Origin of the sequence: Chitinophaga qingshengii (assembly GCF_014529935.1) — a bacterium.
GTDB classification, from domain to species: Bacteria; Bacteroidota; Bacteroidia; order Chitinophagales; family Chitinophagaceae; genus Chitinophaga; species Chitinophaga qingshengii.
The window spans coordinates 230,686-346,028 of sequence record NZ_JACVFC010000003.1 but is presented as its reverse complement, the minus strand read 5'-3'; the positions used below and the strand labels follow the sequence as shown (position 1 = coordinate 346,028).

The 115,343-nt window shown below is 48.9% G+C and carries 110 protein-coding genes (2 of these 110 only partly in view); 23 read left to right on the top strand and 87 right to left on the bottom strand.

Going from position 1 to position 115,343, the window contains the following annotated elements; translation table 11 throughout:
- Positions 1–1,037, top strand: the 3' portion of a protein-coding gene (locus ICL07_RS21115) for a Na+/H+ antiporter (RefSeq protein ID WP_188090030.1). Its footprint begins 202 nt before the window's first position; 1,037 of the gene's 1,239 nt are visible here — the last part of the coding sequence; its start codon lies off the left edge, out of view; it ends in the stop codon at positions 1,035–1,037.
- 57 nt (positions 1,038–1,094) lie between these two features.
- Complete coding sequence (msrB, locus tag ICL07_RS21110) at positions 1,095–1,613, top strand: peptide-methionine (R)-S-oxide reductase MsrB (protein ID WP_188090029.1); 519 nt, start codon at positions 1,095–1,097, stop codon at positions 1,611–1,613.
- Between the two features lies 1 nt (position 1,614).
- On the opposite strand, the gene ICL07_RS21105 is transcribed toward msrB, so the two are convergent.
- Together ICL07_RS21105 and ICL07_RS21100 are read right to left on the bottom strand one after the other, a co-directional pair.
- Positions 1,615–2,595 carry a GlxA family transcriptional regulator gene (locus ICL07_RS21105; protein WP_188090028.1) on the bottom strand — a complete coding sequence of 327 codons (981 nt, stop codon included), beginning with the start codon at positions 2,593–2,595 and terminating at the stop codon, positions 1,615–1,617.
- A gap of 79 nt (positions 2,596–2,674) precedes the next feature.
- Positions 2,675–4,096, bottom strand: coding sequence for an aminotransferase-like domain-containing protein (locus ICL07_RS21100; protein ID WP_188090027.1), 1,422 nt, complete (start codon positions 4,094–4,096; stop codon positions 2,675–2,677).
- 91 nt (positions 4,097–4,187) lie between these two features.
- Here ICL07_RS21100 and ICL07_RS21095 point away from each other — a divergent pair, with 91 nt between their 5' ends.
- The 5 genes from ICL07_RS21095 (at position 4,188) to ICL07_RS21075 (ending at position 8,316) form a co-directional block, all read left to right on the top strand.
- A complete protein-coding gene (locus ICL07_RS21095; RefSeq protein ID WP_188090026.1) occupies positions 4,188–4,697 on the top strand; it encodes a GNAT family N-acetyltransferase in 510 nt (169 codons plus the stop codon).
- A gap of 20 nt (positions 4,698–4,717) precedes the next feature.
- On the top strand, positions 4,718–6,064 hold the full coding sequence (locus ICL07_RS21090; protein WP_188090025.1) for an alpha/beta hydrolase family protein: 1,347 nt from the start codon (positions 4,718–4,720) through the stop codon (positions 6,062–6,064).
- Between the two features lie 126 nt (positions 6,065–6,190).
- The gene (locus tag ICL07_RS21085; RefSeq protein WP_188090024.1) at positions 6,191–6,556 is read left to right on the top strand and encodes a VOC family protein; all 366 of its coding nucleotides are present in this window, start codon (positions 6,191–6,193) and stop codon (positions 6,554–6,556) included.
- A 118-nt stretch (positions 6,557–6,674) separates the two neighbouring features.
- Positions 6,675–7,016 carry a YciI family protein gene (locus tag ICL07_RS21080; RefSeq protein ID WP_188090023.1) on the top strand — a complete coding sequence of 114 codons (342 nt, stop codon included), beginning with the start codon at positions 6,675–6,677 and terminating at the stop codon, positions 7,014–7,016.
- 64 nt (positions 7,017–7,080) lie between these two features.
- The gene (locus tag ICL07_RS21075; RefSeq protein ID WP_188090022.1) at positions 7,081–8,316 is read left to right on the top strand and encodes an RNA polymerase sigma factor; all 1,236 of its coding nucleotides are present in this window, start codon (positions 7,081–7,083) and stop codon (positions 8,314–8,316) included.
- Here ICL07_RS21075 and ICL07_RS21070 read toward each other — a convergent pair.
- Positions 8,300–8,923, bottom strand: a complete 624-nt coding sequence (locus ICL07_RS21070; protein WP_188090021.1) for a hypothetical protein — start codon at positions 8,921–8,923, stop codon at positions 8,300–8,302. The two genes, ICL07_RS21075 and ICL07_RS21070, sit on opposite strands and share 17 nt — an antisense overlap.
- Before the next feature lie 247 nt (positions 8,924–9,170).
- Here ICL07_RS21070 and ICL07_RS21065 point away from each other — a divergent pair, with 247 nt between their 5' ends.
- Positions 9,171–9,836 (top strand): DNA-3-methyladenine glycosylase, encoded by a 666-nt coding sequence (locus ICL07_RS21065; protein ID WP_188090020.1) that lies wholly within the window; start codon positions 9,171–9,173, stop codon positions 9,834–9,836.
- A gap of 63 nt (positions 9,837–9,899) precedes the next feature.
- Here the strand turns inward: ICL07_RS21065 and ICL07_RS21060 are convergent, their stop codons facing one another.
- A complete protein-coding gene (locus tag ICL07_RS21060; protein ID WP_188090019.1) occupies positions 9,900–12,401 on the bottom strand; it encodes a bifunctional glycoside hydrolase family 9 protein/polysaccharide deacetylase in 2,502 nt (833 codons plus the stop codon).
- Positions 12,402–12,428: 27 nt separating this feature from the next.
- Positions 12,429–13,532, bottom strand: coding sequence for an N-acetylglucosamine-6-phosphate deacetylase (gene nagA, locus ICL07_RS21055; protein WP_188090018.1), 1,104 nt, complete (start codon positions 13,530–13,532; stop codon positions 12,429–12,431).
- A 186-nt stretch (positions 13,533–13,718) separates the two neighbouring features.
- On the opposite strand from nagA, the gene ICL07_RS21050 reads away from it, so the two are divergent.
- Both ICL07_RS21050 and ICL07_RS21045 read left to right on the top strand, forming a co-directional pair.
- Complete coding sequence (locus tag ICL07_RS21050; RefSeq protein ID WP_188090017.1) at positions 13,719–14,921, top strand: DUF4932 domain-containing protein; 1,203 nt, start codon at positions 13,719–13,721, stop codon at positions 14,919–14,921.
- An 87-nt stretch (positions 14,922–15,008) separates the two neighbouring features.
- Positions 15,009–16,817, top strand: coding sequence for an AMP-dependent synthetase/ligase (locus tag ICL07_RS21045; RefSeq protein WP_188090016.1), 1,809 nt, complete (start codon positions 15,009–15,011; stop codon positions 16,815–16,817).
- 30 nt (positions 16,818–16,847) lie between these two features.
- On the opposite strand, the gene ICL07_RS21040 is transcribed toward ICL07_RS21045, so the two are convergent.
- The 12 genes from ICL07_RS21040 to ICL07_RS20985 all read right to left on the bottom strand — a co-directional run bounded on the left by ICL07_RS21040 (position 16,848) and on the right by ICL07_RS20985 (position 30,031).
- A complete protein-coding gene (locus ICL07_RS21040; protein WP_188090015.1) occupies positions 16,848–17,135 on the bottom strand; it encodes a hypothetical protein in 288 nt (95 codons plus the stop codon).
- Between the two features lie 134 nt (positions 17,136–17,269).
- Entirely contained in the window at positions 17,270–18,526 is a 1,257-nt protein-coding gene (locus tag ICL07_RS21035; protein WP_188090014.1) for an amidohydrolase family protein, read from the bottom strand.
- A gap of 5 nt (positions 18,527–18,531) precedes the next feature.
- Entirely contained in the window at positions 18,532–19,590 is a 1,059-nt protein-coding gene (locus ICL07_RS21030) for a TlpA family protein disulfide reductase (RefSeq protein ID WP_188090013.1), read from the bottom strand.
- Positions 19,591–19,653: 63 nt separating this feature from the next.
- Positions 19,654–21,033: a RagB/SusD family nutrient uptake outer membrane protein gene (locus tag ICL07_RS21025; RefSeq protein WP_188090012.1), complete on the bottom strand. Its 1,380-nt coding sequence runs from the start codon at positions 21,031–21,033 to the stop codon at positions 19,654–19,656.
- Positions 21,034–21,051: 18 nt separating this feature from the next.
- Positions 21,052–24,558, bottom strand: a complete 3,507-nt coding sequence (locus ICL07_RS21020) for a SusC/RagA family TonB-linked outer membrane protein (RefSeq protein ID WP_188090011.1) — start codon at positions 24,556–24,558, stop codon at positions 21,052–21,054.
- A gap of 25 nt (positions 24,559–24,583) precedes the next feature.
- The gene (locus ICL07_RS21015) at positions 24,584–25,600 is read right to left on the bottom strand and encodes a FecR family protein (protein ID WP_188090010.1); all 1,017 of its coding nucleotides are present in this window, start codon (positions 25,598–25,600) and stop codon (positions 24,584–24,586) included.
- 43 nt (positions 25,601–25,643) lie between these two features.
- Entirely contained in the window at positions 25,644–26,234 is a 591-nt protein-coding gene (locus ICL07_RS21010; protein WP_188090009.1) for an RNA polymerase sigma factor, read from the bottom strand.
- A 35-nt stretch (positions 26,235–26,269) separates the two neighbouring features.
- A complete protein-coding gene (locus ICL07_RS21005; protein WP_188090008.1) occupies positions 26,270–26,941 on the bottom strand; it encodes a CatA-like O-acetyltransferase in 672 nt (223 codons plus the stop codon).
- A 72-nt stretch (positions 26,942–27,013) separates the two neighbouring features.
- Positions 27,014–27,202 (bottom strand): hypothetical protein, encoded by a 189-nt coding sequence (locus ICL07_RS21000; protein WP_188090007.1) that lies wholly within the window; start codon positions 27,200–27,202, stop codon positions 27,014–27,016.
- 1 nt (position 27,203) lies between these two features.
- Positions 27,204–28,733 (bottom strand): hypothetical protein, encoded by a 1,530-nt coding sequence (locus ICL07_RS20995; protein ID WP_188090006.1) that lies wholly within the window; start codon positions 28,731–28,733, stop codon positions 27,204–27,206.
- Between the two features lie 101 nt (positions 28,734–28,834).
- Positions 28,835–29,134, bottom strand: a complete 300-nt coding sequence (locus ICL07_RS20990; protein WP_188090005.1) for a hypothetical protein — start codon at positions 29,132–29,134, stop codon at positions 28,835–28,837.
- 3 nt (positions 29,135–29,137) lie between these two features.
- Entirely contained in the window at positions 29,138–30,031 is an 894-nt protein-coding gene (locus tag ICL07_RS20985) for a LysR substrate-binding domain-containing protein (protein ID WP_188090004.1), read from the bottom strand.
- A gap of 88 nt (positions 30,032–30,119) precedes the next feature.
- Here ICL07_RS20985 and ICL07_RS20980 point away from each other — a divergent pair, with 88 nt between their 5' ends.
- On the top strand, positions 30,120–30,995 hold the full coding sequence (locus ICL07_RS20980) for an MBL fold metallo-hydrolase (protein WP_188090003.1): 876 nt from the start codon (positions 30,120–30,122) through the stop codon (positions 30,993–30,995).
- On the opposite strand, the gene ICL07_RS20975 is transcribed toward ICL07_RS20980, so the two are convergent.
- The 11 genes from ICL07_RS20975 to ICL07_RS20925 all read right to left on the bottom strand — a co-directional run bounded on the left by ICL07_RS20975 (position 30,976) and on the right by ICL07_RS20925 (position 46,616).
- Entirely contained in the window at positions 30,976–31,299 is a 324-nt protein-coding gene (locus ICL07_RS20975) for a S24 family peptidase (RefSeq protein ID WP_188090002.1), read from the bottom strand. The two genes, ICL07_RS20980 and ICL07_RS20975, sit on opposite strands and share 20 nt — an antisense overlap.
- A 296-nt stretch (positions 31,300–31,595) precedes the next feature.
- Positions 31,596–33,080, bottom strand: a complete 1,485-nt coding sequence (locus ICL07_RS20970) for a S41 family peptidase (RefSeq protein WP_188090001.1) — start codon at positions 33,078–33,080, stop codon at positions 31,596–31,598.
- A 12-nt stretch (positions 33,081–33,092) separates the two neighbouring features.
- Entirely contained in the window at positions 33,093–34,418 is a 1,326-nt protein-coding gene (locus tag ICL07_RS20965; protein ID WP_188090000.1) for a MutS-related protein, read from the bottom strand.
- A gap of 11 nt (positions 34,419–34,429) precedes the next feature.
- Positions 34,430–35,728 (bottom strand): MutS-related protein, encoded by a 1,299-nt coding sequence (locus ICL07_RS20960; protein WP_188089999.1) that lies wholly within the window; start codon positions 35,726–35,728, stop codon positions 34,430–34,432.
- Positions 35,729–35,739: 11 nt separating this feature from the next.
- The gene (locus tag ICL07_RS20955; protein ID WP_188089998.1) at positions 35,740–38,067 is read right to left on the bottom strand and encodes an ABC transporter permease subunit; all 2,328 of its coding nucleotides are present in this window, start codon (positions 38,065–38,067) and stop codon (positions 35,740–35,742) included.
- 9 nt (positions 38,068–38,076) lie between these two features.
- On the bottom strand, positions 38,077–39,003 hold the full coding sequence (locus ICL07_RS20950) for an ABC transporter ATP-binding protein (RefSeq protein ID WP_223152051.1): 927 nt from the start codon (positions 39,001–39,003) through the stop codon (positions 38,077–38,079).
- A 32-nt stretch (positions 39,004–39,035) separates the two neighbouring features.
- Positions 39,036–39,788 (bottom strand): DUF4397 domain-containing protein, encoded by a 753-nt coding sequence (locus ICL07_RS20945; RefSeq protein WP_188089997.1) that lies wholly within the window; start codon positions 39,786–39,788, stop codon positions 39,036–39,038.
- Between the two features lie 2 nt (positions 39,789–39,790).
- On the bottom strand, positions 39,791–41,287 hold the full coding sequence (locus ICL07_RS20940) for a RagB/SusD family nutrient uptake outer membrane protein (protein WP_188089996.1): 1,497 nt from the start codon (positions 41,285–41,287) through the stop codon (positions 39,791–39,793).
- An 11-nt stretch (positions 41,288–41,298) separates the two neighbouring features.
- A complete protein-coding gene (locus tag ICL07_RS20935) occupies positions 41,299–44,631 on the bottom strand; it encodes a SusC/RagA family TonB-linked outer membrane protein (RefSeq protein WP_188089995.1) in 3,333 nt (1,110 codons plus the stop codon).
- A 174-nt stretch (positions 44,632–44,805) separates the two neighbouring features.
- Entirely contained in the window at positions 44,806–45,975 is a 1,170-nt protein-coding gene (locus tag ICL07_RS20930; RefSeq protein WP_188089994.1) for a FecR family protein, read from the bottom strand.
- 62 nt (positions 45,976–46,037) lie between these two features.
- Positions 46,038–46,616 carry an RNA polymerase sigma factor gene (locus ICL07_RS20925; RefSeq protein ID WP_188089993.1) on the bottom strand — a complete coding sequence of 193 codons (579 nt, stop codon included), beginning with the start codon at positions 46,614–46,616 and terminating at the stop codon, positions 46,038–46,040.
- A 181-nt stretch (positions 46,617–46,797) separates the two neighbouring features.
- On the opposite strand from ICL07_RS20925, the gene ICL07_RS20920 reads away from it, so the two are divergent.
- Positions 46,798–47,931 carry an alpha/beta fold hydrolase gene (locus tag ICL07_RS20920; protein WP_223152049.1) on the top strand — a complete coding sequence of 378 codons (1,134 nt, stop codon included), beginning with the start codon at positions 46,798–46,800 and terminating at the stop codon, positions 47,929–47,931.
- Between the two features lie 72 nt (positions 47,932–48,003).
- Here the strand turns inward: ICL07_RS20920 and ICL07_RS20915 are convergent, their stop codons facing one another.
- From ICL07_RS20915 to ICL07_RS20865, 11 genes are all read right to left on the bottom strand, one after another.
- Entirely contained in the window at positions 48,004–48,189 is a 186-nt protein-coding gene (locus tag ICL07_RS20915) for a class I lanthipeptide (protein WP_188089992.1), read from the bottom strand.
- Positions 48,190–48,222: 33 nt separating this feature from the next.
- Positions 48,223–48,417 (bottom strand): class I lanthipeptide, encoded by a 195-nt coding sequence (locus tag ICL07_RS20910; RefSeq protein WP_188089991.1) that lies wholly within the window; start codon positions 48,415–48,417, stop codon positions 48,223–48,225.
- A gap of 32 nt (positions 48,418–48,449) precedes the next feature.
- A complete protein-coding gene (locus tag ICL07_RS20905) occupies positions 48,450–48,647 on the bottom strand; it encodes a class I lanthipeptide (protein ID WP_188089990.1) in 198 nt (65 codons plus the stop codon).
- A 10-nt stretch (positions 48,648–48,657) separates the two neighbouring features.
- Positions 48,658–48,858: a class I lanthipeptide gene (locus tag ICL07_RS20900; RefSeq protein WP_188089989.1), complete on the bottom strand. Its 201-nt coding sequence runs from the start codon at positions 48,856–48,858 to the stop codon at positions 48,658–48,660.
- 25 nt (positions 48,859–48,883) lie between these two features.
- Positions 48,884–49,075 (bottom strand): class I lanthipeptide, encoded by a 192-nt coding sequence (locus ICL07_RS20895; RefSeq protein WP_188089988.1) that lies wholly within the window; start codon positions 49,073–49,075, stop codon positions 48,884–48,886.
- Positions 49,072–49,284: a class I lanthipeptide gene (locus tag ICL07_RS32825; RefSeq protein WP_188089987.1), complete on the bottom strand. Its 213-nt coding sequence runs from the start codon at positions 49,282–49,284 to the stop codon at positions 49,072–49,074. The genes ICL07_RS20895 and ICL07_RS32825 overlap by 4 nt, the downstream gene beginning before the upstream one ends.
- A 28-nt stretch (positions 49,285–49,312) precedes the next feature.
- Positions 49,313–49,504 (bottom strand): class I lanthipeptide, encoded by a 192-nt coding sequence (locus tag ICL07_RS20885; RefSeq protein ID WP_188089986.1) that lies wholly within the window; start codon positions 49,502–49,504, stop codon positions 49,313–49,315.
- Between the two features lie 30 nt (positions 49,505–49,534).
- Positions 49,535–49,726: a class I lanthipeptide gene (locus ICL07_RS20880; RefSeq protein WP_188089985.1), complete on the bottom strand. Its 192-nt coding sequence runs from the start codon at positions 49,724–49,726 to the stop codon at positions 49,535–49,537.
- A 91-nt stretch (positions 49,727–49,817) separates the two neighbouring features.
- Complete coding sequence (locus tag ICL07_RS20875; protein ID WP_188089984.1) at positions 49,818–50,012, bottom strand: class I lanthipeptide; 195 nt, start codon at positions 50,010–50,012, stop codon at positions 49,818–49,820.
- A 45-nt stretch (positions 50,013–50,057) separates the two neighbouring features.
- Positions 50,058–50,258 (bottom strand): class I lanthipeptide, encoded by a 201-nt coding sequence (locus ICL07_RS20870; RefSeq protein WP_188089983.1) that lies wholly within the window; start codon positions 50,256–50,258, stop codon positions 50,058–50,060.
- A gap of 105 nt (positions 50,259–50,363) precedes the next feature.
- Positions 50,364–50,555, bottom strand: a complete 192-nt coding sequence (locus ICL07_RS20865) for a class I lanthipeptide (RefSeq protein ID WP_188089982.1) — start codon at positions 50,553–50,555, stop codon at positions 50,364–50,366.
- A 208-nt stretch (positions 50,556–50,763) separates the two neighbouring features.
- Between ICL07_RS20865 and ICL07_RS20860 the strand changes: the two genes are divergently transcribed.
- Complete coding sequence (locus ICL07_RS20860) at positions 50,764–52,284, top strand: hypothetical protein (protein WP_188089981.1); 1,521 nt, start codon at positions 50,764–50,766, stop codon at positions 52,282–52,284.
- Here ICL07_RS20860 and ICL07_RS20855 read toward each other — a convergent pair.
- Together ICL07_RS20855 and ICL07_RS20850 are read right to left on the bottom strand one after the other, a co-directional pair.
- On the bottom strand, positions 52,241–53,056 hold the full coding sequence (locus ICL07_RS20855) for a sterol desaturase family protein (RefSeq protein WP_188089980.1): 816 nt from the start codon (positions 53,054–53,056) through the stop codon (positions 52,241–52,243). The genes ICL07_RS20860 and ICL07_RS20855 overlap by 44 nt on opposite strands.
- Positions 53,057–53,160: 104 nt before the next feature.
- Positions 53,161–53,757, bottom strand: coding sequence for a Crp/Fnr family transcriptional regulator (locus ICL07_RS20850; RefSeq protein ID WP_188089979.1), 597 nt, complete (start codon positions 53,755–53,757; stop codon positions 53,161–53,163).
- Positions 53,758–53,855: 98 nt separating this feature from the next.
- Here ICL07_RS20850 and ICL07_RS20845 point away from each other — a divergent pair, with 98 nt between their 5' ends.
- Entirely contained in the window at positions 53,856–55,736 is a 1,881-nt protein-coding gene (locus tag ICL07_RS20845) for an amidohydrolase (protein WP_188089978.1), read from the top strand.
- A 79-nt stretch (positions 55,737–55,815) separates the two neighbouring features.
- Here the strand turns inward: ICL07_RS20845 and ICL07_RS20840 are convergent, their stop codons facing one another.
- The 4 genes from ICL07_RS20840 to ligA form a co-directional block, all read right to left on the bottom strand.
- Positions 55,816–56,571: an SDR family oxidoreductase gene (locus tag ICL07_RS20840; protein ID WP_188089977.1), complete on the bottom strand. Its 756-nt coding sequence runs from the start codon at positions 56,569–56,571 to the stop codon at positions 55,816–55,818.
- A gap of 97 nt (positions 56,572–56,668) precedes the next feature.
- Positions 56,669–57,037 carry a helix-turn-helix domain-containing protein gene (locus tag ICL07_RS20835; protein WP_188089976.1) on the bottom strand — a complete coding sequence of 123 codons (369 nt, stop codon included), beginning with the start codon at positions 57,035–57,037 and terminating at the stop codon, positions 56,669–56,671.
- A gap of 99 nt (positions 57,038–57,136) precedes the next feature.
- Positions 57,137–58,906 (bottom strand): DNA polymerase/3'-5' exonuclease PolX, encoded by a 1,770-nt coding sequence (gene polX / locus ICL07_RS20830; protein ID WP_246485127.1) that lies wholly within the window; start codon positions 58,904–58,906, stop codon positions 57,137–57,139.
- 31 nt (positions 58,907–58,937) lie between these two features.
- On the bottom strand, positions 58,938–61,031 hold the full coding sequence (ligA, locus tag ICL07_RS20825) for an NAD-dependent DNA ligase LigA (protein WP_188089975.1): 2,094 nt from the start codon (positions 61,029–61,031) through the stop codon (positions 58,938–58,940).
- 157 nt (positions 61,032–61,188) lie between these two features.
- Here ligA and ICL07_RS20820 point away from each other — a divergent pair, with 157 nt between their 5' ends.
- Entirely contained in the window at positions 61,189–62,307 is a 1,119-nt protein-coding gene (locus ICL07_RS20820) for a baeRF3 domain-containing protein (protein WP_188089974.1), read from the top strand.
- A gap of 2 nt (positions 62,308–62,309) precedes the next feature.
- Here the strand turns inward: ICL07_RS20820 and ICL07_RS20815 are convergent, their stop codons facing one another.
- On the bottom strand, positions 62,310–63,128 hold the full coding sequence (locus ICL07_RS20815) for a universal stress protein (RefSeq protein ID WP_188089973.1): 819 nt from the start codon (positions 63,126–63,128) through the stop codon (positions 62,310–62,312).
- Positions 63,129–63,261: 133 nt separating this feature from the next.
- On the opposite strand from ICL07_RS20815, the gene ICL07_RS20810 reads away from it, so the two are divergent.
- From ICL07_RS20810 to ICL07_RS20800, 3 genes are all read left to right on the top strand, one after another.
- Positions 63,262–64,050 carry an MlaE family ABC transporter permease gene (locus ICL07_RS20810; protein ID WP_188089972.1) on the top strand — a complete coding sequence of 263 codons (789 nt, stop codon included), beginning with the start codon at positions 63,262–63,264 and terminating at the stop codon, positions 64,048–64,050.
- A gap of 87 nt (positions 64,051–64,137) precedes the next feature.
- The gene (locus tag ICL07_RS20805; protein ID WP_188089971.1) at positions 64,138–64,917 is read left to right on the top strand and encodes an ABC transporter ATP-binding protein; all 780 of its coding nucleotides are present in this window, start codon (positions 64,138–64,140) and stop codon (positions 64,915–64,917) included.
- On the top strand, positions 64,914–65,882 hold the full coding sequence (locus tag ICL07_RS20800) for an MlaD family protein (RefSeq protein ID WP_188089970.1): 969 nt from the start codon (positions 64,914–64,916) through the stop codon (positions 65,880–65,882). The genes ICL07_RS20805 and ICL07_RS20800 overlap by 4 nt, the downstream gene beginning before the upstream one ends.
- A gap of 60 nt (positions 65,883–65,942) precedes the next feature.
- Here the strand turns inward: ICL07_RS20800 and ICL07_RS20795 are convergent, their stop codons facing one another.
- From ICL07_RS20795 to ICL07_RS32730, 16 genes are all read right to left on the bottom strand, one after another.
- Positions 65,943–66,911, bottom strand: a complete 969-nt coding sequence (locus ICL07_RS20795; RefSeq protein ID WP_188089969.1) for a 2,3-diaminopropionate biosynthesis protein SbnB — start codon at positions 66,909–66,911, stop codon at positions 65,943–65,945.
- 11 nt (positions 66,912–66,922) lie between these two features.
- Positions 66,923–67,888 (bottom strand): pyridoxal-phosphate dependent enzyme, encoded by a 966-nt coding sequence (locus tag ICL07_RS20790; RefSeq protein ID WP_188089968.1) that lies wholly within the window; start codon positions 67,886–67,888, stop codon positions 66,923–66,925.
- 138 nt (positions 67,889–68,026) lie between these two features.
- Positions 68,027–69,652 carry an MBL fold metallo-hydrolase gene (locus ICL07_RS20785; RefSeq protein ID WP_188089967.1) on the bottom strand — a complete coding sequence of 542 codons (1,626 nt, stop codon included), beginning with the start codon at positions 69,650–69,652 and terminating at the stop codon, positions 68,027–68,029.
- Positions 69,649–70,371, bottom strand: coding sequence for a thioesterase II family protein (locus ICL07_RS20780; RefSeq protein ID WP_188089966.1), 723 nt, complete (start codon positions 70,369–70,371; stop codon positions 69,649–69,651). Before ICL07_RS20780 ends, ICL07_RS20785 begins: the two co-directional genes overlap by 4 nt.
- 265 nt (positions 70,372–70,636) lie before the next feature.
- Positions 70,637–71,155 (bottom strand): UpxY family transcription antiterminator, encoded by a 519-nt coding sequence (locus ICL07_RS20775; RefSeq protein WP_188089965.1) that lies wholly within the window; start codon positions 71,153–71,155, stop codon positions 70,637–70,639.
- A gap of 884 nt (positions 71,156–72,039) precedes the next feature.
- Positions 72,040–73,005: a TlpA disulfide reductase family protein gene (locus tag ICL07_RS20770; protein WP_188089964.1), complete on the bottom strand. Its 966-nt coding sequence runs from the start codon at positions 73,003–73,005 to the stop codon at positions 72,040–72,042.
- A gap of 8 nt (positions 73,006–73,013) precedes the next feature.
- Entirely contained in the window at positions 73,014–74,153 is a 1,140-nt protein-coding gene (locus ICL07_RS20765; RefSeq protein WP_188089963.1) for a TlpA disulfide reductase family protein, read from the bottom strand.
- A 73-nt stretch (positions 74,154–74,226) separates the two neighbouring features.
- Entirely contained in the window at positions 74,227–76,338 is a 2,112-nt protein-coding gene (locus ICL07_RS20760) for a carboxy terminal-processing peptidase (RefSeq protein ID WP_188089962.1), read from the bottom strand.
- A gap of 31 nt (positions 76,339–76,369) precedes the next feature.
- Entirely contained in the window at positions 76,370–77,191 is an 822-nt protein-coding gene (locus ICL07_RS20755) for a hypothetical protein (RefSeq protein ID WP_188089961.1), read from the bottom strand.
- Between the two features lie 28 nt (positions 77,192–77,219).
- Positions 77,220–78,710: a RagB/SusD family nutrient uptake outer membrane protein gene (locus ICL07_RS20750; protein WP_188089960.1), complete on the bottom strand. Its 1,491-nt coding sequence runs from the start codon at positions 78,708–78,710 to the stop codon at positions 77,220–77,222.
- A 24-nt stretch (positions 78,711–78,734) separates the two neighbouring features.
- On the bottom strand, positions 78,735–82,379 hold the full coding sequence (locus tag ICL07_RS20745; protein ID WP_188089959.1) for a SusC/RagA family TonB-linked outer membrane protein: 3,645 nt from the start codon (positions 82,377–82,379) through the stop codon (positions 78,735–78,737).
- A 316-nt stretch (positions 82,380–82,695) separates the two neighbouring features.
- The gene (locus tag ICL07_RS20740) at positions 82,696–83,808 is read right to left on the bottom strand and encodes a FecR family protein (protein WP_188089958.1); all 1,113 of its coding nucleotides are present in this window, start codon (positions 83,806–83,808) and stop codon (positions 82,696–82,698) included.
- 50 nt (positions 83,809–83,858) lie between these two features.
- Entirely contained in the window at positions 83,859–84,410 is a 552-nt protein-coding gene (locus ICL07_RS20735; protein WP_188089957.1) for an RNA polymerase sigma-70 factor, read from the bottom strand.
- A 238-nt stretch (positions 84,411–84,648) separates the two neighbouring features.
- Positions 84,649–85,170: a hypothetical protein gene (locus tag ICL07_RS20730; RefSeq protein ID WP_188089956.1), complete on the bottom strand. Its 522-nt coding sequence runs from the start codon at positions 85,168–85,170 to the stop codon at positions 84,649–84,651.
- Positions 85,171–85,217: 47 nt separating this feature from the next.
- Entirely contained in the window at positions 85,218–85,841 is a 624-nt protein-coding gene (locus ICL07_RS20725) for a response regulator (RefSeq protein ID WP_188089955.1), read from the bottom strand.
- A complete protein-coding gene (locus ICL07_RS32730) occupies positions 85,816–87,759 on the bottom strand; it encodes a histidine kinase (RefSeq protein ID WP_188089954.1) in 1,944 nt (647 codons plus the stop codon). The genes ICL07_RS20725 and ICL07_RS32730 overlap by 26 nt, the downstream gene beginning before the upstream one ends.
- A gap of 155 nt (positions 87,760–87,914) precedes the next feature.
- On the opposite strand from ICL07_RS32730, the gene ICL07_RS20715 reads away from it, so the two are divergent.
- Positions 87,915–88,895, top strand: a complete 981-nt coding sequence (locus ICL07_RS20715; RefSeq protein WP_188089953.1) for a TolB family protein — start codon at positions 87,915–87,917, stop codon at positions 88,893–88,895.
- A gap of 4 nt (positions 88,896–88,899) precedes the next feature.
- On the opposite strand, the gene ICL07_RS20710 is transcribed toward ICL07_RS20715, so the two are convergent.
- Positions 88,900–89,637, bottom strand: a complete 738-nt coding sequence (locus ICL07_RS20710) for a hypothetical protein (RefSeq protein ID WP_188089952.1) — start codon at positions 89,635–89,637, stop codon at positions 88,900–88,902.
- A 116-nt stretch (positions 89,638–89,753) separates the two neighbouring features.
- On the opposite strand from ICL07_RS20710, the gene ICL07_RS20705 reads away from it, so the two are divergent.
- A complete protein-coding gene (locus ICL07_RS20705; protein ID WP_188089951.1) occupies positions 89,754–90,536 on the top strand; it encodes a hypothetical protein in 783 nt (260 codons plus the stop codon).
- 57 nt (positions 90,537–90,593) lie between these two features.
- Here the strand turns inward: ICL07_RS20705 and ICL07_RS20700 are convergent, their stop codons facing one another.
- From ICL07_RS20700 to ICL07_RS20670, 7 genes are all read right to left on the bottom strand, one after another.
- The gene (locus ICL07_RS20700; RefSeq protein WP_188089950.1) at positions 90,594–91,205 is read right to left on the bottom strand and encodes a tetratricopeptide repeat protein; all 612 of its coding nucleotides are present in this window, start codon (positions 91,203–91,205) and stop codon (positions 90,594–90,596) included.
- A 27-nt stretch (positions 91,206–91,232) separates the two neighbouring features.
- Complete coding sequence (locus ICL07_RS20695; protein ID WP_188089949.1) at positions 91,233–91,859, bottom strand: DUF2306 domain-containing protein; 627 nt, start codon at positions 91,857–91,859, stop codon at positions 91,233–91,235.
- A gap of 63 nt (positions 91,860–91,922) precedes the next feature.
- Entirely contained in the window at positions 91,923–92,294 is a 372-nt protein-coding gene (locus ICL07_RS20690) for a winged helix-turn-helix transcriptional regulator (RefSeq protein WP_188089948.1), read from the bottom strand.
- A 40-nt stretch (positions 92,295–92,334) separates the two neighbouring features.
- Complete coding sequence (locus ICL07_RS20685; RefSeq protein WP_188089947.1) at positions 92,335–92,943, bottom strand: hypothetical protein; 609 nt, start codon at positions 92,941–92,943, stop codon at positions 92,335–92,337.
- A 39-nt stretch (positions 92,944–92,982) separates the two neighbouring features.
- Positions 92,983–93,591, bottom strand: a complete 609-nt coding sequence (locus ICL07_RS20680; RefSeq protein ID WP_188089946.1) for a hypothetical protein — start codon at positions 93,589–93,591, stop codon at positions 92,983–92,985.
- Positions 93,591–94,187, bottom strand: coding sequence for an RNA polymerase sigma factor (locus ICL07_RS20675; RefSeq protein WP_246485126.1), 597 nt, complete (start codon positions 94,185–94,187; stop codon positions 93,591–93,593). The genes ICL07_RS20680 and ICL07_RS20675 overlap by 1 nt, the downstream gene beginning before the upstream one ends.
- The gene (locus ICL07_RS20670; RefSeq protein ID WP_188089945.1) at positions 94,156–94,977 is read right to left on the bottom strand and encodes a hypothetical protein; all 822 of its coding nucleotides are present in this window, start codon (positions 94,975–94,977) and stop codon (positions 94,156–94,158) included. The genes ICL07_RS20675 and ICL07_RS20670 overlap by 32 nt, the downstream gene beginning before the upstream one ends.
- A gap of 167 nt (positions 94,978–95,144) precedes the next feature.
- Here ICL07_RS20670 and ICL07_RS20665 point away from each other — a divergent pair, with 167 nt between their 5' ends.
- Positions 95,145–95,588 carry a lipocalin-like domain-containing protein gene (locus ICL07_RS20665; RefSeq protein WP_188089944.1) on the top strand — a complete coding sequence of 148 codons (444 nt, stop codon included), beginning with the start codon at positions 95,145–95,147 and terminating at the stop codon, positions 95,586–95,588.
- A 20-nt stretch (positions 95,589–95,608) separates the two neighbouring features.
- Here the strand turns inward: ICL07_RS20665 and ICL07_RS20660 are convergent, their stop codons facing one another.
- Together ICL07_RS20660 and ICL07_RS20655 are read right to left on the bottom strand one after the other, a co-directional pair.
- Positions 95,609–96,637 (bottom strand): RNA ligase family protein, encoded by a 1,029-nt coding sequence (locus tag ICL07_RS20660; RefSeq protein WP_188089943.1) that lies wholly within the window; start codon positions 96,635–96,637, stop codon positions 95,609–95,611.
- 54 nt (positions 96,638–96,691) lie between these two features.
- On the bottom strand, positions 96,692–97,126 hold the full coding sequence (locus tag ICL07_RS20655; RefSeq protein WP_188089942.1) for a MarR family winged helix-turn-helix transcriptional regulator: 435 nt from the start codon (positions 97,124–97,126) through the stop codon (positions 96,692–96,694).
- Between the two features lie 54 nt (positions 97,127–97,180).
- Here ICL07_RS20655 and ICL07_RS20650 point away from each other — a divergent pair, with 54 nt between their 5' ends.
- On the top strand, positions 97,181–99,436 hold the full coding sequence (locus ICL07_RS20650) for an ATP-binding cassette domain-containing protein (protein ID WP_188089941.1): 2,256 nt from the start codon (positions 97,181–97,183) through the stop codon (positions 99,434–99,436).
- A gap of 131 nt (positions 99,437–99,567) precedes the next feature.
- Positions 99,568–100,383: a helix-turn-helix transcriptional regulator gene (locus ICL07_RS20645; protein ID WP_188089940.1), complete on the top strand. Its 816-nt coding sequence runs from the start codon at positions 99,568–99,570 to the stop codon at positions 100,381–100,383.
- Here ICL07_RS20645 and ICL07_RS20640 read toward each other — a convergent pair.
- From ICL07_RS20640 to ICL07_RS20570, 15 genes are all read right to left on the bottom strand, one after another.
- Positions 100,380–100,826: a YybH family protein gene (locus ICL07_RS20640; protein WP_188089939.1), complete on the bottom strand. Its 447-nt coding sequence runs from the start codon at positions 100,824–100,826 to the stop codon at positions 100,380–100,382. The genes ICL07_RS20645 and ICL07_RS20640 overlap by 4 nt on opposite strands.
- 65 nt (positions 100,827–100,891) lie before the next feature.
- Positions 100,892–102,193 carry an HlyD family secretion protein gene (locus tag ICL07_RS20635; RefSeq protein WP_188089938.1) on the bottom strand — a complete coding sequence of 434 codons (1,302 nt, stop codon included), beginning with the start codon at positions 102,191–102,193 and terminating at the stop codon, positions 100,892–100,894.
- Entirely contained in the window at positions 102,183–104,390 is a 2,208-nt protein-coding gene (locus ICL07_RS20630) for a peptidase domain-containing ABC transporter (protein WP_223152046.1), read from the bottom strand. Before ICL07_RS20630 ends, ICL07_RS20635 begins: the two co-directional genes overlap by 11 nt.
- 1 nt (position 104,391) lies before the next feature.
- Positions 104,392–105,462: a grasp-with-spasm system SPASM domain peptide maturase gene (gene gwsS, locus ICL07_RS20625; protein WP_188089937.1), complete on the bottom strand. Its 1,071-nt coding sequence runs from the start codon at positions 105,460–105,462 to the stop codon at positions 104,392–104,394.
- A gap of 112 nt (positions 105,463–105,574) precedes the next feature.
- Positions 105,575–106,675, bottom strand: coding sequence for a grasp-with-spasm system ATP-grasp peptide maturase (gene gwsG, locus ICL07_RS20620; protein ID WP_188089936.1), 1,101 nt, complete (start codon positions 106,673–106,675; stop codon positions 105,575–105,577).
- 19 nt (positions 106,676–106,694) lie between these two features.
- Complete coding sequence (locus ICL07_RS20615) at positions 106,695–106,862, bottom strand: hypothetical protein (protein WP_159455961.1); 168 nt, start codon at positions 106,860–106,862, stop codon at positions 106,695–106,697.
- A gap of 45 nt (positions 106,863–106,907) precedes the next feature.
- Positions 106,908–107,069 carry a hypothetical protein gene (locus tag ICL07_RS20610; protein WP_188089935.1) on the bottom strand — a complete coding sequence of 54 codons (162 nt, stop codon included), beginning with the start codon at positions 107,067–107,069 and terminating at the stop codon, positions 106,908–106,910.
- Positions 107,070–107,103: 34 nt separating this feature from the next.
- Entirely contained in the window at positions 107,104–107,271 is a 168-nt protein-coding gene (locus ICL07_RS20605) for a hypothetical protein (RefSeq protein ID WP_159455959.1), read from the bottom strand.
- Positions 107,272–107,315: 44 nt separating this feature from the next.
- On the bottom strand, positions 107,316–107,489 hold the full coding sequence (locus ICL07_RS20600) for a hypothetical protein (protein WP_188089934.1): 174 nt from the start codon (positions 107,487–107,489) through the stop codon (positions 107,316–107,318).
- Between the two features lie 42 nt (positions 107,490–107,531).
- The gene (locus ICL07_RS20595; protein WP_188089933.1) at positions 107,532–107,708 is read right to left on the bottom strand and encodes a hypothetical protein; all 177 of its coding nucleotides are present in this window, start codon (positions 107,706–107,708) and stop codon (positions 107,532–107,534) included.
- A 226-nt stretch (positions 107,709–107,934) separates the two neighbouring features.
- Positions 107,935–109,722: an alpha-amylase family protein gene (locus ICL07_RS20590; protein ID WP_188089932.1), complete on the bottom strand. Its 1,788-nt coding sequence runs from the start codon at positions 109,720–109,722 to the stop codon at positions 107,935–107,937.
- A gap of 4 nt (positions 109,723–109,726) precedes the next feature.
- A complete protein-coding gene (locus ICL07_RS20585; protein WP_223152045.1) occupies positions 109,727–111,514 on the bottom strand; it encodes a cytochrome-c peroxidase in 1,788 nt (595 codons plus the stop codon).
- Between the two features lie 13 nt (positions 111,515–111,527).
- Positions 111,528–112,889 (bottom strand): purple acid phosphatase family protein, encoded by a 1,362-nt coding sequence (locus ICL07_RS20580; protein ID WP_188089931.1) that lies wholly within the window; start codon positions 112,887–112,889, stop codon positions 111,528–111,530.
- Positions 112,890–112,892: 3 nt separating this feature from the next.
- The gene (locus ICL07_RS20575) at positions 112,893–114,470 is read right to left on the bottom strand and encodes a purple acid phosphatase family protein (protein ID WP_188089930.1); all 1,578 of its coding nucleotides are present in this window, start codon (positions 114,468–114,470) and stop codon (positions 112,893–112,895) included.
- A 24-nt stretch (positions 114,471–114,494) separates the two neighbouring features.
- Positions 114,495–115,343, bottom strand: the 3' portion of a protein-coding gene (locus ICL07_RS20570; protein WP_223152043.1) for a SusD/RagB family nutrient-binding outer membrane lipoprotein. It continues 642 nt past the right edge of the window; 849 of the gene's 1,491 nt are visible here — the last part of the coding sequence; its start codon lies beyond the right edge, outside the window; its stop codon occupies positions 114,495–114,497.

The window sequence follows — 115,343 nt, the reverse complement described above, 5'->3', positions numbered from 1 at the left end:
CCTTCAATATTTCTTTCCGGGAATTCAGGATCAACATCAATACTATCAGTACACTGGCTATCGGGTTGGTGTTTCTTACCACCGGCGGTATAGCCGTCACCGCCTATTACCTCATCCCTGGTATGACCTGGCCCCTGGCTTTTGTGCTGGGCGCTATTCTTTCCGCCACCGATGCCGTAGCCGCCATCGGTATTACCAAGGGACTGGGGCTACCGCATAATACCGTCACCATCCTGGAAGGAGAAAGTCTGGTGAACGACGCCTCCGCCCTGGTAGCTTACCGGGTGGCCGTGGCAGCCGTTACCGGCATCGCCTTCGTTACCTGGAAAGCATTGTTACAGTTCCTCGTGGTATTGGGAGGCGGTTTTATTATAGGATTTGTGGTAGCCAAAATGCTGGCTTTCCTGCTTCGTTTTTTCCGCAACAATGATATGGTAGTCATCAGTCTGATGCTGCTGATGCCTTTTGTCACCTACCAGGTGGCGGAGCATTTCCATGTGTCCGGCGTTATTGCCGTGGTTGTATTGGGTTTGGGCATGTCGCGGCTGAGCAGGGTTAAATTGCCGGAAGAGCTGAGGAACCAGTCCCGCCATTTCTGGGACGTCATTATTTTCCTGCTGAATGGCCTGATTTTCCTGTTGATAGGCCTACAATTTCCGTTGGTATTAAAGAAGATGAATACTGTGGACATATGGCCCTTTATTGGCTATGCCGCCATTATTACCATCGTGGCGCTGGGTATCCGGCTGGTGAGGGTATACCTGCAGCAATTCAATCTGCAGCGGGCTTTCCAGGGCAAACGCCGTATCAGTCAACATGCGCTGTTTGATTCCAGGACCAGTTTTATCATTACCTGGTCCGGTATGCGGGGGATCGTTTCCCTTGCCATCGCGCTCGGTCTGCCTACTGTACTGAACTCCGGCGCTGCTTTTCCCATGCGTAACGAGATCATTTTCCTGTCCATTGCCGTGGTACTGTTCTCCCTGCTGGGCCAGGGGCTGTCGCTGCCGTGGGTGGTGAAGAAATTCAGCCGGTAGACTGTTTTTCGGCGAATTGCCCGGTTATTCGTACCTTGTTATAACGAAAGCACTGATATGAAAGCATTGACTTTTTTATTGGCGATATTGATCACCGGTTCTGCCTGCCAGAGCCAGCAGCAAAAACAGCAGCCCATGACCAGCAAAGCCCCGGCCAATCCTTTTTATTCCCGGACAGATACCGAGAAACTGCATGTTACCAATGCGGAATGGAAAAAGGTACTGCCACCGGATTTGTATGCCGTGGCGCGGGAAGCTGCTACAGAAAGGCCTTTCACCGGCAAATACTGGGATGCCGACACCAAAGGCACCTACTACTGCGCCGTTTGTGGCAACGCCCTGTTCCGGTCTGACGCCAAATTTGCCAGCAGCTGCGGATGGCCGAGTTTTTTTGAACCTATCCGGGCCGGCAGCGTGATTTACAAGGAAGACAATTCACATGGCATGCAGCGTACCGAAGTACTCTGCGGCCGATGCGAATCGCACCTGGGACATATTTTTGATGACGGTCCCCCGCCTACGCATAAACGTTTCTGTATGAACTCCGTATCACTTGATTTTGAACCGTTGCCTTAGGCTATATCTCCGCCATTTTTTTATTGTAGCGGTTGCGGTATTCATGGGGTAACAGGCCTGTCACCAGTTTAAAGGAATTGCGGAACGTTTTCGTATCCGAATAGCCGACTTCATACATGATATCATTGATTTTACGGTCGCCGGCTTCAAGGTGTTTTTTAGCAGCCTCTATTTTCACCCGTTGAATGTATTCATTCATAGTATTGGAGGTCGCTTTTTTGAAACGGCGTTCCAGGCTTCTGCGGCCTATGGCCAGCATTTCCGCCAGCTGGTCTACCTTAATCTTTTGCTGAAAGTTATTTTCGATGAATTCCTGTGCCTGTTTAACGGAGTCATCGTCGTGTTCCTTTTGCGCCTGGAAGATGATAAAAGGTAGTTGCGCAGAGCGTTCCAGGTCCACCTGGAAGAATTTGGCGCTATAAATTGCCGCATCACGGCCCGCATATTTTTCCACCAGGTACACCAGCAGGTTTACCAGTGAAAGCCCGCCACCGCTGGAATAGATACCGCTTTCATCTGTGATTACCTTTTCCTTCACCAGCTGTACATCGGGGAACATATCGCGGAAAAGCTCCGCCGCCTTCCAGTGGGTAGTACATTTTTTTCCCATCAGCAGTCCTGTTTGGGCCAACAGGAAAGCGCCTACGCAAAGGCTCGCCACTTCAGCACCTTTTTCATACTGTTCCCGTATCCAGGTAACCAGTTCCCCGTTTCGGGCCACATTTTCCTCCACGTTTTTGTGTAGTGCCGGGATGATGATAAGATCTGTTTTGTGCAGCTCCTGTACCACCGCGTCTGCCTGGACCGTAAACAAACCGTTGTTGAGCTGTATAGCCCTCCAGGCGCCTACCAGTTGTACGTCAAACAGTGGTTCCCTGCCTTCACAGACCAGGTAGTCGTTTACTTCGGAAAAGACATGACGGGCGACTTCGATACCGGTCATAGCAGCGCCTAGTGGAATCACAATAGATACGTGCTTCATAAGACAGCGTTATTAGTTTGCAGGTTTCTCCTGCATCACAAGATAAAATATTTATGGGAATCATGGAAGCCTGCTATGTTCAGAAGGTCCCAACCAACTTACCCAATTTACGGATCGCCTGTTCCACCTGCCGGTTCCACTGTTTATTACAGCTGATGCGGATATAATTACGATAGCCGCCGGTACTGGAAAAGAGCGGTCCCGGCGCGATATTGATATCCTGTTCCAGCGCCAGTTTCTGTAGTTTCAGCGCGTCTACCTGTTTAGGGAGTTCCACCCAGAGTACGATACCGCCTTCCGGCTGACTGATCTTTATCCCTGAGGGGAAATATTGTTCGATGTGCTGACTGGTGAGCAGTACCTGTTTATGCAGCAGGGGCCGCAGTTTCCGGAGATGGCGCTGATAGGTGCCGCTGGTCAGCAGGTCGGCCAGCGACAACTGTAACACCGTTGCCGTAGCCACGTTGGTGGTGGCTTTGAGCTGCGCCACTTTTTCCAGGAACCGTCCCGGAGCGCTCCAGCCGATACGATAGCCGGAGGCCACCGTTTTGGAAAACGAGGCACATAACATCACCCAGCCGTGTTTGTCGTATGTTTTGATCGTAGTGGGCCTGGCCGGACCGAAATACAATTCTCCGTATACATCGTCTTCTATCACCGGCAGTTGGCGTTTCCGGGCCATTTCAGCAATCCACTTTTTCTTTTCATCAGATAACAGTACCCCGTTGGGATTGTTGAAATTGGAGATAAACAGGCAGGCAGCAATATCATAGGTATCGATGATATCTTCCAGTTGACCGGTATCTATACCTTCCTGCGGGTCGCAGGGCAGTTCTATTACTTTCAGTTGCAGTTGTTCGAGGCATTGCAGGATACCGTAGTAACAGGGTGACTCCACCACTACCGTATCTCCCGGTTGTGTTACCGCACGCAGGCAGAGGCTGAGCGCCTCCAGGGTACCGTTGGTCACCAGTATTTCATTGGCCGACAGGCTGCCGTTCCAGTAAAACGACAGCCGGGCAATCTGCTCCCTCAGCAGCTGGTTACCCAGTGTAGATTCATATTGCAGGTGTGCGCCGGTAAGATCACGGGAAGCCTTCTGCAGGCTGCGCCGCACCGCATTAAAGGGGATCATGTGGGTTTCCAGCGAAGCGTTGAAAAAAGAGAGAAAACCTGGTGGATAAGGTCCCGCATCGACGGGCATTTTACTGATAATACGACTCACATTTATTTCCCGGATAGCCGGAGCCGCCGTTGTAGCTACCGGTTGCGCCGTATGCGCCGTGGATTTACGCAAGGGCACGTAACCCGATTTTTCCCGGGACGACAGCAACCCTTTATCTATCAATAATCCATAGGCTTTCAGCGAAGTGCCTACACTCACGCCGAAGTGCCCGCTGAGCACACGCAGCGAGGGCAGTTTTTCACCCAACGGATACGTATCGTTGTTGATCATCGATTCTATCCGGTTAGCGATGTCGATATATTGGAAGTCCTTCATCTGTTACACTAAAATATCCAAAATCTGTATCTGTTATAGCTCCTGCAAAGTAGCTATTTTTGGGGAGACAACCACCTAAAGCATATAAGCCATGGAAATAATCAACAGCCATATCACCGACATTGACGATATCTTTTACCTCTATGACGAAGGCACCAAATACCAGTTACAGCAGGGGGTACAACGTTACTGGAAAGGATTTGAACGGTCGGTGGTAGAACAGGAGATCGCAGAACAGCGGCAATGGAAACTGGTAGCAGACGGAAAAATCGTTTGCGTATTTGTTACTACCTTCAGCGACCCACTGATATGGGGTAGCAAGGATCAGGACCCATCGCTGTATCTTCACCGGATAGCGACCCATCCGCAATACAGGGGTCGTGGATTTGTAAAACACATTGTAGACTGGGCCATACGATACGGACAGGCACACCAGCGGCAGTACCTCAGACTGGACACCGGGGCGGGTAATGAAAAGCTGAATAATTATTATGTCAGCTGCGGGTTTACCTACCTGGGCGTAGTAGACATTCCGGACCCGGTGGGCTTGCCGGCTCACTACCGGGAAGGAGGGTTTGCCATCTTCGAGCTTTCGCTTTAACAACTATCAGTCACGACTATATGAAAATACCTTTGTTAGCGCTGTTGACAGCGGCACTTGTTTCCGGGCAGCTATTCACCGCTGCCGCCCAGGGTTACGAACACTTTTCCAACTGCCGTAACGGCGCCTATGCGCTCAGCGACGGCAGTCAGCTGGTGATCAGCCCTTCCTTTGACAACGATCTCCGGTATCGCCGGATGGACGGCACCACCGGCAGGTTGTTTCTTCAGGCAGACAGCAGCTACCTCTCCGGCCCCGGATGGGCCAACGCTAAAACCCCGACTATATTTGCCCGCTTCGGCGGTTGCAATAACGACTCCCTCTTTTTCCGGCAGGATGGCAAAACGCTGACAGGAAAACGTATACCCTTTCGGGTTATACCGGTCCGTTTTAGTGGTAAGGACGCCAGTTTGTATGGGGAGCTGTTCCTGCCGGCCCATAAAAAACCACAGGCAGTAGTGATACTGCATTACGGCTCCGGACAGGAATCTGCCGTATTTAACAACTATGTGCAGTACTTGTTGCCCCTGAGCGACATAGCCGTATTTGTATACGACAAACCAGGCACCGGCAGGTCTACCGGGAAACAGACCGCCAACTTTGAACTGCTGGCTACCGATATGGAAGCCGCAGTAAAGGCTATCAGGGCGCAACCAGCCGTGAAAGGTGTTCCTATCGGTTTAATGGGAGAAAGCCAGGGCGGCTGGATAGTGCCGCTTACCGCCAGTCAGACACCCGTTGATTTTATCATCGCCAGCTACAGCCTGCTGATCCCGCCCCGTGAAGAAAACCGGCAGGAAGTATTGCACGACCTGCAGTTGGAAGGTTATAACCAACAGGATATTGCACAAGCCATGCAGGTAGTGGCTGCCACCGACCAGGTGATACGGGAAAAGTTCAACGGCGGACTTAGCGCCCTCGATTCCCTGAAAGCCCGTTATCAGCAGGCGCCCTGGTATAAGTCCCTCAAGGGAGACTATACCGGACCCATTATCAACGCCAGCCGTGCGCAGCTGGACACGCTCAAACAACTTTTCCCCCTGGACATCAACCTTGATTATGATCCGTTGCCCGCATTCCGCCGTGTTAACGTGCCTATGTTATGGGTGATTGCCGGCAAAGACACCGAAGCACCCAATGGGGCCACCATCGATATCCTGAAAGAGGCCATCACCACACGGAAAAACATCGATATGGTCATCTTCCCTCATGCAGATCATGGTATTATTGAAGTAACGGATACACCACAAGGCCCGGAAGCTTTAGGGCGGCATGCTCCCGGATATTTTGACCTGTTGCGCGATTGGGTGAAGACACGGCAGGTGAAGAAAAGTTACGGTAACGGCGTGCATTTCGGGCACCAGTGAGGAGATGCCCAGGGGGCCTTTTTTGTCGGAATACCCCTTAGCGATTGTCGCATCCCTACCCTGGTCTTTATGGTGGCTGCGGTTATCTTTGAAGATGTATTTATTCAGCGAATCCGGAGGCGCCCAATGAAAGCCATTGAAAATATTTCAGTACCCGTTACCAACCAGCAGCGGGCCAAACAGTTTTACCTGTTGCTGGGTTTTGAACTGCTGGCGGAGGTGGTGTTACCCGATGGTTACACCTGGATACAGCTGGGGTTCAGGAACCAGGTGACCACTATTTCGCTGGTACAGCAGTGGCCTCATAGTCATATGCGGGCAGGTTCCTTACAGGGACTGGTACTGGAGACGGACGATATTGACCAGGAAAGGGAACGGTTATGCCGGGAAGGCATCGCTGTCTCTACGATTGCCGTATCACCTTTTGGAAAGGTATTTTTTCTGCATGATCCCGACAACAACGGATTAAGTGTTCACCAGTTCAGTATATAATGTCCGCCAAAAGACTGATTTAAAATATCTTATAAAAAATTTAAAAATTTTTGTCCCGGTGTGTCTTATTCATGACAAGCTAGTTGTTATTCAATTATAAACAACTAAATTTATTGCCATGAAAAATTTTCTGTTATTATTCAGAGCGGATTCCACCCAAGCCGCCAAACGTTCACCGGAAGAAATGCAGGCCAGCACCAAAAAGTGGATGGACTGGATTGGAAGTATTGCAGCCCAGAACAAGCTGGTAGACCGGGGCAACCGCCTGGAACACACCGGTAAGGTACTGCGGGGCAATAATGTGGTGACCGATGGTCCGTTCACTGAAATCAAAGAGACCCTGGGTGGCTATACCATGGTTAGTGCCGGCTCCCTGGAAGAGGCTGTTGAAATGGCTAATGGCTGCCCTATACTGCAAATGGGTGGTAGTGTGGAAGTAAGGGAAATCAGTGTTTTATAATCTCCTGGAAGGATAAATTCAAAAGGCCTGTGTAATATTGCAGTATTACATAGGCTTTCATATTATGCAAGAAAAAGAACTGCTCCCCCATTTGTTCAGGACCGAATACAGTAAGATTACGGCCGTATTGTGTAAACTGCTGGGGTTTGAACACCTGGATGTTGCGGAAGATATCGCCAGCGAAACCTTTTTGTCAGCCTCCGAATTATGGGGCCTGAAGGGACTCCCTGAAAACCCGGCTGCCTGGTTGTATACCGTAGCCAAAAACAAAGCGAAAAACCATCTGAAACACCGGTCGGTGTTCCAGCAAAAAGTATCCGTACAACTCAGCCAGGCGCCTGCCAGCGAAATACCGGAGATTGATCTCTCCGCGCAGCATATCAAAGACAGCCAGCTGCAGATGATGTTCGCCGTATGTCATCCGGCTATATCCGTAGAATCGCAGATAGGGATGGCCTTGCGGGTATTGTGTGGTTTCGGCATCGAAGAGATTGCCGACGCATTCCTGACGAATAAAGACACTATCAATAAACGGCTGTTGCGGGCCAAGGAGAAGCTGCGGGAAGAAAACATCCGGATTGAATTTCCGCCTGCCGGTGAAATTCCGGGCCGGCTGGAAGCCGTGTTGCGTACCCTCTACCTGCTTTTCAACGAAGGCTATTTTTCCGCCAGCCACGACCATTCCCTTCGCAAAGATCTTTGCCTGGAAGCGATGCGGCTCACTTTCCTGTTGACCGAAAACGAAGCCACCCATAAGCCTGCCGTTAACGCATTGCTGGCATTGATGAGTTTTCAGTCCTCCCGTTTTGAAGCCCGTACCGACGACCATGGCGAGACCGTTTTATATGATGACCAGGACACTGATCTCTGGGATGAAGACCTGATCCAACAAGGTGAATATTTCCTCAACCTGGCCTCCGAAGGCAATACCGCTTCCAAATACCATTTTGAAGCAGGCATTGCCTACTGGCATACTATTAAGGCCGACACTCCGGAGAAATGGGAAAATATCCTGCAATTGTATAACCATCTGCTGACCATAGAATACTCTCCTATTGCAGCGCTCAACCGTACCTATGCCCTTTCCCGAGCCAATGGCAAAACAGTCGCCCTGCAGGAAGCGAAGAAACTGGCGCTCACAGACCACTATCAATACCATCTGTTACTGGGAGAATTATATACCGGCGTAGACAATGTTTCAGCACACAACGCCCTGGAGAAAGCATTGGCGATGAGCCATTCATCAGCAGATAAAAAAATCATCTCCCAAAAAATACAACAGCTTACGGGAAAAGACTGACATGATCTGTCACCAGCCGGTATAACCGCTGTATCACCGTTTCGTATTGCCGCCTGAAAGCGGTTTCATTGCCCTCCCTGATAGCAGCAGCTGCTTCGGGGCATAACAGTATGTCCCGTATCGTATCACTCACCAGCTCCGGATAAAAGCAGAGGGCCGAATCAAATCCTTCATAGCCTTCGTAGGAGAGCCATTCATGCACCACCATAAAATGCAGCTGAGTTGAATTGGGTAACGACATCGTGTTTAGCGGCAACCAGTATTCCCGGTGCAGCGGTGTGGCCGTTTCAATAGCGATCGCCACTTTATCAACAGCCGCTTCGGGGTTATGCTTTATTTTTCGTAGTATCCTTTCCGTTATACTGTAACGTGCTTCTTCAATGGCGTTCAAGGTACGCGGGATATCGTAGTGATGCTGTTCCAGCAGGGAAATCACCATCCCGGGAGCAGCACCTGTTTTTTCCTGCATGACCGCCTGCGTTTCCTGTATAAACAATTGCCGGGCAACAGCGATATCGCCACCGGATTTATCCAGCAGTAAACCAGCGTGCCGTAAGCCAACAGGTACCAGCTCCCTTAATTGTTTTATCCGTTCAATGTTATCCATTTACTGCAAAGTAAAAATATTTTTTCATGGCGACATGAAACGATTGCTATCACTTATCTTCATTCGCGGAAAGCGGATGCTATGTTCATTCTTACAATAAGCATGCTTAATAAAAATATTATACAAAAGATTCGCTGCTTCTCCCACCAAAGTCTTACCAATCAGCATTAAATTCCCTTTCCTATCGATTCTGTTTACATAGAAACATCGTCTCTTTCTATTCGTTTCCTTTGCGAAAAAAATTGTCATGAAAGATATTTTGCACATCGATGATATGGATGCCGAAAGTTGTATGACATCCTTCCGGACCATTGCCAATACGCTGATGAACAAGTATCTGTTACGGGTAAGAGACAGTTACTACCGTATTGTAGATTGTGAGTTTTATTATTGCAGCAGTACCCACAACGACCCGTACGCCCATTCGCATGAGCATCCCGGGAATAGTTATGGTGAATGGTATTTTCATGGTTCCGGCATGGACATTACCCTTACTACCGATCATTCTTTCGGTGGTATTTTAATCCGCGGTATCGCCCCTTTGTCAGACACGGGGCATATACCTACCCGCAACGGGGCGATCGCCGGTCCGCTGAAAGTATGCACAGAAATTTTCAAACAGTTCGGCAGCATTTTACGGGAAGATCCGTTGCATTTCGGATTGGCAGACATCTTCAGCGTTCCCACCTTCGGGCTTACCAGGCAGGCGCGCCTGTTTGCCGTACCGCGGGTTGGACTCAACAACAGCAAAGATAATGAAGACAATTACGGAGGACGGCCATATCGCTTCCTCAGTTTTCTTTATTTGCCGCATAAGGAAAGCGAGAAAGTGCGCAAGTACCTGTTACATCATTGGGATGATCCGATTTCACCTATAGAATACGAAGCCTTCAGTACAGGCAGGACCTGGTAAAATTTGTTATTCTGTCTAACGAGAACTTGGGTTACCGGCCCCGGGCTTTCGCCCGGAGCCTTTTTATGATAGTAATTGCCGGAGGGATACAAAACGGTACCCTCTTTTTTTGAGATCGGTGATCAGTTCATTCAGGCGGTTATAAAACTTATCGGTGCGGGCCGGATCGGTGCCGATATGCAGCAGCAACATAAAACCGTTGAGGCCAGCCGGTTTGGTATCTGCATATTGTAAAATGGACTGGTAGATCTCCGCAGAAGAGCGGTAACCTTTCATGGCCGGTGTGGTATAATCCGCATTGGAACGGGTACCAGGCGTGAAGTTCACCAGTTGTAATCCTGCGGCATGCGTCCACTGTGCAATAGTATCGTTGTACCATTCATAGGGTGGCAGAAAATAGGGCGCTGCACTTTTTTGTATACCCAGTGCCTGCATTTTTTGATAGTTGGCGGTGAGGTCATTTTCAAAAGCGGCGTGCGTAATTAAAAGGCTATCGCGTTTTTGCCAGTCGCAGTACAGCGGATGCTGATCAGAATGGGGACCCAGGTAATGCCCGTCTGCCTTCAATTGTCTTACCAGTGGCTGAAAAGCGGGATTCGCATAAAACTTTCCTGTCAGGAAAAACGCAGCGGGTACTTGTTGTTGTTTTAATACACGGCGTATCAACTGGCCTCCATCGGCAAATTCGTCTCCGGTAAAAACGAGGGTCAGGGTTTTACGGCTGGTATCTCCGCGGATAATACCGCCGGCAGCATACGTATAGACATTTCCGTTAGTTCTTTTATACCTGCCTTCCTGGTCCATGGCTGCCAGCAGATAAATCAGCGAAGCGGTGCCGTCCATCGTGGGTTCGTTGGTACTGTAGTCTCCGAAGTCATCGTGGTATACGGCCAGGTCGCTTTGAAACTCCGTATAGGCGTCTGGCTTAGACAAGGTGATACCGATCAGGTTTTTGTAGATGTTCGTATAAACCGGGCCATCTACCAGGGCGCCGTCCACCGGGTAATGCCCCAGGTGGGTAAAAGCGGAGTGCGGATCTTCCGGGGTATCGCCATGGGCGGGCAAACCATATACCATGCTGGTGCCCCATGGGTTGCAGCCAAAGAGCCAGTCGAAATTTGCCTGTTCCAGGGCGGCGTAGGTATCGCTGCCTGTCAGTTGGCGGTACCAATAACACTGGATCGCAAAAGCCGTAGTGAGGTTGTTGCTGCACCAGATGAAAGGGATATAGCGATAGAACGCATTATTTTTTGCCTGCTGCCATACCTTGTCAATACCGGTTTGATAGTAGCCGGCAATCGTTTCGCGGGAAGGGCCTTTCAGTTGTCGGGCCAGTTCATAATGTCCCAGGTTGATGAAGGGATACCATTGATAGTGATGGGCAGTATCGTTTCCCAGCCAGGGAGTAACTTTTTCCTGACCGGCGTATCGGATGGCCTGTTGCCGGTAAGCCTCTTTTCCGTTTAACCGGTACAGTGTGGCCGCTGCCAGTTCCATATCATCTACCCAGTTGTCTTCCGCATAGATGTAAGGCGACTTCACCGAAGCCGTTTGGCATACGCCGGGTTGTTTACGGCCCATTTCATAGGCGGTGAGGGCCTTGCGGCGAAGGGTACCGGCGTAGGCCGCATCTTTGTTTTTCAGCAGCTCGTATCCCAGGGCGAAAGCACTGGAGAATTTACCGGCCGTAGAGGCTACACCGGTAGTCTGGTTCATGAATTTACCTCTTACCTGTGGCGTGCCGGAACAGAAATAAACCGGTCGTTCGAAACCTCTTCCGTAGAAAGGGTCTTCTTTAGGCAGGCGCATCCCGTTGTGGTCGCGGTCGTCCGCAATCTGATTGAACATCCAGTTATCACGGGGATGCATTTTCAGCAGCCAGTCGAGGCCCCAGCGGGCTTCATCCAGTATATCCGGCACATTATTACCGCCTTCCAGTCCGTTGACCGCGTAGTGGTCTCCGAATACCTGCGGGAAATCGCGGTAAGCTGCCAGCAGGTGATAGGTAGCGTTGGCAGACGTAGTGGAGTACTGCAGGTAGTCGCTCGCATCGTGCCATCCGCCGGCCACATCGATATGTGTGCTGTCCGGCATGGGACCGTACAGCGTATAGCCGTCATGGGTATGACAGGAATCTTTCAGGAAAGGGTTGAAAAAAGAGCGTTGCTGCCGCATATAGCGCAACGTAAAATCTGCCGCGCCGGCGTACACGTTGGCGGCTATACGAAAGTACGGGGACCGGGTCTCCCCTGCCTGCAGGTAAAAAGTACCCGGTTGTTTCCAGGCGGAAAAATCCAGCCGGGCCGTTTCCTTAAACGGCCCGTAACGACCGAACGGTTTACCGGCGCTGCCGGTGAAAACGGGTTTACCGGTGGCGGAATCCACCAATTGAAAACCAGCCGGTACATCCGTGCCTTTAGATGCCCACACAGCCACTTTAATACCTGCGGGCAGGTATCCGAGTTGGTTGATCCTGATCCAGGATGACGGGGCCGCCATCGCCTGCATTCCGCAGAGACCGGCCAGCCACAAAAAGGCTATAAAAATCAGACAGTTCTTTTTCATCTCCCAGTATTAACATTTTCCGAAAGCTCACTGTTGTGTGCCGGCGATGTATACTTTTTCCACCTGGTATTGCTGGTCGAAAACAACCAGGTCGGCCCGGCTGCCGGGTTCGATACGGCCACGGTCTGCCAGTCCCATTAACGTAGCCGGATACAGGGTGGCCATCCGCAGGGCTTCCTCCAGCGGGATACCCGCATATTGCACACAACGTTGCACCGCGCGTATCAGGGTGAGGCGGGACCCGGAAAGTGTACCATCAGGGCGCGTGAAACGGTCCCCCTGCGCCACATGCTGGTTATAACCAACGTCATTGGCTTCCACCGCATCGGTGATGAGATACAGGCGCGGGCCCATGATTTTTTTACTGATGATGAGCGCGTTGTCATCCACATGAATATTATCGGCGATGATACTGGCGTAAATACTGTTATCGCGGAAGACAGCGCCTGGCAGACCGGTATCGCGGTGCTGGAAAGACGACATGGCGTTGAACAGGTGGGTGGCCGCTTTGATACCATTACGGAAACCTTCCATGGCTTCCGCGAAAGTGGCGTTGCTATGCCCGGCAGAGAGCACAATGCCTTGTTCATCGAGCCAGCGGAGAATGGCCGGGTCGCATCGTTCCGGCGCGACCGTCATCATTTTCACGACACCGCCGGCGGCCGCCAGCAGGCTTTCCAGCTCCTCCCGCTCAGGGTATTTGATTAATTCTTCCGGATGGGCGCCCTTTTTTACCGGATTGATATAAGGGCCTTCCAGGTGCATACCCAGTATGGCAGGATGCGGATGATTACGTACGATACCGATACACTCATGGAATACCGCCATGGTATCCGTGGCCAGGGTGAGCAGGAAACCGGTGGTACCGCTTTTTACCAGCGCCTGTGTCATCGCATGAAGCGCTTCCACAGAAGGTCTGGCAGCAAAAAGATAGCCCCCGCCCCCGTAGATCTGGAGGTCCAGCAGTCCGGGTGCGATGTTCATCCCCGTGCAATCCACCACGGCAGCGTGGCCGGGAATTTCTCCCGGGTTGAGCAAGGCCTTTATTTTTCCCTGCTCCATCAGCAGCGATTTACCGGTGACGATCTGTGCGCCGGTATAGATGGTTCCGTTAGTAAGTGCAGTAAGCATAATGATATGTTGATACCCGGGCTGCCGGGCGTATATGGCTTAAAAGCAGAAAAAATAGGAAAAGATCCGTAGAAAAGCAACTGTGATGGACATGATTAATATTGATTTCGCTGATTAGCGGAGATAAAAAGGGATGCCCATTGCCGGCAGCGAAAATTGTTTATATTGTAGGATAACATTCGATATATGCCAAAGTTCCCGTTATTGTTTGTATGTACGATCGTAACCCTATCCTCCTTTGCCCAGGAGACCATGCAGCTTTCCAAAAAAGTGACGCTTTCCTGGAATCGTAATATAGAGACCTATTTTATTGTAGAGAAGCTCGCCGTACAGCACATTGGTCATATCGTGTTTACCCGCAAAGACAGCGTTTACGCGCATCAGCCGCTGATCCGGGCCGCCACGGCGCGTTTCGGGCATTATGTGGATAGTCCGGTAGTCCTCCGTATGGCAGCCCTGCTCACCGAACTGCGGGAGCAGTTCCACGATAACGCCGAGATCGTGGAATATGTGTTGCATCAGCGGCCTTTCCCTGCCCGGGGCGCGCTGTATCCTTTCGATGATAAAGCCTTGCTGCACAGCGACGAACATCCGCAGGCATTGGCCCGGCTGCAGGAGTTGACGGACAGTCTCCGTTCCTTTTATCAACAGGCGGGTGTCGGGCGTTTTTTGCAGGAGAACAAACGATTTTATACCGGCGTATTAAAAGAGGCCGCAAAATATATCCGTCCGGATATTTTTCCGTACATGGAACAATACTATGGTGAACATTTTGACAAATATGCGCTGTATGTGATGCCTTCTATGCCTATTCCTGCCGGGGATGATAATTACAGGGCTTTTGGCCCGAATTTTTACTGGCCGGAAGGCCATGTATCGGCCATGGTGATGAGTGTCAATACCATGTTACCCGTAAAACCGTCCATGAAAGACTATACCACCTTTGGTTATGGCAACGCCGCCACCATGCAATTTCTCACCGTTCATGAGATGGGACATTCTTTTGTGAACCCTCCGGTGAACAAGATCGAAGGCCAGGTATTACAGGATACCGCTTTATTTACCCCGGCGTTACAGAAAGCCCTCGAACCCTCCTATATCGGCAGCTGGAAGACCTGTGTGATAGAACACCTGGTGCGGCTGGGTGAAATCAGGATAGCTGTGGCCATGCATGACCAGGCCGAAGCCGGGCGGCTGCGGAAAATGCATATCGGGGAGTTTCATTTTGTATTGTTACCGCTGCTCGAAGAAAAAATACAGCAGTATGAACAGCACCGGGACCGTTATAAAACCTTTGCCGATTTCCTACCCGAGTTGCTGGGAGTTTTTCATGCATTGACACCGGCTGCGGTAGACAGGATGGTTACTGGTTCCGCGGATCGGGGATAATCGATGCAAAGATTTTCAATATGGCTGACATCTATTTTTTAGTATATTTATAACAACTGGTACCTATTACATCACTAAATCTACCTTATGAGTACGCTCCCGACGAGGCATAGACTATTCGACGCAGTAAAGTTTCAGCTGGAGAAATTCCCGAAACAGGATATGCTGGCTGCCAAGGTTAATGGCAGCTGGAAGACTTTCAGTACCGCCAGTGTCAGTGAAACAGTGGACCGCTTTAGCGCCGGCCTGTTACAGCTGGGCATAGGCGGCAATGATTTTACGCCCGAAGGTGCAGACAAAATAGCCATCATCAGCAATAACCGGCCGGAATGGATATTTACCGATCTGGCAGTGCAACAGACCGGCGCGGTGCTGGTACCCTTGTATCCTACCACCAATCCGGCAGAAATACAGTTTATCCTGAACGATGCCGCGGTGAAGTACATTTTTGTCAGCAGTAAAGAGATGCTGGAAAAAATACAGGCTTTACGGGAAGGTGTTCCTACTTTACAACAGATCTTCACCTTTGATGAGATACCCGGCGCCACGCACTGGAGCACCATTCCGGCGCAGGCCACGCCAGCCTTGCTGTCGCAGGTAGAATCGCTTAAAAACAGTATCGATCCCGGGCACCTGGCTACCATCATCTATACCTCCGGTACCACCGGTACCCCTAAAGGCGTGATGCTAACGCATACGAATATATCCTCCAATGTGATGTATTCCAAAGCCAGCTTTCCCTTTGATGATGCGCCACAACAGAAAGTGCTTAGTTTTCTGCCCCTGAATCATATTTTCGAGAAGACGGTCACCTATATTTATCTTTTCAGCGGTATCAGCATCTACTATGCCGAGAGCCTGGATACGCTCAGTGAAAACCTGAAAGAGATTTCCCCGGATGGTTTTACCACCGTACCACGGCTGCTGGAGAAGGTATTTGAAAAAATCATGGCCACCGGCAACAGTCTCACCGGTATCAAACGGCGGCTGTTTTTCTGGGCAGTATCCCTGGCCGGTAAATATGACAATAACATCAGTGGAGGCGCCTGGTACAACTTCCAGCTCTCTATCGCCAACAAACTGATCTTCAGCAAATGGCGGGAAGCCCTCGGCGGCAATATCAGCTATATCGTTACCGGCGGCGCAGCATGCCAGGAGAAGTTACTCCGCATTTTTAATGCCGCCCAAATACCGGTGTATGAAGGATATGGGCCGACTGAAAACAGTCCGGTTATCTGCGTAAACCGCAGAAAACCCGGTGGTACCAAATTCGGTACTGTTGGCCCGCCTATTGAAGGCATTGAAGTGAAACTGGAAGAAGACGGCGAAATATGCGTAAAAGGCACCACAGTGATGAAAGGTTATTATAAACGCCCGGACCTGACCGCCGAAACCGTTATCGATGGCTGGCTGCATACCGGTGATATCGGCGTATGGGTAGATAATAAATTCCTGAAGATCACCGACCGTAAAAAAGAGTTATTCAAAACCAGCGGTGGTAAATACGTGGCGCCACAACCCATTGAAAACAAGTTCAAGGAAAGTCCGTTTATTGAGCAGATCATGGTGGTTGGCGAAGGCCGTAAGTTTACCGGCGCGCTGATCGTACCTGCGTTCCCATATCTTAAATACTGGATGGAGAAACAGAACCTTCCTTTCACCACACATGCAGAAGCCCTTGCCCGTCCGGAAGTACAGGCCGCCTATCAAAAAGTGATAGACGACTACAACCAGTACTTCAATCATGTGGAACAGATCAAACGATTTGAACTGTTGCCCGACGAATGGAGCATCGGAGGCGGTGAAATGACGCCTAAATTAAGTTTGAAAAGAAAAGTTGTACTCGAAAAATACAAAAATGCGATAGAGAAAATTTATCAGCACGAGCACGAATAAATATTTCAATGCCCTGGCAGCCTGGTGCTGTCAGGGCCAATTGACTATCCTTACAATTTTAGCTTCATCCATCTGCCAGGCGCGAATTTCATCATTTCTCTCCGCCGCAGCCTGCTCCTCTCCCTCTGCTCCCGTTGACCAGCTGGCTTTGTAATGCTCAGGATTGTGATTATGTATCCTAAAAGCGGCTTCCAGCGCTGTTTGTTGCATCACCAGGTCTTTACTGTGCTGGTAGATGATCTTAAAAACATTCGTATACAAATAAGGTAGTTTCTTTTCCGTTGGGCTTAGCACCAGGTAAAAAAACTGGGTCGTCATATATATGTGTAATTGTAAAGTGAATAGGTCAGCCGGTTGGAGCCGACGGATGAGCGGTAATATAAGGAAATTTAACGAGGCGTTACTTTCCAATATGATAATTAACAACCCAGGCGCCACCTGAAATTTCAACGTTAATTAGCCACCACACTAACCCGTCCGTGCTTAATCACCATCTCCGGTGCAAACAACCGGGATATATCTTTTAAAGGATCATTATCCAAAATCAGCAGGTCCGCCTTTTTGCCGGCGCGGATAACACCGCGATCTTTCAAACCGGTCACCAGCGCACCGTTGAGTGTAGCGCATTGCAGCGCTTCAGCCGGGCTCATACCACCACGACTCACCAGCAGCTTCATTTCTTCCATCAGTGGTACCTGCTCATTTTTGGCAGGATAAATCCAGTCCGTACCGGCTACCACGGCAACGCCTAAACGATGTGCCAGCCGCGTAATCGTAAAAGCGTTTTCCATTTTGTTATTCCCGGCGTGAAAGACCGTCGGGTCCAGGAAAATTCCTTTTTCTTTCATCTGTTTCAGCAGGGTTATCTGTACGTTGGTATCCAGTACAAAACCTTTATATAGTTTTTGCCAGGCGCTGGATATCGCCAGGGTATCGCCCGGTAATTGCTGAAAACATAAGTCATTGGCGTGGGACAGGCTGTTGACGCCGGCGGCTACCGCATCAGCGGGCTTGGCCGGAAATACGCTACCATGGCTCCATACCTGTATTCCTTGCTGGTGCGCTTCCTTTGTAATATCGGCTATCTGCTGACGGGAAAGATCTGCGTATACCTTGATACCGGTAACCCCCGCGCCTTTGGCAGACGCGATAGCCAGCCGCAGGTCTGTTTCCGGGGAGATGGCACAATACCAGGGTGTGGTGCCCAAATCAGCTGAAGACCTGGAGCCACCACCCAGCAACTTAAAATAACCCGGACCGGCAAATTGGGCGGCGTAAAAAATATCCGGCGCCGGTAGCTGACCGGTAGCTGCCAGGCGGCTATACCCCGCCAGGAAAATAGCATCGCCCGCCATATCACGGACGGAGGTAATGCCGTGGCGGAACATATTCAGCAGTATGCTATCCGTGGTTTGTTCCGCCGCCCGCTGATGATCCATGTTCATAGTCGCCAGGTGTACGTGGGCGTCCATGAGTCCGGGTGTAATAAATTTCCCGGTGCAGTTGATGACACTATCGGCCGCCGGTGCGCTGCCATACACTACTTCAACAATTTTACCATCCCGGATCAGCACCGCGCCTTTACGTGGAGCAACGCTTGCTTCGCCATCAATGATGGTTGCATTTTTCAGCAACAGCGTACGTCCACGCTGCGCAACAACCTGGCTAACACAAGCCAGCAACACGGCTATCCAAAATATCTTTTTCATCCGTTTTACAGTTTTTTTAATGCTTCTATATCGATGTGTTGTTGAACGATGTTTCCTTCACGGTTGATGAGAAACATCGCAGGCAACGATTGTACTTTATAGGCCTGTACAAAATCGCTTTTCATGCCGTTGGGGCTGACAAGCTGCAACCAGGGTATCTTGTCTGATGCCACCGCTTTTTTCCACAGTTCCTTGTTTTCATCTACTGACACGGACACAAAGCCGATACCTTTTTTGCTCAGCTCTTCATAATACTCCGCCAGCTTGCGATTACCGGCACGGCAGGGGGTACACCAGGAAGCCCATACATCCAGCAATACATACCGATGCCGACGGAAGAGGCTATCCAATGCTACCTGATGGCCATCGATACTGCTAAGGGCAAATACAGGCGCCTGTTTGCCGGTCATGCTGACAGCCGCAGCCGCAGCCTGTTTCTGTTGCAGGACGGTATAGGTAACCTTAGCAGCCGGCTGAGGCCGGAACAGCGGCATCAGTTTTTCCAGCGATGCCGGTGTCCAGGCGAACGCGTAGGAATAAGCCATCCAGGCGCCGGCGAGGTTATTGGCGTTGTTTATGGCGAACTGCAGGCGGGCTTGTTGCACTTTTCCGGCATAATGGTCCATTTCTTTGTTAATGGCTAATTTGGTATCCAGATCGGTAGTCGTTTCATAACGGCGGCCGGCTTCACTCCAGGCTTTTTCATCGGGAGCAATGGAACGCTGGAAGCTGTCGAGGCGCCGCTGGAGCGTACCGCCCTTTACTATCACCTGGCTATCTTTATCGATGGTAATGTTGATGGGGGTCCCTTTTTCGCCCAGCACGGTCACATTCACAAAAGGTTGGCGCAAAGAGACGGTATACACGGCGCCGGCTTGTGGCAGTTGACTGGCCGCCACCTTAGCCGACAGGTGTGGTGTATCTACCAGTTTCCGTTCCGGCCATTCCTGGTAGATGGTGACCTTTGCCGCATCGGCATGAATGGCGGAAGATAGCTTCAGTTGCTGCGCCCCGGCGGTAACTGGCAGCAGTCCCAGCACCAGGTAAAATGGTAATTGTTTCATCTGCATGGTATTGATAACGGGAACGCCGTTGGCGCGTTCCCGTTGGTGGTTTTATGACTTTACTCAGCGAGGGTTTTGTAGAATGCCGGGATTGATACCGATGATTTTGGGCGCTATCGGCAATACGTAGCGCGGATCATTGGGAGGTAATGTATAAGTTGTATTCTGGACTACACGAGTCAGTGTTTTTTGGAAACGGGGATCACGGTTGAGCCGTTTCAGATCAAACCAGCGGAGACCGTGGTACAGCAGTTCCAGTCTTCTTTCCCGGAGTACCAGGTCTAATGCAGCGTCGTTCGTGGCGGCAGTCAGTTCGGTATAGTCTGCCGGTTTAAAACGTTTTTGCCGCAGGATATTAAGCAGTGCCACCGCTTCTACCGGATGATTGTTGCGCGCCAGGCATTCTGCTTTGATCAGCATCATTTCCGGCACTCCGATGCTATAGTTGACACTGTTCACATAATATTCCGGATAGGGACTGGTAATCGGTTTCCCTTTACTATCGAGCCGGCTGAACGTATAGATATAGCGCAGGTCTTTTTCACCCAGGATACTCAGCAGATCGGGGTTGATCATAAAACGGGCCAGTGTACCGTTACCGCCATTCGTTTTGGAGAATAGATTCTCCGGGTTGTTTTCCGGCAGCGGTTTGCCATTGATACCGTTGGCAGGAATCAGCGGGTTCCTAAAACTGAAAGTATTATAATCCAGCAGCGTACTGTTCAGGGCCAGTGCCGCTTCCGCAGCCTGTTGCGCGCCGGCATAGTTGCCCATATAGAGGTATACTCTTGCCAATAATGCATTGGCAGCGGCCTTACCCGGGTGTACATACGTTCTGCCGGTGACTGGCAATTCACTGATGGCCAGGGCATCGTGCAGGTCTTTCAGGATCTGATCGTATACTGTTTGTACCGAAGCCCGGGTTGTTTTAGCTTCCAGGTCGGGAACCAGCAGCACCGGCACACCCGGATCTGTGCTTGCACTGACAGCCCTGTAGTCGGCGCCGTACAGGTTTACCAGGTTGAAATAAAAGTAGGCCCGGTGAATTTTCGCCTCCGCGGTCATACGGTTTACATCTGCTACCGTACCATCGGTAGCCGTGCTGAGATTGGCCAGTACCAGGTTACAGTTATAGATGTATTTGTACATATTATTCCATTCGCTGTCGTCTTCCGTTACTTTCAGCAATTCCCGTCTCCACAGATAGGAACGGGTATTCCTGGTATCGGCCACCAGATAAGCATCTATAATCGCCAGATCATCTGTCATCACCTCGTTATAGGCATAGCTGGCATCCGCCAGCAACACATCATTCAGAAAAAGCTCCAAATCCGCCACTGTCTTCGGTATGAACTTCCTCTTCGGGGTAACATCCATAAATTTATTGCAGCTGCTGGTGAGCAACGCTGCCCCTGCCAGGCAATATATGATCCATTTTTTCATGACTTTACATTTTGAGATTTACAGTTCAACCCTTACGGTCAATGTTGTTACTCTTGGCTCCGGCAGGTAATAAGCGCCGGTGATCGGGTCGATCGCTTCCGGATCGATACCATATTTATTTTTCTTCCAGAGCGCCACATTATTCATCTGCCCGATGATATGTACCCCCTTCAGGAAACTACCCTTCAGCATTTTCGCGGGGAAGTCATATCCCAGTTGTATTTCCCGCAGGCGGATATAATCGCCGGAGATAATGCTATTGGTAGAATAGCGCATGGCATTTTCTCTTCCGTCATAAAAATCATCCGGGTTAAATGACTGCGTCATCGCTGCAATGTCTGTAAAGGCTTCATCGCCTGGTTTGCGCCAGCGATTGCGGATCTGGTAATTCATCGCATTGGAGAACTCCAGTGCATTCATGGAAGGCATTTCCCGACGGAGCACATTCCCGAAATTGAAAATGGTCATCACGCTGGCAAAGAAATTTTTATAGTAGAAGATATTCGTGAAGCCTCCGGAATAAGGCGCCCGGTAAGTACCGCTATTCACTACAGAGGAGAACACCGGGACTTTCACCTTTTCATCTTTATCGCCATAAACAGTTGGGTTGCCTTTGCTGTCCAGCCCGGCCCAGCGGTAGCTCCAAACGGACTCTCTGGAATAACCTTCCACAAACTGTGTAGTACCCGAAACCCTGTTTCTTTCCGGTGCACTATCCGGAATCTTGTTTTCAACAATAATATTGTGGTTATAGGCGGCATTCAGGCGGCTGGTCCATTTAAAAGAACGTATATCCAGCACCGTAGCCTGGATGGCCAGTTCTATGCCATTGTTACGCATTTTGGCAGCATTGATTTTCATGTTGGCCATGCCAACAGTCGGGTCCAGGATGGTGGTACCCAGGAGGCCGTATCCGTATTTACGGTATACATCTGCCGTAATCTGCAAGCGGTTGTCAAACATGCCGAGATCGAGCCCCATGTTGAGGGTACGCGTTCTTTCCCAGCGGAGCTTGGGGTTATAGCTATCTACCCTGGCGTTGTAATCGCCTGTAACCCCCTGAAACCTTTTGGTAGCCACCAGCAACGGTGTGGTAGTACGATCGAAGTTCCCCGTCAACCCGATAGAAGTGCGGAGTTTTAACAGGCTTATTTTCTCCCAGCGGAAAAATTTCTCGCGGGCAATATCCCACGCACCACCTGCAGACCACAGCGGGTTATTACGGTATTTAGGGTCTACCCCGAAAAGGTTGGACTTATCGACACGATAGCTACCGGTCAGCGTATAACGGTCGTCGTAGGTATAGGTAGCCATGCCGTAGAAGGATTGCTGTCTTTCATCGTTGAAATCGAAACCATCGTAACCCAGGACATCGAAACTGGGTAAGGAACTGCCATTCCACCACTTCAGCGTATTTTTCAACAGCATATTCTGATCAACCGGTTTGAAGATCAGCAACGCATCATCATATCCGAATTTAGCAGCATTCAACCCTTCCGTAATGTATTTTTTTGTTTCCGTACCTGCAGCCAGATTGAGGAAGTGTACGGAACGGAATACATTGGTGTAGTTTAACTGTCCGCGGACTGCCCAGTTGGAGAAGGTGGTTTCCGATGTTCTCAGGATGGCTCCTTTGGGTATATTAAAGACAGCGTTCCCGGCGCCATCCACGGAGGCATACCTGTTCACGAAACTGCGGGTATCGTAGGATTGCTCATCACCCAGGTTTTTCCCGTTTTGTTTCATTTTGTCGTACAGAAAATCGGCATTCAGGGTAAGTCCTTTGATGATTTTCCATTCTCCGCCGACTTTGGTACGCAGGCCAAATTTTTTCTGGCTATTATTAGCCAGGCGGGCTTCTTCCAGCAGGTTACGGCCATTGTCGAGATAGCCTTTGGATAACAGCCGGTCGTTTTCCATTTTATTAAAACCGGTGTAGTCGTACAGGTATTTGCCGTTTGGATCGACCAGTAACTGGTAAGGCGGTGTTTGCAGGATACCGCTATTCAGCGTGGGACCGGTTTGGTTATCCTGGAAAGTGCCGTTCATATCTACGCTGAAACGCAGGCGGCTGTTTACTTCCAGGTCGTTCCGCATATTGAGCTGGAAAAGGTTTGACTTATCGGCGATATAAGTCGCCTGGTTGTGATCGTAGGAACCGGATACCATGAACCGGTATTTGCCGCTGCCGCCGGAGAGGGACAGGAAGTGGTTCTGGCGAAGACCGGTACGCATCAGCAGATCACGCACCTGGGACATATTGGACAGTGAGCCGAGGGAATCCTGCTTACGGGCAAACTCCTGCTGGGTGATTTCACCACTTTTCAGGCGGAATAAGAGATCGTAGGAAGGCGAATAACCGTTGGATTGATTATCAAAATACATCCGGTCTATAAACCCTTTATCATAGGACTCTTTATCAAAATCCACCAGATCTCTGGCATTGGCCCGGTCGAGGCGGGAGTAATCCGGCCGTTGGGTGAAATAGACGTTGGTAGCATAGTTGACCCGCATCTTACCTTCCTTTCCTCTTTTAGTGGTGATGACCACCACCCCGTTGGAAGCGCTGGCGCCCCAAACGGCCGCTGCAGCCGCGTCTTTGAGCACGTCTATTTTCTCTACATCATTGAGGTTGTCAGGGAGTTGATTAACCGGGAACCCATCGAGGATAATCAGCGGCGCGGTGCGGTCCGTGCCGATGGAGCTGCCACCCCTCACCTGCAGGTTGATGCCCGTTGGGCGACGAACACCGTTCACGCGGTCATAGCCTGAAGCCAGTGTTAATCCGGGTACACTGCCTTCCAGCACGGAGGTAATGGACTGGCTGGACCTGCGTTCCACTTCCCGGGAAGATATCGCGCCATAGGCGCCGGTCGTATTTTTGCGGGCCAGGTTTTGATAACCTGTAGAGATAACTACCTCGGGGATAGATTTCAGGGACGGTTGCAGCGTCAGGTTCACCATGGTATTGGCGTTTACGTCCAGCTCCTGGTGTTCATACCCTACGCAGCTGATATGAATACGGCTGTTGGGTTGGGAGAGTTTCAGTGTAAAATAACCTTTAGCGTCCGTAATGGCCGCATTGCGGTTATTTTCCTCCCGGACAGTAATGCCGGGGTTGTAGGCGATATTGTCACCTTCATACAGCCCTATACGGCCCTGGATAATAGGTTCTTTGGGAGCGGCGGGGCGCAGGCTGACGCTGATCATATTATCCTGCTGCCGGAAAGCGTACCGGTAGCGGTCTGCCAGGTATTGCAGCACATCCTCCAACGTTCTGACAGCAGGTGGAATGCTGATATTCTCCTGTTTGTCGATCGATGATCCGGAGTAAAAGAAACGAACCTGGAAGATAGCTTCCAATTGTTTAAATGCTTTTTCGGCAGGGACTTTCTCTATCGCGACATTTTTTCTTTCCTGTGCAGAAAGGTGCGTTGTAGTGAGTATCAACGCCGTCATTACCGTCAAGGCAATAGTTCGGCTGATCGTTGTCCACAGGGACAACCGGCAGTGTGGTAGATGCATAAAATAACGGTCCTGTTTTGGTTGGTTACTGAATTACGACATTGGTTGAATCAGTGAATCGGTACTGTTTATTTAAAGTGAAACAAAGTATTTCGAGCACCGCTGGCAGTGCATCGTTTTTAAACTTACCGGTAAACGTTTCCTGTTGCAGGTTCATGCCGGTAACGGTAATATGTATATTATAACATGCTTCCAGCTGTTGTATCACCTCTGGTAGCGGCGTATGTTCGAATACGATCTCCTGCGCTTTCCAGGTGTTCAGTGTTGTTTTGGGGAAGATAGATTTCTGCGGATGTGCCGGTGCAGCGGGATCTATCAGCAGGCTTTCAGAAGGCGACAATACAGCCACCAGGTTTCTTTTACCCTGGTAGTCCTTTTCAATTTTCACTTTTCCTTCTTCCAGCAATACCTGTATTTTTCCGTGGGTGGCAGTCATACGGAAAGCGGTACCCAATGCGGTGACGAAGTAATCGTCTCCCTGTACTTCAAATGGCCGGTGGCGGTCCTGTTGCACCTTAAACCAGGCGGTACCGGTGAGGCGCATATGGCGATGTTGTTGGCCAAAAGCACTGTCCAGTTCCAGTATGGAATTTCCATCCAGCAGCACGTAACTGCTATCAGGCAGGTTAAAGCCGGTGCGGGGCTGGCCCATGGTGCTGTAGTACAGCCGGGGAGTATTGACCTGATGAACGGCTATAGCGGGTTTCCGTGAGAGTGCAGGACGTAGTAACCAGGCGGCCCCCAGGCATAGCAACAGTACCGCTGCAGCAGCGTAGTACCAGGCATAGCGGTGGATACGGGGCCGGCTGGTTTGCAGCAGCCATTCATCCATCGCCACCATGGCGGCAGGTTTTTCCTTTTCCGCCACCAATAGCCATGATGCCATCTTTACCGCCGCCACCGCCTCGCGGATGACCGGTTCCTGCCCGGGATGCGCCTCAATCCACGACTCCCAATAGGCAACATCCACTTCGTTACTACGAAAGCAGTAATGAATGAAAGAAGCCTCTCCTATTAATTTTTCGACCGAAATCTCGTCCATCCTGTCAACACTTTTATCAAACAGAGGGAAAACCAGGATAGATTTACCACAGGAATAAAAAGTTTTTTTTGCCCAGCTCCTGCCGGAGTTGTAAAATGGCTCTGTGGGTAAGGTTATAGACCGTCCGCAGACTGGTATTTTTAGCCGCAGCGATCTGCTGTAGCGACATATTCTGTAAAAAACGCATCTCTATTACTTCCCGTTGTGCCGGGGTGAGTGACTGCAGGGCAGCTTGAATACGGTTGAACTGATGCGTAAAATCCTCCATTTCCTCCTGCTCCTCCTGCACCGGGCCGATCATGCTACTAATGTCCTTCAGCTTTTTTTCTTTTCCCCATTGCTCTATCAGCCTGCGTTTGAAGGAAGTCAGCAAGTAGGCAGACACCTGCACTTCGGGAGCCAGGTTCGCTCTTTTCTCCCACAGATAGATAAAAAAATCATGTAAATGATCCTTTACGAAGGCTGTTTCCCCATCGAGCCAGCGGCATCCCCATACGAACATGCGTGAATAATACCGGTCGTATAATTCACGGAATGCGCCTTGTTCACCAGCACAAAATTGTTTCCAGATATCTTTATCGTCAGACATATTAGCCGGAGGTACCGGCTGGATTCCCTGTTTGGTTGCGCCCAAAGATATCAATTTCAAGAAATAAAGTCACAGGAATTTCAGGAAGCGGATTCATTGAGCCAGGCGGCCGGTTCATTTGCCAAGGCCTGGATATCATTTATCAGTTCACAGGTATGGTACCCATCTGCCACAGCGTGATGTACAAATACGGTTAATGGCAACGAGGTCTTTTCGTTTTCTGTGTAGTATTTACCAAACCGGATAATCGGAAACAATAAAGACGACTCCGTATAGGTATCCTGGCTAAAGCCCGCGAAGCTCAGCCAGGGCAGCGCCGATACCGGGCAGAAATTCTGTGGCCTGTCAGCACGGGCTTTTAATCCTTTTACATCTTTGTACAACGTCATATCACGAATGATGGTTGCATAAAAGATAGTAAAGTCTTCATCGTATTCGCTCCATATGTCAGAAAATGTTTTATCATCTTCATGAAAAATAGTGTAGGAAGGATTTACATAATTCCAGTTGCCCAATATACCATTGGCATCAAAGCTGTAACGAAAGGCCTCATGACGGTTGACCGCTTTCATGATGACATATAACATTACAGGGTAAAATTTTAATTCTCTTTCTTTAATTTTTTTTATCAGTGTGGTGATGTCGAGGTTATAGTTGATATTATATTTTGTTTTTACGCCGTAGTAGAAATAATCAAAGTAGGGTTTCCGGGGCCAGGTGTTTGTATCTATAGGTGAAAAAACGGGTGTCATGTTACATTTTCTTTAATGATATAAAAAAGGCCGGCAGCGATGCCAGCCTGGAAATTTGTAGTGTTAAAGCAATTACATACACAGTATAATTTTCTCAGATTCCAGCCTGGAAAGGGTAGCTATCACCATTTGTTTCCGCCTCAATTCCTGCATGCGTTTGTGTCGTTCCTCCTTTTCTTTTATATACGCAGGATCATCTTCGACGGTTATCGCATATCCCTCTCTCTCCAGCTCTTCAAATATGTTTATCCTAATAGCCATATCAAAAACCTTTTAAGTTATTAATAAAAATATTGAACATTTTCAAAGGTATAGTATTCTGTACTAATTTCACCACCAAACCATTCTTATAATAGCAGTATTCCCCATACCCCCAGGCAAGTAATGCATGATCACCAGATGTCTGAATTTCCGTTACGTCTACAATCACCAAACCATTTGCCATACGCTGTTTCATCAACACCCTTGAGGATATTTCCCCTACCCAAATAAATTTAGGCATTGGCAAATTGAGAATCGCTTCCTTAAATTTCCCGGGAAAATTATCTTCGATTGCCAAATAATCTTTGTACGATCTGCTGGAAGTTAAAAAAACGCGAATAAACAATTCCGTATCCGAAGGAATATTAAACCGCTCACCCATCAACACATCCTTTATGTATAGCCTGGCTGCCATAGCATCCATATAGACTTTAGGGTAAAGAGGCACCAGGAACTCAACAATTTCGCACCTTCTCCAGCTATCATTATTATAATATACCATTGGTTCTTCCAAAGACGCCAATTGATAAGCCGAATAGTTATCATCAATAAAAACAAAGCGGTGTTCTATATCAGCACACTCCACAATACGGATATTCTTTTCACACATTCTTGCCGCTACCACAGCGTCTTCCTCCATAGACACCACTAGTCGATCAATATCATCACTGGTCGTCTCTGTACGACCAATTGCCAGCACTGCATGACCAATTCCACCACCAATATACCTATCAGATATGGATAGTATCAATGGAATACCGCTCTCAATATAGATGGATAATAAATTGGTAAATGAAGCGGATGAGTACATGGTCCTGAGATAGGATTTCGTACCAAAACCCAACTCCCGCAAAGCAAAACTCATTTGTTTAATACTTAATCCCTCCGACGGTAACTGGCGGAAGTATGACTGATTCCTCAATGTATTCATGATCGTGGAAGCTGTCAACGGCTTATATTCGGTATAGCGGGAAGAAAAATACTCCATCATCGCCCACAAAGCAGTTTCCGCACAGGTGATGGTTTCCGTATCCTGCGAAGCATGCGGAAACCCCACTGCTTCAAACTTAACCGCGCAAACTGTTGTTTGAAATTTACTGGTCAGGCAGAGAAAGCCGTTTTCCCGCAAAGCCCGGGGTGAAACTACACTTCTGCCAAGCACATTGGGTATCGTTGGCCGTATGATCACAAATCCCCAATAACGGCTCCGTAAATCAGCCACCCCGGTTGCATTCCTGAATTGATCAGGGGCTACAGAGCCATCGAAGACAGACACCCGGATACAATTTCTTTGGTATTGTTGGAGCTTGGAAGAAAAATAGGAATAATAACTGTCCCTGTACACCTTATCCACGTAAGGATACTCAATTACGAACTGCGCGCTGCCTTTGAGCCGGTTAAAGAATTCTTCCAATCTCCCGTCGTAGGCGCTTTCTGCATTTTTTTGAGAAACCGCGAATTCCTCCGTCATCACCAGGGTCAACTCTTCCTTTAGTTCATGTGGTGAACAAACAATTGTGGTAATACTCATAGAACAATAGATTTGGGATGAACAAACAATTATTATCAAAGCTATCTATTGTATGAATATACCTTCTCACGAATTCATAAAAAGCAAATGATTAACAAAATTCACTCCTTCCAAATGCGCAATTCATCTTTGTATGCGCGTTGATACAACTCCTGTATCAATGGCAGCAGCCTTGTTTTTTCCTCCGCTGATATAGGAGATTTATCGTCCCATCTTTTAATGGAACCAGGCTCGATGAGCGATTCCCGGGCGGAGATCTCACAAAACAGTGCCCTGTCATTTTCCTGAAAGAACAATAACTCGCCTCGGGCAACAATCAGGATACCGTACCGGTTGTCGTTTACAATAAACCGGTGCACACCGGCAGCGGATTTTAGTTCCTGTAACCAGGATGTGTCCATATACTATTTCTTTTTAGGGGGATGAATATTTTTCAGTTCAGCGCTCAGTGTTTCCTGAACGATCTCTATCATCCGGAGTATGGCGGCTGATGTTTTTTTTCGTGGTGCAATCAGCAGGTAGACCGTAATCTGCGGCAACGCCGGCAATGTTCCGGAGACCGGAAGTAGTTTGCAATCTGCCGGCAGTCCGATGGGCGTGCGTATGGTGATACCCAAACCGGCTTTGGCGGCAGCCCACATACCAGCCACATTGCTGGCTGTCAATACCGGTTTCCATGCTTTCCCCGACTTTTCCAGTGCTGCCAGTCCTGCTGCCCGGAATAAACAGGGCGGTTCAAATAACAGCAGCGGCAATGGTGATTGCTGCGCAATCGCTTTGTTATTGTTGCCAATCCAGCGCAACGGCACCTTGCCGATCAGGAGGGCGCCTTCGGGCAACGTCGTGCCAAAACAAACGATAAGATCCAGTTGACCCGCCTTTAGTTTCTGTTGCAGCACCACCTGTTTATCGATGGTTACCTCCATTTGCACGCGCGGATGTTGTTCGGCAAAACGGGCCAGCACCTGTGTTAGCCCCCCTTCGGAGAAGTCGGTCAGCATTCCGAGACGAACCATACCAGCCAGTTGCCGGGTGGACAGCGCCGCTACGGCTTCATCGTTGAGGCGTAACAGTTGCCGGGCATAACCCATCAGCAGCTCGCCGCTGCCGGTTAACTCCCAGCTACGTCCCTGTTTTACAAACAGCTGATGCCCTGTTAATTCTTCCAATCGCTGCATTTGCAGGCTGACAGCCGACTGTGAGCGTGCCACCTGTTCCGCCGCACGGGCAAAACTTCCCAGATCTACCGCCAATACGAAGGTACGTAGCAGGTCCAGATCCAATACATCCGTATTCATACTTTAGTTTTATTAAAGTATATATTGAGATATTTCAACTATACAAAAGTATGAAATTGCCATAGGTTTGCGGTCAAATATAAAACATATGCAAACGCCTTTTTCTTTTCAACTGGGGAACCTCGAGCTGATGATTTTCAGCGACGGCTACCAGCTGCTGGCGCCGGCCCATCCCATGATCGGGCCTTATGAACGACCGCACTTTATTCAACAGGCACTCAGCGCACAAGATCAATCTACAGCGGAGTTGCAGCTAGACCTCAACATACTGCTGGTTCGCGCACAAAACCGGCTGATACTGATTGACAGCGGCCTTGGGCCGGAAGACGTTACCAGTGGGCAACTTCCCCGGAAACTTTCCGCCGCAGGCATTTCTCCGACAGCCATCACCGATATTATACTGACACACGCACATACTGACCATATAGGCGGCCTTTTGCATCCAGACTGTTCCCCTATATTTCCGTATGCCCGTATCCACCTGAGTCAATTAGAATATGACAGCTGGATGGCTCATACACCTGATTTTACCGCCAGCCCGCTGGATGCCGCTCCCGGGATACAGGAGACACTGACCAGCCGCATCCGGGAAATATTGACCAGCATCCAGCCCCAGCTGAAACTGGTCCCCCCACGGGCAACACTATTCGATTGTATCCGGCTGATACCCGCACCGGGACATACTGCCGGGCATAGCATGGTGGAGATTTTTTCGGGTGAAGATACCTTGTTACATACCGGTGACCTGTTGCACGCTACCATACTGCTGCAACATCCGGAATGGGGTATGTTTTATGACTTAAACTTTAAGCAGGCTGCCAGGATACGGGAAGATATCCTACAAGAAATGGCGGAGAGCGGGAGGATGACCATGACCTATCATTTGCCATGGCCGGGCTTGGGAAAAATCAAACGGGGAACAACAGGGTTTGAATGGGAGCCGGTCAGGCTTTCTGATAGATGACCTTGTCACCGTATTCTCCCAGGATCACTTTACCATAGATCACTTTGGTCCACCCGTTTTCAAATCCATGGTTGTTGGCAATCAGGTACCCTTTGCCGGCATCTCTTTTAGTAATCTTATGGGCATCAATGTAACGGCCCCTTACTTTACAAAACACAATATCGCCTACGGCGTATTCCTGCTCCCGCCGAAACGTCAATAGCGTACCACTTTTCAGGATGGGCAACATAGAAGTACCAAAGGCCTTCATTTTTCCTGTTCCAACTGTTTCCAGTTCTTTTTTGAGTCTTTCATATTTATTCATAGCATAAAAATTAAGTGCATTTTGGGGTATAGGTTGACCGGATCGCCCACATCGGAGCAATCAACAACAGCATCCAACGATACGGTTATGACTAAAAAACTTGATGATCAGGAATCAGGGCAGCATTACAATAGGGGAAGAATTTAACCGGGGCAATGGTATAGGTACTTCGGGTCAATTATACTACAGATCTTATTCAAAAAGTTCTCTTTGTCGGGAACCTTATTTTCATTGCAAAGAAACGTTTTTATTTTCAGAAAAAAAAGCTGGTGTCGAAAAAACACCAGCTTTTTAGACTATTTCGTTCCATTAATCAACTCCATCGTATAAGCAACTTCCGGATCTTTATCGGCCTGTACATACCCGATAAATTTATCCATCGGCACTTCTTTATCCGGCATAATACCGCGGCCATTATCGGTAGTGGCATTAAAGAAATAAAGCTCCGACAGGGGTACGGTGAGCACACATTTCGTACGCGGTAACAGGTACCTCATAAACCAGGCGGCGGTGGTAGCGGCTTCGCCGCTGCCCGTTTCCTTACCGATCACGATTCCTCTTTTATTTTTCTGCACCAGCGATGCAAAATAGGTGGCTGCCGATACGGTACCTCCACCGGTGAGCACATATACTTTTCCGTGGAAGGCATCTTTATCCGGCGGAAAATTCTCCAGCAGTCCGTCTTTCAGGCGGGCATTGCCGACGTAGAAACCGGAGGCGCTGTCTTTATCAAAACGTTGATAAAAGAAGTTTTTCTGTCCCTGTATGTCTTCATCGGAAAGGCGTCTGCCGTTTTCCGCTACGGCATACTCAGGATAGGCCACCTCCATATTACGGGTGCGGTAGTTATATACATTCCGGAAGGGCGCTGCCGCCATAAACGAATACAAGAGTGCAGAGATAGCCGGATTACCGCCGCCATTGCTGCGTACATCGATGATCACCTGCTGGTAGTTACGTTTTTTTACTTCCCGGAAAAACTCGCTGAACTCTTTGTAGGCCTCCTGTTCGTTGATGGCAAATGTATTGACGGTGAGGCGACCGGTTTTCGTACTGTCGTCATAGTCATTGTAGATGTAGTAAGCCCGTTGCAGGAGGTTAAACGGGAACACTGATTGCCGGCCGGCATGGAAAGCGGCTGTAGGACCGGAAGCCGGGAGCACCGTTTTACGTGTTTCTTTACTACCGGGCGCTATCCAGTTCACCGGATAGGTAGCCTGATGTGGCGACAACAGGCTGAAAGTCACCTGGAAATCAGGATACAGCCTGTCCATACCGGTAGTAATAAAGCCATCACTATAGGCGGAAGAAGAGAGTGACTGCAATATTTCTTTTGCCGGTTTATTGTTGATGCTGATAATTTCGGCTCCGTAAGGAATGGTAGCGCCTTTGATATTAACGAATATACGTCCCCTTTCAATGATTACCGGGTAAGGAAAGAAACGCAGCGTGCTATATAGTTCCCGGGAATTGTCGTTGGAGAGCCGCAGACTGGTATGTACATCCCGCACCAGGTAGATAGGCGAATACTGCAGACCGGTGAGCATATCCGGCTCTTTGGCCATGCGGTCCATCAGGGAATCCACCCGGCGGGCGAATGTAACCGAATCGGTAAACTTATAGGGATTGGGATGTTGTTTTTTCAGAATATCAACCGCGAGCCTGAAGTCAGCGATAAAATCCTCTTTCGTCAGGTTGGCCAGTTTCTTTTCCTGGGCTGGCGCCTGCAGGCATGACAGTCCCAGTATGGCGCCGGCGCCAAATGTCAACAGTTTATTCATATGTTTTTGTTTTTACGGGTTATTGCTATTAATCAGCTCCAGGATACCTTCATTCCGGATGATCATCATACCCTGGCGGTCTTCAGTAATACCTTCTTCCAGCCGGTAGGTATAACGGGGACGGCTACCCTCCATCACCGTCGGCAGGTAACGGAATTGTATATTGGGTTGCTCCTTTAATGCTTCCCCTACTTCAATGATATGGGTAGAAACGATGAACAGGCAACCGGTATATTCCGCGAAGGCGGCCGTCACCGCCAGGGTTCCGTCGTAAGCGTCTTTTACGTTGGTACCTTTAAACAGTTCATCAAACATCAGCAACAGCCGTTTACCGCTGGCCGTCGCCTCCGCCGCCTGTTTTACCCGCACCACTTCCGCGTAGAAATGGCTGTAGCCCAGGCTGATATTGTCGGACACGTTGATGGAAGAATACAATCCTTCTCTAACGGAAAAGACCAAACGTTTTGCCGCCACCGGAAATCCCATATGCGCCAGGTACAGTGCAATGCCCACCGATTTCATCAGCGTGGATTTACCCGCCATATTGGCGCCGGTGAGAAACAGCACATTACTTCCTTGTTTCATGTCGATGTCATTACCGACGGCGTTGTTGATACAGGGATGATGCAACCCTGTGGCCGACAACCTGTTTTCTGCCGGCGCGAGCGCTTCCGCGTAATGGAAACCTCTGGCCCGCGCAACATCGCTCACGGCAATGTATACATCCAGTTCATCGATGAAAGCCAGCAGGTCGTCAATCGCCTGCCGGAGTTTATTTTTGAGCAGATGATCGTAGGTAGCCAGTGTTTTCACCGGCAGCGCCTGATAGATGTCCATGTCTGCCAGCTGTTCCATCTCCCGGGTACCCAGCAGTTGTTTCATGGCCGCAATACGGTGATCGTAGGGACCTGACAGGGATGCCATTGACGCTACGAAAGCATGGCTTTTTTTCACGGTGACGATGGTGGCTTGCAGCCCCTGCACATTTTTGCGGTAACGTTCATCACGGGCAATGGTAGAAAGGCCTTTTTTCCATAACGTATCTGCCATAGAGAACAGTACGTTTTTGCCCGAGCCGGTATCCAGGTATTCACGCATCTGTGCCAGCTGCTGTACGTCGAATGGAAACACCAGCCGAGCGTCCTGGAAAAAACGGAAAATACTGCTCCGTTGATTGATGGCATCCACCTCTTCCAGCGGCGTTTGAAACATGGTGTCCAGCAAACGTTCTCCTCCCCTTGTCTTCACCTGGTTGAACAGGTGGTATACTGATCCTTGCCGGAATTTACCCAGCAGGTTCAGCTCATCCATCGTTTGCCTGTCTATACTAAAGTTCATAACAGTAGTTTTTATTTTGTCTTGCGACCGTTTTGGAGAATATCCAGTATTCCTTCATTGCGGATGATGATCATCCCGTGACGGTCGTCCGTAATACCCTGTTCTAACGTATACGTATACTCGGGCTGGTGTCCGTTCATGCGGGTAGGCAGGTAGTTAAATGCCACGCTGCCGGCTTCTTTCAGGTCATCGCCCGCTTCCACGATATGGGAAGAGATCACGAACAGGCTGTTGCTGCGCCGGGCGAAAGCACGGGTAACAGCCACGGTAGCTTCATGGGCATCCTTTACGTTGGTACCTCTGAAAAGTTCGTCGAATATCACCAGCAGGGACTGGCCACTGCCCAGCGCGGTGGCTACTTTTTTCACCCGCAGTACTTCCGCGTAAAAGTGGCTGGCGCCGATACCCAGGTTATCCGGCAGGTTGATGGTGGTGTAAATACCGTCCAGCACTGAAAAGGACATGGCCCGGGCAGCCACGGGAAAGCCCATGTGCGCCACATACAACGCCGTGCTGAGGGCACGCAGGAAAGTGGATTTACCCGCCATGTTGGCGCCTGTCAGGAAGATAACGTTGCTGTCAGGTCGCATGGACACGTTATTGCTCACCGGATTTTTTAAAGCCGGATGATAAACGCCTTCCAGTTGCAGCGTAGCGCTACCCTTGTCGAGTGCGGCAGGGAATACGAATTTATTTTCCGTTGCCACTGCTGCCACTGAGAGGTAGACGTCCAGCATATATACATGCTCCAATAACCTGGTAATACGCTGGCGCTCCCGTGTTCTGAACAGCAGATCGAAGGCCGTCACCGCGCCATAGGAAAGTTTTCCTTTCATCGGTTCGTTGAGCGCCGGTTCCAGTGCCGGTTCTGCCAGTAACAGGGCAATCGCGGTGCGCTCGCTGCTATAGGCCGCTATCGCCGCTACAGCCGGACCTTCCACGAAACGATGCAGTTGTTGTATCAGTCCGATGACAGCCGTCACCCCGTTATAGATATCCTTCTCTCCCAACACTACTCCCCGGCCACCGGTTTTCGTTTGTTCGTCACCGTTTTTCAGGTATTTTTCGGCCATGTCGAACATCGCCGCTTCAAACGGGAAGGCCATCTTCAGTTGCGCGAAATGGGCAATGATACTGCTTCTCCGGTTGATCGCCGTTTTATCCGACAGCGGTTTCCGGAACATCTCCTGCAGCAGGGTTTCCCCTCCCCGTGTATGCGTGTGGTTATACAGTTCATAGATGCCGCTCACGTCACGTTTACCGAATATCCGGAGGTCATCTATGGTTTGTTCATCCGTTTGTAAAAACATAGTTTCCTGTTTTATTGTCTTTTACGACGCACCAGTAATATGGTTCCTCCCAGCAGTACCAGTGCCGGTAGTACCCAAACAAACATCATCTTTTCTATGGCCGCCGTAGTGGCGGTGATCGTCAGTTTGGTATCCACTGGTTTAGGCCGTGGTGTATAGATAGGGAAAGCATCGTTTACCATCCAGGCGTACAGGTTTCTTCCGAGGAAACCACCGCCCTGCCGGATGTTACTCATAAAGTCGGCGTCGCCGCTTACAATAATGCGTTGCTCTTTGCCTTTGATGTTACGGGTTAGCGCTACCGCCGTGGCGTAGGAAGGCTGGCGGGTATCTCCATCCTGCGGATTAAATACCGGCGCCGTAGAGTCGGTAACGAGCGTACCGGCTTTAAGCCATACTTTACCCGGATAGGTGGTGAGCAACGGCGTAGCTTTATAGGCGCTGCTGTCGTGGGGTGAGATACCGGCGACACCTGGCATCAACAGGCCCATGCCTTCTCCTTCCAACTGCAATTCCCGCAGGGATATCAGTGCCGGATCTTCCGCCAGATGCATACCCGCCGTGGTGAGGAAAGGTTTCACCATATGCGGCATTTCATCTTTGGAGGTTTCTATCAGCGTTCCATCCATCAGTTGAACGCCGAGTTGTTTCAACAGCGGGTTCAGCATCTGCTGTTTACCGGGTTCTCCCAGTATCAGCATATTGCCGCCATTATCGAGGTAGTGATTAATTTTTTCAGTGGCAGTGGTACTGAGGGCTGTCTTAGGATCAGCCAGCACCAGCGTGGCAATGCCGGCAGGAATATCCTGGGTATCGGCGTTGAGGCTATCGGAATCAAAGCCCATGTTAATCAGCGATTGCCGGTTTTCTTTGGCAATAGCATGTAAATTGTATTCCCGTTCCCCTCTTTTATAAATACTGCGTTCCAGGTTACCCGTGAGGAAAATGTTCTCCGGCATACGAGGCTGCAACAGCCGTTTCAGCGCTGGTGCCACCTGCCCTTCTTCCGGCCAGAACTGGGCATCGTCGAAGGTGCGCAGGAAGGTGGTCCTGCCTTTGTATTTCAGCTGCATTACCAGGCGATATGCTTCGGGTTGCAGATCGATCATTTTACGCACTTCCGCCGGCGCTTTAAAATCCGTCACTTTCACCTGGTAACCGTCTGCCAGCTGTTCCGCGATCTGTTGTAAAGTCTTTCCCGGCCAGGTCCTGTACAGCGTACTGTCGCCATCGTTCGTATCGTAATAATAAACGTAGTTGAACTTGATATCCGGCTTAAAACGGAGATAAGGTTCCCAGAGATTCCACATATAGTCGTTACGGTTCTCCGGCAGTCCGCGGGTAACGCCGGCGCCGAGGAGGTTGGTATACAGCGTGATCTCCATCGGTTCATTACCCAGCTCTTTTAATATCTGCTGCGTGTTGGGATGCAGGGTATTGTTCTGGCGTGCAGTAGTATCCCAGTAGCCAATCAGTGCCGGGCGTGAACTCACATAACCGATCGCCAGTACCGACACAAAAACGGCCACATAACGGAGCCCTGTCATCCACCAGGACCTTGACTCCCGGCCTGCTTTCAGCTTAATCAGCGTAAAGCTGACAAACATATACACGATCATCGCGAAATAAATCACGTCGGTAGTGGTAATCAGCCCTTTCAGCATTTTGGTGGTACGGCCGGAGATAGAGAGAAAATAAGTCAGGTCTCTTACCAGGTCGTACTTCTGCCACAGGCCACCAATACGGCCCAGCACGAAGATGATGATAAAGCTGCCGATGGCGGACACGATCTGGTAGTTGGTGAGGCTGGACATAAACAGACCGATGGCCGTATAGGTACATACCAGCAGATAAAAGCCTAACGTTGCAGAGAACAGTATCCCATAATCCACCGCCTGAATATTGAGCGCTCCCATGAACATAAATATGCCGACAATGCCTACCAGCAGCATATTATAGATCATGATAGCCAGGTATTTTCCAAACACGATCTCACGGGTACGGATAGGCGAAGAATACAACAGCTTGATAGAACCGCTGTTGATTTCCCGGCTGATCAATCCCATGGTGAGCAGGGGAACAAAGAGATAAAGGTTTTGCAGCACATTACCGAAGATCCCGTCCTGCCCCAAAAAGAGCGCCTCTGTGAGGGAGATGCCGAAGTCCTTAAACTTGGGATTGTTTTTGATAGCGATATCCTGCCAGTTGGCGAGGTTAAACAAAGCATAGGTATAATACACCGCACACTGCACCATAAAAGCGATTGTTAAAAACCAGGCCACCGGGGAATAGAACAGGTTCCGGAGCTCCGTTTTCGCAATCCTGAATATTATCTTCATGTATAAAAATTATTGAAGCGATTGAATAGATAACTGTTTGAAAATATCATCCAGCAATCCTTTGTCGAGGTTAATCTCCCGCAGCCGCCATCCGTGTTGCACGCTGGCTGCGATAATTCTTTCGGTGATGCTCTCATCGCCATCGAAATAGATGCGTATCTGGCGATCGCTGAGCATATCTACCCTGGACACGCCTTCTATCTGTTGCAGCTCCGCTGCGGTGGGTGCTTGTTCCATCCGTACCAGCACGCTGTGTGGTTGCACGTAGTTATTGAAAGCATCCATGGTATCGGAGAAGATCACCCGGCCACCTTCTATCATCACAATTTCCCGGCACAGCAGGTGTACTTCTGAGAGAATATGTGACGACAGCAATACGGTATGATCTTGTCCTATTTCGCGGATCAGTTTTCTGGCTTCTATGAGCTGGTTGGGGTCTAACCCGTTGGTAGGCTCGTCCATCACCACCAGTTTGGGTTTATGGATGATCGCCTGCGCAATGCCTACCCGCTGGCGATAACCGCCGGAGAGATTACCTATGAGGCGGGTACTGAAGTGGGAGATGCCTACCCGCTCCTTCGCCTCTTCTACTGCCTGGCGCACTTTACCTTTTTCTATGTGACGCAGCTGCGCCGTATAATGCAGGTATTCATCCACTGTCAGATCGGTATAAACCGGCGGGTTCTGGGGCAGGAAACCAATTTCCTTTTTGGCCAGTTCCGGTTGCTGGCGTATATCCAGCCCATTCACATACACGTGGCCCTCTGTCTGGTTCAGCACACCGCAGATAATATTCATGGTGGTAGACTTCCCGGCGCCGTTGGACCCTAACAGTCCGATAACGCCGGTATGGCCTATTTCCAGGTTAATATCGCGGATAGCCCAGGCACTGCTGTACCTGTGTGAGAGCCGGTCAATTTTTAAGATAGTGCTCATAATCGTTTTGAATAATTGAAAGTAGATGCCGGCTAGTACCTGATGCGCAACACTTTTTGTTCCTGTCCGTTGGTACCACCCGGGATGCCTATCAAGGCGAAAGTATAGTTCTGGTAGGCCCACGCTTCGATACTGTTGGGCGGAGGATTATGCACCCCTACCGTAGTATAGCTGGTAATCAACTGTCCGGTGGCGGCATCGCTGAATTCAAGCGTATAGTCTTCCTGCGCCGCATTGACCGGGTAATTCCTGAAACCGGTGATCCCTTTGAAGGGAAGGCTGGCCACTTCCGGCACGCCGTTTTTATCCTTGATTGTTATTTTCACCGGAGCGCTGCCGGGAGAAAGGTTCACGAAGCGGAAGCCGCATACGCTGTCACCCAGCGGATGATAGGGCACCACATCGGTGGTGAACAAGGTATCAGGCGCATCTACCGTACCCGTAAGAAACAGGGTGCGCATAGCGCCTACCGGCAGGTCGAGCATCAGGTTAAACAGTGGTTTGCTTTTTTCTGTCGTGTCAGGATACTGATACAATGCCAGCGGCTGACTGCCGGCGTAAGAGCTGAAGTAGTTGTGCAACAGCTCCACTACACCGTACTGCACCTGGTTGGCTATGTTGTACTGTATAGGCTGGGTACCACTGAAATTGGTGACCAGGGGCCGGCTGCCGGGCACCGCGTTGATGATGGTCAACGAAGCGGTGCCGGGTTTGGTTTTATCTTTGGAACAGGCTGCCAGTAATAATATCAGCAGGCAGCCTGCGGAATAAATGATCCGTTTCATAATCAATAACCGGGATTTTGAGTCAGGAAATGATTTACGTTGATTTCAGACACCGGGATTGGATATACCAGCTGGTAATCGCCTGCCCATGGCTGTTTTAAGGTAATGGCTGATAATACCTCGTGCGCTTTGCCGGTACGTTTCAGATCAAACCAGCGATGGCCCCATTCCGCAAAGAGTTCCGTTTGCCGTTCTTTCGCTACTGCTGCCAGCACCTGGTCTTTGCTCAATGAATTAGGCAATGCCGGTACTCCAGCCCTGGAACGGATCACGTTCAGATCGGCGATAGCGGCGGCCAGTCCGCCCGGACCGCCGTTGGCTGCCGCTTCAGCGCGTATCAGGTATTGTTCGGCCAAACGCAGCATCACGTAATATTCCCTTGGCGGGGCGCCATAACTGTTATTAGGAACGCCGATTTTGTATTTAACCGGATAATAGGCGGTCACTTCGGGGGTACCCACCACAGCAGTAGTCCTGGTACTGTCTATCCACATAAGGCGTTTATCTCCGGGTTCAAATGCTTTCATCAGCCCGTCGGTCAAACAATATTGCGCAATACCAGTCTTCAGGATAGTGGGAAGCATTAGATATCCTTCCGGAGTAGCATTATTCCGCTGCACCGCTGTATTGGACTGCTGCAGTTGCCAGATAGCCTCTTTACTTGCCACAACAAAGGCATTGTCCGGGTCGGGCTCCAGCTGGTACAGGCTAGTGTGGTTGATCACAGCGGTGGCCGCATCTACGGCGCCGGCATAGTCGCGCTGGTAGAGGTAAACCCTTGCCAGCAGTGCGGTCGCAGCATAACGGTTAGGGCGTATTCTTTCTCCGGTAGCGGTAGGATAGGCTTCCGGCATGGTGGCTGCCGCCTCCTGCAGGTCCTTCACCAATTGCTGATAGATCTGTACCTGTGGTGTCCTTGGCATGATCCTCGTTTTATTAAAATCGATGGTCAGTGCCAGTGGGACATCACCAAAAAAGTTGGTGAGATAGAAATAAGAGAACGCCCTTACGAACTTCGCTTCACCGGTTAACGCCTGTTTCACACTGTCTTTCACATTGGATGATGATGAACCGGCAATACCTTCAATCACGGAATTGGCGCCGTATATAGCGGTATAAGCAGAATTCCAGAGACCACCGGAACGGCCGGCATCGAAGACGGTGAGTTTGTTGATATTAGGCAGGTACCATGATTTATCTGCCGTGGTACGGAAAAAAAACAGTTCATCGGATGACAGGCCACCCATAACGGTAGAAAGCCCGGCCGCAAACGACTGATCTCCGACAGGTGGCGCCGATACGGGATTATCTCCGTTGATCATACGGGTATAGATACCAGCCATGGCGCCATTGGCCTGTTTTTCAGAGCCAAACACCTGTGGTGTGGAAATGGTGTTTACCGGATCAGGTACGGATACCAGTTTTTCGCAGGATGATTGAAGCATAGCCCATAACAGCAAGCCTCCGGAAACAGCGATGATTTTATGATAGGTCTGCATAAACTGATCATTTAAAAATTAAGTGTGACACCACCGGTAATTGTTCTGGGAGCGGGCAGCGCCAGCGGGTTCGGCAAATCCGGATCGAGGCCCGGGAACCGGGTAATGGTGAAAATATTTTCTGTCTGCATAAACAAACGGAGACTTTCCATGCGCGCTCTTTTTATCAGCTTTTCAGAAACATCATAACTGAGGGAGAGGCTGCGTAAACGGAGGTAGGAAGCGTCCGTAAAAGCGCCGTCAGACGTATTTAAATAGCTGCTACCCGACGACGTATAACGGACGTATTTAGCGTTGTCGCCCGGTTTGGTCCAGTGGTTATCCAGTGCTTTCACCGGGATATTGGTAAACGTGCCGGGGACAATGCTGGCGAAAGGATCGGCGCCGATTTGTTTTTTGAAATCAAAGAAGAGGTCCAGGCGTATCCCTTTCCAGGTGAACTGGGAACCTATGCCGCCATAGTATTTAGGTGCTATATCAATGGCAACGTAGCGGTCGGCCGTTGCGGTAGTTAGACCCGACTGTGCCACATCGATAAAACCGTCCTGATTATGGTCTTCAAAACTGTGTTTACCGGTGAGCGGATCTATCCCCAGGTAGTGCAGATAGTACTGAGAAGAAAGGGACTCCCCTATTTTGTATACGTTGTAATAAGGGGACAGTTCCAGTCCGGGATAGGATACCAGTTTGTTGTGGTTACGGGAGATATTGAATGATACCGACCAGGACAGATCTTTTTGTTGAATGAGATTTGCTCTCAGCAAACCTTCCCAGCCGCTGTTTTGTACCACCGCCGGCCAGTTCGCAATTACGGAGTTAAATCCGGTATAAAACGGCGTAGGCAGGCCAGTCACCTGATCTCCGGTACGATTACGGTAGTGTGCCACTTCCAGGTTGATACGGTCATTCAGGAAGCTGGCTGTTAACGCACCTTCCATTTTTTTATTGGCTTCCCAGTGATAGTCCTGGTTCAGGGCATGTATCGGTACATAAGGCGGAATACCTCCATATTGGGCCAAAGGTATATTGTTTAACATGGTGCTCCATTGGGACAGGTACTGGTAATCACCGATAGATCCATCACCCCCGGTGATACCGTAGCTGCCGCGCAGTTTCAGGAAGCTCACCCAGGAGGGCAATACCGCTTTTACCCATGGTTCTTCCGAAAGAATCCACCCAAGGCCTACCGAACCGAAGTTACCGTACTGCCGTCCGGGCGCGAAACGGGAAGAGCCGTCTCTTCTGGCATTCAGGTTCAGCATGTATTTATTATCCCAGTTATAGGAGATACGGCCAAATACGGCGGCATATTTATAACGGGCCACATTTTCACTCGCCTGCTGGAAAGGTGCGTTGGTCACACTATTCAATAATGCATCGTCGGTATACCCAAAACCAAAGATGGTACCGCCATTGGTAGCGGCGGCCTGATAACTGGCGCCTGCCTGCACGGAAAGGTCCCCTTTGCCGATAAACCGGCTGTAGGCCAATTGTGGTTCCACGATCCAGTTGGTATTACGGGTTGTCCCGAAAATCGCCATTCCCGTGGGGTTTGTGATAGGATTCTGACTGGCAATTGGTTGGGTGCTGTGATTATTGCCACTCACATAAGAATAGCCACCGGTAGTGCTAAAGGTGAGTCCTTTGATAATCTCATAGCGTATCTCCATATTACCATCGAACTGGTTTGTCTGATTATTGCTTTTATACAGCAAAGGGGCAAACGGATATGGATCTGTTGCTTTGCCGGAAGCGTTCCACTCTTCATAATTGAGATTACCTTTGCTATCAAAAATCGGTGGTGCATTTGGCGCCAGGTAAATGGCATTGGAATTGTTCTGGATCGCATCTACTTTCGTATAGCCGATGGTACTGCCCACCATTATGCTGAACTTCTGATTATTGCTGTTGTGCCGGATACGGGACATGAGCGATGCTTTCTGCGAAGCGCCGCTTCTGCTCAGTATTTCCACCTGACGGCCATAGTTGGCGCCCACATAAAAAGTATTATGATTGTCGCCCCCTGAAAGGCTGGCAGATACGGAGGTCATTTTGCCGGTACCCAGCAGCTCCTTTTGCCAGTTGGTATACCGGGTAGTATCCCACAGCATCAGGTCAGGTGCATTGGCGACCGTAGGCGCTATGCCATCATTTTTAAAGGCTTCCCGTCTCATTTGCAGGTATTGCCGGGTATCCAGCAGTTGCCACCGGCGGGGTACCGTTACGATGCCTTCCTTTGCATCGAGTGACAAAGTGGTTTTTCCCATTTTACCTCTTTTGGTGGTGATGATGATCACCCCATTAGCGCCCCGGGAACCATATATAGCGGTAGCATCCGCATCTTTCAATACTTCGATGCTTTCAATATCTTTAGCACTAAGGCCAAACAGCGGACTTTGGCCGCCGGTAGGCACGAGCCCTCCCTGTACAAAACCACTGGAGACACCGTTGACCGATGGGTTGAGATCTAATACCGTCAACGGCACCCCATCAACGATATATAGCGGATCAGACAAAAAACCCTTTCCGAGGGAGTTCCGTCCCCTGATCTCCAGTTTAACCGGCGAGCTGGCATAACCGCTTGTCTGCGTCACCAATAAACCCGGTACCCTGCCCTGCAAGGCTTGTAGGGGGTTCATGACCGGCTGCGAAGCAATCTCCGCTCCGCTGACCTTTGTGATATTACCGGTAGCCAGGCGTTTGCTGGTAACGCCATAGGCCTGTACTACGGCCTGATCCAGCTCACTGGTGGCGGTCTTCATTCTCACATACATGCTCACACCCGGTTGTCCTGCAGGCATACTCACCTTCTCATAGCCGATGCTGGAGAAAGTGAGTATTTCTGCGTCCTTTACATTCTTCAGGGAAAAAAATCCCTTTTCATTTGTTTGCGTGCCTTTATTGGAAGCGCTGGCGAACACACTCACCCCTGGTATCGGCTGGGTTGTTTTTTCATCGAATACCACCCCCATTATTTCTGCCGGTGGTGGGGGCGTATTAAATGCCGGCGGCATATCCGATTTGCGGAATATCACGATGGTGGTCCCCACGATCGAATAGCTCAGCGGCGTTTTTGCCAGCAGCGCTTTCATAAATGCATCCAGCGGCTGGTTGTGGGCATTCACCGGAACTGTCAACGTTACGTCTACCTGTTCCGGATTGAATACCACCGCATAGTTGGTTTGTTTTTTCACCTCTGCAAACGCCTGTTGCAGCGACACTTTTTTGCCGCTATAAGTCATAGTCTGGGATAATCCCCGCAGCGGCAGGCAGAAAACCACCAGCAGCAAGAGCCCCAGCTGTTTCCACGGTATATACCGCTTTGGATGTCTCAATTCTGGCATAACATTTTTTTGGTTGATAAATAATCCTGGTATCAGAAGCGGCCGGGCATGGCTCCGCCTGTAAGCTTTAAGGGCTTTTCATTCCGGGACATACCAGGCCCTGACCACTAAGGCCGGTATGTTCACCTCCTCACCAGTTGTTGCTTGTTGATCTGAATTTTTATTATGGTTGCTTTATGGCATTATTATCAATTGTTTTCCTTCAATCCGGTAACGGACGCCCATTCTTTCCAGTACTATCAGCGCCTGTGACAGGTCCAGGTCTCTTTTAATTTCTCCGCTGAAGATGATATCTGCACTACCCGGCTCATAAACCACCGTCACATCATACCATCGGGCCATTTGCCGCAGGACTTCCTTCAGGTGGGCATGGTCAAACTGGAAGGAGCCGTTTTTCCATGCCATGGCCATATCCAGGTCGGGATGTTCCAGCAGTTGCAGCCCTGTTTCCGATATGGCCGCCTGTTGTCCCGGCTTCAGCACCACGGATGCCTGTTTATGATTCACCCGTACGCTGCCATCCACCAGGGTGGTACGAATGCTGTTTTCATCCGTATAGGCATTTACGTTGAACCGGGTACCCAGCACCTCCACAGTAGCTTTGCCATTAACATCCACACGGAAAGGCTGGCGCGTATTGGCGGCCACTTCAAAGTAGGCTTCGCCGGTAATAATAACGGCACGAACTTTCTCCGTAAAAGCCGTCGGATAGGTGATACTGGAGGCGGCATTGAGCCATACGGCTGTGCCGTCGGGCAGTTGTATGCGGTATTGCCCGCCCCTGGGTGTTGTGAGGGTATGGTATTCCACTGCCGCAGTAGCTCCCTGGTAATTCAGCCGCCCGCTGTCGTTGCGGACCGTGAGACCGGGCTCCTGTACGATACTGCCCCGGGTACTGTCGAGCATAATTTCCTGTCCGTTGGACAGTTTCAGCACTGCCCTGTTGGTGCCGCTGGCAATGACCACCGGCGGCGCTACCTGCGTTTGTTTCCGGCTATGGAGCCACTGCGCTCCCGTAGCGGCTACCACGCCTGTTATAATGGCCGCCGCTGCGTACCGTACCCAGGTGCGCCGCCACAGGGGCAGCCGGTGTTCAACCGGTTCTTCTTCCGCCGCCATAGACACCATCAGCCTGTCGAGGATACGTTGGCTTCCCCCTGCTGTTAAAGGTATCGGATTCTCAAAAGCTGCGTCATAATTCCCCCGCAGCACCGCTTCCATATCCGTTTCCACCGCTGCCGGGTTTTCCTTCAGCCAGGCAAAAAGCGTTTCACTCTCCGGTTCCGTGATGGTGCCGTCGAGGTACTTTTGCAACAGGTCTGCAGGAAATTTATTTGGTTCCATACTAATAAGACTAATGAGTAAAAGAAATGGGTGGATGGTCCGGAAAAAAAATTCCGTTTTTTTTATTTCATGGCTATCAGCAGCATCAGCAGGGAGATATTGCCATGCTCCAGCAGGTATTCCCGGATGGATTTTACCGCCAGGGACAGGTGCTGTTTGAACGTATTACGGGAAATATTCATCAGCGCAGCCGCTTCTTCGTAACTTTTCCCCTGCCGGCGGCAAAGGATAAATGCTTCCCGGCGCTGTGGGGGAAGGTTATCAATTGCCTTCTGTAACAGTTCCTCGTATTGTTTCTGTTCAACAGCATTAAACACGGACTGTTCATGAATGCCCAGGGAAACGCGGTGCATGACCTCATCGCGCACGGCGTCAAACAAGGTAAGCCTGTTCAGCTGGGTAAGGGCTGTATTACGGGCCAGGCGGTACAGGTAAGCAGCAAAGGACGACTGGATGTCCAGCTGTTCCCGGATCTCCCAGATCTTCAGGAACACATCGTGCACCAGGTCTTCTGTGAGCAGCGGATTTTTGGTAAACTTCAGCAGGTAGGTATAAATACCCCCGTGGTATTGCATGTAGATCGCTGTAAACGCTGCCTGGTCACCTATAGCAAGTCGTTTCAGCAGTTCCTGTTCATTCATTCTATAGTAAGATATCAGACAATCAAACTCCCCACTCCGGAGACAGGGGTAAATTTAATATTAAATGCAGCAAAAAAAGAAGCCTTTCGTTCCCGGCTATACCAGTATTTGTCCATTAACATAAAAATCGATAAGTTTATTCCCGTTTTACGTTTTTGCTTATTCTTTTATCTGTCTCCACATGCAACCAAATCTTTTGTCTGCCAACACCTGTCAGCGCATATCGGCTATGCTGCTGTTTTTGATCATCTTCCTTTATTACCCTGTTGTTAGTCATGCACAGAACAATAATGTGCCCGACAAATATGCCGGTGGCAAAAAACTGGTGACCGAGCTGAGTAAGATTCTCAGTCCCCGTGGCATCCAGGAAAACTATGAAGCCACCCTGGGCCGCACCCATCAATGGGTATTTGTGCGGGGACAGGACAGCAGCAACCCTGTCATTCTTTTTATTCATGGCGGCCCCGCCTCCCCTATGGCGCCTGTTATGTGGACCTGGCAACGGCCACTGGAAGAGTATTTCACCATGGTGCAATACGATCAGCGTGCTTCCGGTAAAAGTTTCCTGGCCAACGATACCACTAACCTGGGCGCTACCCTTCATATAGACCGTTATGTAGACGATGCCATTGAACTGGCCGAACAGTTATGCCGGAAATACCATAAAAAGAAACTGATCCTGATGGGACATAGCTGGGGTACTATTATCGGCATGCGCGCCGCCCTGAAACGCCCCGATCTGTTTTATGTTTATATAGGAGCCGGCCAGAATATCAACACGGTAGACAATGAGCGGGTAAGTTTTGAATTTGGCCTGAAAGAAGCCACCCGCCGGAAGGACACGGCGGCCATCCGGGAGCTGCAGTCTATTGCCCCGTACCCGGGCAACCAGCCCATTACCCGGGAGCGGATCATTATTGCCCGTAAATGGCCGCAGGAATATGGAGGGCTGGCCGCCTACCGGCCGGTGCCCGCCTACTTCTTTAATGCCCCGCTGTTATCGCCCGAATATGATAAAAAAGATGTAGCCGCCATTGATGAGGGGAATATCTTCACGCTGGGCCGGGTGATGGACGAATTCCTGGCAGTGGACTTTAAGCATGTAAAGGAATTTCCCATACCGGTGCTGATGTTCATGGGACGGCACGACTATACCACTCCATCCGAACCCACGAATGCCTGGCTGAAAAAAGTAAAGGCGCCGTATAAAAAAGGAGTATGGTTTGAAAATTCCTCCCATCTGATGATGATGGAAGAGCCAGGCAAGTTTTTACTGACACTTGTACAGGATGTACGGCCGCTGGCATTAAAATAAACCTCCTTAAAAATATAAAGCCGCATCAATCAGCAGTGATTGATGCGGCTTTTCAGATCCTGTATATATAGTTTATTTACAGTATACACAAGGCTCTTCCGGAAACCGTACCGTATTACAGGTAATGCGCACGGTAGGAAGATAGCGTTGATTGTTGGCCAGCCCGCCAGCGATCATGTTCCGTTCTGCATCGCTGAGCACAGCGACGGCAGCTTTGGTGAACACCAGTTTTTTATTGATAGCAATTTTCTTTTTCATGGCTACATTTTTTAGCAACTGAAAAAACAAAGATTACTGGCAATCCATGCAAGGCTCACCCGGCATCTGTACCGTTTGACAGGTAACAATGATAGTCGTGCAATTAGGCTGATTAGTGATCGGTCCTCTGTTCCCTCCGGCAATCAGGTTGCGTTCTGCATCGCTGAGTACGGCGACGGTAGCTTTGGTAAATGCCAGTTTTTTACTGATAGCAATTTTCTTTTTCATAGCCTTGTATTTTTATGCTGAAAAACGAGAGATTACATGCAACGAACACAGTTGTGCGCCGTATCGGGGATAGTAGGACAGGTTCTATCCTGCCCTGTAGTGCAACGGGGCAATTGGGTTACCGGTATCAAACCACCCGCTATCAGTTGCTGTTGATGCATGTTCAGGGCTGCGATAGTCTCCTTATTAAAAGAGAGCCTTTTGTTGATAGCAATATTTTTCTTTTTCATCAGTAATAGATTAGTCAGTGATAGGACATAAACCACAGGGACCGCCAGGCACCTGTTCCGTAGCGCAGGTAGGACCGATAAAAGTCGGGCAATCTCTGACGGTAGGGATTCCCTTGCCACCGATCATTTGCTGTTGTTCCATATTCAGCAGAGCGATGGTCTCCTTGGTAAAGGCGAGTTTCTTACCGATATTGACGGATTTCTTTTTCATAAAAAAAAATTCCTGGTGTTAAAAATCAGGGGCATGTATTGCAGTTCCCTGTATCCTGGTAGGTTACACAACTAAGGCCATTAGATGTGCAGGTAATGAGTTTGGTAACGGTGCGTGAGCCACCGGCCACCAGCTGCTGTTGTGCCATATTGAGGGAAGCAATCGTTTCCTTGTTGAAGGAAAGTTTCTTTCCGATGGCCGCACTTTTCTTTCTCATTGACAATCGATGTCTAACGTCAGCTCACACAATTGGCACGGACCAGTTGGCCTTATACGGGTCGCGCAGGTGAGTTGGCGGGATTGGCATACCACTGTAGCTGTTGCATTACCGCCAGCGATCAATTGTTGTTGATTTGCAGTCAGGGCAGCAACCGTAGACTTACCCAATGTCAGTTTTTTCTGGAGAGAGACTTGTTTCTTTTTCATATGATTACAGTTTTAAAAGATGACCATACTATTCGCAGATTTCGCAATAACCTGTTTTAACATGAACAGTAACACAGGTTTCTACAAATGATTCGCATTCGATGGGCCGGGTAATAAAGAATCCGCCTGCGATTTTAGCCTGCTGTGCGGCATTTAATGCAGCAATTGTTGCTTTGTTGAGTGACAGCTTACGTCCGATAGCTACTTTTTTCTTTTTCATGAAAATGGAATGAGAGGTGAATAAATTGCCTTAACAGTAAATACAGTTCATTTGTGTGTAAGGAATTGTTTCACAGGTTTGATCGCGGGTGTAACATTTCCGGTCGAGGGTAACCGGCGGCAGGCCACCAGCGAGTATTTCCTGTTGTGATGCAGAAAGTACCGCAATAGCTGATTTACCGAAATACAATTTCTTTTCGGCTTTCAAAATTTTCTTTTTCATTATCGTTTTGGATTTTGCAGGACAAAACAATCCTATCGGCCTGCGTTATAGCAGCCGGGATAATTTGGGTCCGGGGTTATAAAAAGACAGATCAATCCGGGCAGCGGACGCAGGTGCGCTGTGTGTACGGAATAGTTTCGCAGGTTTCCTGCCTTGTATGACAGTTCAGCTGCAGGGTAATAATGGCTACACCGCCGGCCACCAGCGATTGTTGCTGGTCATTCAGATGGGCGATGGTTGTCTTGTTAAAAGACATTTTTTTTCCAATGGCTACTTTTTTCTTCATAAGGAGGAGATTTACGGGTTTACTTAATTTTCGGGTTAAAAAGAATTAATCACGGCAGACAACACAATGGTCCTCTGTGAACGGTATTGTTTCACAGGTAATTTGCCTTGTTTGCGCATCGCAGGTTAGCTGTTTGGTAACAGGAGGCATACCACCGGCAATGAACAACTGTTGTTGTGCATTCAGATGAGCGATGGTTGTTTTGTTAAAAGACATTTTTTTCGGAATGGCTACTTTTTTTTTCATAAAAAAGAGATTTTTCGGTTGAAAAAAGAGAAGCAATAGAGGTCTGTGCCGGCATTGCTGCGGCCGTGACAGTTTAGTTCCGGATGTAAAAAAGTTAACAGCAGATTAGCAGAATACACAAGCCTCTTGTGTATACGGTATTGTCTGACAGGTTTCCTCCCGGGTAACCAGACATTCCGGACGGAAGGTAAAAGGTGGCATACCGCCGGCAATCAGCGACTGTTGCTGTGCATTCAGGTGGGCTACCGTGATTTTGTTAAAAGACATTTTTTTTCCGACAATTGTTTTTTTCTTCATAAGAAGGAGATTTACAGGTCAAATTTGGGTTGAAAAATGATATTATATGGAATGGGTTAAATTGGCATGAGTGATCGATTATTTTGAGCAGTCTGAAGATAATCAAAATAAGCAGGAAAAAAAATTTTTTGCAGTGCTTGAGAAGATGAGATCGAATAACGTATTCCGGAGAATAAATGATACCTTGGATCGCTTTTAAAAGTTCCCTATGAACCTTGAACCACACTTGCAAACGCTTCGTTTACCCGGTGATACTGCAGCCAAATTACAGGCGCTGGAAACTATCCGGGCAACGGGCAACTCATCGTCTATCCTTCATCTGTTACCCTGCCTTCAGTTATCCTTTAATGAAAGTGTCCGGGAGGTCATTTGTGATACCATCATTTATCTATACCCCAAACATCTGGTCTATAAAACCCTACACAAACGGCTGAAGCGATGTGACATTCAACCGGCAGATATCGATTTTTTCGAGGCATTCTTTTCTTCTGACAGGTTAGCTTATCTACTGATCATCTGTGCCTTAAATATCAATGGACATGTACGGGAGAAAGCGGTATCCAGACTGGCAGCGTGGCCTGATGCCGCCGCTGTACCGGTGCTGCTCCAACGTTTGGCCGATCCGTTAAAACCCGTTCGCCAGGCAGCGGAAATTACGCTACTAAAGTTTCTGCGGCAGGATATGGTAGATGCTTTTGTGATGAAGCTACCGCAGCTAAGTGGGCGACAGTGGCAGACAAGAAACAACCTGGGTATAATCAGGCAAACCATCTGCGATTTTCTGCAGCAACATCGCGCCCTGATAAAAGACCATTATCGCACTTATCCGGACACCCAACGGGCGATGGTAGCGCGTTTGTTGCTCAGTTACTACGCAGATGCAGAAGAACATTCTTTTTTTAAGTTTGATTACAGTCCGGAAGTACGGGAAGTGATGATAGATTTTAGGGAACACCTGCGATCAGGAGATTTCAGCGCATACATGACTGCCACCTCTCCCAGGGTCAGGTTAAAGGCATTACGTCTCGTGCAAGACAACCTTGTATCCAGCCTGCGTCCCTTTATCGCAGATCCGGAAGCTAATATCCGGGAACTTGTCCGCAACCGGCTGAAAGACCAGGGTTTTGACTTTACTGCCTATTATCTGGAGCGGTTAAAAAACCAACGGCAGTTACCCGGCGCATTGAGTGGGCTGGCGGAAACAAATGCCCGTCAGCATGCCCAGGTGGTGGAGAGCTTCCTGAATCATAGCAATCCTATCATTGTGAAGATAGCTTTCTTCACACTTCAAAAACTGGATGAAAACGCCACTTATCAGTTTTGCCTGGAGCACATGGACCATCCTGTTATGACGATCAGGCGTGCTATACTGGATTTCCTGGCACCCCGGGCCAACGATACGGTATTACGGATAGCCAGGGAATATTACCTGAATAGTCCGGTGGATGTAAAACGCGGTATCCTTCACTTCTATTCCTATGCGAGTGGCTGGGCCGTACTGGCGGATATCGTACTATGCACCATCGATGCAGATCCTGGTATCAGGTCATTCAGCCTTTCCGCGCTGCGAAGGTGGCAGGTACGGGTTCCCAACCAGGGTACTACACCGGATGCCGCAGATAAGGAAAGGGTGCTGGCGATGCTCCGTTTCGCCTCCACCATCCATGAACAGCAACGTTTTTACCCTACAAATCCATTACAGGGACTGGCTTCTTACTTTGACTGCTAGCAGCTGTTTTCCCGAAACGCTGTTCCTGCAACCGGTCGTATTCCTTTACATAATCCGGGTGTTCAGTACCCATCACGCGGTCCCATATACGAAAATACAGGCCGTAGTTACCTTTGAAACGGCTATGATGCAGGTTATGATGCACAGAGGTATTAAGCACCTCAAACAGCCAGCTACGGCGGAAGCCGCGGGGCATCAGTTCATATCCCAGATGACCGTATACGTTGATGATAAAGCCTGCAACGGTAAACGCCAGCACAGCCAGCGGATGCATAGGCATGATACAAACCACCAGCAACAATACTCCGCCTTCGCCGATGGCTTCCAGCAGGTGGAAACTATAGGATGTCCAGGGAGACGGGTTAGTGCTTTTATGATGTACCAGGTGGGTTAATTTAAACAGCCCGGGATGATGCAGCAGGCGATGCAACCAATAAAAATACGTGTCGTGTACCACAAGACTCAGCAGTACACTCACTCCTAAATACCACAGTGGAAAATCATGCAGTTGCGTATATACCTGTGTATACTGGCGCACCGGCGTAAAAAATATGATCACGGAGATTACACTGAATACCAGCGTACTTTGCATGGAATGCCAGATCTCACGAAAAAAATCCTTCCGGGAAGCGGCTTTCCGCTGAATTTTCAGCCGTTGTAACCGGGCAGGAAACAACCTATAAAACATAATAAAAGGGATACCTGCCAGCAGAAAATAGCGTACGGCGGAGGCACTGAAAATACGGGCCAGGGCTTCGGTCAAGAGTTGCATGTTCCGGTCGTTTTTGATGTTAAACAACCCAAAGTTAGCCCCCACAGGCACTTTCACCGATTAACAAAGGATAATAAATCACGTTAACAAAAGATAATTTCTGCTTATTTTCTACCGCGGCTATGAATTCTTTTACGGATCCGGCTGAGGGATACCGGCGTAACACCCAGCATGGATGCAATGTATTTATCCGGCACGCGGTTTACAATATCGGCACGGCTATCCAGTAGTTGCAGGTAACGTTCCTCCGGCGACAGCGTTACAAAAGCCTCTATCGTATCCAGCGCTTCCGCCAGCATTTTCTGCAGAAAGTAATTGCGTAGCGGTTCCATACGGGGATGTTCTTTCAACAGCTGGTCAAGCTGATCGTAGTTTATTTCCAGTAGCACCGTGTCTTCCAATGCCCGGTATATAAAGCGTGCCGGCTGCTGGCGGATGATGGCATCATGCGAAGCGATGAACTGACCTTCCCAGCGCAGAAACAACGTAGCTTCTTCCCCGTTATTACGAACAGCATATGCCCGGATAATGCCTTGTTCCAGATAGGCGAGTTTACGGGTGGTATCACCCTCACGGATATACGTTTCTCCTGCCTCCAGTTTCACATGCCGTGTAGCCGCAAACAAGGGCGCCATATCGGCCGGAGGTACGCCATTTAGCTGTTGTAACAAATGCTGTAAAACTTCTATAGAGATCCCCATGCTTCAGATTTCACGCCTCAATAATAGAAATTTTTTATGGGACATGGTGAACATTTTTGTTTCCCCGCTGTTTTACCAGCAACCAAAATAACCATTCCATGAAACAAACCCCATTATTCCTGTTGTTATCTCTATTGGCCGTACTGGCCTTTTCCCGATGTAATGACAATCATGAGATAGCGGACGTAATCCTCAAAGGGCATGTGCGGACAATGGAGCACGATGATGCCAATAAACTGGCGGAGTGCGTGGCTATCCGGAACGGCCGCATCATTTTCACCGGCAATTTTGAGGAAGCTAAAGTGAACCATTACAAGGAAGGCACTACCCAAATCGTGGAATACGGCGACTCCGCCCTGATTATGCCTGCTTTCGTGGATGCACATGCCCACGTAGGCTTAGCCGCTATGACACTGCCTATGGCAGACCTGGCCGCCCGTCCCTATGGGAATGTCAACGACTCCAATGCCCTGGTACAGGCGATGCAGGACTATCTGCGGAAAAACAATCTGCCTGACAGTGATACTACCACTGTCCTCATCGGTAACAACTATGATGATGCACAACTGGCCGGCAACCAGCAACCCACCCGGTTCACACTGGACCGCGTATCCACTACCCATCCCATTTATATCATGCATGTAAGCGGCCATATGGGTGTGGCCAATACCCGCTTCCTGAATATGATGGGCATCCATAACAACACGCCACCGGGTCTCTATGCCGGCGGCACGATTGTGAAAACACGCCCACAAAACAGTAAGGACAGTATTGTAACAGGGCTGCTGCTGGAAAACGCCAATGTGCACGCCATGGAAATAGCGATGGAAATATCGCAAAAGACCGCGGCCTCCTCTCCTGCCGCGAAACAGGCAGCCAAAGACAGCGCTGTTTCCCGGCTATTGCAGGCAGAATACGAGTGGTTCAAATATGGCGTCACCACCATCTGCGAAGGCAGAGCCGGTGCGGGTACCATTGAACTGATTGCAGGCGCCAACGACGCAGATATCCTGAAAGGCGATTTTATTGTATTGCCGGACTATGATCAGAACAGTAACCTGGGCGCGCTTAAAGACAAATTCTTCCCTGGTTATTATAAACATATGAAAGTCCCCGCCGTGAAATTTACCTTCGATGGCTCCCCTCAGGGCAGGGATGCTTATCTTTCCCAACCCTATTTACATCCCCCTATCGGGCAAAACAACAGCTACAAGGGAACGCCTATATACGCTTATGCGGATGCGCTGCGGAAAATAGACAGTGTGGCCACCTATCTCGACATGCCGGTACACGTTCATTGCAATGGGGATGCTGCCATCGATATGGTACTAAACATCTTCAACCATCTAAAAAAGCAAAAGAACGCTAAAACAGGGAAAAGCAAACTGGCACATAATATACCCAATGTGATCATTCATTGCCAGATCACCCGTCCGGAGCAACTGGATTCCATGAAAAAACTGGCAGCCCCCCTTGACGGAGGCACTATGCCGCTGGTGATGGAGAGCTTTTTTCCAACACACGTATACCTGTGGGGCGATTGGTATAAAAAAGAAGTACTGGGCACTCCACGTTGTAACCGTATTGCCCCGCTCGGGGAAGCTGCACGAAAAGGTTTACGCTACACCATTCACACCGATGCTCCTATTACCCCACCAGACCTGCTGACAGCCGTATACGCCGCGGTGAACCGTAAAACGCTGGACGGCGATACTACGCTCGGTCCTGATCAGCGTATACCCGTTTACGATGCCTTAAAAGCTATCACAACAGAAGCAGCCTATCAATGGGGCGAAGATACCTGCAAAGGGAAATTGGTAAAGGGTTACAAGGCAGATATTGTAGTACTGAGCCACGACCCGGTAAAGGTAAATCCCCAAATGATCAGAGATGCCGTGAAAATAATGTATACTTTCAAAGACGGCAAACAGGTGTATCCTGCGCTGAATAACAAACAAACCCTTACACAACGCAAATAACGGGAGTTCCCGTACACAACAAATCCCGCTTCGCCAGCAGGCAAAGCGGGATCCTTTTATACTGTGGATGATAGATACCTTAGCGGGTGGTGTAACCGCCATTGGCGAAAATCGTTTGTCCGGTGATCCACCAGCCGTCCGTTACCAGGAACTCTACCAACGGGGCAATGTCTTCGATTTTAGTCAGTCCGCCCAGCGCCGAAGCCGATTTGTGGTAAGCCACAGCATCGTCCGTTTCCTGTCCATAGAAAAATGGCGTATCCATAGGACCCGGCGCCACCGCCGTTACCGAGATACCACGACCGCCAAATTCCTTGGAAGCCGCCCTGGTATAATGTTCTACCGGCGCCTTACCGCCGGCATAAGTGGAATACAGACCGGTATAGGCTGCCAGCAACGAGGTCACAATCGTACAGATTTTACCGTCGTCATTTAGTTGTCTGCCGGCTTCCTGTATAAAGAAATAGGCTACCTTGGAGTTGATATCGAACATGCTGTCGTATTCTGCTTCAGTCGTGTCGAAGAAAGGTTTTTTCAGCACTTTCCCCACCGTATTGATGGCGATATCTATCCCACCCCACTGTTTACGGCCTTCGTTAAAGAGTTTCCGGATGTTCTCCACCTTGGTAAGGTCTGCCTGAAACAGCACGGCTTCGCCGCCGGCAGCCTGGATATCTTCCAGGGTTTTGACAGCATCCGCCTGTGTACTGTCGCTGTTGTAATGGAGGATAATTTTAGCCCCTTTGTTTGCCAGTTCCCTGCTCAACAGTCCGCCGAGGTTCTTGGCTCCGCCGGCGATAAGCACTACTTTTCCTTTTAAATCGTTTCTTCCCATGATTACATTTTTTAAGAATGTTTAACGATGGGATAAAGGTCTGACAAACCACCCCTTGGGGCATGGTGAACTTTCCGGAATTTTGACAAAAGGGCTGTTAGCGCTGCGCGGAGCGATATTGTCCGGGTGTTTCGCCGGTCATCTTTTTAAAAAACTTGGAAAAATTAGAGGGATCGTAGGTCAACACATGAGCGATTTCTGCAATAGGCTTATCCGTTTCCGCCAGCATTTTCCGGGCGGCGTCTACAATTTTCTGATCATAAAAATGACAGGGATGGTGCCCCATTGTTTGCTGGATAGTGGCCGTCAGATGAGCATGGGACACAAACAAGGCGCTGGCGATCTGGTTCAGCTCCATAAACGCCGGCGTATCCCCGCTGATCACATCAGCGATATGTTTATCTAAAAAAGCGAAATATGACTGTGTTATTTTCTCACTTTGTTTCATGTATGTGTTGAACTGCATGCTTGAACAATGGAGCTGCAAAGGTTAACATTTCACCGGCCGGCACAGTGAAGGTTGCAGCATGGACATCCGGCACATTTCAGTCCAAAACTAATTATTTCACTTCATTTTCCGCTTTTTGTTTCTGAACTGCTGAATTTCCTTCCAGGAACAGGTATTGAGGATGTTTTCCTTTCTGCACCAGCCTCTCCGGGCAATGGTAACGCCTATCTGCATAAAATCAAAATGCGCCAAAGCGTGGGCGTCCGTATCAATCACCAGTTGTACATCCTTTGACAAGGCCATTTTCACCAATTCATCGGGCAGGTCCATCCTATCCGGCTGCGCATTAATTTCCAGTGCCGTATTGGTAGCTGCCGCCTTTACCATCAGCTGTTCCCAGTTCACTGCATAACCTTCCCACGTACCCAGTAGCCGGCCTCCGGGATGCCCTATACAATTCACACAGGGATGTTCACAGGCTTTCAGCAACCTTGCGGTATTATCATGGGTAAACCCGCTGTGTACCGAAGCGACGACCCAGTCAAACTGTTGGAGCAAACGGTCCGGTAAATCCAGGCTGCCGTCCATTAGTATATCTACTTCTACGCCCTTTTTCACAAAGGCGGTTCCCAGTTTTTTGTTCAGTTTATCTATTGCTGCAAACTGCAATAAAAATGCTTCTTCCGTTAACCCATGCGCTACCCGTTCGCTGGGCGAATGGTCCGTCACTACCAGGTAAGCATAGTCAGGGAAATTTTTTTTCACATATTGCACGATGGTGTCAATATCTTCTTCCCCATCACTCCATTTGCTATGTAAATGCATATCTCCTTTTATCTGACCAGCTGTCAGCAATACCGGCAGCCGGTGTTTGGCAGCGATGTCTATTTCCCCTTTCTCTTCCCGTAATTCCGGCGGTATGTATTGTAACCCCAGATAGCGGTACATGTCTTCCTCCGTTTTTCCGGCGAGGTATTTTTCCGTATGAAGATCAAACAACCCATATTCATTCAGTTTCCAGCCCTTTTCCCGGGCAATGGTACGCAGGCGGATATTATGTTCTTTTGAACCCGTAAAATAAAGCAATGCAGCCCCCCAGGAATCAGGCGGCACAATCCGCACATCTACCTGGGCGTGGCTGGCAGCCAGCCTCACGCTAACCTTCGTTTCACCACCCGCCAATACGGCCGCCACCTGCGGCAACTTTGTTATTTTTTTGGCAAGACGCGCCTGATCTGCTACCGCCGCCATTATCACGATATCGATGTCGCCAATTGTTTCCTTCCCTCTACGTAAACTTCCTGCCAGTTCGGCTTTCATCACTTCGGGAAACAGTTGTATGGCCGCTAATATTTCGCTGCCGGCTTTTAGCGCATTCCACAGCAGCAACCTCGATTGCGCCTCACTATATAGCTGCAGCCCTTTTTTCATGTTATCAATCTTCTTGCTGCCGAAACCCCGGAGCCCTTCAAAACGACCGGTATTCAAGGCTTCCACCAGCTGATCCCGTGTCCGGATACCCAGTTTTTCGTACATCACCTTTACCAGGGCAGGTCCAAACCCTATAATATCCATCAGGTCCAGCAAACCTTCGGGGACTTTTTTCTTCAACTGCTCAAATTTGCCCACCTTACCGGTCTTCAGAAATTCAACGATCTTGTCCGCAATGCTGGACCCTATTCCGTTCAGTTCATCCAGCGCTTTTTTATCATCCTTATACACCGCTATATCACATTGAAGATTATTTACCGTTCTCGATGCCACGTCATAGGCAATAGCACGGAAGCGTTCCTTTGCGCCCAGGTATTTGTAACAGGCTGCCATATGGTGCAGTAGTCCTGCGACAACAGCATTTTGTGTTGTAGTATTTTCCATGGTATGAGCCATAACAAACTATTTTATATCTGTTCAACCATCATCAGGATTCCACCATTTCCAGGAAATCATGCTCAGTGAGCACCTTCACTGTTTTGTTTGCACGGCTTTGGGCCAGCTTATGCCCCGGGTGGCTGCCTGCCACCAGGTAATTCAGTCCGCGCGACACGCTGTTTAATACTTTTCCGCCATGCTCCTCCACCATTGCCGCCGCAACCTTACGTGTCATTCCCGATAAAGTACCGGTAAAAAGAAAAGTCTTGCCATCCAGCGTATGTTTTGCAGCAGGTCGTCTTTTCCCGGTCTGCATGTTAACGTTTAAATGCGCCAGTTTTTGCAGCATTTTCACGTTGGCTTTATTGTTAAAAAACTGGCAGATGCTTTCTGCCACGGTGGGCCCAATATCTTTCCAGGACATCAATACAGCAGCTTTGACGCCCACGAGGTCTGTAAGCCGGTTGATGTTGTCCACGAGTGTTTTAGCAGTGGCTATCCCTACGTAGTGGATACCCAGACCGTATATCAGCCGGTACAATGGTTGTCGCCGTGCCTTTTCCACCGCAGCCCGCAAATTACCGGCGGATCGTTTGCCCCACCGTTGCAACGATGCCAGCCTGTCATAATTTATATCAAACAAGGAGGGGATATCAGTGATTAACCCGTGATCAAAAAGTTCCCGCATATGCTGTTCCCCCAGACCGGTAATATCCATAGCATCCTTACCGGCAAAATGTACCATACGGGCGATCACCTGTGCCTGACAACCCATGTTGACACAATACCAAATACTCTCCCCAAATGGCCGTTGCAACGGATGACCGCAGACAGGGCAGTTTACCGGAAAGCGGATCTTTTTTTCGCGGCCGGTCCGCTCTTCCTTTACAGGTTTTACAATATAGGGAATCACATCCCCCGCCCGTTCCACTAAAACGGTATCGCCTATACGAATATCTTTAAACTGCACCTGTTTTTCATTAAAAAGCGATACAGAAGCCACCGTAACCCCGCCGATAGGTACCGGATCAATTTTGGCGACAGGAGTAACAGCTCCCATGCGGCCAACACTGAAAACTACTTCCCGTAGCTTACTGGTCGCCTGACGGGGTTTAAACTTATAAGCCAAAGCCCATCGGGGATGATGGCTGGTCATTCCCAGAGACCGCTGGTCCTGGCTGTTATTTACCTTAACGACAATGCCGTCTGTCTCATAGGGAAACGAATCCCGCTTTGCTTCAAAATCCCTGCAATAACGGATAACATCAGCAAATGAATGCGACACCAGTTTCTGCCGGGAAGGCGCAGGGAAACCAAGTGTGGTCAACAGATCAAGTATCTTTCCCTGCTCCAGCAACGATTCAGGTGGCACCACGCCCTTTTCCATAGCATAAAAACTCACCTGGTATAATACCGCTTCCAGCCGGTGTTGCTCCCAGGACTGCGGGTGCAACAACCGCAGCGTACCCGCTGCCGCATTACGCGGATTAGCCATCAGGGGCAGCCCTTTGCGCGCTCTTTCTTCGTTGTACGCCCGAAAACTTTTCTTACTCATTAGCACCTCTCCCCTAAGTTCAACAACGGCAATACCATACCGGCTCCACGGCGCCGTTTCCGGGATACCGGCCACCTGCCGGATAGCGGCAGTAATGTCTTCGCCGCTGGCGCCATCGCCACGGGTAGCGCCCCGCACCAGTCTGTCATGTTCATACAACAGGGAAATACCGGTCCCATCAAATTTCGGTTCCGCACAGTAAGCCCTTTTACCCGTTTTCTGCATCCATTCCTGTAATACCGCCGCATGATAGGTATTATCCAGGCTTAACATGGGTACCTTATGATGCACAACCGGAAATTGATTTTCCAGGTCCGGGGCTACGTGTTCCACAGGCGAACCGGGCCTGGCCATTTCCGGATGGGCTTTCTCCAGTTGCTTAAGCAAACTGTATAACTGGTCATACTCAAAGTCGGTGATAACCGGATTATTTTTTTTATAGTAGCACCAATCATGATACGGAATCACTTCATACAACGCGTGTAATGTATCACTCACATCCGCCAGGCGCACCGGTTTCACTGCTTTTAAAAGTTTCCCGGACAACGTCAGCAATTCCGCCGCTTTTTTGTTACTATACGTTTCCATCCTGCTTATTTAATAATATCAAATTACAACAAACAGGTAGTTCCAGACAATGACAGATATCAAAAACACACATGATCCGCATCATACCGGCACACTGGCCGTCTTACTACATTTGTGCAGAGGTTAGTCATTTCATTATCCACAAAAATTCTGTCTCATGTTATCAAATGAATTATCTGCCATGCAGGCACAAGCCACCGCACCCGCTATTTCCCTGATAGTACCGCTCGACGACGCTTCCGGCCGCTCCAGGCAAACGGCTTCATCACAGGTAAAAAAAGCGATAAAAAAAGTGGCGAAAACACTTGAAGATATTTATCCGGAACAGTCTGTACAGCTGCTACCGTTGTTGGAAGAACAGCTATTGCAATTTGACAAACATTATCATCCGGGAGCCCAGGGAGCCGGTATATATGTGTCATCCGACTATTATCACCAGTGCCTGTTTCCTTTTCCGGTAGAAGAAAAAGCACATATCGCCGGAGCTTTCTCCATCCGGGAACTGCTATACCTGGAACATTATGCTACCGGGTATCTGTTATTGCATATCAATGAGCAAACGGTACAATGTTATAACGGGAAACTGAATGAACTGGAAGAGATTACTAACCAGCATTTCCCCCTGCATTTCCGGGATGACTACGAATATTCCAAACCCGCTCAACTCACTTCCCACGGAGGATATGAAGGCACCAAAAGTTTCGAAAAAGATAAGTCAACACTGAAAGCAATCCGCACCCGCAATTTCTACCGGGAAGCTGATCACAAATTGAATGCTGTATTAAACGGGCAATCCATCATCATTGCCGGTCCGGAAAAAGACATTGCGCTGTTCCGGGAAGTAACCGGTCATACGCAACGCATTATCGGAGAAATACCCGGTAACTATTCGCATTTGCCATTAAAAAAACTGGAAGAAAAATGTTGGGATACCATCCGGGCATGGACAGATAAACAAGAGGCTACTTCCCTCTCCCAATTACTCGGAAAAACGTGGCCTGAAAATATTATTGAAGGAACTAAAAAAGTGTGGCAGGCAGTGCAGGCCGGACGAGGGTTGAAACTCCTGGTAGAAAAAGATTATGCCTGCCCCGGATTTATTGGCGACAAAGCAGGAAAATTCTATATAAGGGCGCCTAAAACAGGTCACCGCACCATTGCAGATGCGGTGGATGATATTATACAGGCAGTACTGCGCAAAAAAGGAGAAGTTATTTTTGCTAATAACGGCGCGCTCAGTGAGCATCAGCATATAGCGCTCATTACCCGCTATTAAATTCAGGGCTGCAGTGCCATCAATGGAACCGGGCAATGCATCGTCAGATTCCGCGTGTGGCTTTTATGCGTTAACCGATGCAGCAGATCATGATGTTTGGGTAATACCACCAGCAGGTCCAGTTGCAGCAGTTCCGCGTCCTCCATGAGGCTTTCGTTGGCATCGGCGTGCACGCTATAGTGATAATGAGGTGCCATAGGCGCCAGCATTTCGTGCAGGCGGTCAGATTCATGCACCATAGCAGGTGTTGCATCTCTTTTTGCTTCTACGTTCAATATATGCAGTTCAGCATGAAAATCGTCCGCAAATTGTTGCAACAGTTTTACCGGAACCGTTTCACTGACATGGCTAAAATCGCAGGCCAGTCCTATCTTTTTAATGCCGGTAAATGTTCGTTCAGGCGGTACCGTAATCAACGGCCATTCCAGGTGGCGCATCACAAATACCGTATGCCCGCCTAACAGCAGTCTCTCTGCTGCGGTAGTACCCTGGCTTCCCAGGATAACAACGTAGGGCCGCAACCGTTCACACAACACTTCCAGTTCAGTGTAAAAATTACCCATTTTCACGACTACTTCGATTGTTACCTTTCCGGCCGTTCTTTCAGTCAACTGCTGTTTCAGCTTACTCATCTCCTCCTGGATATCCTGTAACATCTGATCGGGATTAAAAGCGATCGGCATTTCACCATATGATACCGGTAACGTATATACGTGCAGCAATACCACCTGCGTGCCGATAGCCTTTGCCATATCTGCGGCATAGCAGGCAGCATTCCAGGCCGCCGGGGAAAAATCAGTTGCAACGATGATTGTTTTCATATATCTCATTTTTTGTGGTGAAAAGGTAGAGAGAAACCATCTGCCGGATACTGACTATTGTCAACTATTAATTTGATTGTGATCATTGGGGGTTGCCGGGCAACCCGATAACTTTGCAGTAAATTGTGTATGTATGCCATCCACCCCACACAAGTACACATTTTACAATAGGTTACGTACCAGTTTTTTAGCTGATATATATAACGTATGCCGGTTTATCCTCCGTTTTTTTGCCGAGGTATTCCGTCCGCCATACGAGTTCAGAGAGACGGTCAAACAATGTTACAATGTTGGTTATAAATCATTTGCGCTGGTATCGCTTACCGGCTTTATCACAGGCATGGTATTTACCAACCAATCGCGGCCGTCATTGGCAGAGTTTGGCGCCACCTCCTGGCTGCCGGGGCTTATTTCCATCGCCATTGTACGGGCATTGGCGCCCTTGATTACCTCCCTGATCGTAGCCGGCAAGGTGGGTTCCAATATTGGTGCGGAGTTAGGTTCCATGAAAGTAACGGAACAAATTGAAGCCATGGAAGTATCAGCCACCAACCCGTTCAAATTCCTGGTAGTCAGCAGAGTGGTAGCCACCACGCTGATGAACCCGCTACTGGTATGCTATATGGGCTTCATAGGACTATTGGGCGCCTACGTCAATGTACATCAGCACGAAAACACCAGCTTCGCCGCTTTCTTCCAGCATGGCTTCTCCAGTATATCCTTCCTCGACATTTTTGCGTCTATTATCAAAGCATTGATATATGGCTTTACCATCAGCATCACCGGTTGTTACCAGGGATATAACGCTATTAAAGGTACCCAGGGTGTAGGCAAGGCTGCCAACGTGGCCGTCGTTGTTTCCATGTTTCTCATATTTATAGAGGAGATGATCATTGTACAGGTGGTGAATCAATTCCGGTAGATGGATGATTTCGCTGATTAGCGAAGATAAATGAGGAGATGATGATGAACAAAAGAGGGTTATTGAAAATCAGACAATGCAAATATTATGAGAAAATCACCGGTTGATATCGATAAACAAAATGCCGTCGTCCGCATCCGTGGATTATATAAATCATTCGATACATTAGACGTGCTGATGGGCATGGACCTGGACTTATACAAAGGCGAGAACATAGTCGTGTTGGGCCGCTCCGGCAGCGGTAAATCGGTGTTAATCAAACTTATTGCAGGATTATTAAAACCTGACAAAGGCACTATCCGTGTGGCGGGCGAAGAAGTAGACCGGCTGTCGCCCAAAGAGCTACAGGAACTACGACTGAAAATAGGTTTCCTTTACCAGGGCAGCGCCCTGTACGATAGCATGACAGTACGCGAAAACCTGGAGTTTCCACTGGTAAGAAACAGCCCCCCGCTCACCCGAAAAGAGAGGGATGCCGCCGTTTATGAGGTGCTGGAAAACGTAGGACTGGCGCAGTCGATAGACAAAATGCCGGCGGAGTTATCCGGCGGACAGAAAAAAAGAGTGGGTATTGCGCGTACACTGATCCTGCATCCTGACATCATGTTGTATGATGAGCCTACCGCCGGACTGGACCCCATCACTTCCAGCGATATTATCACGCTGATCAATGAAGTTCAGCAGAAATACCAAACCAGCTCCGTAATTATTACACATGATCTCACCTGTGCCAAAGCCACAGGCGACCGGCTGGCGCTGATCACCGATGGGAAATTCAGTCGGGAGGGTTCCTTCGAAGAGGTATTCCGGACCGGCGATACAGAAGCAAAAAAGTTCTACGATTACAACTTTATCATAGACCCATGAAAACAGGTAAAAACAGGCATTTGATTGTCGTCATCCTATTCTCTATACTCGCCCTCGCCATACTGGCTGCCGCCATATGGACTTTAGGCGGGCAACATAAATCATTTGAGCATAAGTTCCCGGTAAAAACGGTCATCGCCGATGTGAACGGACTGAAAGTAGGCGACAATGTATGGTTTGCCGGGGTAAAAATCGGTATTATCAAAAGTATCGACCTCACCGATGATGGTCAGGTACTGGTGACCATGAGCATTGAAACCAAAGCCCGTAAACATATCCATATCGATTCCCGCACCAAACTTGGCACCGACGGGCTAATCGGCAACAAGATCATCATGATCTCCGCAGGTACCACTACCGCGCCCCTGATTGCCAACAACGGCTACCTGTATACCGACAAAGGCGGATCAGGAGATATGATGACCCTATTGGACGCCGCCAGCAAAAACCTGGTACAGATCACTACCAATCTTAAGGAAATCAGTCAACGGGTATTATCAGGCAAAGGTACCCTCACCACCCTACTGAATGATTCCATCATGGCCTCCAACCTGAAATACACCCTGGCAGACTCAAGAAACACCATGTCCCGCCTGAATAATGGCAGCGGTAAGGTAATGGACAACCTCTCTTCCTTCTCCACCCGGCTCAACCGCTCCGGCACACTCATCAACAATCTGCTGACCGACACCACCAGCTATGACAACCTTACAGAAAGTATTACCCGGCTGAAGGCAACGATGGATACCCTCGCCTTGTTTTCAGAGAACCTGAAACAGGCCAGCGAAGCCTTAAACAGCAGTCAGCATGTTACAGGAATATTATTGCATGATGAAGCGGCTGCCGGGCAATTACGCAGCATGCTTCGCAATCTGGACTCCTCCAGTAGCAAATTAAAAGAAGACCTGGAAGCCGTGCGTCACAATTTCCTCTTCCGGGGTTATTTTAAAAAGAAAAGGAACTGATGCGAGAACGCACCAGTTCCTTATAGCTGATCACTGATTGAGTAAATTTGATACCCCGGATTAGTCAGGCACTACCACTCCTACATTACGGTGCAGCGCCTGCTGATAATAATGCCCACCTACGGCAATATCATAGATAGCCATGCCCATCGGATTGAACATCACCACCCCTTCTTTCTGTCCTTTTAAAGCGTCATTACACACCACATCAGCAATAGAAAGGGTATCTGTTTTTTCCAGTCCCATCACTTTATGCATGTTTTCGATATCGGTATTCTGGCGGCAAACTTCTTCCCAGTCATCCACCACTACCACATCCATGTGGCGTACCATCTCCACTTTATAGTCGCGCAGCGATACATTGAGCTGCAGGGACGATTTTACCGGAGGCAGGTCCACATAAGGTGCTGCAGACACAGTACAGGTAATAAAGATGTCTGCCGTCGAATAACATTCCTGCCAGGAATTGGCCACTGCTACTTTATCTTTCACCGCAGGGTCCACGGTGGTCAGGTCTACTCCGTTGATATCATACAATAGCACCCTGTCGATACGATCCCCCAGTATAGCAGTGACCATGCTGAGATGCATTCTCCCAATGGGCCCAAAGCCGATAATGCCCACGGTAAACTGCTGGTCATCTTTCCTGTTGGCAAGGTACTTTTTGAGTATCACGCCAGAAACGGCAGCCGTACGGATGCCACTGATAGTTGCGGTATTGATCACGCACAATGGTATCCCTGAATCGTGTTCGTTGAGGATAGTCACCGAATGCGCTCTTAATTTATTCTGATAGATATTACCCGGAAAACTGGCAATCCATTTAATGCCTGCCAGTGGCGACTGTCCGCCTACATAAGCCGGCATAGCAATGATACGGTTTTTCGGGTCCCCATAACGCAGGTACGGTTTAATCGGCTGTGCATAATCTTCCTGGTGTAATGCTGTGGTGGCATTGCTGATAACATCGGTCAGCTCCTCCCAGTGAATCCCAATTTCACGGATATGATCCGCATTCAGATAAAGCATATATAGTTGTTTTAAGCGATGGTAGCAGATTCCAGTTTAAGTGCCAGTTGGTCCGCCCATTCCTTGTTGTAAATGGTATCCAGGTAAGAGTGGCCTTTATCCGGGAAAACGAGCAGGGAATTGGGGGTTTTATCGTAAGATATCTGACGGAAATAATTCTTCGCCGCGAGGTATACTGCGCCGGAAGATGCACCTGCGAATATCACCTGTTCGTTGAGCAGTTCCAGGCAACCTTTGATAATATCCGTCTGGGAAAGGATCACTACATCATCGATCAGGGCGCTCTTAATAATAGGCGGCACCTGGCTGGCGCCGATGCCGGAGATATATCTTTTCACCGGTGGCGCGTTGAAGATCACAGAGCCTTCCACATCCACTCCCACCACTTTAATATCGGGCCGGTGTTCTTTGATACTGCTGGAAATGCCGGTGATAGCGCCGCTGGAGCTAACCGCCACAAACACGTAATCGATCGGCTCGGGGCAGGCGAGGATTTCCTGTGTCAGTCCGTAGTATCCTTTGAAGTTATTAGGATCGCCATATTGATCGGCGATAAAAGAGTTTTCAATAGTCTTATGTAAATTATTGACCGTGTCTATACGGGTTAGCAGGTAGCCTCCGGTATGATCTCTTTCCGTGATCTTCACCACCTTGTAGGATAACAGGTTCAGCAGCGATTCATAGGCGCTGTTGATGTTAGGGTCGATCACCGGAATAAATTTCAGGTCCAGCATTTTACAGATAGAAGCCACGGCGATGGCCAGGTTTCCGGAGCTGGAAGCGATGATAGTAGTATGTTTGTTGATCAGTCCTGCTTTAATGCCGTTGTAGATAATGCTGTAACCGGCGCGGTCTTTGGAGCTGCCGGAGAAGTTGTTGTATTCCAGTTTAGCCCACAACGGGGTATCTGTATTCCGGAGGGAAATGAGGGGAGTATTGCCTATAAAAGCAGACAATTTTTCAAGCTGTTGTAGCATGTTAAAATTTTTTTGGTAAAAAACCGGGGGGATACCTGCATCCGGAGATGGATGCAGGTAACAGGAAGTTGGCGGTGTAATGGGTATTTTCAGGAAAGAAAAAGGAGCATAATAAACAAACAACAGAAAGGGCCGGCGTTATTGTACTTCCGCCACCAATGCTTCTTTTCTGTTATACAGGAGCTCCTTCTCTCCATAAAGCCGTTCCGCTATAATGCCCTTGGCCTCACACTCTTTCACCAGTTTATTGGATTGTATAATCGGATTGGATTCGTCGGTGTACACGATGCTGCTGATAAACTCCAGCCAGGGTTCCATGCCCATGGCGTAAACATAGGCTTCTTTCGGTTTGAAGATGTTGACCAGCGCCATGCCTTTCGGGCAATCGGAACCGGCCAGCCGGCGGCTGCTATCCTGGTCACGGGTGATCTTCTTCGTCAGCAGCGGGCCATAGAGCCAGGTAAGTGGTGCGCCGTCGCATTCCATACCGAGGAACAGCACATCTACATCCCCGATTTGTTTGTGTACATGTTTGTAGAGGGCGGATTCCACGATCCTGGAATCGGCCAGGAACAAGAGTTTGAAACCACTGATCTGTACCAGGAAACAGGCTTTGGTCAGGATATTCAGATCGCAGTGTTCGCCGGTGAAAGGCAGGCCGGTAATAGTCGTATCCACAAATTCGATGGTTTCCATCGGATCTACAGCCACCACGTTATCGAAACCGATGTTGTTGAACATCAATTTCAGGTCCGGATCTTCCAGTTTACCGCTGTTGGTACGCGGTACAATCAGGTTCCTGATTTTATGGCGAAGCGGCAGCAATGTTTCAAACAGGATGTGGTCCTGGTGATTGTGTGTAATGAGTACGTAATCGATAACATCCGGCAGATCGGCATCGGAGAAGTGATCGATGCTGCTTTCATAGCCATAGTAGCTGATCAGCGGGTCTACCAGGATGCTCACGTCTTTTGTTTCCACGAGGATGCAGGCGTGACCGAAATAACGCATCCGTATTTTATCGCCTGTGTAACGTTTATACACCGGCGGTGGTGTTTCCGTAAAGAAGGTATCGAACAGGGCTTCCTGTTCCGGTTTAATATCGAAGATGGCTTTGATTTCAGACAGCGGGCGGGCTGTTCTTTTCATCTGGCTGATAGCATCGATACCCGGGTGATCGAAGGGGATATTGAGGTGCAGTACATCCGGTTCATCGAGGCGGGGGGTACTGAGACAGAAAGGGCGATGGTCGTTATTGGTGATCCACAGCGCGATGCTCTGCGCCGCTTTATTATAGAATTCGCTTTTATACAGGAGTGATTCAAAGAAGCGGTAATCCGCGTTGCTGTTACGGTCGTAACATAGTTCCACATATCCTTTCAGGATATCCGGTACTTTTTCGTACAGGGGTTCCAGTCCGAATCCTTTGCCTTCCGCTGCCAGCAGTTTATCCAGCTCCTTGCATGCTTTCGCAAATTCGAGGGTACGTTCCTGGCGTTTGAGGATATCTTCTTTCAGGGCTTTCACTTCCGCTACCCTTCCGCCGTTGAAATCCATAAAGGGACCGCCTTTCATTTTGGGGTTCAGTACTGCCTCTGCGTGAATGGTGGGATCGTCGAGGTAGGAATCCATGATAGTCAGGTGGCGCGCAATGGTGTTCATGGCTGCCGTAGCCGGCGATACGAGGTGACTCCAGGCATACCAGCGGTCATACAATGGTTCCAGTACTACGTTTGGCTTGAGGTATACTTTTTTTTCGCTCATAACTGATATGATTTGTGATGTACAAGTAATTTTTTTGCGATGATGCCAACGATTTCGTAGGGATACTTGAAGATAAAAAAGTGATGGCCGGGCATTCGTCTGAAGTCCACCGGTCTGTTTGTCTCCCGTTGCCATAGCCGGATATCTTCGGGTTTGATATCTTCTTTGGTTCCGGTAATAACGGTGACGGGTATATCCAGTGGTTCCTGGTTAATATGCGCGTAATTTTCGGACACTTTAAAATCGGCCCTTAAAATGGGTTCAATAAAATCCAGTAGTTCATCGTTTTGCAATATTTCGTCTGGGCTACCGTTTAGGTTACGCACTTCTTCGATGAAGGATTTTTTATCGAGCAGGTGTCTTTTCCGCTCCACTCTGGACAGTGCGGAGGGTCCTGAAGTACCGGTGATAAAAAGATGCAGTGGCGGCATACGTCCTTCCTCGCTTATTTTGCGGGCCAGCAGGTAACAAAGCAATCCGCCCATACTGTGCCCGTAAATGGCGTAAGGAGCGGCGTCCAGCTTAGGCGCTACCTGCAGGTAAAGGTCATTTACCAGCTGCTTTATATCTTCCTTAAGGGTTTCATTCATCCGCGTACCTCTGCCGGGGTACTCCAGCGGGATGATGTTCAGGAAAGATGGCAGGTGCTCTTCATACAACCGGTAGGAGTATTTACTACCTCCGGCAAAAGGCAGACAGAAAAGATTAATTTTCTCCATGTGTATCAAAGTTTCCACGTTCTCAAAAAATATGGACATAGTGTTCCCTGTCCGACACCAGGGAGTCCGGTACCAGATGCTGCAAAAGAATGACGACAGCCCGCATCTGAAAGGCACAGATGCTGTTTGTCTGTTCATACTTCATACCAGGGAAATTACAGGCTGACGAAGCCTTGTAGCAGAGGGGAGCCGTTCTGCTGAAAATAACACCAGTCAAGGTTTCCATGCTGATACCTACCACTTGGGCATAACAATGGCCGGCCGCTTACACCGCGATGGATTCGAAATATTCACTGGATACGGCTACCAGGATATTCTTCTGCAACATGTTGACTCTTACCAGAATTTTTTGCTGACCTTTTACTTCTACTACCTCGCATGCCAGGCCACATAATATTCCGTCTTTGATCATCAGTTGTTTGCCGGGCTGGAAGTAATCATCCGAAACTTCTATCGCTATATCACTCGTCTGTTGCGTAATCAGCTGAATACTATGAATAACTTCTTCTTTTACCTTTACTACTTCTTTTCCCGTTCTGACATAGTATAATACTGCTTCCAGGCTTAGCACCCTGTAGTAGGTCTCCAGGTCTTCCAAATAGATAAACAGGTAAGATGGAAACAAGGGGGCATCAATGTATTTTTTTCGGTCTTTCCATACGCGTAAAACTCTTGCAATCGGCAAAAAGTTGACAATATTTGAAGCCGACAAAAAAGCTGCCACTTTTTTTTCGTGTCGGGGCTTGGTATACACCACATACCAGCCAATTACTGGGTCGCTCATTGAGGGTATTTTCTTAAGGATACAAATAAAACGGGTCTTCCGTTCAGACTAGCGGTTCCGCACAACTATCCTGAAGAGAAATTGTTCAGTAACGGACATAGCTGTCGCTAGCGTGACTCCCGCTACTGTACATCTACATAAAAAAATAAATGAGTATTTAAAACGACGAAATAAAGTTAACACCAAACACCCAACAGGATGCTTTTGAATTTTCCGGATAGTATCAGCTAGTATATAGCCTGTATTTAATCTCTGAATTTAGTCTCTAAAACATTAAGGAAAAAGCTGATCATTTGAGGGTTTCGTTAACTGGTTTTATCGTTGTACAATTTTCGGCACTTCTATCGTCCTTATCAGTGGCCCGAATTTAGCAAACATATTTTATTCAGCAAAAAAAAATTATCAGGTGTCATAACAGCCAAACAAAAAAGCAACGTATTATAAAAGGTACAATCCGGTGAAATATTAATTCAGTAAAAGAATGCATGGAAACCAGGCCACAGTGGCAGATTGAATCTATAGCACAGTTGTTAACAATCATTTAATATCATCAGTACGGCTGACCATTATTTTTCAAATACATTTTTAAAATTGGTAAAAAACAATTTATATTTAATGAGCAACCCCTGCTAAATCTTACAGTACCGGGATTTTATCTCAGTGTCCCCTATCACTGACAGGAATATACGAATGCCGCTGCCCTTATTAACAACGACCGCAACCCACTTGCAGCAGGCAAATATTAACATAATCGACAATCGTGACAAAAAAAACAACCATTCAATAGGAATCCTAACCATAGTAAAAGAAAACACCCCAATAACCAAACGCAAAAGAGGCTGCCCCTTCCGGGAACAGCCTCCAACATATGGGTTGATCACTAATTACTGCAATAGCTTCTCCACTGTCACATCAAAATCGTTGCGGTGGTAATAGTCCATCGAAGTGGCTATCCTACCCTCTTTATCCACAATGATCAGATGCGGTATACCGGTAATATTAAACAGCCTTCGAACGCCGGTTTCTTCTTTAAATCCACCGTCGGCCAATACCTGCATCCATTCCATCTTCAGTTCGTCCATGGCTTTTTTCCATTTAGCCTTATCATCGTCTACAGATACACTCACAAACACCACGCCCTTATCTTTATAACGGTTGTAATGCTCGCGCAGTTTCGGCACGTAAGCGCGACAGGGAGCGCACCAGGAAGCCCAGAAATCCAGCACCACCACTTTGCCCTTCAGATTGTTCAGCGCGACAGCCTTACCGGCGGGATCTTCGGTTTTGAAGGCCGGCAGCGGTGAGCGGGACTCCATTTTGCGGTAGGTCTCTACTCTTTCTGCCAGCGCTTTTCCCGGCTCCGTATTTTTCCCTTCTGGTGTAAGGAGGGCATACGCCGCTTTAGCATCTGCCGAGCTAACGGCATTGCGCTGGGCGATCCAGGGGGCGATGGATTGATCGGGATGCGCAAAGAAGTACTTCATCGGCACCATGCCGCTGTTCAGGTACGCCCACCATTGTTCATTGTACCTGCCTCCTTTGAGATGGGCGCCGGTCAGTGAATCGAAACTGCATTCGATGGTGTAGTCGGTATTTTCGAGGAATACCTCTACCCTTTTGGTGCTGATCTTCAGCAGCATCAGTTTGGGATGATCCACTTTACCGGTGTAGGTAAACGTACCGTTTTCGATACGTACGCGGGAAAGTTCAGTGGTGGCTTCCCCGGTACGCTCCAGAACGGCCACGCTACCACTGGTGATGCCGGTTATTTTGCCGCGGATTACGAAACCGTCTTCCGCAAGGCCCGACAAAGGCAACAACCATAAAATCAGTAGCGGGATGTATTTCATAGGGATAGTTATTTAATGATCTCGGCCAGTTTTTTCTCTACCTGCTCTCCATACAGATTTTGCGCCAGTACTTTACCGTCGGGTCCTATCAGTACATTGAAGGGGATATAGCTGGCACCGTAAGCTGCCGCTGCTTCATCTGCCCAGCCTTTCATGCTGCATACGCTGGTCCAGTTGATTTCATGCTTCCCGACAGCGTTTACCCATGCATCTTTTTTAGAATCCAGGGAGATAGCGATCATGGAAAAGTTTTTATCCTTAAACTTGTCGTTCGCTGCTTTCAGGAAGGGGATCTGTGGTTTGCAGGGACCGCACCAGGAAGCCCAGAAATCCAGGAATACGTATCTTCCTTTGAAGTCCGCCAGGGACACCATCTTACCGTTAGCATCCGGGATGCTGAAGGCCGGCGCCAGGTCGCCGATCTTTACTTTGCCCAATGGACCTTGTACCTCGCCTGGTTCGCCGATTTTAACAGACACCCCAACAGGATCTATTTTCCCAGGGTGCAGATAACGTTGCAGGGTGCGGGTCGCCGTTGCTTTTTCTCCCAGTTTAGGCAAAATTTCCTCCATCTCCTTTGCAAAATAAACGGTCGTCATATAAGCAGCCGGTCCGGAGTTAAGGTGTTTGTCGAGCCACTCCCGGTAAACCTTCTGCAGGCGTATGGATATCTCATTATATTCTGCGCGGTATTTTTCCAAAGCGTCTTCATCTCCTACCTTGTTCGCTTTGATCATCATTTCATTCAGGTCGTTCTGCCGCTTTACATCACCTTTCTCAGGGTCTGTCAGCACCATTACTTCCTGCCAGTCTTTCACCCAGCTATCGCCGGTATAGGTCGCCTTATCGAAATACGGGCCTTTGCCGGTGATATTCATTTTACCATTATCCAGGTAAACGAGCGTGGCACCCTTTTCTCCCTGGCTGCCGATTTGCAGGATATAAACGCTGCCTCCTTTGGGTAACGGTTTTTTAAAGGTAAAGCCATGGTTCTTTATACGGGTGGTGTCAAACTCTCCGGTGTAGGGCTCCAGCAAAGTGACGAGGGAATCATTGGGCGCTTTATCCAGTTTAGCGGTGATCACCGCCTGCGCCTGAGCATGATAAGCTCCTATAGCCAGTATGCAAGTAGAGAATATTCTTTTCATAGCAGTTTCGTTTAAATATCAGGCACCCTGAATGGCGGAAAGGGTGAAGCCCGATAACAATTTTTTTATTGGATTATTTGGATATTTTGTTGCTGATCATGTCTTCCATTACCTTGATGGTTTCTGCGATGTAGATATCTTTCGCTATTCGCTGATGGAAGTCTTTTGTGGACGTGCTTCTGTCCTCCTGGCGAAGGGATGGATGTATGGACCGGTCAACCGGTGCAGCGACCTGTACAGCAGTCGTGTCCCCCTGCAGTTTAGCTTCCCTGACACTCTTTTCCAGGGCGGACACCTGCGTGTACCGCTGCCGGAAAGAAGCCAGGTCCAATGCTGCCGGTTGCGCATTCAGCTGTTCCAGCCGGCCGGTATTTTTTACGATGCCGGTAAGCACGTTGTCTGATGCAATCCTTTTGCGGGCGTTGTCTACTACGGTGTTATAGTTAAAGTTGTAGGCCTGGCGGTCAAATGGCAATAGTTTCATGGTATCGCATGCCAGGGCGGATGGGTAATCCTTTTCCATGATGGATTCCAGGTTCATTTTGTTTTGCAGCACGATATCCGGGCGTACGCCTTTCAACTGGGTAGATTCGCCGGTAACGCGGTAGAATTTCTCTACCGTCAACCGCATGCTGCCGTAGCTCACATCAGTGGTACCCTTAGTCTTATCTCCCATTTTTCCCAGGTTAGCATTGGATTGGGCGGTCCCTTTTCCGAAGGTGGACGAGGTACCGATGATAAGTCCGCGTTGGCGGTCCTGCATAGCAGCCGCGAATATTTCAGAAGCGGAAGCGCTGTTTTCATCTACCAGCACTGTCAGCGGTCCCTCATACAGCGGCGCTGTGGCAGGCGAATTATAGCGGTCTACCTTTTCCTTTCCCCGGAGCCAGGTCATAGGGCCGGCCGGTACAAAACAGTAGCCCATACGTACCACTTCATCGAGCGCACCGCCGCCGTTGCCGCGGAGGTCCATGATAATACCATCCACTTCTTCCTGTTTCAGCTTTTCCACTGCCAGGGCCACATCATTGCAGGCGCCATTGACTTTAGTGGGCGTATCGTCGGTATAAAACATAGGCAGATAGATGTAACCGAAACGTTGACCATCGCGGGTAATCACTGCCGTTTTAGCGCGGTTTTCCGTATCGATCACCTCTTCTCTTTTTACTACTACATCCCGTGGTTTGTCGCCCGGCTGCTGGAGTTGCAGTTTCACCGGACTATCTTTTTCGCCGCGGATCATGGCAGCGACTTCCGTAGCGGGGATACCGGTAACATTTTTCATCTGGCCCTGATGGTCGGAGATAGCGAGGATAAGATCATTTTCCTTCACCTGGCCGCTGCGATAGGCCGATCCGCCGGGCATCATCCTTTTCACAAAAAAATCGGCTTCCTTTATGCCCAGTTCAATACCGAGGCCATAGTAGCGCCGGCTGAGCACATCGTCCAATGTCAGTTCCTTCGGCGCCGTGTAGACCGTATGCGGATCTATTTCCAGGGCCGCATCGGCAATGTATTGGAAAAACTTATCATTAGGCGCCTGCGGACGGGTAGCCTGCTTGAAAAAGTCAGCATGCCATTTTTGTACTTTTTCGCGGGCTTTTGTTTCCAGCGCCGGGTTAAGGGCAGTACCGGCGGATGAATCCTGCATTTCCATATAGTACCGGAGCGTGTAGAATTTCAGCAGCTTACGCCATAATGCCGCCTGCTCTGTTTTATTAGCCGGATAAGGTGCATTTTTTCGTGCAGCCAGTACCGTTTCCTTTGCATTCAGGTCAAAAGGACGGGCCAGTACCTGATTGCAGAGGGTGCTTAATTCGTTGATGCGTTGGGTATATAACTGGTACGCCTCATCGAAAAATGCGGTATTGGATGATTTTATCTCCTCATCGATCGTGGATTGAAAGGCCGACAGGCGTTGGATATCTTCCTGTAAAAAGATACACCTGTTGGGGTCCAGGGTGGCGATATATCTTTTCCATACGGCGGCGGCGTAGGTATCGTCCAGTGTTCTGGGCGCAAAATGTGTCTTGTTGATTTTATTAAAAACAGCGGAGATCACCTCTTTGCGGTATGCCGGCCAGGTGGTGCTGTCAGCAGGCGCCTGTGCGCCGGCGGAGTAGCTGGCTGATAAAGCGCAGGCTATTCCTAATAAGGGTATATTTTTAGCAAATACTTGTTTCATATATTCAGATAATTAACCGGTAAAAAACAGATCAGGGCTGTTCGCCGACGGATTGCAGGTCGATGCCGAAATCATTCCGGAAGTAGGTCAGCACGATTTCGTATTTCTGTTTAATGAGGCCCGTTCTGTCCACTACCGGACTTAACAGCGTAGCATCCAGTTCTGCTTTGGTTTTACCGGTGATCATTTCTATATATCCTAAAAAGTCCTTTGTCAGGCTCATTGTTCCTTCTTCTGTGTCTACGATCGCATTGTTAAGCCTTTCCGAAGGCGTAATCCCTTCATAACTCTTAGACGGCGTCAGCGCAATAAACGCATTGGGAATGGCCACAATATTGGCTCTGAAAGCCCGCTCTATATAATACCGGTGCAGTTGTCCCCGCATCCGTTTGATTTCGGCAGGCGTTTTACCGGGCAATGCGTCATTGGCCCAGCCAATAGCCAGCATACTCCTCGTGGCAGTAAAGCCCCTTGGATTCATTATTCCTTTAGCACCTATCCCGGAAGCCAAAAATATCTTGAGAGGCATCGTCGCCTGTACAAATTTTTCCGGATAGATATTCAGCAGCTGATCGTAAAAAAAACGAATAGAAGCGCCGATGTACGCCGGATTAGCTTCATAAGCGGTATCCGCTCTCTTGTTCGTATAGTCATATGCGTAATCATCCTGTGAGAATTTATACAGGATATAAGTATCATATTTTTTATGAAAAGCCACAATCGTATCGTCATAGCTGTGATTACCCTGCGGCAGCGTATAAAATGGCTTTTGCGGAGAAGGTTCCAGCTTAGCGCTTTTGTTGCACGCTGTGCAAGCGATCCCTGCGGCCAGTAAAACATGGTATATTTTCATGTGTTGTAATTAAGAGTGGTCAAATGTACTATTGTGGCATCCTCGTTCCGGAGAACAATGGGTTCTGTACCAGTCCGGGATTACGGCTTAGAACATCGTCAGGTATCGGGATTACGTACATCGGGTCCCGGGCCGGCAGTCTGAATATCTGTGTGGTTGTTTGGTCCGGTGTATAACTATGTGTGATGGAAGGCATACCATAACGGCGAAGATCAAACCAGCGGTGCAGCTCTTCCCGGTATAGTTCCCGGCGGCGTTCATCCCGGCACATTTGCAGCAGTTCAGCGCCCGGGCGAAGGCTCCATTCCCTGAAAGAGGAAGCGTCCATTCTGTTACTGCGCAGGGTATTGAGACTTTTCAGCGCCTCGGCAGCAGCAGTCGCATCTCCTTTGGTCCGGTATAGCTGAATATAGGCTTCTGCGCGGTTCAGGTAAGCCTCGGCACTACGCCAGGAATTGGTGCCGTATATGTTTTTTCCATTACGCTGATCCAGATTTTTCATCTGACTAAAATCAGGTGCAAACATTATTTTATCTGCTGGTGTGTTGATATAAAAGCCGGTCGCCTTACGCAAATCATCGTCCTCAAAAGTGTTAACCAGGTCGTGAGAGATATCATATGCCAGTATATAAGGCATAATGGTCTGTTCCCTGGGGCTACCGTAGGCCCAGATCGTCTCCACATTATCAAAACCCACTAATGGTTTTCCGTCCGGATCGGGCGCACCGCCCCAGGAGTTCAGGTTCATCAGCTGTGGATGTAATAAGATCACTTTATCGGCATGCTCAATACATTTATCCCATTTCTCCATATAGAGATATACCCTGCTGGCCAACAAATGTGCGGCAGCGGGAGAAATACGGAATTGCTCCATTTTTTTATTTCGTTTATCCAGTAGATAGATAGCACTATCCAGGTCTTTTTCCACCTGGTCATACACTTCTTTTACGGTATTTCTCGCCAGGTATTTATCGGTAAGCCCCGCCGTGGTCCGGATGGGAACGCCCAGACTTTTATCTGGCGTAGTCAATGAGTCGTTGTACGGCTTTGCATAAATATTCACCAGTGTAAAGTGATAGAATGCGCGCAACAGAAATGCTTCCCCTTTCAGCAAATCTTTCTCCACCGGGTCACCCTGCGAATTATCCGCGTTTTCTATCGCCAGGTTAACACCCAGCAATAGTTTGTAATAGTTTCCCCAGGCATTGATATTACCAGGGAAACCCGCAGCCGTCAACAAATTAGCGAACTGTGTTTGCCATTGAAAGACCCCGGCTACCAGTGGCGGCAATGATAAATTAGCGATAGAGGGACCATAGTAGCATTGTGTATCATCATCCAGGAAAACCATCCATGGCTGCAGGTCTACACCGCCTCGTGGATATCCCTCCGTTAACAACAATGCCTCATAATCCTTAGTCGTCTTTGGTGTGATATCTGACTGTGAATATTCCTGCAGAAATTTTTTGCAGGATGTCATACATAATGCGCCTATGATGACGATAAACAATTTTTTCATGTTGTTAGATTGAACCATTTGACGTTAAAAAGAAGCATTCACACTCAAAGTATATGTTCTGGCTATCGGCAATGCGCTGCTACCAACGCCATCGATTTCCGGGTCCTGTCCATGTAACTTGCCATTGGCGATGGTAAATACGTTCGTCACGCCCATGCCCAGTGACAGATTCTTAATACTGGTACCTGTCAGCATAGAAGCTGGAAAACCATAACCCATCCGGATGGAGTTGCACCGCATATAGTTATTGTTGACAGTTCTCAGATCTGACCACTTGTAGGCAGTGAACCTATCCACTTTCAAGTCCTGGGTCTCCATATTCTGCTGCGGCAGCTGATAAGGGACACGGATGTATTCGAAAGGATTGGAGGCATCTCTGATAACAGGGAAATTTGTATATAACTCATCCCCCGGTTTACGCCAGCGATCCAGGTATTCTTTTGTAGTATTGACATAGGGCGCCGGTACGCCGTTGCCGACCTGCGTAGTAGGGAAAGGATCGTTCATGCGCTTGCTGCTGCCCAGACTCACATATAACAGGGCGGAGACAGAAAAGGATTTATATTGAAAAACCGGTTGGATAGACCCTGTTATTTTCGGGAACATTTGCCCTGAGTATACCAGCAGTTCATCCGGGTTAGACGTAACGCCTTTACGGTCCAGTTTTCCAAACGTTGGTAATCCCGTATTGTGGTCTAAACCGGTAAACTGATAGGAGTAAAAACCGCTGATGGGCCTGCCGGGAATATATCCGGAACCGGAGAGTAACGATTGAAAGTCATACTGGTAAGCATTATTGGATACTTTATTAAACACGCCGCCGGTAGTGACGGTAAAAGTGAGGCCAGACTTTTTATTGCGGAATGCGGTGAAATCCAGGCTGGCATCCCATCCGCTATTGGTGATGGAGCTACCGTTGCGGTACATCACATTCATACCATATTCGTAAGGAATAGGGATCATATCCAACACATCCACAGACCTTTTCGTATAGTAGTCGAAGTTTACCCGAAGACGGTTATTAAACATGGCGAAGTTGGTACCCAGGTTCCACTGATAGGTTTTTTCCCAACGCAGGTCCGGGTAGGGCATTGATTTGATTTTGAGAAAGGGAACCTGGGTGAGGAAGTCCCTATCGCCCGCGTTTGTGGAATAGGTGGCTATCAGGCTGGGCCCCACAGCGTCCACCACATTTCCCTGTGTACCATAGGAAGCACGCATCTGCCAGTCGGTCAGCAATGTCCCTGCCGGGAACCACGACTCCATGGCGGCATTCCACCGGGCTGAGATACTATAGTTTGGCAAAAATCTGGCATTCGAAAATTGACCGAAGCGGTTGGAGCCATCTGTCCGGATCGTTCCACTCACAATATAACGGTTCATCAGGCTGTAGGCGCCGGTGGCATAGTAAGATACCGAGTTTGTCAACCCATTGGTGATAACGGTATTATCGAATTTCGAACGGCTTATATCAGCAGGCATAAAGGTCTTTCCCCGGTCAGGATAGTATCCGGAAGCAGTGGTCACTGTACCCTCGGTACTAATACTGCGGATCTCATTTCCAAGGGTAACGCTGAACTGATCTCTTTCCTTAAAAAAGCCCTTTCCATAATCGAGGCTATTTCTAATTCCCCATGCAAGTGACTGCATACTGGTCATATAAGCCAGACCGCCATTTGGCAGCTGGGCCGATTTCAGTTGCCAGGGCTGTGGCGTTTCTCCATATGCCCATCCCCGCATAATGGAAATCCTGCTGGTTTGCTCATCGGCTGCGCTAAACCCTGCCGCCGCGTCGGTACTGACGTTGGACTGGTTTCGGAAAACAAGTCCCCTTGCAATTTTATAATCCACTGCCACATTCAGATAGCTGCCACGCTGGGTGGTAGTATTCTCTGAATGCGCAATTTCATTTTTAAAGTTCATGGGTATAGGCGTATAATTTTGTTTCAGCGGTATACTCGTCGGGCCTTGCTCTATGACTGCCTGTACCGGGTAAAAATCATCTTCACCGATAACGCGGCTGGTCTGTATGGCATAGGTCAGTGGGTTGATACCGTTGTAATAACTGGTGGCTTTGCTATATGACAATTGCATGGACGCGTCCAGCGAAAGGCGTTTATTGACCTGTGAGCGCAGGTTAAAGGATGCTCCATAAGTCCGGTTGCCCTCCTGCTTAGCTTGTCCGTTATTCATGGAATAGGTACCGGAAGCATAATATACTGTTTTACTATTGCCACCACTCAGGCTCAGAGAGTGTTGCATGCTCAGGGGACTACGGAACAGTGTTTTAAACCAGTCCGTATTACGGGTTTCAATGCGGGATACCCGTTCGTGGAATTCCGCTTCTGTAATACGGCGGGCATACAGCGCGTTCAACAGCCCTTCGTACGTTAATTCTTCGTAAAGGCCGGAGTTTCTTTCTTCATAGGTGACATGATCTTCCTGTAACTGTTGGGAAAAGAGTACTCTTTCCCTGGAGTTCATCAGGTTCATCTGGCCATAGGAAGGGCGGGAACGCAGGGACAGATTGGTGTTATAGTTTATCTGTACCGGTCCTTCCTTACCTCTTTTGGTAGTTACCACAATAACGCCGTTGGCGGCACGGGTACCGTAGATAGCCGTAGCAGCGGCATCTTTCAGGAAAGTAATACTTTCAATATCATAAGGATTGAGGCCACTGATAGCGTTACCCATTAATTCAAAATTGGACTGGGCAGCATTATCTACCAGTTTATTCAGTACCGCGTTGGAAATATCCACAGGGTCAGGGCGTATCATCCCGTCAATCACCCATACCGGTTGCGTGTTGCCGATCAGGGTAGAAGTACCACGAATGCGCAGGTTGGGTTTAGCGTTAACACCGCCCGAGTTGTTGATGATCATCAGGCCAGGCACCTTTCCCTGGAGCATTTTGTCTACGGTAGTTTGACCGGGTTCCAGTATCTGTGCTGCTTTCAGTTTGAATACAGAAGCGGTAGATAAACGGGGATCGATCTTCTGGTAACCGGTCACTACTACCTCCTGGATATCGCGGGCGATAGTGTCCATTTTGAAGATGATCATCTCCTGACCAGCTTTTACACGATAGTTCAGGGGTTTCATGCCCAACAGGGACATGTTCACCGTTTCATTTTCCTTTGCCATCAGCATAAAAAGGCCGTCCGGTTTGGTGATGGTCATCTCTTTAGATTCCAGGCCTTTAATGCTTACGCCGGCCAGTGGCGTACCACCGGGGTCCGTCACCTGGCCGCGTAAGACAACAAATACACCTTTAGGATCTTCGTTGGAGGTGGTTCTGCTTTCGTAAATCACGATACCGCCCATATCCACGGTGAAGATCAGATTGGTACCTTTCAGTACCTGCTTCAGCAGCGATTCCAGGCTACCTTGCTCGATCTGCACGGTCACCGAAGGCTGGCGGCCTATCAGCTCACTGTTATAGGTAAAACGAACGTCCATCTGTTTGCGGAGTTCCTTCAATACCTTGCTGAGTGGCATGTTGGCAGCTTTGTAAGATACCTTCCTCGAAAGAAGCGCTTTGGCGCCCTCATCTTGCGCGACAACAGTACAAATAGCTGTCAGCAGGAAAAACGACAGCATAACACATCCCTTCACGGCATAGCGTAATAAGGCCCTTCGCAGGAAGGGCAAATCCTGCAACTGTTTCATGGTGGTTGATATTAAAATTTAAGGGAGCAACGGCTGGTCACTGCATTGCCCGGCGACACCGCCGGTTTTCCTCGTTTATTATTATTTTTTCACATGTACAATACGATCATCTGCTTCCCTACCTTCATAGTTGGCTATCACTATGGCACTTGAGTGGCAAAAAAGGGTGAAGACAATTTCATCATTCACAAAAAAAAGCACCATTTTCCGGGATGCTGGTCCGTACGTCCGTTATAGTTAGCCGTGCAAATCCAGACTTATTCTTCCTTCGGCCTAAACGAAAACCGGCTACCCCGGGGAAGGGACAGCCACTTCCTTAGGATTGTCTTTTTACGTGCACAGTACGGTCTTTTACTTCAAAACGGACCGCCGGCAGTGTTTTCATGATCTGGTTGAGTACATCCTGCAAAGTAGCAGGCTGGTGTATATCTATCGTAAAATTCATTTTTTTCAGGCCGGCATCGTCGAAAACGAAATCATAGTCATAATTACGTCCCAGGCCGGTGGTGATATTCTCCAGCGCGGCATCTTCATAGAAGATGTCTCCATCTTTCCAGGCCGCATAGGTGCGGGCTTCCGCCGGTTGTTTTTTCAATGCACCATCCTGGTGCAACACCGCTTGTTCATCCGGGAGCAGTACCACCTGCTGCGCTCCTGCTGTCACCTGTAGCTTACCACTGCTGAGGGTAGCCGTCATATCCGGCCCATAGGCGTTCACGTTAAAGCTGGTGCCCAGTACTTTCATGCTGGTGCCGCCCGCATGAACAATAAAAGGTTGTGTGGCCTGTTGAGCTACGTCAAAGAAAGCTTCTCCTTTTACCGTCACTTCGCGGGAGGCGCCGTGGAAGGCTGCCGGGAATATGAGGCGGGAATCTGCGTTTAGCCATACCCGGGTGCCATCTGAAAGCCGGAGCGAAAACCGGCGGCCGCGGGGTACATCCAGTGTATCCATGGCCGTTACCGTTTCGGATGCGCTGCCGGCTGCATACTCCAGATGGTCTGTATTGGCTTGTATACGGGCGACGGTATTATTCTGTATCAGTTGTGTGTCCAGTCCTAAAGTAACTGTGCGGCCACCGGAGAGGTGCAGTTTCACTTTTTCTTCCGGCAGGGCATCGGCTATCTGCATGGGCGCCTGCTTGGGGCGGAATGTCCACCAGGCGGCGCCGGCAGCGAGTACCACGGTAGCTGCCACGGCGGTTTTGATGAGCAGGCGTATACGGCCGCTCCGTTGGTCCCTGGCTTCGGTAAAACGCTGCCATCCTTCTTCTGCCGGAAAACTCCCGGCTTTCAGCCGGGCCTGCATTTCCCTGGCGGCCGCCAGGGCTGCCAGTTCCTCCGGCTCCAGGCCGGAAGACGGACGGCCATCTTCCAGCTGCTGCAGCAGCTTGTCCCAGTCAATATTATGTTCGTTATTATCTAAGTTCATAGCTGGTTATCATTAAGGCAACCGATGTAAAAAAAAGGGTGAAGCCTTTTTTACCACCGGGATAAAAAAAATAAAAAAGAGACCATCCGGGCCATCCATCCACATTCTTTTCTTAAAAATTGCAGGGCCAGTTTGATCTGTGTTTTCACCGTATTGATGGAAATATCCAACGCGGTGGCGATGTCCTTGTATTTAAGCCCGTCGCGGTTACTCATGAGAAAAATACGCTGCCGTTGTTCCGGCAGCCGGGAAACAGCCGCCCACAGCGCCTTATTGCGCCGTTCTTCCTCTTCCTCGTCTTCCAGCGGGAAATAGCGGGTCAGCTCTTCGATGACATGAATTTCTTCCAGCTGCGTTTTGCCGGACTTGCGGATATAATTCAGCGAAGCATTTTTGACGGCACGGACAGCGTAATGCTTAAAGTCGTGCGTAATCCGGATGAGATGGCGCTTATGCCAGCAGTACAGGAAAAAGTCCTGCACCACGTCCCTGGCCGCATCCTCATCTTCCACAATATAATAGGCTACCGTACACAAAAAGGTGTAGTGCTGCCTGAACTGCTCCTCAAAGGAAACAGCCTCTCCTGATCCTGGTTGATGCATAAGCCACTTTGTACTTTCATAATTAGCCGTACAAAGTAAAAAATAATCCGGATTTATTGCCATCTTATCCTGTTAGATATACTCACATGTTATTATGGTACTGGTGTATGGTAATTTAATAACAGGCAATCATCTGCAAAAAAAGGGTGAAGGGAGAAGGAACTTTTTTTATTTTGACGGAAATTTAAGACCCATGACTATGAATACGGCTATCTATATCAACTAAAAAGGCGCACTGTCAGTGCGCCTTTTTAGTTCGTTCCTCCTGTATGGCGATGGCCTTGCTGAGGCCACTCGTTTTAATATCCAGGTAACCATTTCTCCCCTGCTTAAAATCTGCTTCGGCTACCGTCTGAAAGTTGATGATCACCTGACTGTCCTTATAGGCGTATTGTTTACCCCAGCGGGAAGAATCAGCCAATTGCAGGGCGTAATGATCTTTCAGGTAGATTTTTATTTCCTGCTGCGCGGCGTAACTCATAATCCGGAAGGCAAAGCCGGCTACTTTGGCATTGAAGGCCAGCAGCTCTATATGTGGCGGCGTATAGCGGTCAAATAGTATCCCCCCTTTGTTATCTATCCCGTAGGAGATCATATTGGAAAGATCATAGAGTTTTCCTTCCTGTATGCCGGTAATACCCTGCAGAATGGTGGCAGGCGCTTCGTCAAACTGCAATTTGGCCAGGTCCGTTTTGTGAGATTGCGCAAAAACAGTCATATGGGATGCACTCATGATAATGGCTAACAGCAAACGTTTCATAAGTATCGCTTATAGGTATAAATGTACGAAATTTCCAACACCGGAAATCAAATCAACTGCAGTTCCCGGGCACTTTTCACCAGTGCCACCATGTTACTGACGCCGAACTTCTGCAGCAGTGTAGCCCGGTGGGTTTTCACTGTAAGGGGACTGATAAATAACTCCGCGGCAATGTCTGCTGAGCGTTTTCCTTCCGCCAGCAGTTGCAGGATTTGTTTTTCGCGTTTGGTGAGCTCGGGTATTGTTGCAGGCGCATTTAAGCCGGGGCGGGAAATGATTTCCTGTACTTCTTTTGAGATAAAAATATTTCCCCCCATAACCTCCGTGATGCATTGTGTTACCTCTTCCGGAGTGGCCGTTTTTAAGATATAAGCACCAGCACCTTGTTGCAACATCTGCTGAATAATACTCCGGTCACTTAAATTGCTGACCGCAACTATCTGTGTGTCCGGCCAGCGCCGGCGGATTTCTTTGCACAACCGGATACCGCTGGTATCGGGTAAACTGATGTCGAGCAATATGATGTCCGCTTCGTTATCCGCCATAAACGCCAGCAGACTGTTTCCCGTATGAAAACACCCCACCACCGTCCATTCCGGCTCCATTTCGAGCAGGTCCTTTAGTCCTTTTACAACGATGGGATGATCATCCACGATAGCTATCCGTAACATACAATTCAATATTGATGACAGTACCATTTTCTCCGGAGTCGATCTGCATGCGGCCCTTTAGCAGTTCTACACGGCTGCGGACGCTCGCCAGGCCAATGCCGCCCGATGGAGGGCTGGCGGTATCAAAACCTTTTCCATTGTCTTCCACGGTAATAAAAAAGACAGCTGCCTCCTGGCTGCATTGCAGCAGTATTTTAGTAGCGCCCGAATGACGGGCCGCATTGTGCAATAACTCCTGCACCATGCGATAAATCATGGTTTGTATACGCGACGGGATATCCTGCTGTATATTAAACGTATTAAATACTACCTGTAATGGCGGGGTGAGCATGCTTTCGCAGAGATCTTTCAGCGCCGGCTCCAGTCCCAGTTTCAGCAACGATTCCGGCATCATATTACGCGCAATGCGGCGCAACTCCTGTACAGAACCGCCTAATTGTTCCGCTACCTGTTGTAAAGCAGGCTGCTGTTCTTCACTGCTTTGTGCAATGCGGCCCAGGTTAAGTTTCAACCCGGCAAGCGTACCTCCCAGCCCATCGTGCAGGTCCCGCGCCAGGCGGGCACGCTCCCGCTCTTCCCCCTTCAGCAAAGCATCGGTAATCTCTACCTGGCGTTGCTGATCTATCACCCGTATTTGTTGTGACATCCTGATTTTACGCTGACGGATCACGTAGAGGAAAAAAAGCACCGTCAACGCCAGTATGGCGCATGCACCCCACAGGAGGTAACGCTGTAAACGGGCCCTGTCCTGCAACATGAGGATCTGCTGCTCTTTTTGCGATGCCTGGAACGACATCTCCATTTCATTTATTTTCAGCGCCATCTGTTTTTTATCGACGCTGTCTTTGACGGCTTTGTATTTTTCAAGCCAGGTATAGGCTTCTTCCGCTTTGCCCATTTTACGGGAAAACAGCGCCAGCGCTTCGAGGGAGTTGAGGGTAAACGAAGACAGCCCATCTTCCTGGCTCATGGCAAGCAGTTTTTCGGAAGCCTTATAAGCGCCGGCATAGTCTCCTTTGGCTTCCAGCAGTTCTTTCTGTGCCGTATACACGTCGTATTGATTGCTTCTTCTGTCATATGCCTTCAGTTCCTCCAATCCCAGGTGGAGGGACTTTTCTGCTGCCGGCAATTGTTTTGTTTCCACATAGTAACGGGTCTGTAAACCGTAAAACCGCCCCCAGAGGCTGGTTTTCCCAACTTTTTGCAGCTGCCATGCAGCGGTGTCCAGGTATCGTTTGGTGCGATCCAGGCTGTCCATATAAAACATCAGTAGCGCTGTGCTCAGGAACGACTCTGCAATTTCTTCCGGCTTACCGGCGCGTTGTATGAAGTACAAATCCTGCTGCGAATAGGCATACGCCCTTTTATACTGTTCCATCTCCGTCAGTCCGGCGGACACGTTGTGCAACGCCACCGCATATACAAACGTATCTTTCAGGGACGCGACAACAGGTAATGTACCAATGAGTAGTTCCATTGCCTTCTCCATGTGTTCCTCATTAGCGTATGTAAACGCCAGGTTGTTATTGCATTTTACATACAGCGACCGGTATGCGATGGAGGTACTGTCTGTAGCCAGGATTTGCCTTGCGCTGTCGTATTGTGCAATGGCGCTGTCATTGATAAACTGCATCGCATATACGTAACCCAGCCTGTAGTGCGCGAGGGCCTGGTAGTAAGGATCTGGCACCTGTCTGCTGAGCTGCAGCGCGCGCATACTCAATTCACGGGCCACCGCAGGCTTACCCATATTGAACCAGGCGCTGGAAAGGTCTCCCATCAGGCGGATACGGGTAGTATCGCTGGTCGCCTTGTCCAGTAAACGTTGCAGGCTGTCTATCCGATGCTGATAAAGCTGGGCAGATGACCGGGGTACGCTACCATACAAGCATATGCATATAAACAGGAATCTTTTCACATGTGGGAAGTTAAAAACAAACCATTCCTAATTTACTATTTATCAGCCTAAAAAATAAAAAATACTCCCTTGGGAGTATTCCCCCGATGCACGCTTTATCTCAATTTTGAATCGTGAAAAACTCATCCTGTCTGATCTTGTAAAACCTCATCAACATGCGTATCTCTGTTCTCCAACTCGCGGTACTTGCCACTGTTAGCCTGGCGGCCTGCAAAAAAGACAACAACGGTCCCGGTGGCGGTGGCAACTCCCATTACGGCGCCGGCTCCATTTACCTCAAACAGGGGACCGACGGTATCCGGCGCATGGACATGCCTACCGGTGTGATATCACAGGTAGCGCCTAACTGGATAGGCCCCGGCTGGGATATCAGCTGGGATGGGAAAACCGGTGTCAAACAAATGGACCCCACCGGCAACGCCGCCAGTAGCGATTATGTACTATTCAATACCAGTAATAGTTCCGTGATCCGAACCATTCATTACAGTGCTCCCAGCGGCGACGACCACGATGGCGGTCTGCCTATGATTTCCCCCGATGGCAGCATGCTGGCGCTGCGGCCTACGCTCGACGATGGCCTGGTGATCATCGATATGAACGGCCGGCTTATTAAAAGTCTCTCCGGTTACGGCTCCTATACTTTTCAATACCTGGACCCGGTTAACTGGGCGCCGGATAACACCCTGCTTTTTAAAATGAATGGTGCACTGTACCGCACCAACAAAGACTTTAGCCGTGCCTCCAAAGTACGGGACATTCCTTTCACCGACTGGAAAGGGCAGGTGACGGCCAGCCCCGACGGCAAAAAAATCGCGCTGTCCGCAGGCAACCATATCTGGCTGATGAATGCAGATGGCAGCGATTTTCATGTGATTACGGAAAGTATTCAAACGGAACTAAGTCCCTCTTTTTCCCCCGACAGCAGGTACATTGCTATTGCGGCCAATTCCAGGGCCAATACGCCCGGCGATGGTTTTGGCACCGCCTATCATCTTTGCCTGGTGCCGGCTGACGGGCAGCTGTACAAGGTATATCCCGGGGAAGATAACCGCGTGATACAGCCGGCTGAAAAAGGCAAACCCGATAGCAGAGGGCTCGGCATCGCCATTGTGGGCGATTTCGTATGGCGGCAGTAAGATTTCAGGAGTTACCCAAAACAACGATCGCCTTTTTCAGGGCTGGGCTATAAAACAGGCTGATTTCTTCCGGTGCCGTATGCTGGAAACCGCTGCCATCGATGGTACCGATGTAATCAAAACCGTTGTTGGGATGCGGCAAAGGCCAGTCACCCGGAAATTCCTCCGGCGCCAGGCCGGTAAAGATCCCCGCGGGTCTTTCCTGTTGTATTTCCAGCAGGTAACCGGAAACCGTATCCTTTTTCAGCATATCCGGTGTCAGTGCCCGCAGCCGTTCCAGCCGGCGGATGTCTTCTACCTGTAATCCCGGGCGGTTAAACTCTCCGGCGTACAACTCACCGTATTGCTGATAGTACGCTTTCTTCAGCTGATACATGGCCTCATTCATGTTGTATTCGATTTCGATATCCGTATAGTCGTCCGCGTAGCGGCCGGCGGGTATGGACCGGTAATCTCCGAAATAACGCCAGTCGGCCTCAAAACGGTATTTCCCGTTGATAACGTCAAAGCCCATGATATCCGGGCGGGTATAATCCGTATGGTAATCCTCCTGTTCTCCTACCGGGCCATCATAAAATTCTTTAGGGCTGACAATATGCAGCCACTCGTTTTTGCCGGGGTACATAAATGCCAGGTTAACAGATACGAGCGGTAAAAAGTGTTGCTGATGCAGGGAGATATCATCCTCAAAAACATCTTCACAGGCAGGAAACAGCCTGATATGATCCGGAGTAATTTGCATGGCTACAGTTCAATGTTATGGCGGCAAATGTAATCAATTGACCGTAAAACGATTACTGTCGGTGAAGGTGACCGGTATTTTACATATATTCGCTGCATTAGCAGATACATTTCAATATGAAAAAATACGCCTTATTATTTCTTGTAATGTTTTCGTTGTCCGGCTATGCCCAGAACACGATCAACAACTACCAATACGTACTGATTCCGGAAAGATTTGACTTCTCCCGGGAAGATAACCAGTATGGCCTTAATACCCTGGCCAAGTCACTGCTGGAAGAAAAAGGGTTTACCGCCTATTTCGACAATACCGATTTGCCTAAGGAGCTGGCCGGTAACAAGTGTAGCGCACTGAAAGCAGAAGTAACACAGCGTAAGGCGCTGTTCGCCACCAATCTGACCCTTATTTTAAAAGATTGTCAGGGTAATATCGTCTTCAAAAGCAAAGAAGGAAAAAGCAGGGAAAAAGAGTTTAACACCTCTTACAACCTGGCTTTAAGAGATGCCTTTGCTTCCCTGAAAGACGAACCTTACACCTATAACGGTACCGCTCATACGCAGACAACAGCCGTTGCTGTTGCTGCGCCGGCCCCTGCAACATCAGCACCTGCTCCGGCAGCGGTAACAGCGCCTGCGCCTGCACCCGCTCCTGTACCGGCTACACCGGCAGTAAAAGATGCAGCGGGTACACTGTATGCTCAGGCTATTTCCAACGGTTACCAATTGATCGATACTTCACCGAAGATCGTGTTAACACTGCTGAAAACATCTGTTCAGGATTGTTTCATCGCTGAAAACGGTGCACTGCATGGTGTGGTGGTAAAAAAGAACGGAGACTGGTATTTTGAACACTATAAAGAGAACCAGTTGGTAGCGGAGAAGTTGCTGATTAAGTTTTAGTGATGATCTTATTGCCAGTGGTGTTGCAGACGCACTTACCACTGGCATTTTTTTCTATTATAACAAACGCCTCAGTTGTCTCACGGCGTCTTTATGCCCACCCTCTTTTGCTTTCTGAAAATAGTACCTGGCCCAACGTTTTGATATCGGCACCCCTTCCCCTTCCTTGTAACAAAGTCCCAGATTATACTGTGCTTTAGGATCGTTTTTACGGGCGGCCTTTTTGTACCAGTACACGGCCATTACCTGGTCCTGCTCCAGTCCCCGACCATAAAAGTAACAGTATCCCACTTCTCTTTGTGCTTCTGTATCTCCCTTTTGGGCTGCCAGCAAATACCATTTCACGCCCTTCCCATAGTCCTGTTCCACGCCATCCCCATTGATATAACTATAACCAATGTTGTATTGCGACACTATGTGTCCCTGCCTCGCGGCTTTACGATACCAGGTGATAGCTTTTGCAATATCCTTCGTGCAACCCAGGCCATGATCATAACAGGTGCCCAGGTAAAATTGCGCTCTCTTATGCCCACTGCTGGCAGCAGCCTGCCAGAGGGCAAAAATATTGTCCCAGTCTTTTTCTTCAGCATCTGATTGAAAGGCCAGCTGGTACCCCAGGAGAAAGCGCCGCTGCTGCTCTTTTTTGCTCAGAAAAGTTATCGTGTTCATTGGGTAGCAGGATAAACAACAAAGGTATCATTTTAATCTGACAGCTTTGATCATCTCGTATGCATACAAGGGCACAGCCCAGCCCAGCCAGAAGAAAGAGGGACTGATGTCTTCAAAATTACCCAGCCGGTAGATGACCGGCATTTTCAGTATCAGTCCGGATACTACAAATGCCAGCGTTACCAGGTAACTCCTGATCATCCAATCCTTATGCTGTTTAAACTGCCGTTTGATAGCCAGCCACAAAGCAATACCCGTGGTGGTGATCCATACAGACACCCATATCTGCAGGGAAAAAGCGTAGGCCCAGTTAACGGCATAGGCAGAGGTGGAAGCCAATACGATGGCGCAGAGGCTGCTGACGAGGATAGCCAGCAGGTACAGGTAACCTATAATGCGGTGCAGCCGTTTATTGGCTAATAATCTTTTCCAGAATTGAAACGGTCCCAACACCAGGGCGCCGCCACCGGAAGTAATATGGGCCAGCAGGAACCATCTGACGGGGAAGTATTTTCCTAGTGCCTCGGGTGTCAGTTGCAGATATTGATCTGCTCCGTGCATGAATGTCCAGGTAACAAAAAGGATACTCAGCCAAAGTAAAACAAACATTCCATCCTTTACGGTAAAAGTCCCGCCGGTAATAACTTTATTCATGATGCTTTCAGTTTACAGATACAAAACTCCGTATCTGCCCTGCAAGAATCAATAACCGAAAAATTATTCGGTATAGGCAGCGGCCTCCGCGATATGTTGTTTTACCTGGTCGCCATATCGTTTTCCCCAGTCGTCGATGGCCGCTACCAGCGGGATCAGCGACAGTCCGAGGTCTGTAAGGGAATAATGGGTCCTGAGCGGGAAACCGGAAGCAGCGCCTTTTTGTACCAGGCCCATGGCTTCCATTTCACGGAGTTGCATGTCCAGCACCCGCGGCGTAGCTTCAGGGATTAAACGGTGTATTTCGCTGGGGCGTTGATAGCCCTTATGAATCAGATCGATGATGCAGGGTTTCCATTTAGCGCCTAACACCTGCATGTATACGGTAATGCCACAATCCAGGTCTACCGGAGTTTTACGTTCGTAGGTAAACATTGAGTAGTTTTTTGGTAAAAGCAAGTTAACGATAACGGGACTACTTTACAAATTGCTCCGATGCCAGGTAGTACCGCGCGACATAACGTTTTCGCATTTTTTTGAAGCGGTAGTTGCAGTCCACCGTCCAGCGGAAAAGCATTTCCAGCTGTTTGGTATCCGGATGATATTGATAGTCAAACACCGCACTGTGCTCCCAACAGTTACTCAGAAATTTCCCGCGCCCTAACAGCTTCTTGTCGGCCGCCGGAAATATTTCCCTCATAAAGCGCTCCGTTAGTTTCCCCGTGTCCAGCGGCTCGTAATTAACACCTTCCAGTTCCGGCGTGCTCACCTTAAAGAACTTAACCAGACCATCATTGGGAACTCTTTTACCGAAATAGGTGAACAGGGAATCTTTATACAACAACTCCGTATAGATGTTCCCGTATTTCAGGTCCTGCCTGGCTTTATTGCGGAGATAATACAACACAAACTCCCGGACGGACATCCCTTCGGCGTATTCCAGGTTCCTGCCTTGCTGAATGGCGGTCACATCGTTGAATATAGCATTTCGCGCCTGACGGTTCTTTTTACCGTTGAGTTGACCGAAAGTATAACTGGCACACCATAACAGGAACATAGATATTAACAGGCCAATTCTGTACATACGTATAGGTTTATCCCGATAAGATAGGATTATTTTACATCAATTGTTTTTAACGGCAGAATCCTTCTGTACCGATATCCGGTAATCATCTTCCGTAATACCGGGTACGCCCCTTGGTTTTTTAACCGGGTGCACCGTATCCTTTACCGGCGGAGCATACCGGTAATGCGGTACGAACAGGGAATCTGCCGTGGGAGGCAACAATACCGGCGCTGCCGGGGAATCCGTTACCGGCGGTGGTGGCACCAAGAGGTGCGCTGTGTCATTTTTCGGTAGGACCGGGACCTCCTTCTTTTCAAGCGGGGGTTTGATGGTACCGCTATCTACCGGCGCCTGGGTAGCAGGGATGTTTTTTACAGGCGGTGTTTTTTCCGGGACAGTGGTTGGGCGACTGGTATACCACCACATCGTAGTAGCCGCCACTGCCACACCGGCAATGCCATACCAGCCCTTACCGATGTGTTTTATCATACTTTTTTTCGCCGGGGTATGCTCTTTTTTTGCCTCCGGCGTATGTTCGTCAGGGTTATCCACTACGGCATCCAACTGCAGCTCAATACGGGCCCAGATGCTGTCCGCCATATCGGGAACAGGCACCTGGTCCAGCTTTGCTGCCATTAATTTTTCGTATGGAGTGGGAGTATTCACTAAACCCTGTTTATTGTTAATTTTTGTTGAAGAATTTTTCTGGCTTCACTTAAATGCCATTTACTGGTACCCTCACTGATATTCAGTTGCGCCGCTATTTCCTTGTGCGCGTACCCCTCCATGGCATATAGCACAAAGACCGCATGCGTAGCGGGCGGTAGTTTCCTCACCAGGTCCAGGATAGCGGCGGCATCTGTTTTTTCAATAATGCTGTTGTTGACAAACGGCTCCTCCACCACTTCCTGTTCCAGGCTGGTAAAACGGCTGCGCTGTTTGATATGGTCCAGTGATTCATGGATCACGATCTTTTTCAACCAGCCGTGGAAGTTACCTTTGGTACTATCGTAGGTATGCAGGCTACGGAACATCTTCACAAAAGCCTGGCAAAGGATATCGCCGGCCTCGTGTTCATCGGTGGCGTACCGCATGGCAATCGTCATAGCAAAGCCATAGAACTGCCGGTACAGCTGTTCCTGCGCTTTCCTGTTGCCCTGGCGGCACTCCGCGATGATATGATGTAAATCCTGTTCCAGTGGTGTAAAAAAAGCCGTTAATACTGGCAGACTACCATTTGGTGTCGTGCACTTTTCTTGCAAAAAGCGCTGTCGTTATCGCGCTCACATTCAGTTTCTCCGCAGGCGTCAGTTCATTATAAAACCAGATATTACGGTCAATCAGATCAACGATGGCAATAACGCCGTCCCGCGTGCGCAACTCGTAGCCCGACATCAGTTTAAACGGCAGCTGGCCGGTTTTCCCGTTGGACAGCTCCGTTTTTTTGATGCTGAGCGGTTTTATATGGATCGTGTCGATACCGTTGGTAGCCAGGCCCTCATCTTCCTGTTTCACAAACGTAAATGGATTCTTGTCGTGCTCCGCATGCCGGTCGTACATATTGGTCATCATCAGTTCCCAGTTTTTGGCTTCCTGTGCGGTATCTACGGCAATCAGCGCGGAAAAAACATAACGGTGTTCCTGTAATACTTCCATACCGCTCAAAATGCTCCGGTTATCCATGACTTCATATTCATGTTTGCGGGTCATTTGCCGCTCATGGGCAAATACCTCCACCGTATTCCGGCCATCGGTAATAGCATAGCGGAATTTAGCTTTTTCATTTTCTATGGTCTCCGCTTTGGAGATACCCACCTGGTTCCATAACAGGTTTTCCAGGAAAAAAGGCCGCCCCCAGCCGGGATAACTCACCTGCATCCCCCGCTTTATTTTAGAGGTGGTAAAATTCGCAAATGACATCCTGTTGCCCCTGGCCCCGTCTACATGCTGCATAGTGGCCTGCTCTTTGAATTTCTCCGGCACGGCCAGTTTCATGGAGGTGCCACAGCCCATCAAACAGATCCCGCCGAGTAATAAAACCGCGTTTTTCATTGTTATCAATGTAATATGTAAAAGTACCGCATATACGGTTCCCGGTGTCAATACCCCTGTTTTTTGACAAAGGTTGGGTAATCCCTGAAAAAAATATTTTTTTCTTTTTACCCAACGTTTCATCCCCCCTACCGGGTATTAAGGTAAAATCCATTTAATCGAAATATATGAAAACGATGACCATGAAATTTACCGCCGCCGCGATGATCGCTTCCTCGCTGCTGTTCGCCTGTAAAAAAGAAAAAAGCAGTCCCGCTACCTGCGAAATCAGTGTAGCCGGCCTGTCCGGTTCCTATAAACTGACCGCTTTACAATACCGGGAAAGCACCACTGCCGCCCCTGTCGACTACCTCGCCTACCTGGAAGACTGTGAAAAAGATGATATTATGGAACTGAAAAACGACGGCACCTACACCTATCATGATGCCGGAACGGTTTGTGAATCTTCCGCCACCGACCACGGTACCTGGCAGGTAAAAGGCAATACCCTTACCAGCGACGGGAAATTACAGGGTACCATTGCCAGCTATGATTGTAAAACACTGGTGTATTATGTGGAGAATGCGTTGCATACCGGTGACAGGCTGACGTATACGATGGTGAAACAATAATAACCTTAACGGCCCGGTAATTACCGGGCCTGTTCTATCAGCGCCGCTATACGCCCTGCTACCCGGTCCCGCACCCATCCTGCATCTGCGGCATCCAGCTCCGCGAGGATATCACCATTATCTTCCCTGAAATCGGTGTATACATCTTCCAGGAAAGCGGTTTTGATTTCTTCCATACGTTGGCCGTTGGCGGTATCCAGCCGGCCGACCTTTGATAGTACGCTATTCAGTCTATTGGCGGTAACATACCGCGCGAGTTCTGTTACCAGGAAAGAAAGCTGTTCGGAGCGGGAGCTGACGGCCGGAATAAACGACCACTTCTCCGCCTCATGAAATTTCTTTTCTTCATCAAACTCAGCATTTTTTAGTTTGATAACCGGTCGTGTTCCGGGATCAGGCAGACCCGAATGGCGCAGGGGTTTGACCACCACGCCTTCTATCAGGTTGGAACCGATGTCCGGCAGGTTGAGCTGCGCGGGGATGGCGGAATTGATCCGGGTATCAAAGTTCAGCGCCTCGTTCCATTTACCGGCGAATAATATTTTCGCGTAGAAGATATCAAAGCGTTCAAAATAGGCTACTGCCGTGTCGTAGTCGATATAACGTTTTTCGCCAACGGCGTTTTCCACCGCGAGGTCAAAAGCACAGAAACGTATATCCGGACTGTAATACACGCCCGTCTGAATTGCCTGTACATAATCTATCGGGGCCACATCCGGGTGCGGGTACCGGCCGCCGAACAACTCTCCATACAGGATATACCGTTGCGCCGGCATGTCCTGCATCAACTGTTCAAACAGGCGAACCACCTTGTCCTCCATATCGGCTACTACGGCCTGGAAGCCGAAAAAATCGTCGGTCCATTGCAGGTAGTCCTTCCTTTTGGCGTATAGCAGTTGATGATCTTCGTAAACGAAGCTGAAATTGGCGCCGTGTATTTTCTCCGTCACCACCCATTTTAATTTATTCAGGTCTTGCATCGCTTTCTCTGACAGGTGAAGGCCCTTCAGGTTTTTGGGCATTTTTTCGTACTCGGAGTGCTTAGGCATGCGCGTGTATATGGTTAACAATAATCGGCCGTAAAAATAAATCAAAAAACGGATTTAGTTCTCTCCTTCCTGCTTCAGGATGTCAACAACCTTCTGTAACATGCGGGTGAACTGTTCCAGTTCTTTTTTGGGAAGCTGGCGGCTGATGCGGGTGGTAACGCTATGACGCTGTGTCTCCGAGCCGTTCACCAGTTGTTTGCCTTTCTCCGTGACTTCCAGCAGGAAGGCGCGGCGGTCTTCCGCTGTCTGTTTTTGCGCCAGCAGTTTTTTCTCCAGCAGGAATTTGACGTGACGGGAGATAGCCGGGGCACTGATATGGAATTTGCGGGCCAGGTCTTTACCGGTGTTGGGACCGTTGCGGTACAGGTATTCCACGATATTATAATGCGTAGCGCCCACCCCGTTAAAATCGCCTTTATTGACCTGGGCAATCATAAAACACTGGAAATCGGTATAGGTGTCAAAAAAAGCTTTTTGTGCTGCTTCCATTGTTGAAAATTAATTAACTTTGTTAACTATTCACAAAGTTAACAAAGTTTAACCATGCATCCAATAAAGATCACCGGCGCACGGCAGCACAATTTGAAGAACCTGACAGTCACCATTCCCAAAAACACCATCACGGTCTTCACGGGCATATCGGGCTCGGGCAAATCATCGCTGGTCTTTAAAACGATCGGCGCCGAAGCACACCGGCAGATGAGCGAAATGCAGCATAGCTTCGTCCGCAGCCGGATGGAACACCTGGGCGTGCCGGACGTGGATAGCATCGAACACCTCAATGTACCGGTCATCATTAACCAGAAACGGCTGGGAGGCAATGTACGCTCCACCGTTGGCACCGCCACCGATATTTACACCTCGCTGCGGCTCCTGTTTTCCCGGATCGGGCAGCCATTCGTGGGTTATGCCAATATCTTTTCGTTTAACCATCCCCAGGGGATGTGCCCGGTTTGCAGCGGCATCGGACAAACACGGCAGGTAGATACTGACCGGCTGATCGATAAAAACAAATCCCTCAATGAAGGCGCGATCCGCTTCCCTACTTTCCAGCCCGGCGGATACCGCTGGCTGCGGTATGCCGAATCAGGATACTTCGACAACGATAAAAAACTGGCCGACTATACGCCCGAAGAATGGCAAATGCTATTATACGCTGAAGAACACGTTCCTCCGAATCCTTCTTCAAAATGGGGGAAGACGGTACGTTACACCGGTATCATTCCCCGGCTGGAGAGAGACATCCTGAAAAAAGATTCCAAAGAACAGCGGATGCGGGAAAAGGAAATCGGCCAGGTAGTAGGTGAACAAATCTGCCCTTCCTGTCACGGTAAGCGGCTAAACGAAAAAGTGCTGTCCTGCAAAATTAACGGCCTCGACATTGCCGGCTGTGCCGCTATGCCGGTAGACGAGCTGCTGGCGTTTATCCGCCCTATTCAGGCGCCCGGCTATGAAACCGTACTGGCTGAACTGGTAAAAAAACTGCAGCATATGATCACCATCGGGCTGAGTTACCTTACCCTCGACCGGGTGACGGCAACCCTCTCCGGCGGAGAATCACAACGGATCAAGATGGTACGTCATCTCGACAGCAGCCTGGAAAACCTGTTATATATTTTTGATGAACCCAGTATCGGGTTGCATCCCAAGGACCTGGACAACATCTCCCGTATCATCCAAAAAATACGGGATAAAGGCAATACCGTGCTACTGGTAGAGCATGATCCCGATCTGATCCGTATAGCCGATCACGTCATAGACATGGGTCCGGGCTCCGGCGCCCACGGCGGCGAGATCATTTACCAGGGCAGTTTTGACGGATTACGCAGCAGCAACGGAAAAACCGGTCAGTACTTCGCCCGGCAAAAAAGCTACAACCAGCATCCCCGGCCGTTTACGGAAACAATCCCCATTCATAATGCAGCGCTGCATAACCTGCAACATGTCACCATCCGTATTCCGCAGCGGATAATGACCGTTGTTACCGGCGTGGCAGGCTCCGGCAAAAGTACCCTGATCAGCGAAGTGTTGCCAGCGCAATACCCGGAGCTCACGCTGATTGATCAATCGCCTATTGCAGGGCATTCCAAATCCAACCTGCTGACCTACCTCAGCATCTCCGATACGGTCAGAAACCTGTTTGCCCATGCCAATGGCGTTAGTAACAGTCTTTTTAGCCGCAACAGCGAAGGCGGGTGTCCCAACTGCAAGGGAGTAGGTGTTGAAAAAATTGACCTGGCTTTTATGGACGATGTGGAAGTACCCTGCGAAGTATGCGGTGGCAGCGGCTTCCGGCCGGAGGTACTGCAATACCGCTACCAACAAAAAAATATTGCCGGGGTGATGCAGCTCACCGTGGAAGAAGCCACCCAATTCTTTGCAGCGCAAAAAGACCTGAACAAAAGTTTCGCACTGCTGCACGACCTGGGCATGGGCTACCTCACGCTCGGCCAACGGCTCGATAGCTTTTCCGGCGGAGAACTGCAACGGCTGAAACTATGTACACAAATGAAGCACTGGTATCCCGTGATTGTGCTCGACGAGCCCAGTACCGGTCTGCATCCGGCCGATACGGAGAAACTGCTGGCATGGCTTCACAAACTGGTACAAAAAGGACATACGCTGATTGTGATTGAACACAACCTCGATATCATTGCCTGTGCCGACTGGATTATTGACATGGGTCCCGGCGCCGGCAAAGACGGCGGCCGCCTGGTATTTGAGGGCACGGTACCGGACCTGCTTCAAAATAAAGCGTCCGCTACGGCCACGTATCTACGTAAATATCTTACGCCCTAATCGCGGGGCAGGTATTGCTGACATAGTTTTCCTGATGGTTAGGTGCAATGATAAAAACAAGATAGCGGGATATCCGGGTTTATCCGATAAACGTTAACTTTACTACCAGGAAAGACTATACGCCCATTGCCATGCAGTTTTCACCCTCCGCCCTCCTGGCGCCTTATATAAAAAATTATACGCTCGTCACCATTGACCAGGATATTGACAATGAAGTTTTCTACCCAAGCGGGTATATCGATCTTGTGATTCGTATATCCGGCACCGCTGCCACCGTCATTAACGGCAACAGGCAAGATACCCCGGCCATAGAATTGCTGGGACATCTCACTTTACCCAGCAGGGTAGCTGCCACCAAAGGCACAGTGGTATTGATAGCCCGGATTTATCCGTATGCCGGCGCTTTGTTTTTTCCCCATCCGGTGTCGGAATTTACCAACTACGCCACCAACCTGAATGACGTCAGCGCAGTGGCAGGAACGGAACTGTATAGCAGGTTGATGGAAGCAGGCACTATTGCACAGAAAATCAGTGTGCTGGAAGGATATTTGCTGCAACGGTTAACCCAACACGAAAAACAACTGAAAAAGGTAACCCTCGTTCAGCAGCTCTCTCATGAACTGCTGAACGGGTACCCTGATGTAGATCTTCCGGCATTGGCGGGCAGTAGCGGCCTATCGGCGCGGTATATTCAGAAACTTTACCTGACGAATATGGGCATCAGCCCCGTAGCCTTTGTGGCCGTAGTGCGGTTTAACAGGAGCCTGCGGCTGGTGCTGGATACCCCCGCTTCTCTCACGGCTATCGCTTATGAATGTGGTTATTATGACCAGGCGCACTTTATCCGGGAGTTCAGGAAATTTACGGGTATTACCCCTTCTGATGCCCGGCACTCGCTGACAAAAAACGGAGAAGCCTATCAACAAGCTGTCAATATTGGCTTTTAGTGTGCCGGATGATTGCTGCTAAACATATCCCGGTACATTTTCCAGCCTTTGTCTGTATGTTTCCAGATAACAATTACTTTCCCCTCATCCAGTTTATGGCCATCCATATCGGTCAGTTCATAAGAACTTTCTTCGGTTACAAACGTCTTACCATCACCATACAAATGCTGAATGGTGAATTTACTGTTCACTTTCGGGCCGCTGCTAAAAAACTTCAAAATATTGTCCCTGCCGCAAACCGGTGCAGTATTGGGCGGCAACAGGCAGGCATCTTCCGTGTACCGGGTCAGAATAGAACCGTCGTTTTTATTCGCCAGCTCCGAAAAAATGGCGTTACTGGCCTCGATCGTTTTTCTGACACCGGCTAATGGATCATTTACAGATTGGGTGTTGGCCTCAGCGGTAATGAACACCAACGCAGCCAGGATAAAGTGTTTTTTCATCTATCGTTTTTGCACAAAAAAAGCAGTTTTCACCAAACAGAAATTGTACAATAACGAACAAAACACTATTCGAACCGTAATAACTTCCTCAGCTGGTAAAAGAAACGTTCTATCAGCCGCAGGTCCTGCGTAACAATCTCCGCATTGCCCTTCAGCTCCTTATCGAAGGAAAGCGTTTTGTGGAAGGAGGTTTTCAGGCCTTCCGGAAGGACTACATTCACGTAATAGTTACCGTCTTTGTCGGGGGTATTGGCAATACTTTTCACCCTTCCCTGTACCGAGCCAAATTCCTGGTAGGGGTAGTTGTCCAGCTTCAACAACACCTTCTGCCCTTCCTTCACTTTGCCGGAGTTGGTAGCTGGTACCTGCAGCCGGCCGACCAGCGTATTTTTATCTTCCGGCATAACGGCAACGAGTATATCACCGGACTTTACAAACTGGTTTTTACCCAGGAACTGCTGAAAACTCACCACTCCATCTACAGAAGAGGTGAACAGGTAATTTTGTTCCCAGGATTTCACGGACCGGCGCAATTGCTCAAACAACTGGGCCGTTTGTGAGCTCAGGTTGATCTGGTCCTTTTGCGCGTTGATAGCCACGCCGCTTCTCGTTTTTTCGATGCCCAGCATACTTTCCTGCAACTGGGAAATCGTTACGTTGAGGTTTTCCAGGTTCTGTTCCGCCTGTAAAAATTTGATTTTCTCCTGGCCCATCTCGGCTGCAGACACCACTTTTTCCTTAAACAGCTCGTGGTACCGGTCGAACTCCCGTTTGGAGACCTCATACTTTTTTTGTTCCAGCTCTTTTTGCTGCTGCAGGGTACGGATACGGTTACGCGACTCCGAGAGACTTCTCTCTGCCGCGGCGAAGTCAGGGGAATAGGGCTGTAAGCGGGTATACAGCTGTTCATCGGTGAATGCTTTGGCGAAAGCGTTGTAGTCGGCCTGCACTTCCCCCAGCTTAAACCGGGCTACTTCCGCCAGCGGGAAATGGGGCAAGGCCTTGCTGTCCAGCGAATCCATGATATTGCGCAGGCGGATTACATCCCGGTAGTCTGCAGTGGACTGCAACACCAGCAACAGCTGGTTCTTCGTTACCTTTTGGTGGTCTTCCACAAAGATTTCTTCTACTTTGCTGTTGGTGCGCGCTTCCAGTTTTTCCGGCGGATTGCTGGAAGATATAATCACCTTGGAAGGTACGAACTCCGGGTATTTGATCACGTAGCTCATCACTAAAATGAGCAGGAGGATCAGTATGATAACGGTGTTGCCCCAACGTATCATCCAGTGCGGCGGCAGCGTAAGAATGTCCTGCACCCCTTCTGAATGCAGTTGCACCGTGTCCAGTATGTCTTTTTTAGTTTCCAAGTTCCAATTGATTTTTTACCAGCCTGTAATATTCTTTTTTGAGCGACACCAGTTCGTCGTGACTACCTTCCTCTACTACCCTTCCTTTATCCAGTACAATGATTTTATCTGCATTTTTTACGGTCGACAAGCGGTGTGCAATGATCACCGCCGTTTTCCCTTTGAGGAACTGCTCCAGGTTGCCCATAATGGCCTTTTCCGTATTGGCATCCAGTGCGCTGGTAGCCTCATCGAAGAAGATGTATTCCGGCGCTTTATAGACCGCCCGGGCAATAAAGAGGCGTTGTTTCTGGCCACCGCTGATGCCGATCCCTTCGTTGCCGATCTTCGAATTATAGTTCAGGGGCAGGCTTTCAATAAAATCCCTGATGCAGGCCACTTCTACTGCTTTGCGCAACTGTGGCCGGTCAATATCATCTATCCCGACAGCGATATTTTTAGCGATGGTATCGTTGAAAACATATCCTTCCTGCATCACTACGCCGCACTGATCGCGCCAGTAACGGGGCGAAACATGTTTCAGGGGCGCATGGCCGATCCTGATCTCCCCTTCTCCCGGATCATAAAACTTCATGAGCAACTTCAGCAGAGTGGTTTTACCGCTACCGCTGGCGCCAACGATGGCGGTGGTTTTCCGATGCGGGATGCGCAGACTCAGGTTTTCAAATACCGGGGCACCAGCGCCCACATAACGGAAAGAAACATTATCCAATACAATATCCTGTTCCGGTATATCCATTACCGTTTGAATATCGCTGCGTTCTTCGTCTTCTTTTTCGTGGATCTCACTTAATCTTTCGAGTGATATTTTAGCATCCTGTACCTGTTTTACAAAGTCCATCAGCTGCACCAGCGGGCCATTCAGCTGGCCGATGATATACTGTACCGCCAGCATCATACCCAGTGTCAGGTTACCATCGAGTACCAGTTTGGCTGCCAGGAAGCTGACAAAAATATCTTTCATCTGGTTGATAAAATTGGAACCAACGGTCTGCCATTGCTCCAGTGACAGGGAATTGATATGGATCTTAAACAGCTTCACCTGCATAAACTCCCAACCCCAGCGCATCTGCCTTTCGGCATTGTATATCTTGATTTCCTGCATCCCGTTCACCAGTTCCATCACCTTGCTCTGTTCTTCTGATACCTGGGAAAAACGTTTATAGTCCAGGTCTCTTCTTTTTTTGAGGAAAAAAGAGATCCATGCTATCGACAATACCCCACCCAGCAAATAGATCAGGAAGAGCCGGTAATCGTACAACAGCAGTACAATGCTGAAGATCACCAGGTTCACCAGCGAAAAAAGCGTATTCAGTGAAGAATTGGTCATCAGCTGTTCTATCCGCTGGTGGTCATTGATACGCTGCATGATATCTCCCGTCATGCGGGTATCAAAATAACTGATGGGCAATTTCATCAGCTTAATAAAAAAGTTGGATACAATGGAGATATTAATCCTGCTGGACAGATGCAATAAGATCCAGCTGCGTATTACTTCTATACCTGTTCTCCCTACAAATAACATCACCTGTGCCAGTAGTACCAGGTAGATAAAATTCAGGTCATGATTCTGTATGCCGATGTCTACAATGCTCTGTGTGAGAAAAGGGAAGATCAGCGACAGTACGCTGCCAGCCAGCAGCCCGAGGGTGAGCTGGGTAATCAGTTTTTTGTACCGGAAAAAATAGCTAAAGAGGAAAGAAATATCTTTCCTCTTAGCAGGTGTATCGGTTTCTGATTCATAAAATTCAGGGGTAGTTTCCAGCAGCAGGGCAATTCCTTCTTCCTCATTTTCCTTTTTTCCCTTGCCCATCCAACCATCAATAAATTCCTGCCGGGTGTAGGTGATCAGCCCATAGGCCGGATCGGACACGTGAACGAGGGTACGTCCACCAGATTTTTTAATATTATAAACGACAACAAAATGTTGTTGTCCCCAGTGACAAATACAAGGCAGCGGCGCTTCTTCCACCAGCGTCGGAAAATCTATTTTTACTGCCAGTGACTTAAATCCCAATCCTTCTGCCGCCGCAGACAATCCTGCCAAAGAGCTGCCCTCCCGCGTTGTTTCCGCGAGAGTACGGATGGCCTGGATATCTGTCAGCCTGCCATAATGCTTGCTGATGATTTTAATACAGGTAGGACCACAATCCTTCCCGTCCGGCTGCTTATAAAAAGGAAATTTTTTCAGCTTCATATCATTTGATTATCTCTGCCATTCCATACCACTCGATAGCGGCTTGTTTCATCGGATGTTGCGCCCATTCCTCCCATTTGTTGGTGTATGGGTTGTACCCGCATTTCAGGGGTTTTGAATAAATATCCTGCGGATCTTCTATATAAGCCCGGCAGTCGGTGCATACATGCCTGAACTCACAATCTTTACAAACAGTGATATCATCTTTACGGATATGACTGTAACGGTTAAACGTTTTATTGTCCAGTACTTCCTGCAGGGAGGTATCTGCAATATGACCGTAGTTTTCCCGCATGGAAGGACAGTTTTTGATGTACCCCTCCTGATCTATGCTCAGCTTACGATTCAGACAGCTGTTAAAGCGCAGGCTTTCTGTAAACAGTTCCGTGTTTACCGTAAAGTGGTTGGGGCGGATTTCGCCGCAGGCCATGCAGGAGTTGATTTCTCCGGTGAAATAGTATACCGGTACGGAATCCGAGAATATTTTCTCCAGCTTTTCCTCCGGTGAACTGTGTAGTAACAGGGATTTTACCCGTTGGTTTTTTTTCACCAGTTCGTCCAGTGTGGCTATATTCAGGCTCCTCTCGTAGGGCAGTACCAGTTTGATATGCCGCAATGTGGAATCGCTGAACAACGCCAGTAATTCCCTCAGTTCAGGCAGCGCCACCGGCTGATAAAACCTGATCTCCAGCCCTTCCAGGTGCTGGTCCAGCAGCTCCCGGAAAAATGGTCCGCTATAGTCGATGGTTTCCTGGTATTCAATAACCACATTGGTAATATCCGCAAAGCGGTCCCAGGTGAGCTCCATGGCGGTAAGCTCCGGCAGGATGCGGTCATCGATGAATCCCAGTTCACGGCTGACGAAGAAATCCACATAACCGGTGATAGCTTCCCGGTTATCTTCCCCATAATGCGCGATACATTCGTCGATGGAATATTGTTGCAGGAACAACAATACTTCAGCAGTATCATTCGGCAGGTGATAAAACCGGCGCATTTGCAGATCGCAGAGCAGCGACATATTAGCGCCCTTTACCAGTTGACAGTTTGCGTATATATTTAGATATTCCATAACAGAAAATCAGAATTTGGAGATCGGTTTATAGAAATTATACAGTTCGAATCCTTCCGCGTTAACCCTCGAGGCTTTCTCAAACTTCGTGATGGGCAGGGAGGCAACGGATTCACTCTGCTTCAGAAAATACAGTGGCAGGGGAAGCATTTTCTTTGTTTTCAGGTTGCTGATGTATTTCTTTTTCATGGAGAACAGATTGATGAAGTAACCGTGCGAATTTTTTTTCCAGGTAATAGTTGCAGGGATGGGACACCATGCCGAACTGGCCTTCCGGGTTGATTTCGAGGAAATGATAGTTCCCTTGCATGTCCACCATCAGGTCGATGGATCCCGTGCGGAAGCGCAGTATTTTCATGAGCTGGTCCAGTTTATGTTCCAGGTCAGCGGGTAATTTATAGGGGACGGTCCTATTGGGCCGATGGTTATCATAATTCCGGAAATCATCTGTTGTTTTCCGGTTGTTTTGGGAGAAGATGGCCATGGAATAACATACCCCATCCAGGTAAAAGGTTCTGATCTCAAATTTTTTGACAATCCTTTCCTGTACCAGGGAGGGGAAAAATGTTTCCGGCACTGCGCCCAGGCTCTTTTGTTCGATGGTGCTGGTCAGCATTTTGTAAGCCCGGCGTTCGTTATCCTCCAGTAAAATGCATTCGCTGAGGGGCTTTACAATCAATGCGGGGTATTGTTCCAGCAAAGCCATAATTTTTGTTTTGGTAGTCACCACTTCCGTAAAAGGCGTGGGGATATTTAACCGGCGGGCCAATTGTAACACCTGAAGTTTATTCAGATTTTTCTCTGACAGGGGATCGTTCAGCCATTTTTGGGCGTCAATGGAATGAAACAGAAAAGAATGAAGGCCGTTGAATTCGTCTACCAGAAAACGTTTCAGGGTATACTGGCTGTTAAAGTCCGGTTGCTTCAGGCTAAACTCGGCGGGAAAGTGAGCGATTTTCCTGCGGTACCAAACCACGGCAGTTGCTGTATTATCCGGCAGATCACTAAGCTGTTGAAACCGGAAGAAGTCTTCACCATTCAACCGCCGGTAAGGTATTTTCAAATAGTCCATCCATTGGCAAACCTGGTCTGTAGTACTTTCCAGGTAGGACTGACTTAATATGAGTATCTTTTTAGACATGACCGGATATTGATTTTTTGTGGGGAAAGAACTGCCGGCTGTTGCCGGCAGTTCTTTGATTTCCTTCATCATGATGCGGAAGGAGAAATGATTAGTTGTCTTGTTTGTGATCGCAGAAGTATTGATCACCTCTCTGCGTAGCAGAGTGAGTAGTAACACCGCCGTCCATTTCCATGCTAGCCAGTGCCATCAGGCCACCTTTAATTACTTCAGGGGTTTCAACTTTTTTTGCACTCAGTTTTGATAATTTCTTTTTCATATTGTTTTTAATTTATCAGGTTAACTACTTTTTTTGGGGATGTACTTAGTCCGCTTTGGTATCAGTAACATAATGTCTGCCATTCCAGGAAGCGCTGTTGCTGGAGGTTTTGTCGCCGTCTTCCATGCATTGGAGCTGCATTAAGCCGCCTTTCAGTGCTTCAGGAGATGTTACCGCTTTGGGAACCAGTTTTTCTAACTTTTTCATGTGTTGTAATATTGAATGAATAAATGAAGGTTGATTAGTTGTCTTGTTTGTGATCGCAGAAGTATTGATCACCTCTTTGGGTAGCAGAGTGGGTAGTGACACCACCATCCATTTCCATGCTAGCCAGCGCCATCAGGCCGCCTTTAACTGCTTCGGAGTTCTCTACTTTTTTTGCATTCAGTTTTGACAGTTTCTTGTCCATGGTTTTTAATTTAAAGGTTAAACGTTTTTTTTCCGGGTGATCAATTAACAATCTGTTTTGTAATCGCAGGAGAACCGATCTCCCCGCAGCGTGCAAAAGGCAGTGGTGAAGTAACAATCGCCGCCTGAAATGTCGGATGACATTTGTAACAGGCCACCTTTAATGGCTGCAGGCGCTTCCACCTTCTTTGCATTCAGTTTTGACAATTTCTTTTTCATCGTTTTTCCAATTTAACAGGTTAACATTTTTCCGGGGTACGATTAATTTCCGGGGTCCTGGTTTACGTCAGTAACATAGTGTCTGCCATTCCAGCTCGCGGTGTTGTAGGTAGTTTTGTCGCCACCGTCGGTGAAAGCTTCCATCTGCATTAATCTGCCACCTTTCAGGGTTTCAGGGGATGTCACCTCTTTGGCAACCAGTTTTTGTAACTTTTTCATGTGATGTAGTTTTTAATGATGATGTAAAAGTAGGCGTAGGAATCACATGATTGAGGAGAGATGGATATTTGATTGGGGACAGTCGATATTTGCGGTACTTGGGGAAATATTTGCGGCGCCGCGGGATTACCGGGGCGCCGTTTTAGGATGGAGCGAAGGGTTTCTTCTATTTAAAGAAACGGTACAACATCTAGTATACAGGGCTGAAGCCCTGTATATTTAGATTTCAATCTGCCTTGTTAATCATAATAAGATCATATTCTCTGAGCATTTGCCTGTAGGGTGCATGGTACACCAGTGTTTCTTCGTACCGTTTCTGTTGTTTATTATCCCATATCACCACCTGAATTTTTTCACCATCCTTCAGCCCGGGTATCGTTACGTTCAGCTCCGTTGCCTCTATAGCCAGCAGTGCTGTTACCTTTTTACCAACGATTCCCCAAACATTGGAAGAGGGATGTATCCCTGCACCGGACAGCAAATGAGAGATCGGGTAGGCGGCTTCCCAATTAAGGGCGGTAGCGGTGACCAGGTATTTGTTATCTTTTCCGATAATATAGGGTCCTTTTCCATAGGTGCTGTTGGGTGAACTCAGCACTTTACCATTAATCGCTGTTGCCGGTATAATTGTTCCCGCACGCAGGTCAGTACCCCGCTGAGCATCGGTACCGGTAAAACGTAAATAGGTATTGTCGTAGTAACCGGTGTAGGGAATCTCTGTATCCTGGCTTTCAGGGAGACTGACCATTGCCGGGGCATCTGTTCCCGGGCAATACCGGAATAACGCGGACGCATCTACGCCACATTGTTTCAGCGCAGTTTTCCATCCTTGCTGAATTCCTTGTCCACCGGGGATGGTCGCCGCTGCCTGCAGAAAGACCGGCTTATTTGACTGGAACAGATTCACTACCGTCGCGGGTAAAGTATCCTTATTGCCGCCTGAGGCATAGATCCAGTAGGCATCTGCAGGTAATACTTTATCACTGACAACAACATTATATCCTCCGTTGAAAGCACCCGACGTAATAGCATCTCCGGAATTAAACAAACGATTCCATGCCGCCTGGCTTCCTTTTTTGTCCAGTAGTACTACCACATTCAGCAATGGCCGGTCTTTTTCCTGCCTGTCAGTATAGTATTTTATCCATTCCTTATTTTGAACAGGATCAAAAGTGCCTTCTCCACCAAAAACAATGAAATGGTCCAGCCGAAATTGCAATGCCCTGATCATGCATAGATAGGCGATTACGGCAGGACTGTACTCTCCGGCAATGCCCCAGTTACGGTTTACCGGTGAGATCATGGCAGTAGGCTTCCCCCAGTATTTGGCCCAGCCATAACCCAGACTGCCGTGTTGGGTGAGGGTCGCTATATTAAACAGCTTATCTCTTTTCAGATAATAATTGTAGATATTGATAATACTTGTTTGTGGCCATAAAGAAGCGAAGTACCCTTCCCGCAGCAACATCGGATCTGTTCCTGAAATATAGTCCACCTTCCGCTCCCGCAGACTAGAAGCCAGGGAGCTGAATACAGCCGGACTGGCTTCAAAACACTCTTCAAAAACGGCATCGGTCCCGGCAGCAGCCAGATCTTCTGCGGCCAACCTAATATTGGCCGGTGTCCAGTGATGTTGTTGCCAATGATACGGATTCACGCCTTCCATATTTACCATTACCTTTATCCCTTTGTCATGCGCCGCCTTCACCAATGAAGACAGTCCATCTTTTCCCTGCAAGGCCCAGGGTTGTTTTTTCAGAAACGGCGACGGATAATAATAATGCATCTTGTCACCCTCATAACTGGCGCCCCAATACAAGATGCCGCCCCATCCCTGATCTTGTATAACTGACATTTGCTGCCGGATGGCGGCATCATTTGAAGGAAGATGATCAAATGCCCCTTCTGTCCAATAACGAGGCTCATAGGTCCCCTGCTGGGCAGCGGCCGTGGTGGTCATCAGTATCCCCATTAGTCCGGCTATGAGCCGTTTCCTGTACCTATTTTTTCCCATATAATTAGTTTGTTTTAGCCGGGCTGTCTGTCAACGCGCCCAGGAAAAGGATAATATCTTTGATTTCGCTTTCGTTGAGCCCCAGCGGTTTGGTCGAAAGCGTTTGTGTGGGTACCGGCAGTCCGAGACCGCCCCCTCCGCCCCTGTTATAAAATTCCATGACCTCCTCCAGCGTAGCGAAGGCACCGTGATGCATATACGGAGCTGTTACCGTGATATTGCGTAATGAAGGCGTTTTAAATGCTCCTTTGTAAAACGAAATCGGATAAGTCGTAAAGCGACCACTATCAGCATCCGGACGGGGATAACGCAGATCAGCCCCTGCTGTCGTACCAATTACTTCCAGCTCGGTTCTGTCAAACAACGGCGGCAATACGCCATTGAACAAAGGCACGAAATGACAGGTACCACACCTGGCCTTTCCCATAAAAAGATTAAAGCCGTTTTCCTGCGCCGCAGTCATCGCCTTTTTATCTCCGCGCAGGTAGCGGTCAAACGGCGCATTCATGGGAGCCAGTGTCTGCAAATAGGCTGTAATGGCACGGGCAATACGGCGCATTGTTACCAGGCTGTCCTCCGCTTGCGGAAATGCAGCGCTGAAAAGTTCCCTGTATTTTTTTGCCTTCCCTAATTGTGATAGCACCATACCATCTGCCACATTCATTTCCCGGGGATTATGCAACACCGCCAACACCTGCTCTTCCAGGGTTTTAGCCCTTCCGTCCCAAAACTGGGCATGCTGATAGGCCGCATAAAAAAGTGTGGGCGTATTACGCTGTAAACGGGAATGGCCATCCAGTGCAAGGTTTTTAGGCAACTGGTCCGTGAAATACTTATCCGGCTGGTGACAGCTGCCACAGCTCCTGACGTTATTTTGGGATAGTTGTTTTTCAAAAAACAGTGTTTTACCCAGCTCCACCAGCGGAGCACTGGTATCCCAGTCCCTGCCCATATTCATGGCACGAAGATTAAAAACATCCAACTCAGCGTCCTTGCTGCCGGCTAACCGGTTGACACTACGCTGCAATGGCAACATAGCGGTAGTGAGAAAACGGAGACGGTTAAACGAAACAAAGTTACTGTCTTCGCGTACCTGCGACAGCGCCAGGTCCAGGTACCTTGCCGTAGCCGCAGCCGCCTCGCCCTGCCCTTCCAGGTAAGGCTGTAATACTGTTTTAACCGCCATCAGTGAATGCCCCGCCTCGGTAATACCTGTCTGCAGTTCAGGGGCATCATAGCCGGCAATACCCAGGGTACTGACGCGTATTAGTTCCAGCCGGATGCTTTCCAGTATCTGGGTATCGGTTATTTCGAGGCCATACAATAAAGCAGGGAGATCTGCCGCGGAACTGCTGACCAAAGTTGTCTGTTGCAACAGTTCCCGCTGATGGGCAGCGACATCGTCCTCAAACAACAAGGCTTCTATCACCTGTAGCCCTGTAGGTTCCCGGTATTCCATAAATGGCTCTTCCACTTCATGTACCGGTGGTGCATTGTAAACAACAGAGGTACTTGTCAGAAAGTATTCCAGGAAAAACGCAATGCTTTTATATTGTGCTCTGCATGTTTTCAACGCCTCTTTTGCAGCCTGAATAGTGGCCGGGTCGCTGTTCTCCACCATCTCAATACGGTGGTGCAGTTGCACGGCGCTTTCCGCAAATCTTCCCGCCTGATCCCGGAAATAGGTCAACGTGTGGGCCACGCCGGCAGACTGTTGCCCACCAGGTGGCACCACCACGCCCATTAAAGCTATCCAAGCGGTCAAAATAACGATCACCATGCCCTGTTTCATCACCTGTAGTTTATTACTTTGTTACCTGTAGCCTATTTTTCATGATGGTAAAATGATCCCGCACAACGCCATCTTCGCAGATCCATTTAAAATCCAGCCGGTTGCCCTGTACTTCCAGCAAACCAGCACCAGTTACTGTTGCATTGGAATAATACATGGCATCGTGCGGGAAAGCAGCCTCCGGTTGACCTACAGAACTGGATGAACCACTCACCACATACACGGTACCTTTTTTCGTATGTTCGTTCCTGATATAAGGCGCACTGTTTGCTGTACCATCATCTTTACCGGAACCCTGGCTAAAACTATGTTTGGAGGCGTCAAACGACGCCTCTTTTCCATAGTGGCCATGTAGTAATCCCGAGCGCTCATACACATGGCTATGACCGCAAATCACCAGGTCCACTCCTGCTTTTTCCAGGATACGGATAAAGTTCTCCCGTATCCGCCGCATATTACCGTCTGTATCTGAGTTATGCGTACCCATACTGTAAGGAGGATGGTGCCAATACACCACCACCCAGTCTTTATTCCGGTTCGCCGCCAGGTCTTTTTTTACCCATTGTACCTGTGGCCCGCTGGTATCATACAGATAGTAGCGATTTTCTTCCTTTCCGTAGGAATCAAGTGAGAGAAAGTGGACATTACCAATATCGAAAGCATAAAACGCGGGATTATGCGAGGGCACACCACCCGACTCACCACTTACCGGCATTGAAAAATTCTGATAATAGGCGGTTGTATGATGATTTTGCGCGTAGGCGGCAGAGAAGTCGGTATCATGATAATCATGATTGCCGGGAGCCGGAAACACCGGGTATTTCTTTAACAGATCATCTTTATATACGTTAAAAAATTTGGCCTGGTATTCAGCATCCGTACCATCATTGTAAGCATTATCACCCAATAGTATCCAGGCTGTCAGGTCAGTGGTACCCAGATACCCCCTGAAAGCATCTCTCACCTGGCGCTGGTGAATGGTCAGGTCACCACAATCACCGAACACGCCTATACGATAATAGCCGGTGCTACCGGGCAACGGCAGCGTAGTGAAATAGTTATCGCCAGCTCCCTGTAGCGTATCTTTCAACCCGCCTATACTATAATAATAGCGGGTACCGGGTTGCAGGCCTTCCAGTTTAACGATATGCTCCGTTACGAGGGCAACGTCACTGATCGTCTTTTCCGGATGACCTGCTACCGTCCCGTAAGATACCCTGCTACGGGTAGCTGCATCGGTTCTCCAGCGGATAAGGATACTGTTGGGCGTTGCGGACTGTAAATAAGGGCCACGCAGTAATTGTGCCTTTTGGGCCGTACTACGGGCAGAACAAAGCAACGACAGCAACAATAGTAGTATATAGACTTTACGCATGTCTTATTTGGATACATTCACAATAAATTCGTCCTGCAAACAATTTTCCGGATCGCGGACCACATATACCGATTTACCGGCAGGCGGGGTAACCGAAACGCTCCTGGAAGTACTGTCTATATTCTTCCAGGTATATTTCCCTACATAGGAAGCTTTCAGTACTGCCGTTTCCCCTTTTTTCAGGTTGATGACCGTCTTTTTGTTTACTCCTTTCATCATGGTGAAATGATCTCTGATGACGCCATCAGCGCAGATCCATTTCAGATCCAGCCGGTTGGCTTCTACTTCCAGGATAGAAGCGCCTCCATGGGTTACATCGGAAAATGGCAGGGCATCATGCGGGAAAGTGGCCTGTTGCCCACCTAGCTGTCCTGCGGAACCGCTGACTACATAAACGGTGCCTTTGTTGTCGCTTTGTTTGATATATGGACAGGAATTGGTACTGCCATCATACAAGGCAGAAGAAGTGCTCAGATAATGTTGCGCTGCATTAAAACTTTGCTCCGGCCCATAGTGTCCCTGCATCAGCTTCGAGCGCTCATAGGAGTGACTATGGCCACAGAGAATAAGATCTACCCCATTCCGTTCCAGCACCCGGATGAAGTTCTCCCGTATTTTTACCAGTTGTTCTTCTGTATCAGAATTATGGGAGCCCATGCTATAAGGCGGGTGATGCCAGTAAGCAATCACCCAGCCTTTGTTTTTATTGGCAGCAAGATCTTCTTTAATCCAGCGTACCTGGCGGCCCAGCGTATCGTATAGCCTGGAAGCATTATCTTCTGTACCATGAGAATCCAATGACAGGAAGTGGATATTGCCAATATCAAAGGAATAAAAAGCGGGAGTATTAGAAGGCACGCCTCCGGCCTCCCCTTTGGTGGGCATCGAAAAAATCTGGTAATAGGCCACCTCTTTGGACTGTTGCGCATAGTCAGCAGAATAAGGTTCATCATGATAATCATGATTGCCCGGCGCAGGAAACAGTGGTGATTTTTTTAGCAGGTTATTTTTATAAATATTAAAAAAGTTGGTTTGAAATTCGGTGTCCTTGCCAAAAGAATAGGCATTATCGCCCAGCAAAATCCAGGCATTCAGCAAATCATTGCCAAGATATTTTTCAAACTGGTCGCGTGTATTTCGCTGATTGGTGGAATTATTACCGCAGTCACCGAACACGCCTATACGATATTTTTCTTCTTTTCCTACAGGCGGCAATGTGGTAAAACAATTCTGTTCATCGCCCTGCAAGGTATCCTTGGCGCCCACCAGCAGGTAATGGTATTTGGTTTGCGGCAACAAACCGGTCAGTGTTACAATATGTTCCCGGGTAAGTGAGCTGTCCCCAGCCACAGCTATGGTGTTATCGGGCGAGGTACCATAATGAACAAAACTGATATCCGGTTCGTCGGTACGCCAGCGTACTGTCATACTGTTGGGGGTAGCTGTTTGCAGATAAGGCCCCCGTATCAACTCCGGCCGGAAGCCATATTTCCGGGGCTTTGTCTTCCCGGGCTTGCTCTGCGCCAGTAACAGCGCAGGCATGCCCAACATCATCATCAAATAAAAAATACTTTTTTTCATGTCTATATAGATCAGTTATTACAATCAGGGTTTGTCCCACCATACGCGGGTGCTGGTCACATCCGGACCTTGTCTTTTAATAGCTTCCTGCACATGCGGGTTAATGGCAATCTCATCTGCCTGGTAAGTCAGTCTGCGTGGCAGTATAGCACCGCTATTCGCCGGGATCGTCAGGTCCAGTTTCTCATACAGTTTCGGATACCCGCTTCTGCGCATATTGGCGAATGTTTCATACCAGTTGTAGTGTGTTTCTATCCAGTATTGGGTATTGATCATTTCCAGCGCCTCCTCCATTGACGCAGGGTTGTATGGATTTTCGAGCAGGTAGGCATCTGCCTGTGCGGTAGTAATCACCGCTTCAGCGCCGTAGATTTTCAGCTGGTCCATCGCCGCCCTTACACCTTTTTCATAGCAGGATTTAGCATCGCCTGGTACAATACCCCTGACGGCACATTCTGCCAGCTGCAGCTGCACCTGTGCATAGCTCAGATGAATAAAAGGTGCGTCATATCTGCCGAAAGTGGAAATATTGGACACGGAATACTTCAGGCGGTCAGCGGACGGAATGCCCAGATAGGGAGGATCTTCCGATCTGTCACCATATGGCGGCCAACCTTTTTGTTTGGCTGGTGATTTATCGCCAGCAGCGTAGGTTGTCCTGGAAGCCGGTAACATACAATACGCTGCTATGCGCGGATCTTTACGATCCTTCAGGAAGTTAACGAAGGGGGAAGTAAGGCGGTAGTTATCCGGATAGCGGATAAATATATGCGCCTGCCCATTCGCCGTTGGGTTGGTTGTTCCACCGGTAGACGCATTTGGCAGATATTTCACCACAAAATTATCGTCATTATTCCGCAGTAAACCACCGGC

Excerpts from the sequence above, each read along its gene's own strand:
- msrB (WP_188090029.1), top strand. The coding sequence starts at position 1,095 with ATGAAAGCATTGACTTTTTTATTGGCGATATTGATCACCGGTTCTGCC.
- ICL07_RS21105 (WP_188090028.1), bottom strand. The coding sequence starts at position 2,595 with ATGAAGCACGTATCTATTGTGATTCCACTAGGCGCTGCTATGACCGGT.
- ICL07_RS21100 (WP_188090027.1), bottom strand. The coding sequence starts at position 4,096 with ATGAAGGACTTCCAATATATCGACATCGCTAACCGGATAGAATCGATG.
- ICL07_RS21095 (WP_188090026.1), top strand. The coding sequence starts at position 4,188 with ATGGAAATAATCAACAGCCATATCACCGACATTGACGATATCTTTTAC.
- ICL07_RS21090 (WP_188090025.1), top strand. The coding sequence starts at position 4,718 with ATGAAAATACCTTTGTTAGCGCTGTTGACAGCGGCACTTGTTTCCGGG.
- ICL07_RS21085 (WP_188090024.1), top strand. The coding sequence starts at position 6,191 with ATGAAAGCCATTGAAAATATTTCAGTACCCGTTACCAACCAGCAGCGG.
- ICL07_RS21080 (WP_188090023.1), top strand. The coding sequence starts at position 6,675 with ATGAAAAATTTTCTGTTATTATTCAGAGCGGATTCCACCCAAGCCGCC.
- ICL07_RS21075 (WP_188090022.1), top strand. The coding sequence starts at position 7,081 with ATGCAAGAAAAAGAACTGCTCCCCCATTTGTTCAGGACCGAATACAGT.
- ICL07_RS21070 (WP_188090021.1), bottom strand. The coding sequence starts at position 8,923 with ATGGATAACATTGAACGGATAAAACAATTAAGGGAGCTGGTACCTGTT.
- ICL07_RS21065 (WP_188090020.1), top strand. The coding sequence starts at position 9,171 with ATGAAAGATATTTTGCACATCGATGATATGGATGCCGAAAGTTGTATG.
- ICL07_RS21060 (WP_188090019.1), bottom strand. The coding sequence starts at position 12,401 with ATGAAAAAGAACTGTCTGATTTTTATAGCCTTTTTGTGGCTGGCCGGT.
- nagA (WP_188090018.1), bottom strand. The coding sequence starts at position 13,532 with ATGCTTACTGCACTTACTAACGGAACCATCTATACCGGCGCACAGATC.
- ICL07_RS21050 (WP_188090017.1), top strand. The coding sequence starts at position 13,719 with ATGCCAAAGTTCCCGTTATTGTTTGTATGTACGATCGTAACCCTATCC.
- ICL07_RS21045 (WP_188090016.1), top strand. The coding sequence starts at position 15,009 with ATGAGTACGCTCCCGACGAGGCATAGACTATTCGACGCAGTAAAGTTT.
- ICL07_RS21040 (WP_188090015.1), bottom strand. The coding sequence starts at position 17,135 with ATGACGACCCAGTTTTTTTACCTGGTGCTAAGCCCAACGGAAAAGAAA.
- ICL07_RS21035 (WP_188090014.1), bottom strand. The coding sequence starts at position 18,526 with ATGAAAAAGATATTTTGGATAGCCGTGTTGCTGGCTTGTGTTAGCCAG.
- ICL07_RS21030 (WP_188090013.1), bottom strand. The coding sequence starts at position 19,590 with ATGAAACAATTACCATTTTACCTGGTGCTGGGACTGCTGCCAGTTACC.
- ICL07_RS21025 (WP_188090012.1), bottom strand. The coding sequence starts at position 21,033 with ATGAAAAAATGGATCATATATTGCCTGGCAGGGGCAGCGTTGCTCACC.
- ICL07_RS21020 (WP_188090011.1), bottom strand. The coding sequence starts at position 24,558 with ATGCATCTACCACACTGCCGGTTGTCCCTGTGGACAACGATCAGCCGA.
- ICL07_RS21015 (WP_188090010.1), bottom strand. The coding sequence starts at position 25,600 with ATGGACGAGATTTCGGTCGAAAAATTAATAGGAGAGGCTTCTTTCATT.
- ICL07_RS21005 (WP_188090008.1), bottom strand. The coding sequence starts at position 26,941 with ATGACACCCGTTTTTTCACCTATAGATACAAACACCTGGCCCCGGAAA.
- ICL07_RS21000 (WP_188090007.1), bottom strand. The coding sequence starts at position 27,202 with ATGGCTATTAGGATAAACATATTTGAAGAGCTGGAGAGAGAGGGATAT.
- ICL07_RS20995 (WP_188090006.1), bottom strand. The coding sequence starts at position 28,733 with ATGAGTATTACCACAATTGTTTGTTCACCACATGAACTAAAGGAAGAG.
- ICL07_RS20990 (WP_188090005.1), bottom strand. The coding sequence starts at position 29,134 with ATGGACACATCCTGGTTACAGGAACTAAAATCCGCTGCCGGTGTGCAC.
- ICL07_RS20985 (WP_188090004.1), bottom strand. The coding sequence starts at position 30,031 with ATGAATACGGATGTATTGGATCTGGACCTGCTACGTACCTTCGTATTG.
- ICL07_RS20980 (WP_188090003.1), top strand. The coding sequence starts at position 30,120 with ATGCAAACGCCTTTTTCTTTTCAACTGGGGAACCTCGAGCTGATGATT.
- ICL07_RS20975 (WP_188090002.1), bottom strand. The coding sequence starts at position 31,299 with ATGAATAAATATGAAAGACTCAAAAAAGAACTGGAAACAGTTGGAACA.
- ICL07_RS20970 (WP_188090001.1), bottom strand. The coding sequence starts at position 33,080 with ATGAATAAACTGTTGACATTTGGCGCCGGCGCCATACTGGGACTGTCA.
- ICL07_RS20965 (WP_188090000.1), bottom strand. The coding sequence starts at position 34,418 with ATGAACTTTAGTATAGACAGGCAAACGATGGATGAGCTGAACCTGCTG.
- ICL07_RS20960 (WP_188089999.1), bottom strand. The coding sequence starts at position 35,728 with ATGTTTTTACAAACGGATGAACAAACCATAGATGACCTCCGGATATTC.
- ICL07_RS20955 (WP_188089998.1), bottom strand. The coding sequence starts at position 38,067 with ATGAAGATAATATTCAGGATTGCGAAAACGGAGCTCCGGAACCTGTTC.
- ICL07_RS20950 (WP_223152051.1), bottom strand. The coding sequence starts at position 39,003 with ATGAGCACTATCTTAAAAATTGACCGGCTCTCACACAGGTACAGCAGT.
- ICL07_RS20945 (WP_188089997.1), bottom strand. The coding sequence starts at position 39,788 with ATGAAACGGATCATTTATTCCGCAGGCTGCCTGCTGATATTATTACTG.
- ICL07_RS20940 (WP_188089996.1), bottom strand. The coding sequence starts at position 41,287 with ATGCAGACCTATCATAAAATCATCGCTGTTTCCGGAGGCTTGCTGTTA.
- ICL07_RS20935 (WP_188089995.1), bottom strand. The coding sequence starts at position 44,631 with ATGCCAGAATTGAGACATCCAAAGCGGTATATACCGTGGAAACAGCTG.
- ICL07_RS20930 (WP_188089994.1), bottom strand. The coding sequence starts at position 45,975 with ATGGAACCAAATAAATTTCCTGCAGACCTGTTGCAAAAGTACCTCGAC.
- ICL07_RS20925 (WP_188089993.1), bottom strand. The coding sequence starts at position 46,616 with ATGAATGAACAGGAACTGCTGAAACGACTTGCTATAGGTGACCAGGCA.
- ICL07_RS20920 (WP_223152049.1), top strand. The coding sequence starts at position 46,798 with ATGCAACCAAATCTTTTGTCTGCCAACACCTGTCAGCGCATATCGGCT.
- ICL07_RS20915 (WP_188089992.1), bottom strand. The coding sequence starts at position 48,189 with ATGAAAAAGAAAATTGCTATCAATAAAAAACTGGTGTTCACCAAAGCT.
- ICL07_RS20910 (WP_188089991.1), bottom strand. The coding sequence starts at position 48,417 with ATGAAAAAGAAAATTGCTATCAGTAAAAAACTGGCATTTACCAAAGCT.
- ICL07_RS20905 (WP_188089990.1), bottom strand. The coding sequence starts at position 48,647 with ATGAAAAAGAAAAATATTGCTATCAACAAAAGGCTCTCTTTTAATAAG.
- ICL07_RS20900 (WP_188089989.1), bottom strand. The coding sequence starts at position 48,858 with ATGAAAAAGAAATCCGTCAATATCGGTAAGAAACTCGCCTTTACCAAG.
- ICL07_RS20895 (WP_188089988.1), bottom strand. The coding sequence starts at position 49,075 with ATGAGAAAGAAAAGTGCGGCCATCGGAAAGAAACTTTCCTTCAACAAG.
- ICL07_RS32825 (WP_188089987.1), bottom strand. The coding sequence starts at position 49,284 with ATGAAAAAGAAACAAGTCTCTCTCCAGAAAAAACTGACATTGGGTAAG.
- ICL07_RS20885 (WP_188089986.1), bottom strand. The coding sequence starts at position 49,504 with ATGAAAAAGAAAAAAGTAGCTATCGGACGTAAGCTGTCACTCAACAAA.
- ICL07_RS20880 (WP_188089985.1), bottom strand. The coding sequence starts at position 49,726 with ATGAAAAAGAAAATTTTGAAAGCCGAAAAGAAATTGTATTTCGGTAAA.
- ICL07_RS20875 (WP_188089984.1), bottom strand. The coding sequence starts at position 50,012 with ATGAAGAAAAAAGTAGCCATTGGAAAAAAAATGTCTTTTAACAAGACA.
- ICL07_RS20870 (WP_188089983.1), bottom strand. The coding sequence starts at position 50,258 with ATGAAAAAAAAAGTAGCCATTCCGAAAAAAATGTCTTTTAACAAAACA.
- ICL07_RS20865 (WP_188089982.1), bottom strand. The coding sequence starts at position 50,555 with ATGAAGAAAAAAACAATTGTCGGAAAAAAAATGTCTTTTAACAAAATC.
- ICL07_RS20860 (WP_188089981.1), top strand. The coding sequence starts at position 50,764 with ATGAACCTTGAACCACACTTGCAAACGCTTCGTTTACCCGGTGATACT.
- ICL07_RS20855 (WP_188089980.1), bottom strand. The coding sequence starts at position 53,056 with ATGCAACTCTTGACCGAAGCCCTGGCCCGTATTTTCAGTGCCTCCGCC.
- ICL07_RS20850 (WP_188089979.1), bottom strand. The coding sequence starts at position 53,757 with ATGGGGATCTCTATAGAAGTTTTACAGCATTTGTTACAACAGCTAAAT.
- ICL07_RS20845 (WP_188089978.1), top strand. The coding sequence starts at position 53,856 with ATGAAACAAACCCCATTATTCCTGTTGTTATCTCTATTGGCCGTACTG.
- ICL07_RS20840 (WP_188089977.1), bottom strand. The coding sequence starts at position 56,571 with ATGGGAAGAAACGATTTAAAAGGAAAAGTAGTGCTTATCGCCGGCGGA.
- ICL07_RS20835 (WP_188089976.1), bottom strand. The coding sequence starts at position 57,037 with ATGCAGTTCAACACATACATGAAACAAAGTGAGAAAATAACACAGTCA.
- polX (WP_246485127.1), bottom strand. The coding sequence starts at position 58,906 with ATGGCTCATACCATGGAAAATACTACAACACAAAATGCTGTTGTCGCA.
- ligA (WP_188089975.1), bottom strand. The coding sequence starts at position 61,031 with ATGGAAACGTATAGTAACAAAAAAGCGGCGGAATTGCTGACGTTGTCC.
- ICL07_RS20820 (WP_188089974.1), top strand. The coding sequence starts at position 61,189 with ATGTTATCAAATGAATTATCTGCCATGCAGGCACAAGCCACCGCACCC.
- ICL07_RS20815 (WP_188089973.1), bottom strand. The coding sequence starts at position 63,128 with ATGAAAACAATCATCGTTGCAACTGATTTTTCCCCGGCGGCCTGGAAT.
- ICL07_RS20810 (WP_188089972.1), top strand. The coding sequence starts at position 63,262 with ATGCCATCCACCCCACACAAGTACACATTTTACAATAGGTTACGTACC.
- ICL07_RS20805 (WP_188089971.1), top strand. The coding sequence starts at position 64,138 with ATGAGAAAATCACCGGTTGATATCGATAAACAAAATGCCGTCGTCCGC.
- ICL07_RS20800 (WP_188089970.1), top strand. The coding sequence starts at position 64,914 with ATGAAAACAGGTAAAAACAGGCATTTGATTGTCGTCATCCTATTCTCT.
- ICL07_RS20795 (WP_188089969.1), bottom strand. The coding sequence starts at position 66,911 with ATGCTTTATCTGAATGCGGATCATATCCGTGAAATTGGGATTCACTGG.
- ICL07_RS20790 (WP_188089968.1), bottom strand. The coding sequence starts at position 67,888 with ATGCTACAACAGCTTGAAAAATTGTCTGCTTTTATAGGCAATACTCCC.
- ICL07_RS20785 (WP_188089967.1), bottom strand. The coding sequence starts at position 69,652 with ATGAGCGAAAAAAAAGTATACCTCAAGCCAAACGTAGTACTGGAACCA.
- ICL07_RS20780 (WP_188089966.1), bottom strand. The coding sequence starts at position 70,371 with ATGGAGAAAATTAATCTTTTCTGTCTGCCTTTTGCCGGAGGTAGTAAA.
- ICL07_RS20775 (WP_188089965.1), bottom strand. The coding sequence starts at position 71,155 with ATGAGCGACCCAGTAATTGGCTGGTATGTGGTGTATACCAAGCCCCGA.
- ICL07_RS20770 (WP_188089964.1), bottom strand. The coding sequence starts at position 73,005 with ATGAAATACATCCCGCTACTGATTTTATGGTTGTTGCCTTTGTCGGGC.
- ICL07_RS20765 (WP_188089963.1), bottom strand. The coding sequence starts at position 74,153 with ATGAAAAGAATATTCTCTACTTGCATACTGGCTATAGGAGCTTATCAT.
- ICL07_RS20760 (WP_188089962.1), bottom strand. The coding sequence starts at position 76,338 with ATGAAACAAGTATTTGCTAAAAATATACCCTTATTAGGAATAGCCTGC.
- ICL07_RS20755 (WP_188089961.1), bottom strand. The coding sequence starts at position 77,191 with ATGAAAATATACCATGTTTTACTGGCCGCAGGGATCGCTTGCACAGCG.
- ICL07_RS20750 (WP_188089960.1), bottom strand. The coding sequence starts at position 78,710 with ATGAAAAAATTGTTTATCGTCATCATAGGCGCATTATGTATGACATCC.
- ICL07_RS20745 (WP_188089959.1), bottom strand. The coding sequence starts at position 82,379 with ATGAAACAGTTGCAGGATTTGCCCTTCCTGCGAAGGGCCTTATTACGC.
- ICL07_RS20740 (WP_188089958.1), bottom strand. The coding sequence starts at position 83,808 with ATGAACTTAGATAATAACGAACATAATATTGACTGGGACAAGCTGCTG.
- ICL07_RS20735 (WP_188089957.1), bottom strand. The coding sequence starts at position 84,410 with ATGCATCAACCAGGATCAGGAGAGGCTGTTTCCTTTGAGGAGCAGTTC.
- ICL07_RS20730 (WP_188089956.1), bottom strand. The coding sequence starts at position 85,170 with ATGAAACGTTTGCTGTTAGCCATTATCATGAGTGCATCCCATATGACT.
- ICL07_RS20725 (WP_188089955.1), bottom strand. The coding sequence starts at position 85,841 with ATGTTACGGATAGCTATCGTGGATGATCATCCCATCGTTGTAAAAGGA.
- ICL07_RS20715 (WP_188089953.1), top strand. The coding sequence starts at position 87,915 with ATGCGTATCTCTGTTCTCCAACTCGCGGTACTTGCCACTGTTAGCCTG.
- ICL07_RS20710 (WP_188089952.1), bottom strand. The coding sequence starts at position 89,637 with ATGCAAATTACTCCGGATCATATCAGGCTGTTTCCTGCCTGTGAAGAT.
- ICL07_RS20705 (WP_188089951.1), top strand. The coding sequence starts at position 89,754 with ATGAAAAAATACGCCTTATTATTTCTTGTAATGTTTTCGTTGTCCGGC.
- ICL07_RS20700 (WP_188089950.1), bottom strand. The coding sequence starts at position 91,205 with ATGAACACGATAACTTTTCTGAGCAAAAAAGAGCAGCAGCGGCGCTTT.
- ICL07_RS20695 (WP_188089949.1), bottom strand. The coding sequence starts at position 91,859 with ATGAATAAAGTTATTACCGGCGGGACTTTTACCGTAAAGGATGGAATG.
- ICL07_RS20690 (WP_188089948.1), bottom strand. The coding sequence starts at position 92,294 with ATGTTTACCTACGAACGTAAAACTCCGGTAGACCTGGATTGTGGCATT.
- ICL07_RS20685 (WP_188089947.1), bottom strand. The coding sequence starts at position 92,943 with ATGTACAGAATTGGCCTGTTAATATCTATGTTCCTGTTATGGTGTGCC.
- ICL07_RS20670 (WP_188089945.1), bottom strand. The coding sequence starts at position 94,977 with ATGAAAAACGCGGTTTTATTACTCGGCGGGATCTGTTTGATGGGCTGT.
- ICL07_RS20665 (WP_188089944.1), top strand. The coding sequence starts at position 95,145 with ATGAAAACGATGACCATGAAATTTACCGCCGCCGCGATGATCGCTTCC.
- ICL07_RS20660 (WP_188089943.1), bottom strand. The coding sequence starts at position 96,637 with ATGCCTAAGCACTCCGAGTACGAAAAAATGCCCAAAAACCTGAAGGGC.
- ICL07_RS20655 (WP_188089942.1), bottom strand. The coding sequence starts at position 97,126 with ATGGAAGCAGCACAAAAAGCTTTTTTTGACACCTATACCGATTTCCAG.
- ICL07_RS20650 (WP_188089941.1), top strand. The coding sequence starts at position 97,181 with ATGCATCCAATAAAGATCACCGGCGCACGGCAGCACAATTTGAAGAAC.
- ICL07_RS20645 (WP_188089940.1), top strand. The coding sequence starts at position 99,568 with ATGCAGTTTTCACCCTCCGCCCTCCTGGCGCCTTATATAAAAAATTAT.
- ICL07_RS20640 (WP_188089939.1), bottom strand. The coding sequence starts at position 100,826 with ATGAAAAAACACTTTATCCTGGCTGCGTTGGTGTTCATTACCGCTGAG.
- ICL07_RS20630 (WP_223152046.1), bottom strand. The coding sequence starts at position 104,390 with ATGAAGCTGAAAAAATTTCCTTTTTATAAGCAGCCGGACGGGAAGGAT.
- gwsS (WP_188089937.1), bottom strand. The coding sequence starts at position 105,462 with ATGGAATATCTAAATATATACGCAAACTGTCAACTGGTAAAGGGCGCT.
- gwsG (WP_188089936.1), bottom strand. The coding sequence starts at position 106,675 with ATGATGAAGGAAATCAAAGAACTGCCGGCAACAGCCGGCAGTTCTTTC.
- ICL07_RS20615 (WP_159455961.1), bottom strand. The coding sequence starts at position 106,862 with ATGAAAAAGAAATTATCAAAACTGAGTGCAAAAAAAGTTGAAACCCCT.
- ICL07_RS20610 (WP_188089935.1), bottom strand. The coding sequence starts at position 107,069 with ATGAAAAAGTTAGAAAAACTGGTTCCCAAAGCGGTAACATCTCCTGAA.
- ICL07_RS20605 (WP_159455959.1), bottom strand. The coding sequence starts at position 107,271 with ATGGACAAGAAACTGTCAAAACTGAATGCAAAAAAAGTAGAGAACTCC.
- ICL07_RS20600 (WP_188089934.1), bottom strand. The coding sequence starts at position 107,489 with ATGAAAAAGAAATTGTCAAAACTGAATGCAAAGAAGGTGGAAGCGCCT.
- ICL07_RS20595 (WP_188089933.1), bottom strand. The coding sequence starts at position 107,708 with ATGAAAAAGTTACAAAAACTGGTTGCCAAAGAGGTGACATCCCCTGAA.
- ICL07_RS20590 (WP_188089932.1), bottom strand. The coding sequence starts at position 109,722 with ATGGGAAAAAATAGGTACAGGAAACGGCTCATAGCCGGACTAATGGGG.
- ICL07_RS20585 (WP_223152045.1), bottom strand. The coding sequence starts at position 111,514 with ATGAAACAGGGCATGGTGATCGTTATTTTGACCGCTTGGATAGCTTTA.
- ICL07_RS20580 (WP_188089931.1), bottom strand. The coding sequence starts at position 112,889 with ATGCGTAAAGTCTATATACTACTATTGTTGCTGTCGTTGCTTTGTTCT.
- ICL07_RS20575 (WP_188089930.1), bottom strand. The coding sequence starts at position 114,470 with ATGAAAAAAAGTATTTTTTATTTGATGATGATGTTGGGCATGCCTGCG.